The following is a 115,343-nucleotide window of genomic DNA, read 5'->3' as shown; positions in this document are numbered from 1 at the left end:
ATCGGCTCTATGAAGATATTTCCGAGCCGCATCTTCGTCGCTATATGATGGGTTATTTTACGATGATGATGGCCATCTGTAGCGTCTTTACCAAGCTCTCTGATGATCCTGAAAAGCCCCGCCAGTTGCGCAGGCTCTGGGCTGATCTGAAAGAGCATGATCCAGCAATGTATCGTCGTGCCCGCTACGGTGTAGTTGGGCTTGGCACGAATTTGCCCACACGCTTAGGTGAGCGGGCAACTATTGGGCTCTATCATTTAGCGGGCAAAATCGTAAAGTTCAATTAAGGGTGCAAGAACGCACAGAGTCGGGCGCCAGTGTGGTACCCGACCCTGGATAAACAAGCTCGAAAGAGTCCGCTTGAATAGAGACTCGTTCTGTCTCGTGCAAGCGGCTTCGTCTTACCCTCGGCTCTTACTGCAGCCCGTTAAGGCTCACCCGGCTCTTGTCGAAACCAGCCGTTCAGAGCCTTTAGAGCAACTCTCCATAGCGGCGCACATAGGCGCGCTTCATGATTGTTGCGAGCAACATATAGCCCAAGATGCATGGAATAAGGAATGCAAAATAGGCGGGCGGTAGCGGCATAAAGCCCAGCGCAGCTCCTACTGGCGTGAAGGGAATGAGCGTCATGAGGGTGATGCCGGTAATGCTCAAAAGCGTGACCGGTGCCGATGCCCTGCTCTCAATAAAGGGAAGCTTGGTTGTGCGAATCATATGGATGACCAAGGTTTGACTCCACATGGACTCAACAAACCATCCCGCCTGGAACAGAGCAATATAGGCCGTCTGCATACCAGCGAGTTCGCCACCTGAGAAATGCGCCGCCAGCTCATGGAAGGGAATACCGCCAGATACCACGGCCGGGCAAAGAACAAAGTACATAAAGAGATAGGTGAGGATGTCAAAGACCGAGCTTGTAGGTCCAATCCAGAGCATGAAACGGCCAACGGAGGAAGCGTCCCAGGTGCGTGGCCGCGATACAAAGGAGCGGTCAACATTGTCCCAGGGTATAGCTGTGCAGCAGAGGTCATACACCATATTGAGGGTAATGAGCTGGAGGCTCATCATGGGAAGGAACGGAAGCATGGCAGATGCCGCCAGCACCGAGAACATGTTTCCAAAGTTAGAAGATGCCGTCATCTTGATGTACTTGATCATATTGGCGTAGGTGCGCCGACCTTCCACAATGCCCTCTTCGAGCACCATGAGATCCTTCTCAAGCAAGATGACATCTGCAGACTCTTTTGCTACGTCAACTGCTGTATCTACCGAGATGCCAATATCGGCGGCTTTCATGGCAGCAGCATCGTTAATGCCATCGCCCATAAAGCCTACAACCTGGCCGTGCTCACGAAGCACGGTTACGATGCGTGCCTTCTGATCTGGCGTGAGCTTGGCAAAAACGTCAGTCTTTTTTGCAGCTTCGGCAAGTTCGGTGTCGCTCATGTCTTCAACATCAGATCCAAGCAGCATATTGTTGACAGGAAGTCCTACCTGCTCACAAACGGTGCGGGTTACGCGGTCGTTGTCGCCGGTTAAGATCTTGGTGGTAACTCCGTGAGCGTCAAGGGCAGCAAGGGCATCTGCTGTGGACTCCTTTGGTGGATCAAGAAAGGCCAGATAGCCCAAGAGCACCATGTCAGACTCGTCCTCAACACTGAAGGTATCAAGCGGTGAGGGATTGCTTTTTTGAGCTAGCCCTAAAACCCGAAAGCCCCGCTCATTGAGGTCATTTACTGTATCGTTAATCTTTGCTTTGATATCGTCGGTCAGCGGCAGTACGGCTCCGCCATACTCTGCCTGAGTAGAGATGGACATCATCTCCTCAATGGCACCCTTGGTTATCATCTGTCGCTGCCCATCTGGGCCTACCACTACGGTCGTGAGGCGGCGGCGCGTAAAGTCAAAGGGAATCTCGTCTACCTTGACATAGGCCTCGGAGAGGTCGGTGAGGCTTGGATCAATCTCTTCTTCTTCCTCGGTTTTTGCGATGATGGCGCGATCCATCAGGTTTTTATAGCCGGTTTGGAAGTAAGAGTTTAGATATGCCAGACGCAAGACGCGCATGTCCATTTCGCCCTCAATATTTAAGTGATATTGGAGAACGACCTGGTCTTTTGTGATGGTACCGGTTTTATCGGTGCAAAGAATATCAATGGCACCAAAGTTTTGGATGGAGTTGAGACTTTTAACCACCGTCTTTTTACGGCTCATGGTAACGGCACCTTTTGCCAGGCAGGTGGTAACAATCATGGGGAGCATTTCGGGGGTAAGGCCTACTGCAATTGAGATGCCAAAGAGGAAAGACTGCAGCCAGTCTCCTTTGGTAACGCCATTGATAATAAAGACGAGCGGCACCATCACAATCATGAAACGGATGAGTACCCAGGAAACGGCGTTTACGCCACGGCTAAAGCTCGTGTCGCCGGCATCTTGGGCAACCGCCGAGGCCATATGCCCAAAGAGGGTCTCATCCCCAATGGCTACGACGACACCCTTACCCACCCCAGAGATGACATTTGTTCCCATAAAAGCAATATCGCTGTAGTCGGTTACTGAGTCCTCTACAGCATCTGCAGCACGAGTTTTCTCGCACGGCTCGCTTTCGCCGGTAATGCCGGATTGGCTTACGAAGAGGTCTTTTGCCTCGATAATGCGAAGATCTGCCGGTACCATGTCGCCTGCAGATAGATGCACAATATCGCCTACTACAATCTCGTCCATAGGGATCTCGGTATGAGAGCCCTCACGAATGACAGTGCAGGTGGTAACAATCATGTCGAGCAGGCGCTCGGCGGCGTCTCCCGAGCGGGATTCCTGAATAAAGCGAAGGGCTCCGGATACTCCCACCATAACGCCAATAATGATCGCTGTGGTGGGATCAAAGTCAGCTGCCTTAGCTCCCAACAGTCCAAATGAAGGCAAGATCATATCGGTGACTGTAGAGACTCCTGCCAAAAAGAGCAGGATGGCGGTAAAGGGATTAATAAAGGCCTCAAAGAGGCGGCGGGAGAGGGACTTTTTGCGCTCGTGCGTCACAATATTGACACCGTGCTCCTCAGCGCTTGTACGAACTCCTTCTTCTGTGAGTCCGTGTTTGCTACTGGATAGACTTGCAAGCAGCTCATCAATGCTAGCTGCTGCAGCACGGTGAATACGGTGATTTCGGGCGTCACGCAGGGCAGCTGCCCGTGCATCCTTTCCGGTAAACAGGTTGGTTGACATCATCATGAGGTGCCTCCTTGAAGCGGCATGGGTATGCACGTGGAGACAGATAGGCTCTGTGACCAGGCGCGAGGATAGGTTCTCGAGGGCTACTGTCGGATTCCATGGCCGCCTCCTTTCGTGATGATGACATGATTAAACCTGCGCACAAACACAGGGCAGTGCAGCGAATTGGCATAAAAGACCCAAAGGCAGAGCAGGTGTGTGGCCGGCTCAGGCTTTTTAGGAGGATGGTCGTCCGCCAAATAAAATGCGGGTGTTATATACGGGGAGAGAGGCAGGTGTGACGACCATATTGCACGCTCCTTGCCTTGGATTGAGGGTGAACCCATGGGGGTTCTCTTTCCAACACCTCACTCTACCCCGCAAAGATATGTTGTCAAGCCTGTTTTGTTCCGAGCTCTCGCGCTGCAGGGACCCCACAGAGGCTCGTTGCCTCACGTATTGCTGCAACAATTGCGGCTTCAAGGGCTTGTACAGCAACCACTCCAATAAGATCAATCGGCGGGGTATCGGCTATGCTCATCTCACCAGATGCAAGGACAAAAATAGAGTCTCCGTCGTTGGTGGTATGTGCTGGTCGTATGGTGCGCGCATATGCATCGGCTGCCATTTGCGCCACCTTCGTTGCTTGAGCCTTGGTTAGGCGTGCATTGGTGATAATGCACGAAATTGTAGTATTTGCTCGACCCTGATCAAGCGGCATCGAAAGATGAGCGGCTTGCTCAATCATTGCCGCCTCCATATCAAGGATGCGCCCTGTTTCATCTCGCATGCCAGCGATGGGTTCAAGTGTTGTAGGATCAACGACATTTCCGCAGGCATTTACTGCTGTAACGGCACCAACCTGGAGCTTGCCTACGGCAAAAGCACGAGCACCCAGTCCACCTTTCATCGTGTGTTCAGGCCCTAATAGCTTTCCTACACTGGCCCCTGTTCCTGCTCCCACGCTGCCTTCTGCAAGTGGTGCTGTGCTGTGCTGAGATGCGTGAGTACGGGGTGTGAGCTGAGTGAGTGTTTCGGTGCTCGCATCTGCCTTGGCATCGAGCAGATCTGGGTGATGATTATAGGTATCGTGGCTCTTAGTATGAGTATTGTGGCTGATGGATGGTGTGGCCTCTGGGCTTTTGTCAAGTGCGGCTGCTACCGCATGCTGTCCGGCTGCCTCGGTTGGTCGAGCCTGTGGATCTCCAACCATGAGGTCAAAAAGGCTTGCTGCTACAACAATAGGAGCACGAGCCGGGCCAACTGGGAGCCCAATACCGCGTTTTTCAAGTTCAATCGCAGCTCCTGAGGCTGCGGCGAGTCCAAAGAGCGAACCGCCAGAGAGCATAACGGCATGAACGGTGTCTACGGTGTTTTCTGGCTTTAAGAGGTCGGTCTCTCGAGTCGCGGGAGCGCCTCCGCGCACATCAACGCCGCCTGTGGCACCGGCTGGGCATACAATTGCCGTGCAACCGGTAGCTCCGATGGGATCTGTCCAATGGCCAAGCGAAAAGCCAGAGACTTCATTGATGGGTATAGGGGTGAGGTTCGTGTGCCTATTCATGAAAGCTCCTTGAGAGGTGATGATGGCCAGCTCATACATATCTTAGCGACATATCTTAGCGCCGAGGCACCTGGAGTCTTGGTGTATGAGTGCTCACATGTGAGCTAGCTGAGGTGAGTAGCTTTGCGAGTGTTTAAAGCACAGTTTGCTTGGTAGTTAAAGCCTGAAGAGATATTGCGTGTATACGCTATGTATGTGAGTTCAGGCGAGTAAGTACGCGAGCAAGACGTGCGATTGGAAGCCCCACAACGGTGTAAAAGTCGCCATGAATGCCTTTGACAAGCTTACGTCCACCTATGCCTTGAATTCCGTATGCACCTGCCTTGTCCATAGGCTCGCCTGATGCAATATAGGTATCAATCTCGGTATCTGATAGCTCCCAGAACTCTACTTCACAAACATCAACAAAGGCGTCAAGTACATGAGCCAAACGCCCGCCGGCTGCGATACATACAGCAGTCGCAACGAGGTGAGTTTTGCCAGAAAGTGCCCTTAACATTTCGTGAGCCTGGGCGTTATCTTGAGGTTTACCAAGGATTTTTTGGTTGAGGATGACGATGGTATCCGCACCAATAATCAACTCATGTTCTGGAGCAGATGCAGCAACGGTTAGGGCTTTTGTGCTTGCCAAACGAGCTACAAGATCCAGTGGTGCTTCGCCTTCATGCGCAGCTTCATCAATGCAAGCAGGTTGAATGGCAATATCAAAACCAGCCTCACGCAACAGCTCAATGCGACGTGGTGATTGCGATGCCAAAATCATGCATGAGCCTCATTTCCCCCATGTAAGTTTTACTCAGACGTGTTGTTGGCCCTTTCCACGTTTTAGCTGAGCGCTAGAGCTGGATTCCTTCACGAACCTTTTCTACAGCTTTTTTTCCGGCAATGCTTTCGAGAACAGCAAGCGCGAAAGGAAGCGCCTGACCCATGGCGCTTGCCGTTATCAGGTTTCCATCAACAACAACGGTCTTGCTACCGGCATAGGTACCTGCGGGAAAACTCTCTTCAAAGCCAGGAAAGCACGTGGCGCGTTTACCAATGAGTAACCCGAGCTCACCGAGGATGCTTGGTGCGGCGCATATCGCTCCCACATGCTTGTTAATTGCAAAGTCTTCAACGAGAGCGCATACGCGCGGATCATTGCGTAGGTGAGTGGTCCCGGGCATGCCGCCAGGAAGAATGAGCCAGTCATAGTCATCGGGATTGATTTCATCCAGCGTAAAATCACAGGCTATAGTTACCTGCTGGGCACTTACGCATTCGCGCGTATCCATAGTGGAGACAAGGGATGTCCGCACGCCACCTCGGCGCAGCACGTCAAGAATGGTGAGACACTCAATCGTTTCAAATCCATCAGCGGCCAAAATAAGAACAGCAGACATGATCATCCTCCCACACATTGACAAGGTATATGCATTTATACCCAAACAGACAAAGGAGCACGAAAATAGTTTTGCTACTGGTTTAAAAGCAACGCTTAAGCGGAACAGCAGGTTTTAGTATTTGATCGCCAGCACATGCAAGGTATGAGGTAAATAAACAAGATGAATACGGAGATTTTTATGCTGCCGCAAGCGCTCATAGCTTGCTCGATCTATACGAAAGGATAGTTTTTGCCCCGAATCATCGGTTCCGTCTAGATGGTAAAAGATTGAATAGCTTACAAACTGTTTGCTATAGCGAGTGTTGGTTACCATTATATTGGCCTGTATGGGGTTTGTGAGATAGAAAAGATCTAAAAGGGGATTGTGCAGCGCCAGAAAGATTATGAGTATCGTTCCTGCCACGGCAAGAAGCCGCAGGACAATAGGCTCAAACATCATAAAGGCAAACAAGCAGATTTCTACAGCAATTACCACAATACAAATTCGGCTGATTACGAGTAAGAAAAACGAAAGGTTTCCTATAAGCAAGGCCCCGGCTGTTCTGGCAATCAGTATGATGCCTAAAACCACCCAAGGTATGATGACGGCTGCAACAAACGGATTCCAAAACATATTTTTGATTTTCATAGGCAGCGACCTTCTCGAACTCTATACCGTTGCATAGCTCATATTTTCCACTTGTTTATTGTAAGGGTATTGATCTGACGACGAGAAGCGTTCTCGTTATTTTTGTTTTCAAGAGTCGAGGGGTTGCAAACAGCTCTCCGAATACACTTGTAGAAGAACTAAAAGAACTAGGTGTCTTTATTCATACAGATTGGATTTGAAGAAGGAAAACATGATTTTACTGACTGGTGCAAGTGGTCAGGTTGGTACGTATCTCCTAAAAGCATGTAAAGAGAAAGGAATAGAAGCTCGCACATGGATTCACAGCAGAAAAAGTGAAGAAGCTGCTCTTCGAAGCAGGGGCGAAAGAAGTATTTGTCGGCGACATGAGCTCGGTAGATGCCGGGGCAGAGGCTATGCAGGGGGTTGATGCCGGAGCAGAGGCCATGCAGGGGGTTGATGCCGGGGCAGAGGCTATGCAGGGGGTTGATGCCGTTTTCTTTATCTGCAACACGACAAACCCTCAAGAAGATGCAATCGGGCTCCAGCTTGCCGGGAACCTTTCGGTATGAGCGAAAAAAGCAGTATAAAGCGTGTTTCATAAGCTTGTGCATGGGTATTACCGAATACTTCCATAGCCTATAATGTGTCTGGAAGGCAAATGGACGTTATCCATTCTTTTGTTGATAGGTTCTCTTATGATTTTTGATAGGGAAGCCGCCTTTGAAGAGGCAGTAATTACCGTACTCAAACAGCACGGATGGGATGATGAGGAAGGCGTTCTACGCTATCCCACAGAACAAGATCTTATTGACAATTGGGCGAGGATCTTATTTAAGAACAACTCAAGAATAGACCGCTTGAATGGCTGTCCGCTCACACAGGGTGAGATGGCTCAGATTATCGAGCAGATTGAAACACTCAAGACCCCGCTTGCGCTCAACGGTTTCATCAATGGTAAGGTTGTCCCTATCACGCGTGATAATCCTGACGATACACTGCATTTTGGTGAGACGGTCTACTTAGCAATTTATGACCGTGACGAGATTGCTGCTGGTAAAAGCCGCTACCAGATAGCCCAACAGCCGGTGTATCCTGCCAAGAATAAGATCTTAAATGATCGCCGTGGCGACTTGTGTTTACTCATCAATGGCATGCCGGTCATCCATATCGAGCTTAAGCGTAGCGGTACGTCTGTAAAAGAGGCGACCGGGCAGATCGAGAAGTACGCACACGAGGGAGTTTTTACTGGGCTCTTTCGCTTGGTGCAGATATTTGTTGGAATGACCCCTGATGAGGCGCTCTACTTTGCCAATCCTGGCTCTCGAGCGTTTAATAAGAATAAGTACGTTTTCGTTGAGTACCTTCGTGATTTTGCCAGCCCCGATAATTCTTACGTCCTATTGCTTACTCATATTTTGATTTCTTTAGAACGGTTACCAGCAGGCTTTCGGAGTACTTTGGAAGGCAAGGCTGTTTGGTGGCTGAAAAAGCGAAGTGGGTTGCGTGACGCTTGAGCCGATTAACTTTATCAGTAAGACGCCTCTTGATGTTTGGAAGAAGAATATCAACAAAGACACCGAGAGAATCGCTTCTGTGGCAATGATCCGCGAGCTTGTTAAGTTGCGTGAGGGATCCGAGAGCGATGATTTCAATCTTCTTTCGTCGGTCTTACACGAGCGATTCGACGGTGCGGACGTCACATTCTATGATCTGAACGATTGCTACATCAACCAGATTGGCTGCGATTCGCTGTCTGGTGATTTTCGGAAAGTTCGCGATGTCTTAAAAATGTTTGCTACCAAATCGTTCTAGACAACAGGAGGCTTAGTCTTTCAACAGTCGACACGCTATTCGCAACAAATGGGAATAGCAAAACTGAAACAGTCTTCTAAAATGCTTGAGATAGGGGTTGTTTTCTCTGGTGAGAAGTCAGCTTGATTCGAAATTGCTCTATAAAGCGGCAAGTGTTGACGTGATTTGGGGCGACCTGGAGCTTTCTGGTCACAACGGATGTCGGTAAAACCAGGTGAAGCGATTCCCGCGTTCGAAAACATAGGTTTTCATATGGTTTGACTCAAAGCTGAATCACGATTCTCCTTGAAGGTTTGTAATTGTAAGACCACAGGTAAAGCTAGGTGAGTAACAAATCCTGAAATACACCGGAATGAAGCCTTCATGGGCGTTAAAAAGCGGTCTGGAGTCTCTTTTTTAATTCGTAATTATTCACCGGGTGTTTTGTTTAGATGGTGGGGCCGGTCTTCACAACTCAAATTCCGCAGGGGTAATTTTCGCCTGTCTTTTCCGAATCAAGGCTCCATACCTTAGAGGCTTCCCCTTCTCGAATATGAGAATGCTCTTAGCCCGAGGTTTCATACACAGTAGACTTAGCTTTCGCCGAATGCACGCAATCGAAATTTGGCATGGAATCTAATCTGCGCTGATTCATGACCAGACAAGATGCGGAGAATCTCTTTTGTATCTTCAGAACGGTTATTGATTTTGAAGGTTGCGTCGAGGAAAGTCCTTGGAAAGCACTTGCCTTTGTGCATACAGCAATTAGCTATACAACTCTTATATTGACTATATTTTTCTTCGTCCGCGCAGCACGCAATCACAAAGCTCGCGAAAGCCTCGCGAGCATGCTCGACATTTCCGTCCAAACACAACCCGAGCAACAGCAAATCCCAGTTTTTCGAATACGTTAGCAATTTGATTTTAGACAGTCCCAGCTTCTCATTGCGGGCAAGTTTCTCGGCAACGACGTTTTCAAATCCTATGGAGATCCCTTTCATTGAATCGATAAGGTCGGACAGGATCTCTTGCTCCTTTTTATTTGATGAAAGCATCAAATCTTCATTCAAAATTGAAGACAGAATGGCATTTTCGCGCTTGATAAGGCGCTTAGCCATGTCGACCGAGACGCGCGACAGATTGTTCAGAATCATCTTTGACAATGATATCTTTTCACGATTCCCGATAAGAGGTGTCTCCAGGAAGGTGACAATCATATCCCACCATTTGCTCGCATCTGCATCTCTGAAGAAGACCATTCCCGCTAAGCGCCCGTAGTCTATAGCTCGATGGTGGTAACTTCCATTTTTCGATTGCTCGGCAATTTGGTGAAGCTCGCCCAGTGCGAGTTTGAGGATAGCATCCGTTTCGTCTTCATGGAGTCCGTTTATTCCGATTTTGTTGATATTAGTAATGTCGCCACTTATAAGCTCTCGGTGGATAGTCTCACGAGAGACCTCGTCCTCCCGATAGAGAAGAAATTTGAGAATTGAATGCAGCCAGTTCGATGTATCTAGATTTTCAAAACGCTCTTCAAGCCGCTGAGAGCATTCTGGCAGACCCATCGAAAGCGCGAGGATGCCTTGTACCTGATAGGAAACGATCTGAAGATCGTAAGGACACGTACAAATGAAATCGGAAAACCAGATCAACTGTTGCGAGGTAAGCTGGTAGCGCATAGTGTAAAGGCACTTGATAGCCTCGTCAGGCCATCTGTAAAACGAATTCGGCTTGGAGAATTTTAGTAAAAAATCTTCCGGATTCTCCAGTAATCCTTTGAGAAAATTGAACCAATGGGAAGTTCCCTCGTCTGCAAGATAATCCCCACAGGCCATCAGAGCTGTAAATATAGGTCGAACTGTGCTCGGGGTGACTCTGGACGGTTTTATGGCATTGATGAATGTGTACGGCGCATTCGGAGACTTCTCTTCTACCACGCGATTAACGGATTGCCGCAAGTGCTCTGCATCTCCTGCGTCCACCATCGCGGTTAAATCCTTTACGATTTCCCGCGTGTTCGGATCGTATGCGACAAGATTGATGATCGCAATGCTAGAAAGAGCTGACCTGTATGAGGGGACGTCCCCTGAAAGTAGCCCGATGTTACAGGAGATCTCGAGGTTGATTTTCATCGTATCGCTCGTTGCAATAGTTCTGTTTTCTCCCAATCCCCAGTTCCTGAAGTCACACTCAAGAAAATCGCGCAAAGCCATTCCGTTGCGCCTCAGTGAGAACCTCGATAGAGCGCAGTCATATCCCGCAATTACTGATCCAAAATTCCTGTTGAACGGCGACTCCATGTGGAAGAGGGCAGACGTTGCATTGTCTTGCAGTATCTGGGCAGTTTGGTCGGAATCAGCCCTTTCATTTGTCAACGACTTACACCGACCATATGACGCACGAGCTTCGTCCCAACGGGCGAGTTCGTATAGGCAATTCCCCTTATGCATTAGAAGCCAGGCCTTGTCAACATCATCCATCGTTGGCAATGATTCTATTTGTGCATCGATTAAAACGATGGCTTCTTCGAACTTGCGCTCACAAAATAGGTCGGCCGAAGTAATTACTGTTTTTGCCACCAGAAGGTTGTCTGTTAAGTCAGATATTTCTGAGAACGAATTCGCGCTATTTTTGAAGCGATGCGAGTAGTACGCTGCGGCAAACCTCCAGCCCGCTTCTTCACTGGTCTGTGCGTCCCTGATTGAAGGAACGTCGTCGTATTCTTCCGAGAAGCTAGGGATGCCACTTTCTGGAATGTCCCATCTTATCTGGTCCTGGCAAACGCATAAGGCAAGTGCTTCCGCCCACGTAATTGCATGATCAAAGCCCCTGTTCACATGGGGCTTCGTTAAATCGGGAAGCATCAACGCATACCGAGCCCATCTGCTCGTTTCGTATTCTGAAATATCGAATCTGTAAACGTCTGAGCTTGTGGACAGCTGAGCTGCAAGCCTGTCTTCATGCGCGATTCTTAACAGATATTCACAAAAATCATCGTCGACGATGTTCTTTCTTGGTACAAAGAGTTTATAGCCAACTACCTTCTCAATCCCATTATCTGAGCTTTGAATAACGGCTTGATAACGGTTCTCGCAATCAAGCCATTGCCAGTATCGAAGCTGCATATCGCTCGTTTGTAAAATGAGGAAGAATTTGTTTTTGTGGGTCGTCCAATAATTGTAGTGTTTGATATCGAAGGGAAGCCACCAGCCTTCTTGACCGTCCAGTACTCCCTTCTGATTAAAGTACGAAGAGCCCGTCTTTATTTGGCAGCGGATAGGGAAACCAAGGTCTTTCGCATTTCCAGTGTCTGGATCTACCTCTCGAAGGTCGATCTCGATATCCGCCCCTAAATCAAGCTCTTGGGGGTAGGAGTATGCAGCAAAACGTCTGGAATTGAAAAAGCTCAGAACTGCAGATTCACCCGCTCGACCTAAATCTTGGTTCTTGGTGGAGGCAACGACCGTATCTTTACCAGCATCGCCTGTGTTTGCCAGCATTAACCCACGCCCTCAAAAAGTCATTATTTGTAAACGAACATCAATTATTTTGTAATCCATTATCTTTGTCGATGGAACACTGTATGGAGTTCTATCGTATATCTTAAAGATATTGCTTAAAGAAGCAATGTAGGGGATAGCTCTCGCTTATAGGTGTTAAATCTTGTTTGTAAGATCTTGCTAATTGGATTTCATATAAAGGTGGATAGATTTTTGCGCATAAGTGTTAATTCGCTCGGACAGATCTTAGGCACACCCCTTACCTACGTTTCCTACAGACGCAAGGAATGAGGTTTTTGTACTGGATGCGCCGGCATATTCAGATGTACTCACGTTTGATGTGCAAAAGCATCAACACCTTGCGCTCCGCCCTTGAGTCTGAATGAACCATTTCCTGTTTTACCGCGCTCATTTCATCTTAGGGCTTCATTTTGGGCACTGTCTAATTTGCAGTCGCGTTTTTGTCTCAGAGCACCGCCTTTTAGGCTTTCAGGATTTGTTATGCCCTTAGGTCATAGATGTATTGCTTACAAACGTTTACACCTTTAGGTCATTTGGATGTATTGCATACACATCAGGTGTAGCCCCCGCCTCCATTTGGCGAATAGTAATTGCACACCTTACGGAAAATGCTATTCTTTTACGCCAGTTAGAAGTGTTAGTTACAACCGAAAGGAAGGTGATACGGTGCAACGAGGTAGCTTTATGCGGTGTGTAACGACGGGTGTCGTTGCTGCGTTGCTGGTAGTAGCTGGCTTTGCATTTGCCCCGCTTCAAGCGCGGGCAGAGCAGAAAAGTCCGCTCAAAAGTATCTTCTCTCTGGATGCAGGGCGTAAGTACTTTTCTGAAGACCAGCTCAAGCAGATTATCGATCGAGCATATACCGACGGCTATACAGACGTTCAGCTCATTTTGGGCAACGACGGCTTACGCTTTTTGCTCGACGATATGTCGCTTACGGTAAATGGCACCACCTATACGAGCGACGATGTTAAGGCCGCTATCAAAGCTGGCAACGACGTGTATCACAAAGATGCCAATGGCAATGCTCTTACGCAAGCTGAGATGGATCGCATTGTGGCGTATGCAAAGGCCAAAGGTGTTGGCATTGTGCCGCTTATTAACAGCCCTGGCCATATGGACGCGGTGCTGATTGCTATGGAGCAGCTTGGACTACAAAATGTGCGCTTTGCCAAAAATGGCGAGACCTCTAAACGCACTGTTGATATTACCAATAAAGAGGCCGTGGATTTTGTTTACGCGCTTCTGCAGAAGTATGTTGAGTATTTCCAAGGCGCAGGTAACTCCACCTATTTCAACTTTGGTGCTGATGAGTTTGCGAATGATGTTTTTGGCAATCCCGGCTGGTCGTTCATTCAACGAAGTGGTGTATACAGGAACTTTGTAGAGTACGTTAATCACGTCTCTGGGATTATCAAAGCAGCTGGCATGCAGCCCGTTTGCTTTAATGATGGCATCTATTACAACCGAAACACGAGCTTTGGCACCTTTGATAAAGCTCTCGTTGTCTCTTATTGGACTTCCGGATGGTTTGGCTTTAATGTGGCAAAGCCTGAGTTTTTAGCAGAGCAGGGTTTGCGCATCCTGAATACCAATGACGCCTGGTATTGGGTTTTAGGCCGTATTGATAACGGTGGATACAAGTTTACAAACGCGGTTGCCAATCTTTCCAAAAGGAAGTTTACCGATGTGACAGGCGCACGTGGTCCAATTGATATCGTCGGTAGTATGCAATGCGTATGGTGCGACGAGCCGGGAAACGCCTATGATCCTGACCGTATTTTTCAGCTTATGGATGGGTTTAAGGCTGCCTATGCTGATCATATGCTGAAACCGGCTGATTACACGGCGGTTGATGAAGCGCTTGCAAAGATTCCAGCAGACCTAAGCTCGTATACCACCGATTCAGCCAATCGTGTTGTTGCGGCTCGCGATGCGGTTGTACGCGGCATGCGCTCTGATAACCAGAAGACAGTTGACGGTTATGCCACAGCAATCGAGAATGCGGTGGCAGACCTCGTTAAGCTTGCAAATTACACGGCTGTCGATCAGGCAATGGCCCGCATTCCGGCTGACCTTTCGGTATATACCGACGAGACGGCTCAGGCGCTACATGCCGCTCGCGACTCAGTGGTGCGGGATTTGCCAGCCTCTCAACAAGCTCAGGTTGATGCCATGGCTGCCGCTCTTAATAACGCTGTTGACGGCTTGGTGAAAAAGGACTCCGGCTCAGAGAAGAAGGATCCCAGCTCAGGTAAAGAAGAGTCCGGTTCAGAAAAGAAGGATCCCAGATCAGGTAAAACGGGTGCACCTATTGGAAAGCAGCGTAAAAAAGCAATTCCAAGCACAGCTTCAAAACCCTTGTCTCAGCTCCCCAAAACGGCAGATGCAAGCTTGGTTGCTGCCGGCTCTGCACTCGGGTGCGGGATTATTGCGTGCGCGATGAGTGGCTTCCTTGCTGGCACGAAGAAGCGTCGCAGCTCAAGGAGCTAATTCAGATGATAGAGTTGAGCATATAAGCAATAGACCTAATACCTAAAGAGACCTCCTGTTCGTGTTTCTTAGAAACGTGCGAGCAGGAGGTTTTTATTGTAAGGGGACCAAGAAGAGTCGAGAAAGCATCAAAAGGTTTGAACAAAAAGTATTGGGTTTAAAGAGGCATACGATATATCGTATGATAAGTAACACTAACTATTTTTTTATCGTTTTCGGCGCGTATGTCCTGTTTGATCAAAAATCAGCCTTTAGACTCTCGTAAGTTGTGATGCAGCTCCGATAAAGTAGGAAGACCTCGCTTGAGCGTATCGGTTGAAACATACGGTTTATGATCTTAATACCTGTAGCGCTGCATTATATTATGCCAGGTAAAAAGAGGTGTGTAATCAAATTATGCTCGTGATGAGCAAAAGGTTGTACCTCCACTACTTTGAGACCGTATCAAGTAAGTAAAGAAATACAAAATGAGCACATATTTGTATCAGGCCTTCTAGCTGCAAAAATAGCAACAATTATCGGGGGGGGGGGCATATTTTTCTAAGACACTTACTCAAAAACTGTTCAATAAAAATGTGCTATCTACTCCGCAAAATGAAATGTGTGTTCATGAGGTCTCATACAATACGCAAATAGCTTATGCACAGGGTATGAGCTCTACTATTGGAACACATGGGAGGATGCTTGTGATGACAGAAGATTCATCAAAGCCAATCGCTTCAACTAAGTCGAGATGGGTACGAGTCGGCAGAACCGGTGCGCTTGCTGTGGTGCTTGGCCTTGGGCTTGCCGGAACACTGAGCACAGCCCCAGCCATTGCAGCTGCCGAGGGTGTTTCGGTGCGATCGCTTGATACGTCTGCACACTACATTGCTAATGGTTTCGAGTCGTCCAGCCTGCGCTATGCGAATACCGTTTACAAGGGTGTCAACGATAACGGTACGATCGCACTTACGATCACTAAGTGGTCAGACCTTGCCACCGACTGGGGCACAAGGCAAGACAATGAGTTCGCAGGTAAGTACATCCTGAGCTTTTCTGACGATGGCTTTTACAAGCAGATCGAGAGCATTCAGCTTGCCGGCAACTCGAAAGCAAGCCTTAAGAAATACAACGATGGTGCCATGTGGACCTTAGAGGCCAACGGCGCAAACTTGCAGACAGGTGTCATCGGTGCGGTGACTAACGTCGATCTTACTATCACGCTAAAAAATGGCGCTACGCTTAACTCGCTTGGTCTCTCCGATACCAAGCTCGGATTTGAGTCGGTCTGGATTAAATACTCCGGAGCTATTGCGAATGAGTCCATCTCAACGGGCTTTATCCTTCAAAACAACGCCAAAACAGGCGGGGAGAAGAAAACGGGCTTTACGTCTGGTCAAGTAGCCAACAATATTCTTGTTGATTCAACTAACAGGCGTATTAACTCGATTCATACATTCAAGCCCGATCAGAATTTTTTGCAGTCTGATTACGCCTGGGTAGTTTATATCCGTGAGCAAATCCCTGCCGAGCTTGTACCCTTCATTGACCTAAACGGGACGAAGATCTACAGCTCTGATATTGAGGGCAAGCTCACACCAAATCAGAAGGAATTTGACGTCCAGTTCCGGCCTGACGGTACGGTCGACACAAGTCGCGACGCAGAACTTTCGATTGCTGTAGACGGTGACAACCTTACGATGAAGCGGCTGGACGAGGTTCGCAACAATCTGGATAATATTTTTACTGGTGTGTTGGGACAGTCTCGCAGCTACACAATCTCCTATAAGCTGAAGGATAATGTGTCGCTTGCTGACTTCTCGTCAGGCGTTCTTAAGATTCTTAAAGAACGGCAGCAGCCACTTTTCTTTGAGTCTAGTCTTGCTGCCGACTACCAGAATAAATACATTTCCGGTGGTCTGATTGGCAAGCAAGATGACGGTCGCCCTCCGCAACAGCTTGTAAACTCGTATGCCAACGCTTATCTTCCGGCGGCCGATTCGGATAAAGACGGCATTTTTGATTTTGTTGAATATGCCATTGGTTATAATGCGCATGCGGTAGACACCGACGGTGACGGCGTGCCTGATCCACAGGAGTTTTACACCGATAAAACTGATGGTAAGGATCCTCAATCGTATAAGGTTCAGCCACCAACTACGAAGGTAGAGCATATTTCTCGTGCAGCGGAAGTTACGCTTGCCGGAACGATGCCTAAGCCGCTTATTACAGACCCCTCAGACAACTCGAAAAAGTTGGATATCACAAACCGTGATGCCGGAAATGCGCTCGTCAAGCTGGTTCAGGCTGACGAATCAGGACAACCAGTACACGGGGCTTCAGCGTATGCAACAGCTACGATCCCGTTTGAGAAGCTTCAGACCGGCGATTTTACACTTACCATTCCGAAAGGCACGATACCTGCGGACGTTAAAAAGGTTGTACTCGTTGGAGCCGATCCTGCCGGCGGCGAGGAAGCCGTCGGTTCCGTTCTAGATGTTAAAACCGACGCCGAAATCTATCAGGCGGAGGGGCAAACCATCGAAACTCCCGTGAATGGGCATCCTGAAGCACGATCCGCTATTTCAAACACGGTAGGCTTGCCAGACGGGACAGTCTATAGCTGGAAGAATGGTGATCCTGATACCAGCCAGGAGGGCACGATTGATGCCACAGTTGTAGTTACCTATCCCGATACCTCTACGCAAGAGGTAGATGTCAAGGTGAAGGTTGCTAACAACAAAACTGATAGCCAGCGTTACCTGCCAAAGGGCGGCATGGTTAATAAGGGCTTTGGCGAGACAGTTACCAAGGATGATCTTGCGGCTGCTGTTACCTTTGAGCCGGCGCTTCCTGAGAATTATCTGATTAAGGGTATTGCGCTGAAGGATAACGCACAGATACCCACGATGGGCCAAAACAATAAGGTAGTGCTTACGGTTACCTACGCCGATGACTCTACCGCCGACGTTGAGGTTACTTTGAATTACGGAAAGGCTGCTGACGCGCTTACGCCCACTGCTGCGCCAGTAAGCAAGGGTTTTGGCGAGACCGCAACGCTTGATGATATCAAGGGCGCCATCACGGTTGATCCTGCTGATGCAGTTGAAGGTATTGAGCTTGCGCCGGGAACCCAGATTCCTACGAAGGGTAAAGATAATCAGGTTTCTGCCGTTGTTAAATACAAGGACGGAAGCTCCGATACCGTAATGGTCCCGGTTTCATATCAGACTGCTGCAGAAAAATACGAGCCCGTTGCAGAGGGGCTCTCGAAAAAGCCGGGTGAAAACGTGGCTCTTGATGAGCTTCAGCGTCTTGTAACGTTTAAGCCTGAGCTTGTTGACGCGCATGATGTGAAGAGCATTGAGCTTGCTCCCGGCAATACGCTTCCCACACCCAATGAGGATAAGAATGTTACCCTCACGGTAACCTATTCTGACGGCTCGACCGATACGGTTACAATTCCAGTTGTATTTGGTTCTATGAATGAGCGTTACACACCAGAGGGACAGCCCGTTAAAGCCACTATGGGCGGCGAGCTGCCCGCTGCAATCACCGGAATTAAGAACACGCAAGAAATGCCCGACGGCACCACGTATCGTTGGAAGAGTCCTGCGCCGAGCACTGCTGCTGCAGGGGAGACCAACGCGGTTATCGAGGTGGTTTATCCCGATCAGACCATCGATGAGGTTAGCGTTAAGGTGACGGTTACCGATGAGCGTCCTGATGCGCTCAAGTATGACGCTACAGCCACCAAGATTGAGGCTGCCTATGGTCAGAAGCTGACCGTAGATGATCTCAGGCAGCATGTCACAATTACGCCGACTCCTGCCGAGGGCGTAGTGGTTGATATGGCGTTGCCTGAAGGTGTGACAATTCCTACGACGGGCAAGGATGTTGCAGCCCCGCTTGTTGTTACCTATTCGGATGGCACACAGGACGTTGTATCTGTACCTATCTCTTTTGCTACTGGTGCAGAGACCTTTAACCCTGCTGCTAATGATTCGATCGAAACTCCAATGGGTGTTGTTCCGGGCGCTTCCGATGCAATTAGGAACAAAGAGGATCTTCCTGAGGGAACTACATATACCTGGACTCAAGAGCCTGATGTAAGTGCTCCTGCTGAGAATGTTGCGGGCACCGTTAAGGTTACCTATCCCGACGGTAGCTCCGAAGAGGTTGCCGTAAAGGTCAACGTAACCGACACGCGCACCGATTCTCAGAAGTACACGGCAACTGGTGGTGTGCTTGAAGTTGCCTATGGTACTCAGGTAACCGAGGGCAATCTTGCCAAAAAAGTTTCTGTGGCTGATGCCGCCGGACAGCCTGCTCCCGAGGGCGCTGTTAAGAGCATCAAGCTTGCTGACGGTGTAAGCATTCCTTCAAACGGCAAGGGTCTCAAGGTTTCTATGACTGTTACCTATGCCGACGATTCCACGGCCGCGGTTGAAGTCACGCTTACCTATGGGGATGCCAATGCAGCCTATGATCCAAAGCCTCAAGAGATCGTAACTACGCCAGGGTCTTTGCCTGTTGCTGCAGATGGCATTAAGGATAAAGAGACCTTGCCCGCCGGTACGGTTTATGAGTGGAAGGACGGCCAGGTGCCCAGCACTGCCCGTCCGGGTACCGAGACTGGCACGGTTCTTGTTACCTACCCAGACAATACAACCGATGAGGTTCAGGTTTCTGTTACCACAAAGGCTCTTGCAGATGTGAACGAGCCCAAGGGTCGAGATGTTAAGGTGCCGCTGAACGGCGAGCTTCCTGAGGCTGCGGGCGCGATTTCTAACATGAACGAACTGCCTGCAAATACCCAGGTTGCGTGGAAGGACCCCCGCCCCGATACGTCTCGTGCAGGCGAGCAGGATGCAACTGTTACCGTGACCTATCCCGATGGATCGTCTGAGGATGTTTCCATAAAGGTTAAGGTCGGTACTGATGCTGATGCGATAGATCCTCAGGGACAAGATGTAACCGTTGGCGATGACGGGAAGCTGCCTAAGCCTGCTAATGGCATTAAGAATCTCGATGTCCTGCCTGATGGCACCGACCTTGAGTGGAAAGATCCTAAGCCCAATACGTCCAGGCCTGGCACACAGACCGGCACCATCCTCGTTACCTACCCTGATGGGTCAACCGACGAGGTTATGGTGAACGTTGTTGTGCCGAAGAAGTCTGGTGGCGATAGCGGCCAAGACGACCTCAGTGGCAAGTCTGGCAAGTCCGATAAGCCTGGCAAGTCAGGTAAGTTAGGTAAGTTCGGGAAATCCGGCAAGGGAGCCTTGCCGCAGACTGGTGATGCCAGTGTTCTGGCTGCTGGATCAGCTTTAGGTAGCGGTGTTCTTGCCTCAGTCTTTGGTGGCATCCTGGCTGCTGTAAAGCGTCGCCGCAGCTCAAAGAAGTAGTGTAGGCATTACGATGATACAGGCGTCGTTGCAGTTCAAAGGAGCAGTGTAGTCAGTCGATACACCAAACTCGTGAACGGCGCCTCACATCAAAGGCCGAATTTAGGTGATTGATTTCGTCATCGGTCTTGTGATTGGCTCGTGATTGGTCTTGCCTGCTGGATCTCGTGATTGATCTCGTGCTTGCCTCGCAATTGGTCTTGCTTGTCGGATATCGTGATTGAACTCGTTTGTTAGATCTCGCGATTGGTCTTGCTTGTTAGATCGCACCTATAGGTGGAAAGATCTTTGCGTATAAGCACTTGATCACCTGGTTCAATTTCAGATATACCTCCTGTTTGCACTTCTTAGAGAGCGCGGGCAGGAGGTTTTTGTTGTGTGGGGGAGAAGGTGTACAGGCGCAAGGTTGCCATTTTCAGGGGGCGCGGCGTAAGGTTTTTGTTTTCAGGGGAGAGAAAACTCAGGCGCAAGGTTTTCATGTGCATGGGCAAGAGCGGTGAACGTCTTAGGGAGTGATGAACGTCTTAGGGAGTGATGAACGCCTCAAGGAGCAGCTAACGCCTCAACAGCCATGCTGTATCGAATATGCTCATGAGTGTGTGCTCGCATCCCTTCAAGCTGTGTGTAATGGAGTCTTTATAATTACAACGCTTTAATCGCTCCTGCATTGTCGGCATTCATCAAGATGTTTATAATGAATAAAAAGGTTGCCGGAGCCTTTGGCAAGCGCCGGCGCGAGATTGGATGCGGTGCATGAACAAAGCGTGATGCTCATAATTTATCCCTATCAGACGGAATATCAACGGTCATGCTAGGGCAGCATCATGTATAAAAGCACTTTATATTGCAAAATAAGTCTATAGTTTAGCTATTTCGTCGCTGTCTGCGTGATCCCATACAATTGGAGTTATTATGCAGCTTGATCTTTCGCACGTAACGTATACCTATCCGTTGGCGCACATGCCAGTTTTGAAAGACGTGAGCGCGTCGTTTTTACAGGGTTGGACCGGCATTATTGGCAATAATGGCAGTGGTAAAACAACGCTTGCGCAGCTGATATGCGGATACATACAACCAGATAGCGGATCTGTAACTTCGGGGCTCGTTTCGTCATTATGCACACAAAATGCTACGTATCAGCCGCATAACCTCATGGATTTTGCCTGCGCCTATGATAATCGCGCTATGACACTGAGACGCGATCTGCATATTGATGTCGATTGGTGCTGGCGGTTTGATACGCTTTCAGGAGGACAACAAAAGTGCCTACAGGTGGCATGTGCCCTTTGGGTGGCACCCGATGTCCTTATCCTCGATGAGCCAACTAATCATGTTGATACCGTAACACGTCAGGCGATTATTCAGGCGCTTTCACGTTTTAGAGGAATTGGATTGGTCATATCTCACGATCGTGAGTTGCTTAATACTTTGTGTACACAGTGTCTTTTTATTGCACATGGAAGCGTATGTATGCGTCCTGGCGACTATTCGCAGGCGGCGGCTCAAGCAGAACTTGAGCGGTCAAGTGCTGAGCGGGCTCGTGGAGTCCTCCGTAAAGAAAAACAACGACTTGAGCGTGAAGTGCAGCGTCGTCGTGAAGAGGCATCGCGTGCAGCGGGGAAGAGGAGCCTGAGGGGTATTAATCCTCGTGATTCAGATAAACGGAGAAAGGTGAGGCAAGCCATAGTCACGGGCAAAGATGGAAAAGCTGGCAGGCTTGTAACGCGTATGGTCGGTCGTCTCGAGGAAACTTGTGATCGATTTTCTGCTACGGCGGTGGATAAACGCTACGACGCTGACATATGGTTTGATACGCTTCCCTGTAGACGCAAAGTGCTCTATCGGATGGAGCCGTGTGAACTTTCTCTAGGGGATAAAACGCTGTATGTTCCGAGATTGTTTATAGAGCATACAGATCACCTTGGGCTTGTAGGCGATAACGGCACCGGCAAAACAACGCTTATCCAAAAAATAGTAGCCGATCTTCAAGGATCATTGCGCATGTTATATATTCCGCAAGAGCCTTGCGAATCTCAAAAGAGCGCAGCGCTGAATGTATTGAAAAATCTTTCAAACGAAGCGCGCGGTCGGGTTCTTTCATATATTGCGTGTCTCAACTCGTCTCCAAGCTCCTTACTTGAAGGAGATGCCATAAGTCCCGGAGAGATGCGAAAGCTCATGCTGGCTTTGGGAATTCTTAAAAAACCGGAATTAATTATTATGGATGAACCAACCAATTATCTTGATATTTGTTCTATTGAGGCCTTGGAGCGCATGCTTGTAGGTTACCCTGGAGCACTTCTTTTGGTATCTCACGATGTATCGCTCATGAAGGCGGCAACACACAAGATTATGAGAATCGAATCGTATGAGGACGGTTATAGGCTCACCTGGGACGTTGGGTAGGTGGTATTGTAGGCGGCCATGGGTTTTGGCACTCAGCGCTACACGATCCCTCGGTATTCAACGGCATGCTTACACAAAAAAGCAGGCCACTCAAACGAGCGACCTGCTAAGAGCACCGTGTGTTTTGCACGCTTTATGATTTGTATGAGTGCTGTCTGCGGAGATAAACCTTTCGCAGTGAGACTGATACAGCAAGAGTGCTTATGATTGCAGCTGCAACAAAGAGCCAGGTGCGCCAGCTTGCGCTGTTGTCGGAAATGCCGGTGGGAACAATGTCTTGCATAGCATTCAGGATCTCTACCGTATTTACCTTCTCGTTCTCTGAGAAAGCAATGCGCGCTGTCGAAATCTTTTGAGCGTCTATCCCACGCTGAGAACCTCTACGCTGGAGCACGACGGGCTGCCGCCCAACGGATTCATCTCGGAAGGCCAGTGACCTTTGTTATTATCAAAGGCTACTGTCACATGCTGGCCATCGGGCGAGTTCAAGCCATTTCGCAGATCTACAACATAGGTTTTCCCAGAATGCATTTCTCCGAGCGAGTCCATCCACGCAACCTCTTGCGGCTCGTCCAGCACGAAGAGCGTGTACGTCTTAGAAAGCACGCTGGCGTATATATCATTCGCATGTTGCCTAATCAGCTTGGCATCGGACGCACTCAATACGTCAAGACCCTCGCACAGGCCGAGCGCTTCGTCGCCTGTCACCACACGAACGGTGCCGGTTAGCACGACAAGCCCTTTTGCCTTGGCGTTCGAGATGGCGTCAGCCTTCGATTCGGTGGCCTGCCCCTGCGACGGAGACGGGGCTTGTTTTCCGTTTGGCGACTCAGCATCTTTACCACCAGCAGCATAGGCGTCCAGCGCCGAACGATCGCTTACGTCTATGAAGTTAAGCTGGACACTCTCCGCTACTACCTCTGGCGCAAGCTGCCTGGGGTCTGGGGACTGAATAGGTTCACCGTCGGCGACAAGCGCCCCATCCTTTACCACATACCGCGTTGTAGTAGGAATCACCGCACCCGAAAGCGAGCTATAGGAAAGAAACAGCCCGTTGCCCTTGTTCGACCCGGAAAGTAGGGATTGGAAGGAGCTTGCATGGCCATATCTCGTAGCGAGATCTCCGGGAACTGCTACCTGCGTCACCCCCGAACCGTCTGGAGAACCGACCCATGCGCAGTACCGCTGTCCACTGCTCATGTCTGCCGAAACCAATAGGTCGGGCATCCCGTCGGCGTTGATATCTTGAAGCACATATGTATAGGACTGGGAAGCGCCTGTGGTCTCACCCTCTGGGGTGAAGTTTACGTTCGCAATGTTATCGAGAATCTCTCCGTAGAGGCCTGCGGACTGCTTTCGTATCACGGTTTTTGAAAGGCTATCGATGCGATCGACATCAAAGCCGCTTGCCTGAGCTGCTGCTTTTGCGGCATCAATATCCTCTTTGGTGATCTCTGCTGATGGTTTCAGCTCAAAGGCTATCTCGGGAGCATCTTTGCTATTTTCATCACCGCTTTTTGTATCCAGTGTTATGGGCTTTGGCAGGGTATAGATGTCGCCTGTCTCCATAAGCGGGCTTGCCGGAAGCGAGAGCTCATACGACCCTGTGGGCACCTCAAGCTGGGGTTGGGAGGGCGAAACGTAGAATGTTTCGTCATACTCTTCTCCCGTGGTTGTCTTTCCCTTCACCTGAAGGGGGATTTTCGAGTCTGTATCCTCGTTATAGTTGGGCGTCACAAAGTTCAAGGTATACGGTTGGGACTTTGGCTCGAAGAAAGGCAGCTTGCCTCCCCAGCTTACGAACACAGCAACCACCACAGCAGCCAGCAGAATAAGTGCAATGGGCACGAGTATCCGTGCATTTGTTTTTATTTTGCCAGCAGAGGAGCCCGGGGCTGCTTTGGGCACGTGTGCTTCCTCTGTAGGAGCTTCTACCGGCGCCCCGCATGCAGAGCAGAACTTCTCCTGCCCTTTGAGGGGAGCACTACACCGAGAACAATGCTCTTTCATCCGAAACCATCCCATTCTCTTGTCCAATGTGATATGTACGATTATCAAAATCTAGAACGAAGCCCTACCTCATCAGTCACCCTCAATATTTCACCAAAAACAATGCACCATGTGCGTGATCTTGTTATCGGGTCAAATGACAGACGGTCTCCATGTGATAGGTCTGCGGGAAGAGATCAGCTGGCGTTGCCGAGATGGGGTGATACGTGCCTTCTTGTACAAATCGCGCTAAATCGCGTGCGAGGGTTGCAGGATCACATGACACATAGGCAATATCGCGGGCGCCCGATTTTGCAATCAGATCAATAGCTGCTTTCTCAAGACCGGCTCGGGGAGGATCAACTACGAGCACATCTGCTCCTTCATCAGGAAACTCTCGAACGGCATCGCCCCCAATGACATCAACATTGTCCAGACCGGCTATTTCGAGGTTTCGCCTCAGGTCTCGAACTGCCGGACCGTAGGCTTCAACAGCCGCCACATAGGCGCTGCGACGGGCAAGTGGAATCGTGAATGTGCCCGCCCCGCAGTACAAGTCCATTGCAACTTCATGGGGTTTTGGAGTGAGGGCATCCATAACGAGATCAATGAGAATCTCTGCCGCTCGCGTATTGACCTGAAAAAAGGATGGTGCAGAGATGCGCATGCTTTCTTTGGCGAGCGTCTCATGCCATGAGCCTTCTCCTGCGAGAACTTCTACTCCAGAAACACGGCGAGCGCGTCTGCCTTCTTTGCTCATAACGCGCACGATACTTTTTGGTCGTATTGCCTCGGTTAGCACGCGGCTTACTTGGGCACGCGGAAAGCCGCCGGTGGGAGTCCAGAGCGCCACCTCAAGAGCGCCGGTATTGCGCGAGGCACGAATGCCTACGCGCTCTAGCATGAGGTCGCCCGAACCAGAAAGAAAGCCAATGGCGCCAGCTACTGAGCGAACTGCTCCAGCGAAGCGCTTTTCAAAGAGGGGACAGGCCGGAACTACTACGATGTCTTGAGGGTTGCGCCCATGCATTCCTAAGCGTAGCTTGCCTGCTTGCTTATGTGGGGTAAGCTCAATTTTGTTTCGGTAGCCCCAAGCGTCCTTGGCATGGCGCAGCGGCTTGATCAGGGCTTGAGTTTCATCAGAAGAAAATCCGCCAATCCGCTCTAAGCATGAGCGAAGGTTTTCTATCTTGGCAGCTCGTTGGGCATCAAGAGAAAGTGAACCCCACGGACAGCCTCCACAGATATCGACAAAAGGGCAAGGCGCTTGTACACGATCAGGCGAGGGTTCGAGTACCTCCTCAACAACAGCGCGCGAAAACCGCTGACCTTCTTCTACAATTCGCGCCGAAACGGTATCGCCAACGAGGCCACCGGAAACAAATACGGCCTTACCAGAAGCATCGCGGGCGATCCCATCTGATCCGTAGGTCATAGAAGTTATGGTGAGCTGCATGAAGCCTCCCTCAGGGGTTCTTTTCGAGACTGCGTGAAGTCCCCAGTGAATACAAAGTGTAACCTGTCACCTCGCCGGTATCGGTAAGAGTCGCCATCAAAAATGCCCGTATGTGCGTACCGAGATCGTGGAGCTTGTTCCACCTGTGCCGCCAAGGCCGCTCGTGTCCCTCGGGCTATCCCGGCTGCTCGTGCCGTCCAGGCTGCCCTGCATGCCCATATCACCAAAAAGCGGCGGATAAGCTCTCATCAAGGGCGATCGTCGAGCAAATCAACAGAGTCAGCGCTGCCCGTGTCGTTCCAAAGCCAACGATAAAAGCTGGGCATTCACTCAAACACGTATTTCAGTGTATAAAAATTAACAAAAAATGAATCATAAACATACGTATAACTGCTTGATCAGAGCAGAGTGCCTTATACATAATGAAGCCTAAAGAATGCAGAAAAGGGTGTATCAATCCATGGAACACCAGCAAAGTCAGGAAGCTGAAACTAAGATAATACCTTGTCAACGCTTTATCATGTAAAAGTGGAGGTATTGTCTCTCCATATTCTTATACCGTTTGCTTCTCTAAAAGTACCGTTCGGGGAATTCATAGCCGACTGACTTATTTTTGGATATAACTGTAAATGACCGAGTCAAGTACGGATGCTCGGTTCATACTGTACGTATGGCCGTCCGGCCAAGATGGGAGAAAGGTAGAGCAATGACCAAAGGTCTGCGTGTTCACTCTGAAATCGGTGCGCTCAAGCGCGTCTGCCTGCATAGGCCCGGCGAGGAGCTGTTGAATCTGCCCCCCTTTGAGCTGGAGCGCCTGCTCTTCGATGATGTCCCCTTCCTTGAGGTGGCACAAGAAGAGCACGACGCCTTCGCTCAGATCCTGCGCGATCAAGGTGTAGAGGTTCTCTATTTGGAGAAGCTCGTAGCTGAGGCCTTTGACGCGGTTCCGGGAGCTCGCGACGAGTTCTTGGATCAATACATTGCTGAGGCAGGTATTAAGGGCGACTGCATGCGCAAGGTCGTGCGTGAGAAGCTTGAGTCCATCACGGATAACCTCGAGTTTGTTATGAAGACCATGGCAGGTCTTACGAAGGCAGAGATTGAGATACCGCTTTCTGCTGGCTCCACGCTCAACGCTTTGGTGAACTCCGAGAGCGAGTCTGATCTGATTATCGATCCGATGCCTAACCTGTACTTCACCCGCGATCCATTTGCGGTGGTAGGCAATGGCGTGTGCTTGAACCGTATGTACTCGGTCACGCGCAATCGTGAGACCCTCTATGGCAAGTACATCTTCAAGTATCACCCCGACTATAAGGATGTGTCGCTCTACTTCCGTCGCGATGCCGCCTTCCACACCGAGGGTGGAGACGTACTGAATATCAATGCCAAGACCTTGGCTGTTGGTATTTCTCAGCGTACGCAGGCAGCTGCAATTGATGTCATGGCTCAAAATATCTTCTGGAACTCTGATTCTGAGGTCGAGCGGATTTTGGCCTTCAATATTCCTAATAACCGCGCCATGATGCACTTGGATACGGTCTTTACGCAGATCGACCATGACAAGTTCACCATTCACCCAGCCATCATGGGTACGCTGCAGGTCTTTGAACTGACTCCGGGTAAGAACTCGGGAGATGTCAACATCACTGAGCTGAATGACACGCTTGAGCACATTCTTGCTAACGCAACTGGTCAAGATCAGGTCAAGCTCATTCCTTGTGGTGGCGGCGATCCGATTGCTGCTGCTCGCGAGCAGTGGAATGACGGCTCCAATACGCTGGCCGTGGCTCCTGGCAAGATTTGCGTCTATGCACGTAATACCGTTACGAATGACGTGCTGTATAAGGAAGGCCTGGAGCTGTTGGTCTGCCCCTCGGCTGAGCTTTCCCGTGGACGCGGCGGCCCGCGCTGCATGAGCATGCCCTTCGAGCGTGAGGACATCTAAGATTTGTTTGCCCGGCGGTGCGTCCAGGTGGCGCACCGCCTCGCTTCGGTGAGGTTTTATCCTCACCGCGCCCCGTGGGGGCATCGCACGGAACCTAGGACGAAAGGAATTAGTATGGGAGTCAACCTCTCCGGACGCAGCTTTGTGAGGCTGCTTGATTTCACAACAGAGGAGATCGAGTACCTGCTCGCTCTCTCACGTGATCTCAAGAACCTCAAGCGCACAGGCACTCCGCACCGTTATTTGGAGGGCAAGAATATCGTCTTGCTGTTCCAAAAGACCTCCACGCGCACCCGCTGCTCCTTTGAGGTGGGCGCCATGGATTTGGGCATGGGCGTGACCTATCTGGATCCGGGTTCATCGCAGATGGGCAAGAAGGAGTCCATTGAGGACACCGCGCGCGTGCTCGGTCGTATGTATGACGGAATTGAGTTCCGCGGCTTTGCACAAGAGGATGTAGACGAGCTTGCCGCCAAAGCTGGCGTTCCGGTATGGAATGGCCTGACTGATCTTTGGCATCCGACCCAGATGCTCGCGGATATTTTGACGGTTCAGGAGAATTTCAATTACGACATCAAGGGTAAGACCTTGGTCTTTATGGGCGACGCTAAGAATAACGTTGCTCGTTCTTTGATGGTAGTCTGCGCCAAGCTGGGCATGAACTTTGTGTCTTGTGGCCCGAAGGAGTGCATGCCGACCGATGATGTGATTGAGGCGTGCCGCCCGATCGCTGAAGAGCATGGCTGCACCATTACGCTGACTGATAATCCCGAAGAGGCCGTTCGTGGCGCACATGTGATCTATACCGATGTGTGGGTATCCATGGGCGAGCCTGATGAGGTATGGACTGAGCGTATCAAGCAGCTTGAGCCGTATCGCGTGACTACCGAGCTCATGGCCAAGGCCGATCCTTCTGCAATTTTCCTGCACTGCCTCCCGTCTTTCCACGATACCAATACAACTACCGGCGCTGAGATTGCTGAGAAGTTTGGTGTCACGGAGATGGAGGTTGAAGACGAGGTCTTTGAGTCAAGCCAGTCAAAGGTTTTTGATGAGGCCGAGAATCGTATGCACACCATCAAGGCCGTGATGTACGCGACCCTGAAGTAGAGCCTCGCGGTGGGGCGGGGCTTTGGCCTCGTCCCATTTGCTTCTATTCGGTTTTGGCCCCCGCAAGATTTGCACGGCACGGATTTTCTTGAGGGGGAGCAGTTCTATTAATAAAGAAGGGAGGATGAGAGCATATGTCAGACGTCGCTAAGAAAAAGCGCGGAATGCTGTCATCGTTCACCATTCTTCTCATCCTGCTGGCGCTTGTCGCCATCGTTACCGTCATCGTTTCAGGTATGACCGATGAGGTTACTGCGGCCACCCTGCCCGATTTCTTCATGGCACCTGTCCACGGCTTTGCTGATGCTTTGCCGGTGTGCCTCTTCGTCCTCATTCTGGGCGGTTTTTTGGGAATGATGACCAAGACCGGCGCGCTGGATAACGGCATTGCTGCGTTGGTAAGAAAGCTCAAGGGTAACGAGATCCTTTTGATCCCGGTACTCATGGCAATCTTTTCTCTGGGCGGCTCTACCTATGGTATGTGCGAGGAGACCGTTCCGTTTTACGCATTGCTTGCTGCCACGATGATGGCTGCAGGCTTTGACCCCATGGTGGGTGCAGCTACCGTCTTGTTGGGCGCTGGCTGTGGCTGCTTGGGCTCAACGGTCAACCCCTTTGCGGTTGGCGCTGCAGTAGACTCGCTTACCAGCAAGGGTATTCAGGTCAACCAGACAATCATCATTGGTTTGGGTGCGGTGCTCTGGGCAGTAACCACGCTCATTTCCATCATCTTTGTAGTGATGTACGCCAAGAAGGTAAAGGCCGATAAGGGCTCCACCATTCTTTCTCTCCAAGAGCAAGAAGATGCTCAGGAGGCTCATGGTAAGGCCGCGTCAGAAGCAGGCGCAGATGTGGTGCTTACTGGTCGTCAGAAGGCCGTGCTGGGTCTTTTTGCCGTGACCTTTATTGTCATGATCGTCGGCTTCATTCCGTTGGGCGACCTCAACCAGGGTATTGCAGACTTCTTTGATGCCGGTCATGGCACCGAAGAGGTTGTATCAGATGTTACTGGCGAAGATCTCGTCGGTGCATATACGGATGCTCATAAAGACGATGAGGTAACTATTACCGATACTGCCATTGAGGGCAAGACGGTTGGTACCAACGTCAGCCAGCGCACAACCTCGCTTGGGTGGAGCGCATATATTACTGGCGTGCCTTTGGGTGGCTGGTACTTTGATGAGGCATCAACATGGTTCTTCATCATGGCAATTGTTATTGGTATCGTCGGTGGCCTGTCTGAGAAGGAGATCGTAAATACCTTCATCTCAGGCGCTGCAGACATGATGAGCGTTGTCTTGATCATTGCTCTGGCACGTGGTGTCTCGGTACTCATGGCAGCAACTGGTCTTGACCAGTACGTGTTGCATAATGCAGCGGAAGCGCTTTCGGGACTCTCAGGCATCATCTTTGCGCCTATGAGCTACCTTGTGTACTTCTTACTGTCCTTCCTGATTCCTTCAACGTCGGGCATGGCAACGGTGTCTATGCCTATCATGGGGCCGCTTGCGGTGAAGCTCCACTTCTCGCCTGAGGTCATGGTGATGATCTACTCGGCAGCCATTGGTGTGGTGAATCTCTTTACCCCGACTTCTGGTGCCATCATGGGTGGTCTTGCACTTGCTCGTATTGAGTGGACTACCTGGCTTAAGTTTGCCCTTAAGATCATCGTCACCATCGTGATTGCTTCGGTGATCATCCTTACGATCGCCTGCATGTTGATCACGCCGTAGGTACGCTTTTCGTCGCCTCGCGCGGGTGCTGAGTAAGTAACCCGCGCAGGTGGGCTGTTGGTCGCTGTATACGCAAGAGCTGATCGCGCTCGTTGAAGCGGCTTACACGATATCTCATCGGCTGCACAGTGCGCGGCCGGTGCGGATCCTTCCCCTGAGACCCCCTCTCGTTCCGTGCGCGAGAGGGGGTTCTCTCTTTTTTAGAGGTAGGAGGCAAAGGGGAGGTATAGAGTACAAAACATGGGTATGAAAAGGCTCTATTTGTGTAGGTAAAGATTGAAAGATGTTCGAGTTGATTTTTCCCGATACGGGGTTCTTACACAGTAAAGTGGTCTTGCCGGTGTGAGAATCTTACCTGGTACAGCATTTTCGTTTAGCTCACAGTTCTTAGCTAGCGCATTGTTCTCGCTAGGCACATAGATCTTATCTGCGCTCTGTTCTTACCTGGCGAGCTGTTTTTGCTAGGCGCACAGATCTTACCTAGCACGGGCGATTTTGCTCACACGCGTCACCTCGGCTAGCGCGGCGATTTTGCTCACCGTGAGGTCACTTCACCTGGCGCTGCCTTGGGACAAAAAGCATGCTTATGCTTGTAGGATTCTTCTGGTATAGCCACACTATTGAGAGCTTGAGGGTTCTCGCTGGTTTGGAGTTCGCAGCAAACAAGGCTATAGCGCGCTAACAGCACCAACACTCGACTAAATAAATTAGACGCCTCAGTATCTGCGGTACAATCATACGAAGAAATAAACTAACAAGGCCTCAGGAGTGCGAGGTGGAGGTACTGTCTAATCTGATGGGCTTCCGATAGACGCTTCTAATCAGACAGGAGCTCTCATGCGTCGTTCAAAGCAATTTGGCATAGCACCACTTCTCATCATTATTGTGCTGGGCATTGCCTTGGGTGCCCTGGGGGTTTTGGCGATTCAGCGTGTTACCACGCCAGTTGTGCGTCTCAGTGCAACAACGGTTCAGGAGCAAATCAGCCGCGCATCTGAGCTCGCTACGGCTCGTTTGAGCTATCGAGGTCTTGTCACGTATGAACAGGGTGACCTTCCGTTTATCACAAAAAAAGGCTTTACCATGATCTATGACGCAGATGTGCGTGCTGGCGTGGATCTTACAAAGGCTGAAGTCAAGCAAGACGGGAAGTCGATTTCTGTGGCGCTTCCGGCAGCAACAATGCAGTCTATTTCTATCGACCCTCACTCAATTCAGTTCTTTGATGAGAAATTTGCCCTATTTAATTGGCAAAACAGAGCGGATGCCGCCGAGGCGCTCAAGATTGCCTCAAGCGATGCTGAAGCAAAGGTTGATGCAAGTGCTTTAATCGAGACATCAAACGACCAGGCAATTGTTACGGTAAAGTCGCTGCTGGAGCCCTTTGTTTTGGCAGGCGATTATACCGTTGATGTAAAAATCATTCCGTCTCAGTCTAATACTGGGGAGACTACAAAAAAATAGCTCTCATACCGCGTTCTTGCCTTCTGTGTGCTATGGATGTGGGAACTACATGTCCGTCGGATATATGCCGCCCTTATTTCTAGTAAAGCCTGCGTTCTCGCTATACTAGTCAAGCGTTAGGTTAAGCCAGGAGGGTGATCCTCCGGTAGTCGGGAGGAGCTCATCCGATGCGCGTTGGTTTCGATAATGAGAAATACCTTGAACTGCAGGCAGCGCGAATTAAGGAGCGCATTGCTCAGTTTGGTGGAAAGCTCTATCTCGAATTCGGCGGAAAGCTCTTAGATGATTACCATGCGAGTCGTGTGCTTCCGGGTTTTGCTCCAGACACCAAGTTTCGTATGCTTGAAAACCTCGTTGATGAGGTAGAGGTCATCTTTGCTATTAACGCGGGGGATATTGAGAAGAGCAAGGCTCGTGGAGACCTCGGGATTACCTATGATGAGGATGTTTTGCGCCTTGCAGATATCTTTCGAGCGAATGGCTTTGCAATTGCCGGTGTTGTGCTCACGCAGTATGCCTCTCAGCCTGCTGCAGACGCGTTTCGTGCCCGTCTTGAAATGCTTGAGATTCCCTGCAGTATTCACTATCCCATTGAGGGCTATCCGCACGATATTGATCTCATTGTGTCGGAGGAGGGCTACGGTCGAAATGAGTTCGTAGAGACGACACGTCCTTTGGTAGTTGTGACTGCTCCAGGTCCTGGTTCGGGCAAGCTCGCTACCTGTTTGTCTCAGCTTTACCATGAGCACCGCCGTGGTACGGCTGCAGGATACGCAAAGTTTGAAACCTTCCCGGTTTGGAATTTGCCCCTTACGCATCCCGTGAATATTGCATACGAATCTGCAACGGTAGACTTAGACGATGCAAATATTATTGACTCGTTCCATCTGGAAGCCCATGGTGAGACGACGGTGAATTACAACCGCGATGTTGAGGCCTTTCCGGTTGTAAAAGCCTTGATGGAAAAGATTTTGGGAAAAAGCCCCTATCAGAGTCCGACTGATATGGGTGTCAATATGGTTGGCTTTGCTATTTCCGATGATGAGGTGTGCCGTGAGGCTTCGCGTGCAGAAATCGTACGGCGCTATTTCTCTGCTGCAACAGCTGTAAAGCGCACGGGGGCTGGCCAAGAGCAGGTGAGCCGCCTGAAGGTCATTATGCAGAAGGCTGGCGTGGATAAGGATTTTCTACCCACACGTCGCTCCGCGTTGGCGCGTGAGGCTGCGACCGGCTATCCCGCAGGGGCACTGATGCTCTCTGATGGTACGGTGGTGACTGGCAAGACCTCGGAGCGCTTGGGCGCTGCCAGTTCGCTGCTGATGAATGCCTTAAAAGCAGTCACGGGCGTTGATCCTGAGCTTGAGGTTATTTCTAATAGCGCTATTGAGCCAATAAGCCGACTGAAAATTGCACATTTGGGAAGCAGGAATCACCGCTTGCATTCAGATGAAACGCTCATTGCACTCTCAATTACGAGCAGTGCAAGTACAACCGCTGCCCGTGTTATTGATGGCTTGCCACTCTTGCGAGGCTGTGATGCGTTCTTTAGCGTGATCATCTCTGATACTGATGAGCAAATCTATCGCAAGCTCGGCATCAATGTGTGCTGCGAGCCTAAGTACGAGCGCCATTCGTACTATCACGGGTAGGGAAGCGAAGCAACAGCGATGGGCGAGATAGGTGGGCGAGGTGCGTGCGGCGACAGGCTCGATATGTACTCGGTGCCTGCAGCACCGCTGCTTGGGACGAGCATGCTTGAGCGGCAGCGCGACGAGTATCTGTCGCACCTAGCACTTGAGCGGGGGCTTTCTGTGCATACGGTTGCGGCGTACCGCCGTGATCTCGATTCCTATATCGCCTTTCTTTTGGATCGGGGCATTGAGCAGGCAGACGACGTGGCGCGTCGTGATATTGAAGACTTTGCTGCAGCAAAGCGCCGGGCGAACTACGCTGTTTCGTCAGTTTCTCGGGCGCTATCTGCAGCAAAAGGCTTGCATCGGTTTTTAGTGCGTGAGGGAGCTACTGATAAAGAACCTGCCGCTGCAATAAAGTTGCCCGGCAAGAGACGGGTGCTGCCCGACTTCATCTCAATTGATCAAGCCATTGCCCTGCTCGATCAAAGATTTCCAGAAACACCTGCTGGAGAGCGCGATCATGCCATGCTTGAGGTGCTCTATGGGTGCGGGCTTCGCGTATCTGAGCTGACTGGCTTAGATGAGCGAGATCTCTTTTTAGAAGAGGGCTTTTTGCGCGTCATGGGCAAGGGTTCAAAAGAGCGGCTTGTTCCGGTGGCGGGCTCGGCTGTTGCAACGCTCAAGTCATATATATCTGGTGGTGCTCGCGGCTCACTCGCTGCCCATGCCAGGCATCAGACATCGGCTGCTGTCTTTTTGAACATGCGTGGCAAAAGAATTTCTCGTCAAAGCGTACATTCCATGTGTGAGCGGTATGGGCGTGCTGTGGGCATTGAGGGTTTGCATCCTCATACATTGAGGCATTCGTTTGCAACACATGTGCTTGCTGGTGGGGCAGACCTGCGCGTTCTTCAAGAGATTTTGGGTCATTCAGATATTTCAACCACGCAGATTTACACGCATGTAGACCGCACACAGCTGACTGAGGTCTATCTAGCGGCTCACCCCCGTGCCCGCCGTGCCTGAGTAGATCTCATCGAATACCTCGCCTTAGGTGGAAAGCATGCTTGCGCTCATCACCGGGGCGACACAAATGGGCGTGTGAGCCAGAGCGCAGTCGCTTTACCGAGAAGCATGAGGCTCTCATATTCCACCGATACATATAGATAAAAAAACTTATACAAACACAAGATCTTGTGATTTCTCCCAGGCAGTTTTGCGCCTCAGAACAGGCGTTCGATGACTGCTCAGGGTAGGTAGTGGTGCCAAAAATAGCCTTTGGGGGAGAAAGTGGGAAAAAATGTTGTAAATAGGGGGCACAGCCCATAGAATGAAGAGGCCGGCAACGAGGCCGTGTTTGCGCACAGCCATTGAGCGCGAAAGGAGGGTGCAGCAGTGATTTTGACCGGAACATACGAGCGCAATCTCGATGCGAAGGGTCGTCTTTCTCTGCCTGCTCCTGTTCGTCGCGAGCTCAGTGATCATGTCTATGTGCTTCCCGCTCTCGATGCCGACGCCCTGTATGTCTTCTCAGATGAGGGATTTGAGAAGTGGGTCTTAGGCCTGTTCGAGAAGCGCGGTGGCTTTGATGCCCGTAAGCGCGAGGACCAGGAGCTGATGAGGCGGTTGACCTCTATGGCAGTACCGATGGATATCGATGCTGCTTCGAGGATTGGCCTAACTGAGCAGCTGCGCCAGAAGAAAAACCTCTCTCGCGAGGTTACGGTCGTGGGCAACTTCGACCATCTGGAAATCTGGGATCGTGCCACCTGGGAGCAGAGTCAGGCCGAGCAGACCGATGAGGATCTGGCCGCCATCTTCTTCTCGTAAAGGGACAGGCGTACATGGCATCGGGAACGTTGACAAACGAATATCGGCATGAACCTGTGATGCTCAAGGAAGTACTTGATGCACTTGCGATACGCCAGGACTCGGTTGTATGTGATTGCACGCTTGGAGGCGCAGGCCACTCGCTTGCAATTGCCTCCCAGCTTGGATCGGACGGCCTGCTCATTGGCATCGACCAGGATGACATGGCGCTCTCAGCTGCTCGCGAGCGGCTAGAAGCCAGTCAAAGCACAGCAACCCATCGCCTCCTCAAAGGCAATTTTGGGGATCTCGATGAATTGCTTTGTAAGGTAGAAATACCCGGTGTTGATGCGTTCCTCTTTGATCTTGGCGTATCGAGTCCGCAACTTGATATTCCCGGAAGGGGCTTTTCATACAACGAAGATGCCCCCCTTGATATGCGCATGGACCCGGGTACACACACCCTAAATGCAGCTGAGGTCTTAAACACCTATACCGAAGCCGACCTCACCCGGATCCTTCGCACCTTTGGAGAGGAGCGATTTGCTGCTCAGATTGCACGCGCAATTGTACGCAGACGCCAAGTTGCTCCTTTACAGACCACCGGCGACCTTGTTGAGGTTGTGAAAGCGGGCATACCCGCTGCGGCACGTCGCCACGGTGGACACCCTGCGCGTAAAACCTTTCAGGCTGTGCGCATTGAAGTGAACCATGAATTGGACGTGCTTGAACGTGGTCTATCTGCGGCGATCCGCTGGTTGAACCCCGGCGGGCGCATCTGCGTGATCTCGTATCACTCCCTTGAGGATCGAATGGTCAAACGCATGTTTCAAGATCTCGCTCAAGGCTGTATTTGCCCGCCCGATCTTCCAATATGCACCTGTAATAACGTGCCGATACTCAAGATCATAACCCGAAAACCCCAGGCAGCGAGTCCTGAAGAGGTTGCTCGCAATCCTCGGGCACGCTCAGCAAAGATCCGAGCTGCTATCCGGCTCAAGACCTTGCAAAAGCGTTTGTAACGTTGTAAGAACACTGGTTTTGAAAGGGGTTGCATATCATGGGGTATACCTCCGGATCAGCAGCCGTTTCCTATGATATGCGCGCAGAAGCACTCGGCTATGACTATAGTGCTGCGCCAGCATACCCCGCGCCAGTTTCCCGCCCACGCTTGGATGTTGTTCCAGGTGCCGGTCGTGAAGCCGATCAGATGGTGAGCCCTGCCTTTGTGCAGACGCTTAAAACCTTGCTCATGCTCGTTGTTGCATTCTGTGCCGTTGGTGCCATTCGTGTTTCTGTGGCAGAGCTTACGGCTTCTTCGCTTAATTCAAACGCAAAGCTGACTGCTGCCATTGAGACCGCTACGCAGGCAAGCTCCGACCTTGAGGTAAAGCGTTCGGTGTATGGGGCAACGACACGCATTCGTGACTTTGCTACTACGGCTTTAGGTATGGTTGAGTCAGATGGCGGCGTGACCCTTGATGTGTCTGATCCGGCACCGGCCGCCTCCACACCAGACGCGCCCGCCGCGAGCTAATTTTTCATGGCCGATCGCAGAACAGAGGGCCGCACCGATCGGAGCGGCCAATCTTTGTATGGAAGCTCATCTCGCGGCTCTGGTGCGTCCCGCACACCTGGCACATCTCGTTCATTTGGTGCACGAGATACCTTTGGCAAAGATCGTCAATCAAGTCCATCACGTGCGAACACGTCTCGCGATCGCGCATCTGAGCGTTTTGAGCGTGAAGCTGATCGCACCTTTTTATCACGTCGTACGGTCGTATTGGGGCTGATGGGTCTTCTCGCTACGCTCACCACCGGAAAGCTTGCCGAACTTCAACTCATTAATGCTGAACAGTATCGTCGTGAAGCAAATATTCGTCGACTTGCCAGTCAAACGCTGTTCTCGAAGCGCGGAACTATCTATGATCGCAATGGTAACGTGTTAGTGTCGAGCGTTGAGTGCAAAAATGTCTATGTGAATCCAAAGCTCATTACCGATGTTGACGCTGCAGTAAACGTTTTAGTAGACGTCCTTGGAGTTGATGCTCAAGAGACGCGCGAGCTCTGTGAGGCAGATACAACGTTTTGCTATATTGCTCATCAGGTTGACCAAGAGGATGCAGACAAGATTGCAGATCACAAGGTTGATGGCATTGAATTTGAGCAAACCACCAAGCGAATTTATCCCTATGGTCCGGTAGCATCTCAGGTACTAGGGGTTGTGAACCGCGATGGCGAAGGGGTCTCTGGCCTTGAGCTCTACTATGATGAACTGCTTCGCGGAACCGATGGCTCGATCGTGCGTGAGCGAGCGCGAGATGGGGGCTTCATTGCTGGTGGAGCCTACGAAAAAAAGCCCGCAACTGACGGCATTGATCTCGTACTCTCGTTGGATGTCAATATTCAGATGGCTGCCGAGGAGGCAATTGCAAAGGGCGTAGCTGATGCAGGGGCAAAGTACGGCTCTGCTATCGTCTGTGATCCCACAACGGGAGAAATCCTTGCCGCCTGTTCGTACCCTACCTATGATCAGTCAGACCTTTCAAATGCACGTACAGAGGATATGAATCTTCGCGTAGTTACGGATGCTTATGAGCCCGGTTCGGTATTCAAGACGCTGGTAGCTGGTATGGGTATTGATTTGGGCATCATGAATCCTGATACCATTTTTTATGTACCGCCAACTGTACTTGCAGGCGATGACCCGGTTCGTGATGTTGATAAGCGCGACTATGCTATGGATATGACGCTTCGCGAGATCCTGCGTCGCTCTTCAAACACGGGCATGATTTTGGTTGGAGAAAAGATCGGTGCCGATGAATTTGCATCCTATCTTAAAAAGTATGGCTTAGGCACCGGCAGTGGCATTGATTTTTCGGGGGAGTCTCCCGGTATCATTAAAAAGCGTGAAGAATATGACGGCGCAAGCGTTGCCTCCATGTCATTCGGCCAGTCAATCGCGGTGTCTCCCATTGAGATTCTTCGTGCGGAGACCGGCATTGCGAATGGCGGCATGATGAGTGCGCCACACTTCTTAAAGTCCAAGCAGGGCGAGGAGGTTGATTGGAGCCATAAGCAAGAGCGTTGTATCTCTGCTGAGGCTGCCGATCAGGTGGTTTCTATGATGAAAACAGTTGTGGCTGAAGGTACCGGCTCATCTGCTCAGATTGAGGGCTATACCATTGCTGGTAAGACCGGTACAGCCGAGCGTGCTGGAGCTGGCGGTTATCAGTCGGGTAATAATATGGCCTCGTTTATTGGGTTCGTAGCACAAGAGACGCCTAAGGCTATGACCTATATCACCTTGGATGGGACGGCTAATATGTCTGGCTTTGCAATTGCTCCCTTCAAAACGATTATGGCTTCCGCAATTAAGGAGCTGGGTATTGCCCGTGACACAGCTTGATCTTGACTTCTGTCTGTGCAAATACGGTTGGCTATAAGAAGAGTTGCTGTTTGGCGGATAGAATAGATCGCTAGCCATCGGCTACGGAGGATGTCGGATGATCGAGATTGCAGTCAAATACCTTGAACAGGTGACGGAGGCACGCCTCTGGACAGGAGATGCAAACCGCGTTTGCAAAGGCGTGGTCATTGACTCGCGTGAGGTGGGCAAAGACTCGCTCTTTGTTGCCTTTGAAGGTGAGCACGCCGATGGGAATCGCTTTGCGCCAGATGCTATTCGATCAGGTGCTGCAGCTGTTGTGCTTACCCATGAGCCGGCGCATGATTTGATTAAGCTTGCCGATCAGCATCAGTGTTCCATCTTTTCTTGCGACGATCCTCAGGAGTTTCTACTCCTACTTGCCCAAGACTATCGGGCGCGTATGGGCTGCACCGTTGTTGCCATTACAGGCTCAATTGGTAAGACAACGACGAAAGATGTCCTTGCTGCCTTACTAAAAACCCGCTATCGGGTGCATGCAACCGCAGGCAACCTTAATAGTCTTATTGGCATGCCGCTTACGATTTTGGCAGCGCCTCGTGATACTGAGGTTATGGTGCTTGAGATGGGTATGGATGCTCCTGGCCAGATTGAGCGGTTATCACGCTCAGCTCAGCCTACGTACGGGATTATCACCAAGATTGGTACCTCGCATGTGGGGCTGCTCGGCGGAAGAGAGGCAATCGCAAAGGCAAAGGCAGAGATCGTAGCCGGTATGCCTCCCTCATCAGAGCGTGTTGAGGGTCACCACTCGCGTTTATTCCTTTCGGGAGAAGATGATTTTACGCCCTTCATCATCGAGCATGCAGCACGGCCAGCAGGCATTGACGTGCACCTCTTTGGGTTAGCCTCTGATGACGATATTTCTGCTGCTCATATTCAGCTTGATGTGGAAGGCCATCCGAGTTTTGCTATCACCTTTCCTGATGGCACGTCGTTTAAAACCACCCTTTCGCTTACCGGCCGCCAAGCAGTTCTCAATGCCTTAGCTGCTGCAGGTGTAGCGCGAGAGCTTGGTATTGCATGTTCTGAAATTGGTACAACCTTTGAGCAGCTTTCGGTAACGGGACGCCGTCAAGAGATGAGGCGAGCCCGCAGCGGCGCGCGGATCATTGACGATTCATATAACGCAAGTCCTGAGTCTATGGCAGCAGGCCTTGATTTGCTCGCAGCGCTTTCTTGTGAAGGTATGCGTGTGGCAATCTTAGGTGAGATGGGCGAGTTGGGAGATGAGGCAGCGCGGCTCCATGGCTTAACTGGAGCCTATGCGGCAGCGATTCGTCCCGATCTTCTCATCTGCGTTGGTGGCGAATATGCACATGCAATGGCTGCATCTGCTCGCCTGATGGGTATGTCTGCTGCTGCAGTTGTCGAAGTCGATTCGGTTGAACAGCTTTCTGCTCGCTATACCGAAGCCTTTGAGTCTAACGATTTACTCTTGGTTAAAGCATCACGTTTTGTTGGACTCGACCGATTTGTAGAAGGAGCCTGTGCATGATTGGCAATCCATCCTATCCAACCTACCAGGCATTTTTGGCGCTCGGTATCGCGGCGCTCATCACCTTTGTGCTTATGCCGCTGTGGATTCGCTTGCTCACCTATGAAGGTATTGGGCAGCAGGTTCGAGCAGATGGCCCGCGCAGGCATCTAATCAAGCAAGGCACCCCAACGATGGGCGGTGTTGTGATTCTTATCGGGATCGTGGGATCATGCTTGCTGGTGGGCAAGATGAGCTTTGAAATGCTTTTGGCACTTGGAGCCATGCTCGCAACAGGAGCCTTAGGTCTACTTGATGATATTTCAAGTGTTGCCAAGGCGCGCTCCTTAGGCCTCACGCCCGCCGCAAAGATGGCAGGGCTCACCCTGATCGCTACTACCTTTTTCCTCATTGCAATTAATGCATGCGGAGTGTCGCCAAAGATCGCATTTCCCTTCGGCATCTCGATTGATCTTGGAGTGCTTACCACCACGCTTGAGCTAGCGGGAGGAACTATCACCTTACCGTGGCTCTATCTCATCTTCGTTTTTCTGCTCTTTGCGGGTATGTCAAACGCCGTCAACCTAACCGATGGTCTTGATGGGCTTGCGGGGGGTACCTGCATGATGGCAATGATCATTATGGCTGCGGTTTGCTTTTTGAGCGGCGACGCCAACCTCTCGATCTTTTGCGCCGCTGCCGCCGGTGCTCTCATTGGATTCTTATGGTTTAACGCCTACCCGGCGAGTATCTTCATGGGCGATACTGGCTCGCTTGCCTTAGGTGCGGCCTTAGCTGCGGTGGGAATTCTTACGAACGCTGAGCTTACCTCACTCGTGGTTGGCGGCCTGTTCATTATTGAGGCACTTTCTGTCATGATTCAGGTCGTGAGCTTTAAGGCAACGGGTAAGCGCGTCTTTTTAATGGCTCCCATTCATCATCATTTTGAGAAACTTGGGTGGGCAGAGACAAAGGTTGTTATCCGTTTTTGGATTATCTCGGCCGCCTTTGGTGCCATTGGCCTAGCTCTGTTCTTCCAGCTTGGAGCGTGATTGTATTGTGTGCAAAGGAGCCATTTAGTTTACTAATCTTAGGTCAGGGGTCTACGGGCTCGGCGCTCGCGTCATGGGCACTCAAGCATCGACCAGAGCGCGTGAGTTCCGTCACGGTGATGGGCGGGGCGTCCTCGCTGCCAAATGCCACGACACGTGAGCTTGAAGCGGCAGGCGTTTCGTTCATCTATGGAACTGATGAGGTCGTAGGTTCGTATGATCTTTGCGTAGCAAGTCCTGGAATCTCAGAATTCAGCCCATTTTTTCTCTCTGCACGTGCTGCCTCGCAAGAGATTATGGGAGAGCCTGAGTTTGCGTATCGTCTCTCACCTGAGCACTGGTGTGCGATCACGGGAACGAATGGCAAGACCACAACCACTGCCCTCATTGCTCACTTATTGCAAGCTTCAAACATTGCCCACGATACGGTGGGAAATATTGGTGACCCATGTATTTCTCGGGTTGATGAGCGAGCAGAGCAGTCGTGGTTTGTCGCTGAGCTATCAAGCTTTCAGCTCGCAACCACGCATGATCTGCGTCCGCGCGTTGGCATTCTTTTGAATATCGCACCGGATCACCTCTCATGGCATCGCACGCAGGAAGCCTATGCTCGGGCAAAGCTTCGCATGTTTGCCAATATGGAAGGTGACGATCTTTGCATTGTCTGCGATGATGATCCGGGTATTACCGCCTTTTTAGAGGCAGGAGCCTTGGGCGATCGCCGAGTTTGCCATGTCTCAATGCTTGATACAGGTTCTCCCGAAGCTGCCTTTGTGCGCGGCGGTGTGTTAACGGTACGTCTCGCTGGAGAAGAGATTCGCTTGGTTCGCCCCGAAGAGCTCAAGATTCCGGGGACGCATAATACGCTGAATGCTCTCGCTGCAGCTGCAGCAGCCTTGTACGTTGGCGCAGATGAGGAGTGTGTGCGCCAGGGCTTATGCGAGTTTGCTCCCCTGGAGCATCGCCTGGAGCCAGCAGGGGAAGCAGCGGGCGTTTTCTATATCAATGATTCAAAGGCCACCAATACCGATGCGGTGATTTGCGCCCTTCAAGCTCTTGCTGCTGAGCGCACGATCGTGCTTTTGGGTGGCCGCGATAAGGGTGGCCCGCTTGAGGCCTTTGCAGATACGGTTGCTCAATCTGTTGTAGCTGCTGTCTGCTTTGGTGAGGCTCGCGAGCGGATTCGAAGAGCTCTTGAAGCCGCTCAGGGTTCTGAGAGCATCGATATTGCCGAGGCTGCTGATTTGCGTGACGCAGTTGATGTGGCTCGGAGCCTCGCACATCCCGGTGATACGATCCTCCTCTCACCTGCTTGTTCTTCATTTGATGAGTTTCAAAGCTTTGAAGAGCGTGGCTCTGCCTTTAAGGCGTATGTGGCAGAGCTTGCCGCTGCAGATGAGGGTTAAGCATGGCAGGACGCAAGACTGAGCAACCTGATCAGACTTCACGCGAGCAGCGCCGCAAACCTGCAACCGGCTCTCCCGTGCGTGCCGTGAGCACTGGGGCCAAGGAGCATCTTGAGCGCATGATCGCTGGTGTGCCTGCTCGCATTATGGCTCCGCGCTTGGTCTTCATTGCCTGCCTGTCTGCGCTTGTTCTGTTTGGACTCCTCATGGTGTACTCCGCTTCTGCGGTTGAGGCCCTCCAAGAGCAGGGGAGTTCAACGTATTTTTTACTTCGCCAGCTCTTATTCGCGGCAGTAGGAGTCATTGGTGCCGTCATCGTAGCAAAAGGGTTTGTCTGGACACTCAAGTCATATCGTGCCGGCGGCTTTCATTTCTTGTATCTCATTATTGTTGGCCTGCTCATTCTCGTACTCATCATTGGTCGTGCGGCAGGTGGTGCCCAGCGCTGGATTAATCTCGGCTTCTTCTCATTGCAGCCCTCTGAATTTGCCAAGCCGGTTATTTTGCTCGGTGCCGCCGATTCTTTAGCTCGCTACTACGAGGAGCGCTCGATTGATGTGGCCGAGCTGCTCAAAGACATTGGCATTCGTGTGCTGCTTCCCCTTGCGTTGATCTTTTTTGAGCCCGATGCTGGATCCACCATGATCATTATGATGACCGTCTTTACGATGGCGGTCTTGTCAGGCTTATCAGGTAAATTCGTTGCCGGTCTGGTCATTGGCATTGTGGCTATTGGAGCGGTGGTGATCGTTGCTGAGCCGTACCGTTTTGAGCGCCTCTTGGTTGTTTGGAATCCCTGGGCAGATCCGTATGGTTCGGGCTACCAGGCTACCTTAGCAATTATGGCCTTCGCCTCGGGTGGGCTTTTTGGAAGAGGTATCGGCAATGCCACGATGAAGTACAATTATCTTCCAGAGGCGCATAACGACTATATTTTGGCCATTATTGGCGAAGAGCTGGGTTTTATCGGCACGGTCATCTTTTTGCTGGTCTTTATGGCGATGGTCTTTGCCGCGTTTAAAATTGCTCGCCAGTCACGCACCTTATACGGTCGGTTGATAGCCGCAGGTGGTGCCGTCATTCTTTGTTTGCAGTTCTTTGTGAATGTCTTAGGAATTGTAGGGCTGGCACCAATGACCGGAAAGACCCTGCCATTTATTAGCTATGGCGGCTCATCAATGATCGCCTCACTCATTATTGCTGGCTTGATTTTGCTTGTTTCTCGCGAGAGCGAGCAAGAGAGCCCCTACCGTGATCGCCGTGAGGGCTTTGCCGTGATGGGCGATGGAGGAGCTGCGGCATCTGTTCGTATGAACTATGGTGACGAACCGGAGATGGACGGAGTTTCTGCACACGCGGGACGCTCAACGGCTGGCTTGCCGCACCGTCGTTCTCAGGCGGTAAGCCCGGGAGCTGGTGGCACCTCGGGTACGGATCCTTCGGGCTTTTCTGAGCGAAGTACTGCGGGCTCTGGTCGTGGGCGCGCTCGATCTTCACGTTCAAACTTTGCGGTCTATGAGGGAGATAATCAGGGAGGCTCCACACGTGCTCGCAGCAGGAGCAGACATCGGAGCGGCACGAGAGATGTACGCGGAGTTCAGGATCGTGCACCTCGCTCACGGAGCGCATCTGGCTGGGAGCGTATTGACTTGCATGCAGGCCCTGCATCACGCTTAAGAAGGCCGGGAGGAGAGCCGCGAAGACGCGATAGAAGAAGCTCTGATACGTGGCGCTCACGAGAGGACGGGAGCTATGAGAGCTAAGCGCAGCATTGCTATTGCAGCAGGCGGAACTGCCGGGCATGTGAATCCAGCACTTGCGCTGGCAGAAGAACTCCGTGATCGTGGTCATACGGTTCGTTTTTATGGTGAGACGCGCCGCCTTGAGGGCAGGCTTGTGCCAGAGGCTGGCTTTGAGCTCGTTCCGGTTTCTGTGCGCGGCTTTGATCGCGCTCGTCCTTGGACAGCGGTATCTGCCTTAGCACATATGGTGGCCGAAGAGCGCCGCTTGCTACGAACATTTCGAGCTGACCGAAGGCTTTGCCCCGATGTTGCCATTGGTTTTGGTGCCTATGTTGAGCTGCCGCTCATCCGCGCAGCACGACGATTGGGCATTCCTGTTGCCATTCATGAGCAAAACTCTGTGCCAGGACTTGCAAATAAGCAATCAGCTCGCCATGCAGCGCTGATTGCCATCGCTCAACCGAGTGTGGCTTCAATTTTTAAGCGAGCGGGTGGCGATCCAGCCTCAATTCGTCTGATCGGAAATCCGGTTCGCTCGTCGGTGCTTGCCGGTAGCAGGAGCCGTGGAAGGCGTGTGCTCCAAGTTGGAAAAGACGAAACGCTGCTTGTTGTCTTCGGTGGTTCTTTAGGAGCTCGCCATCTCAACGAGCGCATGGTTTCTTTAAAGGCCGATCTTTTGGAGCTCCCGCATCTTCGGATCGTTCACTCAACGGGGGCAGATGACTTTGATGCAACTGCGGTAGCTTTGGCACTCACGCCTCAAGAGCGCGCTCGGTGGGATCTCCGTCCGTATATTGAAGACATGGGCGATATGTTGGCTGCAGCGGATTTGGTGCTGTCACGATCAGGGGCTTCCTCAATTGCAGAGATTGCCGCCTTGGCTGTTCCTGCAGTTTTGGTTCCTTATCCTCATGCCACGGCTGATCATCAAACAACCAATGCACGCTATTTAGTAGATGCCGGGGCGGCGGTGATGTGTACCGACGCAAAGATAGACGACCCGGCATTTAAGGCCGAACTGCTCTCGCTTGTAACAAGCCCGAAGCGCCGTGAGCACATGCGAGAGGCAGCCCAGGCGCTTGGCCAAGATCAGGCTGCCAGCATGCTTGCAGATGCACTTGAGGCTCTGTAATAGGTAAGATTTTTCTGCAAACAGCTAGATGCATTTGAGGCTCTGTAATAGCCGAGATATTCCTGTGAGTGCCCCGGCGCTCTCCTTAGCGTAAAGGATTATGCGGCTTCTGCTTGGCGTTTGCGCCCTGCTCGCTCTTGGCGCTTTCTAAACCAGCGCAGTGCAGTGAGAACGCATGCAAGGCTTATGAGGATCGCCAGCACATGGAAGACAAAGGTAAATCCTGCTAAGAAGATATCAGGGCGACCTGGAATGAGTGAGGTTACCGGAGTGCCCATCTCGGCACTCATGCGCCCATATAACAGCTCAGAGCCGCCCCAAATACCAATGGCAAGGCCAAGGTAGCGAGCAAGGCCGCCCATACTGCCTGCAACGCCTAAAGCGCGAGGCGGAGCGGAGTTCATAAAGAGGGCGTTATTGGGGGACTGAAAGATTGCCGTTCCCGTGGACATGAGCCCAACGAGGAGCAAGATCGTAGGAATTGAAGAGCTGTCATCAAGTGTGCCTACCGCAAGGAGGCCAACGATATACACGACTAGACCAACTAGGGTAGGCACTTCACAGCCTATACGGTCAGATATGGCACCTGAGAGCGGGCCTATAAGGGCATTTGCTACTGGTAGAGCCAAAAAGAGCAGCCCTGCCATATCTGGACCAAAGCCGTGGGCGTCTTGGAAATAGAAGGGTAAGAGCAGCTCAGATGCGCCGATTCCCATGAATACGATGAACATGGTGGCAAAGTTTAAGCGAAACGCCTCGCGCTCAAAACAAAGACGAATCGCATCTAGGAGGCTAGTTTTCTCCAGAGGTTCTTTTTGTCGTTCAGATCGGGGTAAAACAGCCCGACCAACAAAATAGCTTGCAATGCCGACTGGCACGTTAATAAGAAAAATCCATTCCCATGGCCAGCGAGACACAATAACGCCACCCAAGACAGGACCCACCATCATGCCAAGTGCTACGAAAGAGGAGAGCAGACCCATGGCGCGTCCACGCTCATGAGCAGGGAAGGCCTCGGTAATAATGCCCATATTGTTTGCCATCGCAAGGGCGCATCCGACGCCCTGTACGATTCGTGCGGCAATGAGGACAGGAAGTGTTTGGGCAATGCCGCAAAGCAGTGAGCCGATCGTGAAGCCAACTACACCTGCTTGAAAGATAAACACCTTGCCAAATCGGTCTCCCAGTCGTCCAAATGGTAGAAGTACCACGCAGGTGGCAATGAGATAGACCGAAGATACCCACTGTATTTCATCGCCTGCTCCTAGGCGCTTTTGCATAACCGGCAAGGCAACCGTCACGATGCTTGAGTCAAGACAAACCATGAAGGTCATAATGAGCACGGTAATAAGAATCGCCCATTTGCTTTTGGTAGGTTGTTGCTGGCTCATGCATACTCCTTCTTACTACCGCTCTATCTCAGCAGCAAACGGGCCTGGCTTGCTGCCAGACCCGCGCGAACGTTTTTTAAAGATTGCTTACCTTGTTCTATCCCACTGTACCATATGGTTGAGTAAGGTTTTTACCACATGAACAGCTCAGCTGCGGATGCTGAGGCAGACGATCTGTATGGTGCGCGTGAGTGTCCCTCTGGGTGCACGAGCATGCGTCCAAGTCTCGCCGAGAGAGCGAGCAGCCTACCGGTATGGATCTATGAGCCGTACCGGTGTCTGTCGCCGTACGAATGGCTGTCCTCAGGCGTTACTGCACCCAGGTACCACTGAGGCTATGCACTCAGATCGAGGCGTTACAGAGGTAGCTGCAAGACATTACCGAGCAAACATTCCTTTTCGATTCATTTCTGCTTGGACGGTGCGGAGCATGAGATCGGCATCCTCGAGGCCGAGGTGACGCTCAGACTCGCCCCCACTCAGCGTGCCACGACGCCTTGCCCAGTTCTCAAGCGCTGCGGGTGCAGATTCGCGCGGCAAAGAATTGACCTCTCCGTCAAGCCGGCGGCAGATATCGCGCGAATCGATAATGGTGATCTTGCCTGCCTGGCGAGCTTCGGCGTAGCCCTTGAGATGCAGCATGAACCAGGAATCCTCAAAAGCTGCATTATGCGCCATGATGGGATGGGTGAGCATGAGCGAAAGCAGGCGCTCTTGCAATTCCTGGTTTTCACGGAACTGAGTTTTGCCCTCAACCATATCCCAGGAGATCCCATGAATGCGCTGCAAGGGCACGCCAGACTCGCGATATGGGTCTTCTGGAAGGCCACAGAAAACAGCCTCTGCACCTTGAGGGACTGAATCGCTCGCAAGCTCCATGGTCTCCCAACCGACATTTAAGATATATCCCCGCTCCGGTGCGGTTCCGGTGGTTTCAATATCAATGCCTAAGACATTGCCCTTAATGGGCTTGCGTACATAGGCAACAGCATACGCATCGCGATCTCCGCGAACCTCGCGCGCAACAGCTGCGGCACTGCGGCCTTGCATCGCGCCAATGCCAGCGCAAATATCAGCATCCGAGAGGCTTCGAGCGAGTGCAGAGCTTGGGATATTGCGCAGGCGCGCTTCGCCAATGGCGTCACATAGACCACGATTGCGGTCTGCAAGTTCGCGCACAATATCAAAAGAAAACGAAGGCTTGTCTGTTGAGCGCCATTCGTCGAGCAAGGCCTTGAGAGCCTCTTCGCCCTTGATACGCTCAGCTTCGATAGACTCATAGCCTCCAGCAAAAATAAACTCGGGGATATAAAAGGCGTTGGCATATTCGAGCGCCTGATTGACATTCATAGGGTTCCTCTCAATCTTGGCACGTCCGGCAGTGCGTCCATCCTGTACACCGAGGTGTTGTTATGGGTAGGCCGCGCTCAGAAGCGTGATTTCGTTACTGGTAATTACGATAGCTGAGCGCACGGATCTGCGCTGCTCGGAGGCTTGAGTAAGATGAAGCTTCCATAACCTTTGTTGCAATAAGGCGCGTGGTACCATCAATTCTGCAGCATTCGAGCTGAAAGGGGCAAGCTATGGCAGGCACGCTGTATGTCGTGAGGCACGGGCAGACGCTTTTCAATGAGCGTAAGATCATCCAAGGACTGATTGATTCTCCACTCACTGCTGAAGGAATTGAGCAGGCGCGTCGTGTGGGGCGCTTTATTGCTCATCAAAACCTGACTTTTGACCATGCGTATGCAAGCACGCTTGCATGCACGCATCAAACCCTTGAGCTCATTACCTCCATGCCGTTTGAGCGTGAGGCTGGTTTGTGTGAGTGGTCATTTGGAGAGTATGAAGGTGAGCGTGCGGCACTGATGCCGCCACAGCCTTGGGGAGATTATTTTGTTCAGTTTGGTGGAGAAGGGGAGCGCGAGTTCTCTGATCGCATTAATGAAACACTCACCAATATTATGAACCGTCCTGGCCATAAGCAGGTATTCGTGGTGAGTCATGGCTCGGCAGGTTTTTCTTTCATGAAGCGCTGGCGCGATGCGGCTGATAGGCGCTATACCGATGTGCCAGGGAACTGCTCGATGGTGCGCTATGGCTTTGATGGAACTGGCTTTGTGCTTGAGGAGATCTTTGAGCAAGAAGATATGCGCCGGGTATTGGGCGAGTAGGTGTTTGTAACTAACAAAATCTGCTGCTCATGCGCTTGTCACGTGGCAAGTACCGGATGAGTCCGTGTTTGCAACAAGGTTTCGAATGCGTGAATCCTTGGCACACCAAGGAGCGATTCCTCCTGAGCCCACACTAGTGTGATAAAGTGCCGAAAACATTGAACGTTTGAGGTGGAGGTGTTTCCGTGGCTCGTGTGCGCAATTTTTCAGCAGGCCCTTCGGCTCTGCCTGAAGACGTGCTCAAGCAAGTTCAGTCGGAGATCCTCGAGTATCCAGGTGCCGGCATGTCGGTGCTTGAGATGAGCCACCGAGGAGCAGACTTCCGCGCAATCTTTGCTGATGCTGAAGCGAGCTTACGGCGTATCGCCCAGATTCCCAATACCTATCGAATCTTGTTTTTACAGGGCGGTGCAACGCTGCAGTTTTCTGCGATTCCGCTCAATCTTTTGCGTTGCCGTGCAGGCTATATACTCACCGGCAACTTTTCAAAAAAGGCTTATCTTGAGGCACAGCGCTATGGTGAGGTAGATGTACTTGCATCTGGAGAGGCAGATGGGTTCTTATCTATTCCGCAGCTCAACCAAGCCGCTCTGAGTGAAGCTGGCGTGGATTTTACCGACCTCGATTATGTTCATATCTGTGAGAACAATACGATCTACGGGACAGCCTTCGCTGAGCTGCCTGATACGGGAGAGGCTCCGCTGGTCGCCGATGTATCGAGCTGTTTCCTTTCAGCTCCGTTTGATATTGCTCGCTATGGCCTCATGTATGCTGGTGCTCAAAAAAATGCTGGCCCTGCAGGTGTGACAGTGGTGATTGTTCGAGAAGATCTTATCCAGCAAGGCCCTGCTCAAGCCGCGCTTTGTCCTACCTATTTGGATTATCGACTCCAAGCCGAGCATGGATCGATGTATAACACGCCCAATACGTTTGGGATCTATCTTGCAGGCAAGGTCTTTTCATGGATCGAGCGCCAAGGTGGTCTGGATGAGATGGGTAAGCGCAATCGCAAAAAAGCAGAGCTTTTGTATACAGCGCTTGATCAGTCTCATCTGTTTACGTGTCCTGTTGAGCCAACCTCTCGCTCACGCATGAATGCCATTTTTACAACGGGAGACCCAAAGCTCGATGCCGAGTTTATTTCTGCAGCAGCAAAGCGTGGTCTTACTGGCTTGCGAGGCCATCGCATGCTTGGCGGTATGCGTGCGAGCCTGTATAACGCCGTATCGCTTGAAGCGGTTGAAGAGCTCGTATCGTTTATACGTGAGTTTGAATCTCTGCAGAGCCACTCATCAAAGCCAAGTCGATCCCGGTAGCGGCGAGCTCGATACGTAAGCTTTCGGTGTTCGTCGCGCCTCCAGGTTGTACATGAAAAATTGGCTGCCCCGTGTATTGGGCAGATTGCATTACTCGAAAGGGATCGCGCCATGCGTTATATCAAAACGATTGACGATATTACAAAAGACGGAAAAATTGAGTTCGGAGATGGCTATAGCTTCGTAGATGACGCTGCTGAGGCTGACGCCATCCTCATGCGCTCCACCGATCTTCATGGTTATGACCTGCCAGCTTCCATTCGTGCGATTGCGCGTTGTGGTGCTGGGGTGAACAATATTCCCATTGAAGACTATGCTCGTCGTGGTGTGGTGGTTTTTAATGCTCCTGGCGCAAATGCCAATGCGGTAAAAGAGCTTGTTATTGCCATGATGATTCTTTCAAGCCGAGGCGTTGTGCAGTCCATGAATTGGGTGCGTGAGAACGCAGATGACCCCGACATTCTCACGAAGGCAGAAGCTGCGAAGAAGGCCTTTGTAGGTCGTGAACTTGCGGGCAAGCGCGTGGGCGTCGTTGGTCTTGGAAACGTGGGTTCTAAGGTTGCGAATGCCTGCGTGGATCTTGGTATGGATGTCCATGGTTACGACCCCTTTATTTCTATTGAGCATGCGTGGGCACTCTCGCATGAAGTGCAGCGTGTGGGAACGCTTGAGGATCTCTGCCGCGATTGCGACTATCTCACCCTGCATGTGCCATCCAAGGCAGATACGATTGGCATGATCTCAACTGAACAGCTTGAGCTGTTGGCACCCGGTGCCGTGCTGGTCAATTATGCGCGAGAGACTATTGTTGATGAGGATGCGGTTGATGCCGCTTTGCGGTCGGGCAGGCTCGGACGATTTGCGAGCGACTTTGCTACGCCGAAGACCACACGTATGCCTCGTACCTTTATTACAACGCATTCTGGTGCAGGAACCGCTGAGGCAGAGGCAAACTGTGCCGATATGGCAATCTCTGAGCTGAAAGACTACCTCGAGAACGGCAATATTGCTCACTCGGTTAACTATCCGGCGTGTTCCATGGGGCGTGCTCGAGCAGCAAGCAGGGTTGCCTGTCTGCATGCAAATGTGCCCAATATGATCGGACAGATTACCGCTGTGCTTGCAGGAGACAATGCAAACGTTCAGCGCATGGTCAACGAGAGTGCTGGCGGCAATGCATATACCATGTTTGACACCGATGAGCATTTGGATGATTGGACGATTGAGGCGCTCAAAAAGATTCCGGCGATTTATCGCGTGCGGGTTATTCGGTAGTCTATTCGTTTGGAAATAATCGTCGGAGTCTTTTGCTCCCCATACCAGTGAGGGTTATTCGCTCGGCCACGTGTTCAGGGGCGATCGGTGAGTGAGAACTGCTATCAGACAGTGTGGAGCGTGCGCGCTGTCTGGTAGCTCGTTTTGCTGATTGGTATGAACTGAGAGTTGGCTGGGCAATGGTATGGGGCTGGGCAATGGCCTCGCCACGCACTCGCTACTCTCGCTTTTTTCGTTTTAGCCAAGCTCGCGGCTCCGCTGGGCACAGGCGTGTACGGCAGCCATAACGGCAGAGCGCATGCCATGAGCCTCAAGCGCCTCTACAGCAGCAATGGTGGTTCCGGCAGGGGAGGATACAAGGTCTTTGAGCTCTGCTGGATGTGTTTTTGTTTGGCGAAGATAGGCTGCGGTTCCCAAGACCATCTGTTCAGTAAAGGCATAGGCCATCTTGCGGCTCATGCCTTCGCGCACAGCAGCATCTGCCAGTGCTTCGATGAATAGACAGAGATAGGCAGGGCCTGATCCCGATACTGCTGCAACAGCATCCATCAAACTTTCATCTACTATGTCTGCTTCTCCAAAGCTTTGAAGCAAGGTTTTTGTCACCTCAAGTTCATCCGAATTCACTTGGGGATTCGGAGAATATGCGCTCATGCCCGCCCCTACCATGGCGGGAAGATTCGGCATAACGCGCACGATTTTGTGATGGCTTCCTAACAGATTTTCCAGATGGGCAAGTGAGATACCAGCTGCCACAGAGATCACCAGCGCATGATCGGGGATAGCAGAGGCCAGAGGTGCTACCACCTGATCCAAGACCTGCGGCTTTACGGCTAAGATAATAATGTCGGCATCGCGTACGGCCAGCGTATTGTCTGCTGTGCCGTGCCCACCCAGTTCGCTGGCTAAGCGCTCTGCAGAGACCAGAGAGGCATCAGAGAGCATAATGAGTGAGGGGTCGGTGATACCGGCTCGTACAATCCCTCGAATCATTGCAGAACCCATATTTCCACAGCCAATAAGCGAGATCTTCTTTTTCATATGCAATCCCTCTCGTGTTGTGTGAGCGTTGTGCCATTGTACGCCATAGAGCGTGTGCCCTTCATGCTCTTATGGCTCAGGACATGCATCCGGGGGATCATAGGGTTAAACTTGAAGTGAAACTTGAACCTTTGCCGGCTGCGGAAAGGGGGCTCATGGCAACATATGTTACTTCAGATGCCCATGGGCATCTGCGTGCTCTTGACGCCGCGTTGGCACTCGCAGGGCCGGGAGATCACGATCGCATTATTATCATGGGCGATTTAATTGACCGAGGGCCAGATCCAGTGGCTGCTCTCTCATTTGCCAAAGACTTGCCTGGGGCTCAGGTGCTTTTGGGTAATCATGAACAGATGATGCTAGACGCCCTGTTTTCAGGTGATGCTGAGGCTCGTTTTACCTGGGAAGCAAATGGGGGATGGACGACCTCACAGGCGCTCGATCGCTTAGATCGAACAGAGCTTATTGAGCTTATTGATTGGGTTGGAAACCTGCCGCTCTTTGCAGTTGTTGAGGTGAACGATGTCTTCTCCTGCCCGGTACGGCATTGGGGTCGTGAGCATTCAGTCCAGCCTGGAGAGGCTTTGCGAACATATGTGTTGGCGCATGCAGGCATTCATGCTGCTCGCGCTCGGGCATATCTCAAACACGCTGGCGTCTCGACCTCGAGCAGCTCCGAGCTGACTCACTCCGTTTTGTACGAGATGATGGCTGCCCAAGATCCCTTTGATCTTTTGTGGATCCGTGAGGATTTTTGGAGTCAGCCGACCGGTCTTGTTGATTCCCATGGCAGAGGGCCTGTTGTAGTTGCTGGACATACACCAACGGTGCTGCTTGCAGGTTTTGCCTCGTGTATGGCAGGCTCTGTCCTTGATGTGCAGGAGCATGCTCAGATCATTGAGGTAGGTGCTTGCCAAGATACGGGCGGCATTGCAGATCGTATAGATATTGATGCCTCGGCGGCTGCGGGTTATCCCTTTGGTCAGGTTGCGGTCATGCGCCTTGAAGATCATCGGGTTTGGTATGCCCCGGTTGCTGAGGGGGAATAGGCAAAAGCGGAAAAGATCGCTTATGCATCTAACGTTTGGTACGGCTCGGCGGCTGGGGATGAAGAAGCTATCCGGGGTCGATCAGTGCCCCGGATGATTACGTCTGCAATGAAGTCAGTCCGCCCATATACAAGCTGGCATATTTCCCTTCTGAGCTAGAGGTTCCGCTCGGGGCTAAAGGGATTGCGTTCGCGCGTGATGGCTTGCCTGATTCGTACATAGTCCACGAGTAATAATCCCAGTAAAAGCCCCATGACTGCTAGATAACTCATCACTGCTCCAGCAAGACCAAGTATATGAATCAAAATGAGCGGAAGCACAAAGGAGGCAGCAAAAGCAATGAGATATATGCGCATGACATCGCCAGCGCGCCTGAGCACCGTGAGAATCGCATAGAGAAAATCAATGGCTGCGGTGATGCCGCCTGCGCAGACCATAAGGATCGCAAGATCTTTGTATCTCTCGAAATCTAGACCATATACCATGCTGAGAAAACCAACGCCTACGCTACCCATCACAACTGCCATGAATCCGGTGATGACCAAAATGAGTCCCAGCATAGCTAAGACAATCAGATCAAATCGCCGTCTGCGTCGAGGATTGCCCCAGATGCTCGCCAAACGCAGAAGTTGCGGTCGATAGATAAAGCCTACAGCGATCAAAATACCTTGAGCAGGAAAGAACATCGCATTGAAGTAGAGCTGGCTATCGTAGGGCAAGGCTCCTTCCATAACGATCTTTGGCATGGTTTCAATGAGATTAAACAAGAAGAGACCAGCTGCAAGTGGGGCACACTGCACCAGTAAGGAAGAAACTTCGCTGAGCTCAGCACGTCGAGACTTTTCTGTTTCAAAAAACGCAAGGGGAATGGTAACTACTATGAGCGTGCCCGCTGCAGCAAGTGCCATGGCGGCAGATGCCAGCATAAGACTTCGGGTAATGAGGAGTACGAGGGCAAAAAGAATGACTGCCGCAGCGGAGCGGAGTGCTTGGCTCACACCGGCAAGATAGAGCTTATCTGCTTGTTGGAGCCTGCCTTCATATACGTCAGCGAGACCGTCAATCACTTTGTAGATATACACACCAAGCGACATGCTTGTCATGGCTGGATCGTATCCGCGAAGGCTGCAGTACAAAAGGCCAAGAAGGATTGCTCCAACGGATGTGATGATGCGATTTATTTGATAGGACGCAAACGATGCACGCTCATCAAGGTCAGATACCTGAAAGGTACGAACGCCATAGTTGGCGGCGATCATGAGTAGGGTGCCGGTAACAAAGGCCATTGAGAAGCGACCTGCCTGCTCAACACCGGCGAGCTGTACAGCAATGATGGTTAAGATGGGGAAGGAAAATCCCCAAATCATGGTGCCAATCGTATTCCAAAGGTAGTCTCGGCTCGTCTCATGCTCAGCGTATTCGGCTTCTTGTTCTGAGAGCGAGCCATGATAAATTGACTGCAACAGTCGTGTCCACCACGCGTTGATGATTCGAGCAACAATCGATTCACGGCCAGCTCGAGTAGGCTTGCCCTGTTGGGTGAATCGGGCGGATTTGCTCGTCTGCCTTCGCTGGTTGGCTCGTGAAGAAAAGGGCGATAGTGTGTTTTCGCGGGATTGGAAACGATCGGGTTCGTTGGTATGGTTCGCGCGTTTTGAGGCGGCGGTATTCGATGCGCTCCGTTTGCTGAAGCGTTCACGAACGTTGCGCAATATGCCCGTGAGCTTTTGAGGGGTCTCTCGGTTCACAGTGAGTCTCCAAACATCTTTGATCTGCCCCATTGTAACTGACACCTCAGACGCTGTATGGATGAGGAGGTGCGTGTGGATGTGAGAGGTGCGTGGCGCTTTTGAAAAGATTCCCTGAGCGGAGTGACGAGCTATGAGGGGAAATAGGGATCTGTATGTGGAAAGTAGCGAAGGATGTACTCAAGAGCTTCAGATCAAGATGAGATGAACCGGAAGCGAGCAAAGGGAGCAAAGAAGCTTTTGGTGAAGGTTCAGGGCTTTTCATACCGGGAACTCAGCGGCTTCAGGCGTTCTGCTTTCCAGCAAAGGTTACATCTTGAGGTATTTTAAAGATTCTATCGCTATAAGCTACATTCCAATGTATTATGACCCCCAACTTATTTCACTCCGATAGGGGGATCATGACCGTACACATCATTGCTGATTCTGCTGCTGATATTTCTGCTGACGCTGATTCACGTTTAACCGTACTTCCGCTCACGGTTGCTTTTGGAGAAGATATCTATCGAGATGGCGTAGATATTTCCAAGGAGCGCTTTTTTGAGATGCTCATTGAAAGTGATGAGCTTCCAACAACTGGCCAGGTCAACCCGTATGCGTATACGGAGGCAATTGAGCAGGCACATGCCGCAGGCGCTGATGAGATTGTTATTCTTACGATCTCTGCCAAGCTTTCTGGCACGAATCAAAGTGCAGTGAGTGCAGCTGCTGAGGCCGGTGGCGAGCAAGCGGGCATTTACGTTGTTGATACGATGTCTGCAACCGTAGGCGAGCGTGTGCTTGTGGAGTATGCCTTGCGCCTTGCTCATGAAGGATGGAAAGCTTCTGAGATCGTGCGTGAAATTGAGAATCGCCGCGCGGATGTTTGTGTGATTGGTCTGCTGGATACGCTGGAATATCTCCGTCGTGGTGGCCGTGTTCCTGCCGCTGCTGCAGTAATTGGCGAGCTCTTTTCTATTAAGCCAGTCATTACGATTCGTGATGGTGAGGTAGCACTCCTCGGAAAAGCTCGTGGCTCCAAAAATGGTAAGAACTTGCTGAATCGTGAGATTGAAGCAGCTGGTGGCGTTGATTTCTCCATGCCGCTGTGCTTGGGCTACGCAGGCCTTACTGATCGCTTGCTGCAAAAGTATATTGATGACTCCCGCGCGCTGTGGGAAGACGCTGCTCCTCGTGATCAGCTGCCGATCACACGCGTTGGTGCAACGATTGGCACGCATGTGGGGCCGGGTGCCATCGCTCTTGCATTCTTCAAGCGCGCATAGCTCATACGCTGTAGCGTCTATGCGTTGTTGCTTCTATGTGCTGTAACTCCTATGCGCTGTAGCCCCTGTGTTGCAGCGCCTGTGCTGTAAATCCATGGGTGTCTTCGATCAGACCGACGTTGCAAGGTTGAGCCAGTGACTTGCTCTTTTTGAAAGAGCGGTAGCACATAAGTAGAGCCAGGTCATTGCATGAAATTGAGCAAATGGAGAAGATGCTCATTGTGCATGCTGGATGCTTTCAATCAGGCTGTTGATCCATTCGATAGCCTGATCGATGTTTTGAACGACTGGCAAATCACGCGCGAGCTCTTGATAGAGCTCGATCCATCCTTGCTGTTTGATAATTGTTGGAGGCCACGATTGAGCTTGTCTATAAGCAAAAAGTCTTTCACAAGTTTTTCTTACCTGCATGAGGTCAACATCAGCTCGTGTACAGATGAGCTGTAAATCTATAAGATCTCTCACCCGTTCGTCTGAGCCTGAAATAGCATGGATTTTCTGGGCGATTTGGTGGTCAAGTAACATAAGAGGAGCTTTGCCAGGTGAGGGAAATCCTATAGATCTGAATAGCTCTGTAGCATCTTCGAGATAAACCCAGTCAACTGCATCTGTGTCACCAATTTCATTGTGTCCCACTTCTAAGGGAACGGTGCACCATGACTTTCCGAGGTATGAAAGCTTGATATCGTAAGGCAGCATTACATATGGTTGTGGGATGCCCTTGGGAGCTGCTGGTTCTTTTGGTACGACTCGGCCGGTAAAGCCTTCCCACCCTGAGCTTAACGCCTCATTGAGGCGAGCAATATAACGTGAAGGGACAGTGGCTGTAGCAGTGTCTACATCAGTGGTAAATCTTGTATCAGCATCACCGAAGCGCATTTTAAGGGCGCTGCCACCCTTTATTACTCCGTCTGGTAATAGATTTGCAACGATAGCATTCGCTAGGATTGTACGAATATGAATATAGCGCTGTGGATTGCCTTTGCTGAGTCGTCGTATTGCATCGTCAAGGTGCCGTAGGCTGTTTGGCCGCTTCATGGGAGTAGCTCCTGTTCTATGCGCGTTGCTTCACAGGGCGTGATATAGCCCTTTTTGAGTGCTTCTTGAGCTGCAGCAACAGCTCGTTTTACACCCATGGTTTGCGCTGCAGCAAGAATGGCATGCATGATGGGCTGGCATGGAATTCCCTCTATCAGCACAGGGTCAACGTTGCTGATTTGCCTCACGCTCACTCCTTGGCCAAGGTTGCGACGGCAGCGCTTTGAAGAAGCAAGCCAAATTTTTGATGGATTTGTTGGTGCAAGTTCTAAGAGGGCAACGACAGACTCTCCATAGAGAAATGCATCTTTTCCAGCGGACTTTACAGCAATGGCATAGGGTGCTTGTGCTTGGGATGGCCAAACTGGCATACGGTAAACACCGCGTGCCACTCTTACAAGTTTGCCCATATGAGCTTGTTGAACAAGCTCTGCTCGAGACATACCGAGCTGACTTGCCTCTTCTGAGGTGACAAGCCCAAAATCATCAACAGCTGCATATATGTTATCAATCTTTGACATGCCAAAAGTATAGCATATTCACTATAGTATTGACATAGAAACTAAGTAAGCAGCGTTGTGTAACCGCATCTGCTCACTTGAGGTACAGTTGTAGTGCCTGAAGGAGCAAACAGATCGGGGTACCTGTGGGAGGTCAGCGAATTACAATCGAGACGCTCTATCCTGAGTTTGGAAATCAAGCAGGGGATAACGGTAATCTTATGTATCTTAAGGCGTGTCTGCCGGATGCTGAGATCGTCGAGACTGCTTATGGATCTGAGCCTGCCTTTGCTCAGCGCGACGATATTTCACTGATTTTGATGGGCAATATGACCGAGCGCCAGCAGGTGCAGTCACTTGAAGCCCTTATGCCGTATCGCGATCGCTTAGATACGCTCGCCGATCGTGGTTTGCCGATGCTCTTTACCGGTAACGCAGCTGAACTATTGGGCTCGATGATTGTTACACCTCAAGGCCAAGGCCACGTTGGCTTGGGACTATTTGATTTCATCACACATAACAATATGCCAACGCGTTATACCTGCGCTTGTTCAGGAACCTTTGATCCAGGCGATGGTGCGGATCCATATACGGTCGTGGGATTTAAGATTCAGTTCACACAAGTAGTGGCTCGGGGCAAGCTTGCTCCATTTTGCACGCTTGACCAGGGATTTGGATTAAGCGAGGGGAGCGTGTATGAGGGAGTGCGCAAAAATCATCTCTTGGGAACCTGGATGCTGGGTCCTATACTTCCGCTCAATCCTTATTTGGTTCGCTCACTTCTTGACTGGATGGATGCCACATCGGTGCCGCTTGCATACGAAGAGGTTATACAAGACGCCTATCGTGAGCGTGTTCGTGTCTTTTCTCAGCCCGGAATTGTGTTTTGATGAGATGTCCTTGCAAGCTCTGTATCCAGCACGTCGTTCACGCTCGATTGACGCGGGCGATGTGTTTCTATTGACGCAAAGGGTTGTTGTTCTATGAGACGTCCTGATACGCCAGATGCTGGCCAACTGCCACGAAGCCTTCGGTTCTTTCTCGCCCTTCTGGCAGCAAAGCTTGTCTCGGCAGTGCTTCGCCTTATGGGTAGATCGGCAAGTCAATTCCCGGGAAGTGTGGCTGAGCGTATTTGTCCAGACTTTCTATCGAGAATTGGTAAGGCTCAAACGACGGTCTGCGTGACGGGCACAAACGGGAAAACTACCACAACGAATTTGCTTGACGATATTTTAATCGCAGCAGGTAAACGCCCAATTATGAATCGCTCTGGTAGCAACTTGCTGACCGGAATTGGCACCTCTTTATTAGGCGATGCCCGTCTCAACGGGTCGATGCGCTCAGAGCTTGCCTCCTTTGAGCTCGATGAACTTTCGTGCCGCTTGGTGCTGCCGCCGCTTGCTCCCGAGTTTTTGGTGGTCACCAATCTGTACCGCGATAGCTTTATGCGAAATGCGAATCCTGACTATATTTATGGCGTTATACAGGATGCGATTCAGCCGAATATGCATCTGATCTTGAATGCAGATGACCTGATAACGTGTCGTTTAGGCACTGATGCAAATCGTAAAACCTTCTTTTCTATTGGACAGTTGCCGGAATCTTTAGAAGAGGCTGAAGGCATTGTGTGCGATTTGGCGGCATGCCCGGAATGTGGCGGTGCCCTCGAATATGAATGGTGCCACTTGCGCCACCTGGGTCGTGCATCGTGTAGTCGCTGCGGGTTTCACAATCCCGCGCCAGACTATTTGGTCACGCGCGTTGACCGTGATGTCAATGAGTTTGTGGTGGCTGAGATCTGTCATGCCGACAATCAGGGGAAGGTGCCTGAGTATACCTATCGGATCAAAACGTATTCGATTGCCAATTTGTATAATTTGCTGGCCGCGATTACTGCTGCACGAGAGCTGGGGATACCCGGTGCTCAACTTGAGAAGATCCTCGCTTCTGATCAGGTCGCTATCACCTCTGCGCGCTACAGTGAGCAAACAGTCGCTGGTACACGTCTTGTAAATTTGGCCTCAAAGGGATGGAATAGCACGGCTGTATCTACCGCCTTGCGCACCATTCGATCTGAGCCTGGATCAAAGGCTGTCGTCATTTTTGTGGCATTTTTTGGCCTTGATGAAAACGCTCGGACAACGGAGTTTCCAGGCTGGATTTATCAGGTTGATTTTGACCATCTGCTTGATGATGACATTAAGCAAGTGATTATTCATGGCTGCTATGCCAAGGATCTTCTGCTGAGACTTGAGCTAGCCGGGGTTGATAAAGCCCACGTTGTAATTGCAGACGATGAGCTTGATGCGGCAAACCGCGTACAGCTTGAAGGAATTGACGCTGTGTTTTGTGCCTTTGATATTGAGGCTCATGCTGAGTCCGAACGATTCCGGGATCGCGTTGCAAAACGTTTAACGGCTGGTTTCTAGGAATTGAGACATGATCACCGCTGAGGAATCTGCGGTGTAGCTGAGCTCCCGGTTGTTTGTGCCTAGCTATTTTACAGAAGATTGTTTCTCGCTTTTTACTATTGAGTTGGGCATGTACACGTATCTTTACGATCATGTGGCTGCTACGCCTCGGTGTGCCTGCATGTACAGCGCGCTATTTAGGAAAGGTATTCATGCCAAGCGGAACATGAAGACGACGAATCATAGCAAGAACAATTTCACTTGCCGTGCGTGCATAGCTGTTAAGGTCAAATGAGCGAGCTGAGAGGGCATCATAGGCTTCATCACAATTATCTGAGATGGCACGGAGTACCAGGCAATCAATCCCATTCTTTGCAGCTATATGAGCTATGGCTGCCCCTTCCATTTCAGCACAGTCTGCCTGTGTTGCTTGAATGAGAGCTGCTCGCGCATCAGCACCGGTGATAAAGCGGTTACCCGTTGCGATGGTCCCTTTGAGGTAGTGCTTGGGTTCTGAAGCGTGATTGGCGCTTCGAGATGGCGATGCATCTGCTGCTTGCCCAGGGCTTATCGACCCCGCTTGTTCTGCGGAAAGACCTGCATCCACGTAGCCGTTTGCGAGCAAGACTTCTTCTGCTAAATCTACGAGGTAGTCTGTGCTTGCAAATTCTTCGAGACCGGGGGCAGATTCTGCAATGAGCGCGGTGTCGGTATCGGTATAGCGCAAGCGTTTACCAATGACAATATCATTACTATGCAGCGCTGGATTAAGCCCTCCCGCAATGCCTGTGAAAATAAGCGCATCGGCTCCATAGGTACTGATGAGGAGCTGCGCAGCTGCGGCAGCATTGACGGTTCCCATGCCAGCAACGGTGGTGACCACATAAAAGCCCTGATAGGTGCCGGAAAATACCGTGAGTCCTCCAAGCGATTCGACCGCTGCTCCCTTAATTGCTTGGGCAATGTAGCGCACCTCTTTTTCAAGAGCACCAAGAATGGCAATGGTGGACTTCGCGAACATTTCTAACCTCTCAATCACAGCTGTTCATAAGAGCAGGTGGTATTACACGTATTCGATCTGCGCTCCGTCGGTATCGCAGGTCAGGATGAGGCTTTTGCAGGCAGGTAGGTGCTCGCGCAAGCGTACCTGCAAAAAGCGAGCCACAATGGTGTCGTCAGTAACTGCCATGATGGTGGATCCCGAGCCAGAAATCCAAAGCGTTGCCGCACCAGCCTCAAGGCAAACCTTGCGGATCTCATCGTAGTCGGGAATGAGACGACGGCGATAGGGCTCTTGCAAGCGGTCATCATTTGCTGCGGCGAGTAGATCAACGTCACCCGTTTCTAGTCCGCGTGTCATTCCAGCAATTCTGCCCATCTGCCAAATAGCAGAGGAGAGCGGAATTTCTTGTGGAACAACGCGGCGTGCATCGCTTGTATGCACTTCATAAGGCGGAATGATCGTCACAAAGCGCAGGCGATCGCTTACATCGTAGTGCAGACAGCGGGGTAGTGCTCCTTCGGGCGTGAACGAGCAAACCGCGCCTCCCAAAATAGCGGGCGCTACATTATCGGGATGCCCTTCCATCTTTGTTGCAACTGCTACGAGTTCCTCGCGCGTTACGGGGCGGTCTGCCAGAGCTGCGGCCGCCATGATGCCAGCAACGACGCAGGTAGAGCTTGAGCCTAAGCCGCGCGCAACGGGAACATCGGTGTCGATAGCAATGCGTACAGGAAAGGGTTCAATGCCCCAGCCGGTGAGTGCTTGCACAAATGAGGTATATACCAGGTTGTTTTCGTTTTGAAAGGCCTGAGGGCAGCCCTCAATCGTGAGGACATCTGCGCGCTCGAAGCTAAATCGAGCGTGTAGCGAAACAGCCATGCCTAGGGTGTCGTACCCAATACCGAGGTTTGCGCTGGTAGCAGGAACAGAGATGCGAATCATAGGGCTCCTTTATGCATCCAGCATCCGTGCAGCCTGCTCAACATAGGCTCCAAGCTGGTCGATATCTTGCACATCGTGAAAACGTGGAGTCTCTGTGGCAAGCTCAGCTAAGGCCTTAGGAGCTTCGGTGCCTGTTTTGGCGGCAACGGCCTTCATGCACTCAAAATCATCTTCAGAAACATGCAGACCAAGAGCCGCAGCTACTGCGCGTGGAAATTTATATGGGCTCGCGGTTGCAAGCATGATGCGTGCGCGGCTTGACTGGTTAGCCTGAGTTTGGGTGAGTACGTGGTAGGCACAGGCAGTATGCGGATCAATCAAATAGCCAAAGCGCTCATAGCAATCACGAATTGCGTGTGCAACCTCTTCTTCGCTTGCCCAGCCACCAGAAAAAATTGAGCGAATTTTTACCAAAAGCTCTTCTGGAATCGCATAGACGCCGTCATGTTGCAGCTTTGCCATCAGGTCTGCTACAAGCTCACAGTTGTTATCTGAGAGGTAATAGAGCATGCGTTCCAAATTTGAGGAGATGAGGATATCCATACTGGGAGAGCTGGTGGTAAAAAAGGGACGCCGACGATCGTAGGTGCCCGTTGCTAAAAAATCTGCCAAGACATTGTTGCGATCGCTCGCTACGATGAGTTGCGAGATAGGAAGGCCAAGCTCACGCGCATAGTAGCCTGCCAAAATATCACCAAAATTGCCGGTAGGAACGCAGAACTCAACCGCATCTCCTGGCTTAATTGCTTCTGCTCGTACCAGTTGGGCATAGGCGGCAAAGTAGTAGACAACCTGAGGTACCAAGCGACCTATATTGATCGAGTTCGCGCTCGATAGCACAATGTTTTCTGCGCGCAAGCGCTCGGCAAGCTCGGTATCGGCAAAGATGGCCTTAACGGCACTTTGGGCATCATCAAAGGTGCCGCGCACGGCAGAGACCGCTACATTCGAGCCTTGTTGCGTGGTCATTTGCAACTCTTGAACGCGACTTACCTTACCTTCGGGATAAAAGACGCAAATTCCGGTGCCAGGAGCATCAGCAAAACCGGCAAGCGCTGCTTTTCCGGTATCTCCCGAGGTGGCAGTTACGATCATAATGCGCTCAGTCGGAGCTTCGGATGAGCGCTGCTCTGGCATGTCGCCCGGTACCGTCTTGGCAGGAACAGGAGTAGTACGCGCCATTAAGCGAGGAAGCATCTGTAGGGCAACATCTTTGAAGGCGCTGGTGGAGCCGTGGAACAGTTCAAGAGAGTATAGCGGCGCCTCACTATCGGCCAACTCACCCACGCGATGAATTGGCGTGAGCTCGGGACTTGAGAAGGTATTCGTATAGGCTTCATCCACACATGCAGCAATTTCATCCGCTGTGTAATCAGGTAGCAACAAAGCAATAATTTCGCGAGCAAGGTCTGTGTATGAGCGGTTCGCAAGGCCTTTGACGTCGATTTTTGTCTGACCTAAGGAATCGCTGACATAGAGTCCGCCGTCTGGTGCGAGACCCTGTCGTACGGCTTCCCTGCTTGAGCAGGTATGAGACGACGACCGTGTACTATGATATGAGGCCATAGAGCTGCTCCTCCGCCCGGAAGTGATGCGTCGTGCACATGGTATCCCAACTGCCGCGTTCATGTCCGGCCGACCGAGAAAGGTAACCTTCCCGTCATGATCAAGATCAGCAAATTCGGTGGCTCCTCAGTTGCCGATGCCGAGCATTTCCGCAAGATCAAATCGATTATCGATTCTGATCCAGCTCGTCGCCGCGTCGTGGTGTCTGCCTGTGGCCGACGGGGAAAGGGAGACTCTAAGGTTACCGACCTGCTCTATCTGGTAAATGCCCATGTTGAGTATCGCGTATCCTGTGATGATCTGCTGGAAGATATTGGAAGTCGTTACTTTGATATTGCCGATGAGCTCGGGCTTTCTTATCCCATCCGTGAAGAGTTTGCTACCTTTGCAAACCAGGCACGCTCAGGGATGCTTCCGACCGAGGTATTAGTCTCTCGCGGAGAGTACTTTACTGCCCAGCTGATGGCTGAGTATTTGGGCCTTCCATTTTTGGATGCTGCCGATGTAATTGTGTTTCACCATGACGGGCGTCTGTCCATGAGTCGCACCGAGGAGCTGTTGCGTGAGCGAGCCCCAAAGGGCGGCTTTGTTTTGCCCGGATTTTATGGTGCTACGCGTGATGGTCAGATTAAGTTGCTCGATCGTGGCGGCGGAGACATTTCTGGCTCAATTTTGGCGAAGTGCCTAAAAGCAGATCTGTATGAAAACTGGACGGATGTTTCAGGCTTTTTATCAGCCGATCCGCGTATTGTGGAGCGGCCGGAACCCATTGCGCGTATTACCTATTCTGAGATGCGTGAGCTTTCGTACATGGGTGCCTCAGTACTGCATGAAGAGGCAATCTTTCCGGTGCGCGATGCAGACATTCCCATTGTTATTAAAAATACGAACCGCCCGCAAGATCCCGGTACGATTATTAGCGAGACCGAGAGTGGCACCGATGCCGAGCCTATCATTACGGGTATTACCGGTAAGCGCGACTTTGTTGCCATCCATGTTATGAAAAATCATATGTGCGACGAAGTTGGCATTTTGCGCAAGACGCTCTCGATCTTTGAGCGCTACCGGGTGAGCGTGGAGCATATTCCTTCTGGTATTGACTCATTTGCCGTGGTAGTTCAGGGCAAAGATGTTCGCGATAATCTTTGGGCGATTGTGGCTGATATTAAAGTTGAAGTGAGCCCGGATGAAATTAAGGTGGCTGATGGTCTGGCATTAATTTCTACGGTCGGCCGTAATATGGTGGGTAGGCCCGGAGTTTCTGGCTCTTTGTTTGCAGCTCTTGGCCAGGAGGGTATTTCAATTCGTATGATTGCTCAGGGCTCAGATGAGATCAACATCATTGTTGGCGTGCGTGATGAAGATTTTGACCGCGCAATTCGGGCAATCTATAGCGCGTTTTCTGACGGAGATCATATCTTGGAGCTCTCTGACCTCAGGCGCGAGGAAGCGGCTTCACATCCGGGTATTTGAGCGTCGCTCAGTTAAGCATTACATGAGCAGGAGGCATCATGAACAAAGCGTTGACGGTAGCTATTTTGGGAGCAACGGGTGCGGTTGGTACGCAGATGCTTGCGTGCCTTGCCGAGCAAGAGGTGCCAGTAGGTGAGCTGAGGCCTTTGGCAAGTGCGCGCAGCGTCGGTAAAACTGTAGTGTTTCAGGGAAAAGAAGTAGCAATTCAAGAAGCCAAGCCTGAAGCCTTTGATGGTTGCGACCTGGTGCTTGGCGCAGCAGGTGATGATATTGCTCGCGAGCTTTTGCCTGAAGCGGTTCGTCGAGGCGCGGTGGCTGTAGATAACTCACATGCTTTTCGCATGGATCCCCAGGTACCGCTTGTTATTCCTGAGATTAATGCAGACGACCTTTCGTGGCATCAAGGCATTGTTGCCAATCCCAACTGTGCCACCATCATTGGTTTAGTTCCAACCTGGCCGCTGCATAAGCTTGCAGGCGTTTCGCGGATGATTGTGTCTACCTATCAGGCAGCGAGCGGAGCTGGTGAGCCAGGTATGGCAGCGCTTGAGGCGGAGATGAAGGCTTTGGTTGGCGGAGATTCCATGCCCGCTCCTCAGGCCTTTGCAGCGCAGCTCGTGAGCAATCTGATTCCGCAGATCGGCGGCGAGCAATATGCGGGCTATACCTCTGAAGAGATGAAGCTGCAAGATGAGGGTCGCAAGATTATGCACTTGCCGGAGTTGCGCGTGAGTTGCACCTGTGTTCGCGTGCCGGTGCTTCGTTCACATTCAGAGAGCGTTACGCTTGAGTTTGAGCGCGCCGTCTCTCTTGAAGAGATTCGCGAAGCCTTGGATCAGGCTCCGGGGGTAAAGCTTGTAGATGATCTGGGAGCTGCAGACGCTCACGATCGTTTCCCCATGCCAATTGATACCAGTGATCAGGATCTTATTTGGGTTGGCCGTGTGCGCCGGGATCTTTCGAACCCTGATGAAGCGCGAGGGGTTTCTTTCTGGTGCTGTGGGGATCAGATCCGCAAGGGCGCAGCTACGAACGCCGTACAGATCGCCAAGCTGCTTTGCTCGTAGGAGCGAGCAAAGACATACAGGCTTTCACAGACCTCGGTGTGAGCTGATTGCGCTTGATGAGGCGTTAGTAGAAGTACACGAGTTGCCCTACTGTGCTTGATAGGGTGTAGCAAGGGATGTGAGTTGCCTTATCGCGCTTGATAGGGTGTAGCAAGGGCTCTCAGTGGTCTTTGGTACACCCTGCGGATGGCAACGCCTCGTCAACGTTAGGGTAGCGAAGGGCGCGAGCGGCCATTGGTGTGTCGTATCTAGCAGCGTGGGCGTAGTGCCGCAACAATTAAGGTCACCAGCTCGGCGGTAGGCATCCGTTCGGTTTGCGCAAGCCATGAACTAATGGCTCCAAGGAGTCCGGCAAGATAGAGTTCCCGCAAAACTGATCGCTCTTGGTCGGAAAGGCCTTCTGCTGGCAAAATAAAGCGGTCAGGTAGGGGTGCTAAAATAACCTTCATTTGCTGGATGAAGGATGGGTCTCCATAAGGCCCCATCAAGCGCGGTAGATAGCGCTCGTGGTGTTGCGCTAAGCGAACGATTGAGCCCATATGGCGGGAGAGGTCAAAGGTATCATCTTTGAGTAGGCGCTCGTTTACCAGAGCTCGAACCTCGTTCAAAATTTCGCGCTCTATTTGTTCAAACAGGTCATATACATCTCGAAAGTGCAGATAAAAAGTTGCACGGTTATAGCCTGCACGATCGGTAATCTCGCGGATTGTAATTTTCTCAACGGGCTTTTCTGAATAGAGTTCCCAAAACGCCTCACGTAAATTGAGGCGTGTTTGCTCAACGGCTGCCGATCGCCTGTTCATGGCTCCTCCTTGTCGGCTTGGGGGCTCACCACGGGGGTTTAAAGTATAGTCTGTGAATAAAAGTTTTGTACCAGCCGTATTCATTTCTTCTGTGAGTGGTTGCACAAGTTAGGGTGACCGAACTTGTCTGCTTGTACTGTTCTTTTTTGGAGCTATCGCAATGTCTACCTGAGGGATTGGCGGCATGCTTTTGTACGCGCCTGCTCAGTTCTGCGCGGCATGGTTGTGCAGCGGCAGCGCTCATGCTTCAACCACGTCCGACGTTCAGTGTGCAGTTCGCGCGAGGGATTATGCACCCAGCGATTATCCTTGCATGCCCTTGGTGGCTTCGATAGCAAAAAGTGGTGAGGTTGCATAATATTCGAGTTCACCCTCGTTCCACACCTCATGAGCAAAGCCTTCATCCATCCATACATCGGAATAACCGAGTTGCGGCAAGATCTCTGCATCCCAGCTTGGGCGAGAAACATAGGTGAGTGGCAGGCTGCGTGCGAGGGCTTCACAGTGAGCTTCTTGATCAGTGCTGGCAAAGGAATCGTCGCTCCACTCAAGCACGGAGGCATCAAGCTGGTCATTTGCACGCTGTTGATTCATAGACTCATTGGCGAGGTAACCGTACCAATTGGCATCAAAAATGAGAAGCTTTCCGCCCACGCGCAAGACACGGAGCCATTCTTTATAGGTGGCTTTAGGATCGGTGAGCAGCCAGCTTACGTTTCGCGACATCACAACATCAAAGCAGGCATCAGGGAAGGGGAGAGCGGAGACGTCTCCGTAATGAAATCGCGTGCGGCTCATATCGCCTGCTCGCTCAACATTTCTTTGAGCGCATGCAAGCATGGGCATACTTCCATCGAGGGCGTCAATCTCAAAACCTTCCGATGAAAGAATGACTTCAAAAAAGCCAGGGCCACAGCCCAGATCAAGAATGCGTGGAGTATGTGTCTTGTCTGAGTTGCAAAGCGGTGGGAGGCGCTTTAAAAGCGCATCTCTCCAGGCGATATGTCTCCAGTCATGGAGCTCATCTTGGACATAGTTGGAATAGGATTCTGATCGTGTGTCCCAATACTGAGTGAGTTCAGATCGGGCTGGTAGGGTAGCTGAGCTGGCAAGCACATTCGTCATAGGACTCTCACGATCTGGCGCAAAAATAAGCTGACCCGCGCCTATCTAGGATGTTATTCAATACGTCTACCGTAACATAATTTGATTCATAGAACGTTGAGATCATGAGGGCTGTGGGATGTCGTGTATGTGCCTCGCGCGTGAGAACCCATTGAAATGAAAACTTGTTTCTGCTTACATACCGCCTAAAAGTACACTGCTGCAAAGGAGCGGATATGAGAGTTGTACTTGCGTCCGATGCCAAGGGCATGCCACTGAAGGAAATCCTTAAAGAGGTGCTTATCCAAGACGGTCATGAGATTGTAGATCTTTCTGAAGCGCCTGCCGCTGATTTTGTTGATGGGGCAGTAGCTGCAGCTCATGATCTTCTTGAACATGAGGACTCGCTTGGTTTTGCATTTGATGCGTATGGTGTTGGCAGCTATATGGTTGCTACCCGAGTGAAGGGTATGGTTGCTGCGAATATCTCAGATGAGCGCAGCGCCTACATGACACGAGAGCATAATAACTCGCGTTTGGTATGTCTGGGCTCTCAGGTGGTTGGAGCTGAGGTCGCAAAGCGTATTGTGCGTGAGTTTTTGCGGGCAGATTATGCCGCCGGTCGCCATCAGGTTCGTGTCGATATGCTCAATGCAATGGCGTAAGGGGAAGTTATGTCCAAAAAGATTATTGCGCTTGGCTGTGATCATATCGTTACCGACGAGAAGATCTATTTGCATGATCGTCTTGAAGCAGCAGGTTACGAGGTGCTGGATTGCGGCACCGATAGCCACACACGCACGCACTACCCGCTCTTTGGAAAAGCAGTTGGTGAGGCTGTTGCCAGTGGCCGTGCTGATTTTGGTGTTGTGCTTTGTGGTACGGGCATTGGCATCACGAATGCGGTCAATAAGGTTCCGGGTGCTCGTTGTGCCCTGGTGCGCGATATGACGAGCGCTCTATATGCTCGTCGTGAACTCAATGCCAACATCGTTGGGTTTGGGGGTAAGATCACGGGCGAGTTCCTCATGGCAGACATCATGCTTGCTTTTTTGGAGGCCGACTATGAGCCAACTCCTGAGCGCGATGCATTGGTGGCAAAAATTGATGCTGTGAATCAGGCGGATGCAGATGCGCAAGCCAATCCGCATTTCTTTGATGAGATCTTGGCAAAATGGGATCGTGGAGAGTATCACGATTAGTAGCGTATAGCTCCATGTCTTTTGTTGCGTGAGGAAGGCAGTCTTCTTGTGTGAAGGCTGCCTTCCTTTTGATCAGTCTCCCACGCTGAATTGCGATATTTCATGGGATTGCTGGGGCAATGTGCGATTCTTTACGTGGTCTATGTAAGCATCTCGCTATTTACAGGTAATACAAGATTGGGCACAGCGCTCATTTTGATCCCCGATTACCGTTCGCTGACAAAAACTAGCCGCTGGCGGTAAAGAATTTCTCTCGACATATGCAATTAAGCTTTCTGCGATATAACTGTAACCGATTCAAGTTGAACCGGTTACAATTTACAGTGAATGCTCTTGACCTGGAGTTTTGCTGTATATCGAACGGATCACCTTGCCACTCGTTGAAACGGAGATGCAGATGGGGAGCGTGTCCAAAATCGTGGGGCATCTGAGTCCTCGCGATGGATCTGACATACATGTGTTGGCAATTGATTTAGGCGCATCAGGTGGTCGCGCAATTGTTGGTAGCCTTGGTGCTAATCAGGTATTACGCCTCGAAGAAGTGTATCGCTTTGAGAATGGTCCGGTCGCGGGTGTACAGCCTTTGCAGTGGGACTTTGAGCATCTTCTGAAAGAAGTGCAGGTTGGGATAGCACAGGCACAGGTTCGATTTGAACTCACAAGCGTAGGCATTGATACATGGGGTGTTGACTATGGCCTCATTGGTGCAGATAATTCCCTGCTTGCTAATCCAGTGCATTACCGAAGTGTCCGCATGCAGGGAGTAGCTGCACGGTGTGCTGAAGCAGGCCTGCTCGAGGACATCTATGCGGAGACTGGTATTCAGCCACTCGATATCAATACGTTGTTTCAGCTCGTCGCGCAAAAACGTGATGAGAGTGAATTGCTTGATCGCGCGAAGCAAATCCTCTTTATGCCCGATCTTTTAATTTGGGGTCTGACTGGCATCTGCGGTACAGAGCCGAGTATTGCCTCTACGTCACAGATACTTAAGAATTCAAACGTGCAATGGTCAAACATGGTGGCTGATCGTTTTGGAATAAAGAAGCACCTCCTTCCAACAATTGGTAAAGCTGGCGTGACTGTTGGTTGCATAAGCAGCGATTTACCGGCAGCAGGCTTGCCTGTCGTGCGGGTATGCGGGCACGATACGGCTAGTGCAGTGGCAGCGCTTACCCTTGACCCTCATGATGCATTTATTTCCTGTGGTACATGGTCGCTCATTGGAACGGTTTTGGACGAGCTTGTACTAACGTCTGAGGCTCAACAGGCTGGTTTGAGCAATGAGCTCGGGGCAGATGACTCGATTTTATTGCTCAAAAACTGCACCGGTCTTTGGATTGCTCAGCAGTTACGTCGCGAACTCATGGAACAGGCTGTAAGAAATCTTACCTGGGAAGAAATTGCTCAGGCTGCATCTGATGTAGAACCTTTTGCATATCTTATTGATACTGAGGATCCAGCGTTTGCAACTGCTCAGAATGTACTCAACCGCATCCTTGAACAAACGGGTTTAATCGTGCACTTTACACGTGAAGATGTATCTCACCAGGTAATTGGGTCGCTTTTCCGTTGCGTATATGACAGTCTAGCGCTGACATACCGCAAGGTCATAGAAGCAATCGAGAGCATTACTCATCGAACCTTGACCTCCATTCGTCTCATTGGAGGCGGTTCTCAGAATCCAGTTCTTTGTCAGGCAGTTGCAGATGCAACAGGTAGGCGTATATGTGCGAGGCCAGTTGAGGCTACTGCGATAGGCAATATTTTGAGCCAACTGATTGCTTGCGGCGCATATCAAACACTAGAAGAAGCGCGCTCAAAAGCGTTAAGCACCTTTGTGCCTACCTGCTATGTACCTCTTGTTTATATGAGCTCTGATGTGCTTGAACGTTTTGATCTTCTAGAAAAGGAGACGCAAGATGCTTAAAGGCGTTCCATCCATTATCTCCCCAGATCTATTAAAAGCTTTGGCTGAGATGGGTCATGGCGATGAGATTGTTCTTGTTGACGCAAACTTTCCAGCAGCTTCAAATGCAAAAAGGCTCATCCGTCTCGATGGCGTTGCTATGCCTGAGCTACTACAAGCGGTTCTTCAGCTCATTCCTTTAGACCCATACGTAGCTACACCCGCTGTGCTTATGCAGGTGGTAGATGGAGATCTTCCTCCAGCAATTTGGGAAACCTATCGTCGCGTTATCGAGGCGGAGGCAGGCGGAGTGGTGGTAAGCCACATTGCACGTGCTGATTTTTATGAGCGTAGCAGGGCTGCATATGCAGTTGTTGCAACTGGCGAGCAATCTCCCTACGGAAACATCGTATTGAAAAAAGGCGTTGTGAGCTAAGTGATCGGGAAGGAGATCAAGGTGTATCCAAAGATTGGTATCCGACCAGTAATTGATGGTCGTCAAGGGGGTGTACGAGAGTCCCTTGAAGAGCAAACAATGGCTATGGCCTTTGCTGCTCAAACCCTAATCGAGACGCATCTTCACTATGCAGACGGCTCTCCGGCTCAATGTGTTGTTGCATCTACCACCATTGGTGGTCGTGCTGATGCTGAGCGCGTGAGGCAGGAGTTTTTGAGTCAAAACGTGTGTGCAACACTTACGGTTACTCCTTGTTGGTGCTACGGAACTGAAACTATGGATCTTGATCCAATGACGGTCAAGGCAATTTGGGGCTTCAATGGTACCGAGCGTCCCGGTGCTGTTTATCTTGCAGCAGCAGCTGCCGCAGCAACTCAGTATGGTTTGCCCACGTTTAAAATCTATGGACACGACGTTCAAGAGGCAGATGATACTGACATTCCGACAGACGTGCGTGAGAAGCTGCTCTCGTTTGCTCGTTGTGCCTTGGTGGTTGGACAAATGCGTGGCAAGTCATATGTCAATATTGGCGCATGTGCTATGGGCATTGCGGGATCACAAGTGAGTACGGAGTTCTTTGGTAAGTACCTTGGCATGGGCGTTGAATATGTTGACATGACAGAAATTCTTCGCCGTATGACGCTTGAGATCTATGACCCAGATGAAGTGTATCAAGTTCGTACATGGATCGCTGAGAAGTGTCACGAGGGCGTAGATATTAATACTGGTAAAAGTCTTCCCGATATCATTTCTCGCTCAAAAGTCGTCCCAGCAGATGAAGACTGGGATTTCATTGCAAAGCAAGCGGTCATTGTTCGCGATATTCTTTTCGGAAATCAAAGACTCGCAGACCTTGGCTGGCTGGAAGAGGCTCGCGGCCATAACGCGATTGCTGGTGGTTTTCAGGGTCAGCGTCAGTGGACTGATTGGCTCCCGAACGGGGACTTTGTCGAGGCAATTATGGCATCGACGTTTGATTGGAGCGGTCCGCGTCAGCCAACTGCATTCGCTACAGAAAACGATACTCTCAATGGTGCCGCTATGCTTTTTGGCACCTTGCTCACTAACCGAGCACCAATTTTTTCTGATGTGCGTACCTATTGGAGTCCAGAGGCCGTGAAGCGTGTGACTGGCCATACCCTTCAGGGGCGGGCAGTCCATGGCGTGCTGCATTTAATCAATTCTGGAGCTACTGCTCTCGATGCAACCTGTGCATCTCGTGATGCAGAAGGCCAGCCGACCATGAAGAGCTTTTGGGACATGCAGCCAGAAGATGTTGAGGCTTGCTTGCGTGCTACCGATTGGTGCCGGGCAAATTATGAGTATTTCAGAGGCGGTGGCTTCTCATCTCATTTTAAGACCTTAGCGGAGATTCCTTTGACGATGATTCGCGTTAATTTGGTTGATGGACTCGGTCCTACGCTGCAGCTTGCTGAGGGCTATACCTGTGTACTTCCTGAAGATATTCATCAGGTGCTTGATGAGCGCACAGATAAAACTTGGCCAACCACATGGTTTGCACCACGACTGGGAGCTCCAGGTTTTGAGAGTGTCTATGAGGTGATGAGCGCGTGGGGAGCCAATCATGGTGCCTCAGTCTTTGGGCATGTGGGAGCTGATCTCTTAACGCTTGCGAGCATGCTTCGTATTCCGGTTACGTTGCACAATGTTGATTCCTCGCGCATATTTCGTCCCAGTTCGTTTGGTGGCTTTGGTACCAAGGAGCTGGAAAGTGCAGACGTGCGCGCGTGCCAAGCGCTCGGTCCCATGTATCGTGGTTAGAGGTATGTATGTTTATAGAATCCTATCGCGCCCAGTTAATTGCTTTTGGTAAGCGACTGGTAGATTCAGGCTTAACCAAGGGAACGGGTGGCAACTTAAGTATCTTCGATCGTGAGCATAACCAGATGGCAATCACACCATCGGGCATCGATTTTTTTGAGATTCGCGAGGAAGATATTGTCATTGTCGGTGCGGATGGCCAAGTCGTTGAGGGATCGCGTACGCCTTCAAGTGAGTGGCAAATGCACCTTGAAACCTATCTTGCACGCCCAGATATTGATGCAGTTATACATGCTCATACGACCTATGCAACTGCTTTAGCAATCGCAAGAATTCCTTTACGCGCAACGCATTATATGGTTGCAGTTGCAGGGTCAGATGTGCGGGTAGCTGAGTATGCAACCTATGGAACACCGGAGCTTGCACACAATGCGGTCAAGGCAATGGAAGGGCGACGTGCGGTATTACTCGCCAATCACGGCATCTTGGCTGGTGCGGCAGATTTGCTCAATGCATTCAATATCGTGGAGGAGGTGGAGTACTGCGCCAAAGTTTTTTGTATTGCCAAGAGCGTGGGTGATCCCGTAGTGCTTGATGGTGAAGAGATGGCGCGGATGGCTGAGAAGTTCAAGACATATGGACAGCGGACAACCAGGAAGTAGGGACAGTATGGCAATTGTGTTTTCGCGTATCGATGATCGCTTATTGCATGGTCAGGTGGTAACCACGTGGCTCAAGCGATATGAGATTGAACAGGCAATCATCGTGAGTGATGAGGTGTCACGCGATGCCACGCGACAAGCCATTCTTAAAATGGCTGCACCGCAGGGACTGAAAGTAGTGTGCTTCTCTCCGAGTAAATTAGTTGAGGTGTTGCAAAAAACTGAGGTTAAACGTCAGACGATGCTGATCTTTACTAACCCGCGTGAGGTTTGGGAATGCGTAGAAGGCGGCATCAAGATTGACTTTTTGAATGTTGGCAATATGAGTAAGACCGAGACGAACGAAAAGGTAACTGCTGGCGTGGCCTTGACCGAGGAAGATCGAACATACTTCGGCAAACTCATTGACGCTGGCATCAAGATTGAAGTTCAAATGGTGCCTACAGATAAGATCGAGGAAATGAAAGACGTATTAGGGAGGTAATGCAATGTTGGTGCAAGCGTGTCTAGTGGCGCTGGTAGGCATCGTTGCGACGATTGACTACAACGGCCCTTTGTTTATGATCCATCGACCCTTGGTGACGGGCACCATGGTTGGTTTGGTGCTCGGAGATATTGCACAAGGTGTCATGATTGGTGCGACGCTTGAGCTCATGTGGCTTGGCGTAACAGGTATTGGTGGATACACACCGCCCGATACGATTTCTGGTGCGATTATCGGTACTGCTTTAGGCATTTTGTCTGGCCAGGGAACAACGGCAGGTATTGCAATCGCTGTTCCTGTTGCCGTAATTACGCAGCAGCTTGATGTATTAGCAAAAACAGCAGACATCTTTTTTGTAAAGAAGGCAGATGCGGCAGCCGAACGCGGTGATATTTCTAAGATTGGTTTGTATCAGTTTGCATGCTTGGGGATCATCGTCCTCTTTAAGGTTGTTCCCATTTTCCTGGCAGTGCTCGTTGGCGGTGAATATGTCCAGCATCTCTTTGACATGATCCCTGAGGTTGTTATGAAAGGACTCAATGTAGCTGGTGGTCTGTTGCCGGCAATTGGTTTTGGCATGCTGTTGAACATGATGCTTAAAAAAGATAATTGGGTCTTTTTGCTGGTTGGCTTTATTTGCGCTGCCTTCGGTGGTATGTCAACGATCGCTATCACGTTTGTTGGTGTTGCAGTTTCTTACTTGGTTATTTGGATGCGTCCAGATGCACATGTTGTTACAAACGATGCTTCAGAAGCTGGTTCTGTGGTGGTCGAGAATTCCGATGGGGAAGAGGTGTATGACCTGTGAGTGAGCATAAGAATGCCATCACGAAAGGTGATGTAAACAAGATGTTTGGCCGTGCGCTTATGTACGGTGCCTCTTGGAATTATGAACGCATGCAAAATTTGGGCTTTCTGTACATGATGGTTCCTGCCCTGCGTCGTGTATATGGCTCAAAGGATAAAGACGAGATGGCAACTGCTATGAAGCGCCATCTGGAATTCTTTAACACGCACCAAACTGCTGCTCCATTTATTGGCGGTGTAGCTGCTGCGATGGAGGAAGAAGAGGGAAACGAAGCAGGTAGTGCCATTTCCGGTATCAAAGTGGGTCTCATGGGGCCTTTGGCGGGAGTTGGTGACAGTCTTATCTGGCTGACGCTGGTACCCATTTGCTTCAGTATTGGCGCATCTTATTCTCAAGAAGGCGGCCTCATCGGTGTTTTGCTAGCTCTGCTGCTTATTAATATCATTAATGTGCCGCTTAAGTTCTTTGGGCTGAAGTTTGGCTATTCAAGTGGTTCAAAGTTTATTCAAGAGAGTGCGGCTCGAGGCACACTTGATAAGATCACAAGCATGGCTACAGCGCTTGGGTTGGTGCTAGTCGGTGGATTGATTCCCATGATGGTTTCGGTCACATTTGGCCTGTCCTTTACGCAAGGAGATTTGACCGTCAGCCTGCAGGAGATTCTGACCAATCTGCTTCCCGGCGTTGTGCCGATGCTTTTGACGCTTGCTATGTGCAAGCTAGTACGCAAGGGCAAGAGCCCGGTTGTTTTGATCGTATGCGTGCTGATCGCCGCTGTGCTTCTTACGATGTGTGGTGTACTGACGACTGCGTAGTAGTTTGCATGTTGAGAGGGGTGCAGTTGTTAGGCTGCGCCCCTTTTTTGATCGATGGGAGAAGCAGTGGAGCTCTGGTTTGACAGGCCGGCACAAACCTGGAATGAAGCCTTGCCGATCGGCAATGGCCATATTGGCGGTATGGTATTCGGCGGTATTGCGCACGAGACGATTTGCTTAAATGATGAAACGCTTTGGTATCGCGGGAAGGCTGATCGTAACAACCCTGATGCTGCAGACTATCTTGCAACAATACGGCACCTGCTCGCAGAAGGTGATGTGGCGACTTCAGAGGATCTTGTGCGCCTGACCATGTTTGCAACTCCGCGAGACCAGAGTCATTACGAAACCCTTGGTGAGCTGCATATTGAGCAGCTAGGGCTAGGAGAAACATCTTCATATCGGCGATCGCTGGATCTTGATAGAGCACTGGGAGCAGTGAGCTTTGAGTCAGATGGCGTGACCTACACCCGAACAGTATTTTGTAGCCTTGCAACCAATGCGCTTATAGGGCAGATACATGCGTCGCGTCCCGGTGCTCTGAAGTTGCGAATCGCGCTTGGCCGCAAGAAGCGTTTCAACGATAGCGTCTGTCAGGTTGAAGCCGGGATCATTATGAGTGGCCATGCTGGTGGTGTGGCAGGTGTGGGCTTTCAAGTGGGATGTCGCATCGTATCATGCGATGGATCTGTGCGCATTATGGGCGAGACGATTGTTATCGACAACGCGACTACGGTGGTATTTTCGCTTGTCTCTTGTACAGATTACTGGAGTGCTCAAAGAGATATGGCTTGTGGACGTGAGCTTCAAGCGGCTGCAAGTTTGGTGTATGGGGATGCATTGGTAGAGCACATTCGTGCATATCAGAACCAATTCTCACGCGTTGGATTAGAGCTGCCGAATGATGCTTCAGACAGAGACGCGCCGCTTAATCAGTTGCTTGCCCAAGCTGAGGCAGGCTCTATCAGCACGTACTTAGTTCAGCTTGCATTTGATTATGGTCGCTACCTTTTAATCTCTTCAAGTCAGCCAGGGGGCTTACCGGCAAATCTACAGGGCATCTGGTGCGACGATATTGATCCGATCTGGGGCTCAAAGTATACGATTAATATCAATACGGAAATGAATTATTGGCTGTGCGGGCCTTGTGATTTACCTGAAGCGCAACAGCCATTGTTTGATTTGCTGGAACGGATGCGTGAGTCCGGTCGCGTAACGGCGCAAAAGATGTATCAAGCGCGTGGCTTTACCTGTCATCACAATACGGATGGCTTTGCCGATACGGCACCGCAGTCTCATGCCATTGGTGCAGCTGTTTGGCCGATGACTGTTCCATGGCTCCTGACTCATATTTGGGAACAGTGGCAATACACGCAGGATCGATCGCTTATACAAGATCATTTTGAAATGTTCAAAGAAGCGGCACTGTTCTATGAGGATTACCTGTTTGAGCATCAAGGATATTTGGTTTCCGGCCCCTCAGCTTCACCGGAGAATGCGTATCGTTTGCCGGATGGGACAACTGGTAATGTTTGCTTAGGTCCGACAATTGATAATTCAATTCTTCGCTTCTTCTTTGACTGCTGCTTAGATATTGCTCAAGAACTCGAGGATACCAGTGATTTTGCTGATCGTATTCGATCTATGCGAGATCGTTTGGCACCGCTTCGCATCGGTCGCTATGGACAGATTCAAGAATGGCTTGAAGACTACGAAGAGGTGGAAGTAGGGCATCGTCACATTTCTCCACTCTTTGGCTTGCATCCGGGGCATGAGATTGATATTGAGACAAGCCCTCATTTGGCGCATGCAGCGGCCAAGACCATCGAGCGCCGCCTGATGGGAAGCGCGTATCTCAATAAGACTGAGCGTAATCGAGCAATTGATGATTGGAAGGGTGCGGGCTTGCATGCAAGTACGCGAACGGGATGGAGTAGCGCTTGGCTCATCCATTTCAATGCGCGCCTGCAGAATGGTGAAGCATGTTTCGAGGAACTCAGTGGAATGTTGGCAAGTAGTATGTTGCCTAACTTATTCTGTGATCATCCTCCTTTTCAAATTGATGGGAATTTTGGCTTAACAAGCGGTATATGCGAAATGCTGCTGCAAAGTCATGCTCAGCGTGTGCGTGTACTCCCGGCACTTCCGAGCGCATGGCCTGATGGAGTCGCACGTGGTTTGCGTGTGCGTGGTGGACAAAAGGTCTCTCTTTCTTGGAAGGACGGAAAGCTTTCACGTATTGAGGTGTATGGCGAACCTCATGACATTTTTAGCTTTACGGTTCCGGAGTCTGTTTCTGCTTTTGGGGAGCGACTAGACATCGATGCTCAACTTGATGAGCAAGGAGCTTATTACATGACCTGGTAAAACAGGAAGGAGCAAGCTATAAAAATAAAGAAATACTCGCTTTTAACAATCGCATTTGCATGTTTGTTTGGAGTGCTTCTCGTGTCTTTAGCTCCAAGATATGTATGGGCAGAAGAACCTGAGATGCGAACGACCATCAATAATGAATCTCCGTTGTTGCTTTCTGCTGTGTATGGTGATTCAACCGATGGCCTATGGTGGGGTAATACACTTGAAGGCGCTTGGAGAGCAATCCCGGATGATGTAAAGCCTTATTCTGCAATCGAGCTTCATCCAGCAAAGGTATGCAAGCCAACAAGTTGTACTCCACGCGATACCCCAGAGCTGAGATCTTGGTACATTTCAATGTTAGATACAGCTCAAAGGCATAACATCCTGGTATTTTTAGTAATTATGTCTGCTGGTGAGCGCAACACGGTTCCTGCACAATGGCTGGAAGAGCAGTTCCAGAAGTACAGTGTTCTTAAAGGCGTTTTAAACATTGAGAACTATTGGATTTATAACGACGATATTGCCACGCATAGTGCTCAATATCTTAAAGTATGCGCACGATATGGAGGACATTTTATCTGGCATGACCACCAGAATTGGTTTTGGCAACGGGTGATGGGAAACAAGGCCTTTCATGATGCCGCGAAGAAGTATTCAAAAAATCTGGTGATTGCAACAAAGAACACTCCAATCTGTGATGACGCATCAACGGACAGCATTGTGTCTGGATTATGGCTGAGCGGCTATTGTGATAATTGGGGAGCATCAACTGATACATGGAAGTGGTGGGAGAAGGGCTATACGGATGTTTTTGAATCGCGCGGTACGCGACAACGCGACATGCGATCCTACGCCAGTGAGCCCGAGACCATGATTGCCATGGAGATGATGAACGTTTATACAAATTGAGGCACAGTATATAACTTTGAATGCGCTGCCTATACATTTATGGATAATGACCGTCCTACACCAGCTTTTACAAACGGTATTATCCCAATGTTTCGGCGAGCTATAGCCCATCCTGCACCTACTCGAGAAGACGTTCGTGCACGAACGAAGGCGGTCTTTTGGGAAAAAGACGGTTCTATTTCTAGTATGAAGGACTTTTACACTGATCTTTATTCAGATGATGAGACGATGCCTTTATATGACACAGGGCGTTATCTTATCCTGCCTGTTATACCAGGTACTACATCTGAAGAAGAAATTAGTGAGCTCTTTCCACATACCGCTATTCTGACGAAATCAAGTCCTGATCTTGTTCATAAAACTGAGTTTTTAAATTCACTTTACCCGCGCTTGTATGCGGGAACGGCTTACGCACAACGTGTGGGGAAGAGTTGGTATGTATATAACAGCAACGCAAATGTAAACCGCGAATAAGAGGCTCTGCTTCCCTTATATATAAATGCTTCCGGTACACTCAAACTATCCCTACAGCCTCATACATATGCCATCGTTGATGAGAACACAGATTCTGTATCTCTGACATTGCAAAATTATCGGGTAAATAAAGAAGCTATGTGGTCAGTCAATGGTAACTTTGATGCATCGCAAAGCTGGAAACAAGGAGAGCTCGCTCTTGCAAATTGGTTGAGTGAGCATTACTGCGTAAATCCTGATGATACTGAGCTGCGAGAAACTACTGTTGTGCTTTACGCAAAGCCTGGAGCTGAACATCCCCATCTTGTCATCTCGGGCAGTGAGGGTAGGTATCGCTATGAAGATGCGTGGGATCCAGAGTCTGGGCAGTATACGTTGCATATCCATCACAATGGTGCAGTGCAGATCACTCTCAATGCCGCAGGTGATGGCCCAGTAGAGGTTCCGAATCCAGACCCCTTTGGTGCGAATCGAGAAAATCTTGCACGGGGGAAACACGCAACGCAGAGTTCAACAGCGTATAGAGCTCCTGCAGCTCTGGCGGTAGATGGTAATAGAAAGGGTGATTTTGCAGGGCATTCTTTTACTCATACTGGAACAGCAGAGCCGGCTTGGTGGCAGGTTGACTTGGGCTCAGATATAAAAATTTCTGACATTTACCTATTTAATAGAACTGATACCGAGAGCCAGCGCTTTTCAAATTATGACGTAGAGATTCTTAATGGAGCAGGCACAGTTGTATGGAGTGAGCATCAGGATGGATTTCCGATTTCGAGCAAAGTCTTTTCTGTTGGAGGGGTCGTTGGTCGAACCGTACGCATTCGCTTGCTTGGAGCAGGTGTGCCATTAAGCTTGGCTGAAGTTGAGGTATATGCTTCAGTGGATCAGTAGACGGTCAAGTAAGCCCGCTGTTGTGTTATGCGCCCAACAGCGGGCTTATTAACTATTGTGAGGATATGCATTTTCATTTGAACCGGTTCCAGACCCTGCGCGCACTGTGGGACAATGAGCGCGTCTCCGGAACGATGTGCATGATGGGCAGGGTCTTAAGTGGCAAATATTCGTGAGATAGCTCAGCGTAGCGGTGTATCAGTAGGAACAGTATCCCGCTATCTCAATGGAATAAAAGTACGGGATGCAAATGCGCGAGCGATTTCACGTGTTGTAGAGGAACTTGATTATCGTCCGAATATTCTCGGTCGTGCACTCACGAAAAATAAAAGCTATACCATCGGTGTCTTGATGTCTAATGCGGGTAATGTCTTTGTGGGTTCAAGTATTGGACGGCTTGAGGCTGAGCTTGAGCGCGTGGATTATTCCGCACTCTTCATCGATTTTCACGGCGATGTTGATGTGCTCATGCATAAGATTCGTTTTCTTAGAAGTCGATTGGTAGAAGGTATTGTCATTTTCTCTTCTGAGGTTGATGCTCAGTGTTTGGAAGCGCTTCCGCAGCTAGATATCCCCCTCATTGTGGTTGATAACCCAATGCCACATTCTGAAATCGATTCGATAGTGGTTGATAATGCAGATAGTACAAAAAGAGTTGTCTCAGCGATGCTCGATGCGGGACATCAGCGGATAGGAGTTATTGCGCCCTCACAAACTACGTATGTCGGACGTGAGCGCCTAGTAGGTTGGCAACGTGCATATGCTGACCGTCATGCGGAGGCATATAAGGGAGATATTCAGATCTGCGATTCTACTAAGCTTGGTGGTTATCGCGCGGCTTGTCAGCTGCTTGATCAGGGCGAAGTGACAGCCCTTTTTGCGTGTAATTATTACATGGCTCTCGGTGCCCTAAAGGCGGTAAATGAACGAGGTTTGCGACCTGGGTCTGATATCGGATTCGCAAGTTTTGACGATTACGATTTTAGTGACGTTATGTTTCCGCCGCTTACAGTAATACGCCAGCCCATGGAAGAGATTGTTGATCTCATCATTGAGATGATGCGACAGCGCCTACAGGGTGATCGGAATGATTTCGGAACGCATATGCTTACGTGCGATGTCGTTCTGACCGATTCTATTCACGCTCAGCTGGCTCCACAGTGAGAGCAATGCATTTTCGAAGACCATCTGCCACCCTCTTTCAGAAGAATCTCGAACAGGCTTTGAGAGGTGGTATGACCTCTGCGAGGTGCTCGTTTATTAACCTCTTTGATGAGCTTAGTTTCATCATGGATCTTGCCTTGGCTGAGCGCATCGCATAGAACATTCGAGATCAGGCTGAGATCTTCTCCTACGTCAATAAGATCAATAACCGTGCGCTCTGGCGTTGTGGTAGGTAGTCCAGAGACAAGCATGATGTCTTGTTGCTTGACGCATCGCTTGCGCAAGCGCATATGAGGGCGCTGCGTTTGACGGCGGTCTTTTGTGCAGAACTCATAAGGTGTAGGTCCAATTTCACCAAGTTCAAGCAGCCATGCCGCTGTTGAGCCCATGACAATAGGGGAGTTCGAATCGAAAGGTGATCCAGGCTGTCTTGTGGGATTGAGCGAAAGCCAGACTGCGAACACCTCTTCTTCGCGTGAGCTTGGGGAGCCTCCCATTCGGTAGACGCCATGCGCAAGTCTTTCAATATTTCCGCTCTTCTCTAATCTTGAGAGCGTATAGCGCTCAATTCCAGTTTGTTTTGCTTGCGCTGTAGTGAATAACCCCTTCTGAGAAGAAGCGATATCGTTGAGGAGTCGTATGTCTTCAAGAATTCTCATGCTTGAATTGTAGCATAATACGCAACAATTCAAGCAACTTAATAAGAGGATTCAAAAATGGTGAAGCTTATTACGCTTCTTGATGACAGTTTGTTTGCTCCGCTGGAGACTACATCGGAGCAAGTCATTTCACGGGGTGGTTGGCTCCACAGTGAGAAATGCGAGCTGCTGCCCTAGCGTTTCTGGTGCCCTGGTTTCCTGGCACTCAGGTTCTCTGGTGCCCGGTGTGCTTGATCTAGGTGTCTAGATGCCGATGTTCTGGGCGTCCCAGTTGCCGGTAGCCCAGACACCTCAGATGTCCCGATGTCGGCGTCTCAGGCCTCTGAAGCGCCTAGGTGTCTCAGCCGCCAGTGCCTCAGAAGCTTAAAGCACTTCGACGCCTGCGTTGCTGCAGGCAAGCAAGAAGTCTTCGGGTAGCTTTCCATCACTTACCACAATATCAATCTGATCAAGATCGCATACGGTGAAGGTGCTGCGGCGGCCCACTTTGCTTGAGTCCATGAGGGCAATAACTTCATCGGCGCGTTCAATGCAGGTTTGTTTGAGACTCGTCTCTTCGCTTGATCCGCAGACAACGCCTCCATGCATGGTATAGCCCGTAATGCCCATAAAATACTGGTCAAATGAGAGGGTGCGTACGCTACTCAAAGCTTGGCTTCCATTGAGGCTCATGCTATAGCGATCGAGCTCGCCTCCGGTCATATATACGCTTGGGTGCTTTAAGCGAGCAAGCTCTGCTGCACAGGTAATGCTTGAGGAAAAGACCATAATCGGCTCGTCGGGAAACGAGGCAGCAAGTGCCGTGGTGGTGCTCCCCGAGTCAAGAAAGACAGTGGTATTCGGTTTGATGAGCTCAATGGCCTTGCGTGCAATTTGTTCTTTTTCATCTGCATGCTTGCTCGTGCGCGTCGCAAGCAGGCCATCGGTTCCAATGATCTGTTCAACGGATCTGGCTCCGCCATGAATGCGAACAATTTGCCGATCAGCATCGAGTGCTTTGAGATCAGTACGAAGCGTCATGTCTGAGACGTCAGGAAATGCGTCTTTAATCTGGTGGAACGATACCGTTCCCATACGATTAACCATATCAACAAGTGCGCTACGCCTCTGCTTCATTCTGATCCTCCTTGGTATCGTTTGTATCATACCAGCTTGAAAGCGTAGCGTAAGAGCGTAAACGGGGACACCGTAGCTTTGAGCATGGTGTCCCCGTGCGTGCAGGTAATGAGGCAGTGTGCGATTATGCCCAACGCTTGAGCAAATAGCGCTCAGCCTCAGGGCACCAAAGCCCACGATTCACTTCAACAATATCTGCCAAACCAGCAAAGCGCTCGTCGGTGTCTGCCTGGCTCCGCAGCTCATCTAAGGCTGTGAGCGGCATATTGATATGGGTATAAATGAGCTTCTTGCCGCCTGGAATATTGGGCAGGTTGAGCGTAGTTTCTGCTGCAGCGTCAAGCCCGCCAATGTGAGTCACCATAACGGCTGGATCAATCCGACCAGCAGCGGTGAGCTCAAGTGACTCAATTTCGTCTGCAGTATTTCCGCCCGTGGTGCCCATGACATGGGTTGATCCATAATGAATATCGTAGAAGTTAATGGAGTAGAAAACTCTTTGTCGGTAGGTTCTGCAAAGAAGTTGAGGCAGCCATCGCGTCCTAAGATAGCAGCAGAGAGCGTAACGACTGACGCAACAGGTGCATAGCAAAGTACGTCGTCAAAACCAGTGCCGCCACTCAGCTCGCGAAGTCCTGCTGCTTGGTCTTCAAGCTCTCCGTTGTTGACAAAGATCAGATCAATGCCCGTCTCCTCCTTGACCTCTGCAGGAGGGAAGAGCTCAGCTGCTCGATCAAGACGGCTTTGGTCAATATCTGCTCCGACAACGAGGCCGGGACGACGGTCACAATGCAGGGCGTAGGTCAGCGCGCCAAGCCCCATAGGGCCTGCTCCAGCTACAATGGCGAGCTTGCCGCCCTCGCGAATTCCCATTTCATGCTCATACACGCCAGTCTGCTCTTGGTGCCGTGGTCATTCACTTCTTTGGTGGTATCCACGAGATTTATTTCCCCTACGTACTCATGAATCCACGCGTGATTATTGCTCCAATTGCGGGCAATATTGCAGCAATTGCATGGTTTAGCGTTATGAAGGCAGGTCTTACTTCTGCGGCTTCCCCGGGCTCCATCATTGCCTTCATGTCCATGACACCTCCTGATCTGGTGCTTATCAACTTTGCAGGCGTTGTACTTGCAGCTGCGGTTTCCTTCCTGATTGCAGCACCCACTGTTCGCTCGGCAGCCGCAGCAGATCTTGAGCGTGCGAGCGAGAAGGTGCGCTCGATGAAGGGCAGCTCTGAGGCCGCAGCGATTTCGGGTACAGAGGGCAGCACCATCGTATTTGCTTGCGATGCTGGCATGGGCTCTTCTGCTATGGGCGCGACGCGCTTCCGTAATCGTTTGGCAGGGGATCGTCCTGATCTGAAGGTTTTGCATTCGAGTGTTGATAGTGTTCCAGCATAGGCGAGCATTGTAGTTTGCCAACGCACCCTCTCTGAGCGGGCACGTCGCAGCGCTCCTTCAGTCCAGATTGTAACGATCGATAACTTCTTGGATGATCCTGAGCTTGATGCCTTGTTTGAAGCACTCACTTCAATGTCGTTGGCGCACGGGCTCGTATCTGGAGAAATTGCTGCACCCGCTCTGAAAGAGAAAGCTAAGCAAGCTCCTGCTCTCGCAATTTCTGCAGCAGATGTTCAGGTGGGGCTTGCATCGCTCTCGCGTGAGGATGCAATTCGAGTTTCGGGCGAGCTGCTCGTGCAAAAGGGTTGCGTTGACGCGGCCTATATCGATGCCATGGGTGCCCGCGATAAGCTCACGAGTGTGTATCTGGGTATGGGAGTTGCCATTCCACACGGAACAGCTGAGGCAAAAGACTCCGTGAAAAAGACCGGTGTTGTAATTCAGCAGTATCCTGCAGGTATTGATCTTGATGGAGAGAAGGCATACTTGCTGGTAGGAATTGCTGGTAAGGGAAGCGAGCATCTTGAGGTTTTAGCTGCGATCAGTGAGGTGCTCGAGGATGAAGCGGTGCTTGAAAAGATGAAGACCACCGACGATGTAGACTGGATTGTACGCTCACTCACAGAAGGGCAGTGAGTTAGCGCAGAAAGCTGTGGCGGGCGTTTGGCCTCGGTCATAGAGCTTATTCGCAGCCACATGCTCCCTGCTGACTTCTCAGGGCAGCCGTCGGTTAAAATCGGCGGCTGTCCTTATGTGTATTGCTGATAGTATGGGGACACGCATGAGCACCGAGGCCGAAGGGCAAAGATGATCAAGGCAGTCTTTTTTGATGTAGATGGCACACTTGCGAGCTTTAAGACGCATTCCGTTCCACCTTCTGCCCAGGCTGCTCTCGACGAACTTCGTCGGCAAGGGATTTTGACCATCATTGCAACGGGTCGAAGCCATGGTTTGCTCGCGCCTGAGCTTGCTCAGGGATTTGATGCGTATATCACGCTCAATGGTCAGTTGTGCTTTGATGGCGAGGGCGTCTTTCGCGATTGCCCGATTGATCCCAAGGATGCAAAAACGGTTGTTTCTCAAGCCGCCTCTGGCGCGTATGACCTCCTTGTTTTACACGAAGATAGCTGCTTTATTAACCGGCGTGGCGAGCGTGTAGCAGACATTGAGAAAACAGTAGGTATCACCTATGAGCTTGGTGATTTGTCCTTAGCGCTTGAGCGTCCGATCTATCAGTTCTGCGCATTTGTAACGCGTGAAGAAGAGGCTCAGATTCGTGAGGCCTGTGAGCATGTAGCTCTCACCCGCTGGATTGATGGCTTTTGTGATGTGGTTCCCGCAGCGGGCGGAAAAGGCTATGGCGTGCGTGCAACCCTTGAGCGCTTTGGTATCGATGCTTCTGAGGCAGTTGCCTTTGGTGATGGAGAAAATGATCTGCCGATGTTTCAAGAGGTAGGCACGGCAGTTGCGATGGGAGATGCTTGGGAGCAGGTGCAAGCTCAGGCTGATTTTGTAACAGCCTCAGTTGATGAAGATGGTATTTGGAAGGCCTGCGAGCATCTAGGTCTGGTGTAGGTGTGGTGATGTCAGCGGCGTTGTGCTCGATGTTGTGGGCGGCATTGTGGGCGGTGCCGGTGCCACAAGAGAGCGCCGACGCGCAATAGGCATCTTAAACAGCATGCTTCTTGGTGGCTCGTGCCTGCTCAGGGCATCGTAGGTACAGGAGCCCATTGGATCCGTTTGCCTATATCGTTTTGTACGTGAATGAGCAGCTTATGCGTGCTTGTGGGCGTCTTGATTGCGCACTGCATCGCGCTGGCAAGCGGGGCAAAGCCCATAGAAGACCGTGCTATGCGAGCTAATTTTGTAACCCGTATGCGATGAGGCTAGGCTATCGAGCTGGTTATCAGAGGGGAGTGGGGCATCTGCAATTGCTCCACACGAGGTGCAAACCACATGGGAGTGGTCATCGGTTCGCCAGTCAAAACGATTGCCGCCAGGAACATGCACCGAAGAAATTAAACCTGATTCTTCGAGTAAATTGAGATTTCGATAAACCGTACCGCGGCTAATCTTTGCATCCTTGGTGCGGACATCGGTAAAAATATCTTCTGCCGTGGGATGATCGCTGCGCGCAAGGACGGCATCAAGTACCAGCTGGCGCTGGTGAGTATGACGACGACGAACTTCCATGACCCTCCTTTCATGTTAGCGCGCATGGTATTTTAACGATACCACAGGGTAGTGTATACAAGCGCCCGACCAGTTCTTACTGAGCACGTCTGCTTCAGAAAGACCCGGCCGGGCACGTGATGGTAGGCACTCCGTATGTGTTCAGCGTGCGAACTCAGTGATCAAATAGCTCGCTTTTCGTTACACGAGCTTGGCACCTAAGACCTGAGCTGAGGCCTCTCCCTCCGCATCGGGTGCGTCGTAGACGATCAGGGTATCTACAACGTTCACGCCAGCAGCATCTGCGTCGGCGCGCCAGGTTTCCATCCACTCTCCATCTGCCCACTCATAGCTTCCAAAAAGGACAACCTTGCGATCTCCATAGAGCTCTTTCGTATCGTCCCAGAATGGCTGGAACTCGTCGTACTCAAGCTCTTCTGAGCCCATCGCGGGGCAGCCCAGAGCAAAGGCCTCATAGTCGCCCAAGGTAGCCTTGTCAAAGTCAGAAACCTGGAAAAGCTCAGCCGTACCGCCAGCCTCGTTAATGCCCTCAACCACGGCATTTGCCATCGTTTCAGTATTGCCCGTGCCACTCCAATAGATTACTGCGATCTTTGCCATATCCATTCCTTTCTTTCTGCCGCGTATGCGGCGCTTGTTCTATGCGCACGCGACGGCGAGCTTTTCAAGCCCAACGCCCCGACGATAGCGAGTTTTGAGTTGCTCACGTGAGGTGCGGATCTGCTCAAAGGCACGCTCAGCACCTTCGCGATCTTCATATACCTTCCAAGGACCGAGCAAAATGAAATTCTGACCCTTGTGCCGAATAAAGCCATCCACATCTGCAAAGGGGTAACCGAGAAAATAGCCCACCTCATGCGGAAAAGTTGGCCGCGCGCAGTCCAAATCTGAGCAGGTGCTTGGAACAGCTACGTGGCCGGATGGATGACGCGGAGCGAGTACTGGCTCAGAGGCTTGCCCACAGATTGCGAGCCGCTCCGCCAAGATATCGATCTTGGCCTCATGGCTGGTTTTGGGATAGCCAAAGGCCGTAAGTGCCTTTTGAGCATGAGGATGAGCTAGATGGGCTTCAAGGGTGCTTGGGCGATAGAGCATGATGAGGGCACCGCATCGGCGCCAGACAAGCACGCGAAGGCGAATTCCTGCTTGGGCAAGCGTGCGCGAACAAATTGTACAAGCACGCATCAGCTCAGAGCGCGCCTGTGTAATCTCGTCGTTTTGCTGTCCGCCATCTTGCTCGTAAGCCACAAAGCGGCCGGGGAAAGTGAAGAGGTTCGCGGGCATAATGCCGGTGATTGTCGGTGCCGCATTGCGGATGAGCGATGCCTCAAGTGTGGCTGCGTTGATGAGCCTAGTCACGTCCATCCCCTCAGAATCCGTTCGGTTAGCCTCCTGTAACTTATACAGCTTTCTGGCTGTGGGTCAAGGTATGAGTGCACTATTTCTAACTTTTCATCATGAGAAGTGCTCTGAGGGGTATAGTTGGGGTGTTTACAGAGAGACTTTCAGCCTGCGGGAGGCCGAGCTATGGAAGCCCTTTTGACGCCTGGCAACATCGTTGTTGCTCTCATTGTTCTAGCTGCTCTGATTGTAGGTGGGAGAAAGATCTTTGGAGGCATTCAGGGTTCATCGAGTTGCTGTGGGGCGCGTGATGTTCAGCCCCGTCGGCGTCGTGTGCAGATAGAGGATACTGATGAGAATAACTATCCGTATCAAGCTGATCTTCTGATTGGTGGCATGTCGTGTGAGGGCTGCGTTCAAACCGTGGAGGCGGCCTTATGTAGCCTGCCTGGCATATGGGCAACGGTCGACCTGAAACAGACAGAGGCTCATATCCGCTCCAAGCATCCCATTTCTTTGCCTGAGCTTGAAGCAGCGGTGAAGTCAGCTGGTTACTACGTGGCTAAGATATAAACTCGTATTGCATGTGCTCTGAGCTCTCAGGTCTGATATCGTACGTCGCCTTATGTGGTGCACGTTTGCAGGCTGGGTGCGCTGTCTGATATAGCGGCTGCTCACCGGTCGGTAAGGTTCTTCACGCGGCGATGATTCTCGACCGCAACCGGCGCGTACAAAAATTGGCTACCTACGCCCACTGATATGGTGGCATCTGGTGGTGTGTTGTCCGACCATGTGAGCTGCACGAGCAGAGTTTTCTAGCGTTCAATCGAGCGAATGTCATCAAAAAAGACTGGGTGTCCGTCTAATACCAGGCGTTTGAGCGTAGGGATAATCTCGCTGACCTTGCCTGCTCGAGTTCGATAACGACCGTGTTCATAGCAAGTGACCCGAATCAGATCTCCCCGTTTGATTTGCATTACGGCATTGGAGAGGGCTCGTGCCTCTTCTTCGGTTGGCTCGTGGCGAGGCTCAGGCATATGCTCGCGCTTGCGGATGAGAGCCTCATATCCAGAAAGTGCCGCAAAGGGTGCAAACTGAGCTGCTCGACTGGCCGAAATCTTAGCCTCTGCCATCTCCCACTGACGATTGTTTTTGCGTGGCATCTGGTTAAGCACGGTGGCCTCCGATCTGCTCATTGCGCTCGCGACCAGTTGCTCCTGGTCGAAAGCTCGTGCCTCGCAGTAAAGCGTTTTTCCCGAATCGGCTCTTTACGTCATTGACGGTATGAGCAAGTCGGCGCTCACGTTCAAGCGCACGCACATTGGTGAATAGGTTGATATCTGCCTTTGCTTCAGGCGCAAGATCATAGAGACCAATGGCGAGCCGCCGGATAGGGCAGGTAGGATCAACCCGATGAGTAAAGAGCTGTAAGAAGGCTGGCCAGAGCTCAGCGAAAGATGCCGTATGCCCTGAAAGCTTCTGTGAGCCGCCGGCCTTGCTCGGTGATTGAAGGCCATGATGCGCTGATCCCTTCCAGGTATAGCCCGCCTTGAGGCTGATGCCACCGGCAACTTGGCGACGCTGAACCAAATCGAGAACGGCCGTATCAACCATCTCGCGCAGAACTACACGCGCCTCATCCAAGCTGTAGTCTCGTATGAGAATCTGGCCGCTCATCAGCGATGAGGCCTTTGGTTGCCAGCTCTGAATATCTTTGATGGTGGCAGATTCCCTCCCATGAGCATGCGCAATGAGCAGATCGGCCTTTACGCCAAACTCTCGATACAGGATTGCAGGATCGAGCGCAGCAAGGCTCATGAGGTCAAACACGTGATATCGAGCAAGACGGGTGGCAATGCCTCGCCCAATGCCCCAGATATCGGTGAGTGGGCGGTGTGGCCAGATTTCGCTGCGAAAGCGCGCATGATCCAGCACGCCAATGCCGTCGGGGCTATGCTTGGCTGTGATATCGAGGGCAACCTTTGCCTGAAATAAATTCTCTCCAATACCAGCGGCCGCCGAGACACCCGTGCGGCTCAGTACAGCGTCCATGAGCATGCGTGCGAGCTGGTGCGTGTCTGAACCATAGAGCCCGTGGTAGGGGCTCGCATCTATAAAGCATTCGTCTACTGAGTAGACATGGATATCTTCGGGACTGAGGTATTCCAGATATATACCATAGATCTGGGCGGAAACCTCCATATAACGCTGCATGCGCGGGGTGGCGGTGATATAGCGAATGGATGGGGGAATCTCAAATACGCGACAACGATTGCGCACACCGAGCCGTTTCATAGCAGGGCTTACTGCCAAGCAAATGGTTGATTGACCGCGTGTGGGATCAGCAACGACGAGGTTTGTCGTAAAAGGATCCAGCCCACGGTCTGCGCACTCAACCGAGGCGTAAAAGGTTTTGAGATCGATACAAAGATACGACTGTGTAGTTCCCATATACATGCCCTCCCGAACCCAGTATACACGAACATATGTTCTAGTAAGGTGCTCGGGAACTCATCTTAGGAGAGTGCGAAGACATGTGTAGCACGCCGGCTGCTGAACAGCTGAACTATGTGAGCTGAAAAGCGTGGCTGCGTGCGGGTGCGAGGCGTGCCTACCTACAGGGGGTATATGTGAGTCTCAAAGGAATATCGTCTTGTGTTGGGGCGAGCTCTACGATGAGCGGACTTCCATCTTGAGTAAAAAGACCGGTAGCAAGGGTAGTTGTTTCTGCATGACTGTCTGCATCAGATGGCGCTTGATCTGCCGACTTATCGCCGTTCAAAAGATCGTGTTCTCTGCGATGTGTTTGCGTGCGCAGGGCAAGCGCAAGCTGAATGCGGAGTGCATGAGCTGTCCACTCGCCAGGCCAAGCTGCGCGAGCAAGCGCGTCAAGTGAGCTGGGGTCAAGGTAGATGTTGCGTCCGAGTTCTTGCAAGGCTGCTACAACAGGATCGGTGAGCTGCTCATGTTCTCCTCGCCAGAGAAGGGCTCCATCTAAGCAGTTCGGAGATAAGCTTCATTCCCTTGGATCTCTTCAAGCATCCACCCACCTGTGTTTGCCGCGCCCGTCGTTTTGCTGATAGTGACCGTAAGCGGGGTGCCCGCTGTACTTGCAAAGCGCAAGGGAAAGCGTGCACGATTGCGGGTGCCGGTGATGAGCGCGAGTCCGCGAGCAATGCGAAAGTCGTCAGTGAGTAAGGCAAGCACGTCGGTACCTGTGAGCGTGAGACCCATAAGGCGAGCGAGAAGAGCTTCTGGGATGTACACCTCAGAAGAGAAGTCACGCGGGTATTCAGCCAAGGCACGCTCAGAGGGTGGTGTGTCTGGGCACGCTGCATCGTCATGCTGCACGCGTGGCTGAACTTGCTCTTGCGGACTTGCTGTGATGCGCAGCTGGGGTGGGGCAGTGGACTCTGTTTGAACGTGAGCAGCTGTTTGAACCCCTGAGGTGGACTGCGGGAGTGAGGTTATTTGAGTGTGTAGGGCAACGTGTGAACTAGCAGCTACCTTGATACTTGATGAAGGCTGCATGGCAGCTTCTTCGGCAGGCTCGATTTGAGCGTCGGGCATTGCTTGAGAGCCTGAAGCCGGTTCTGTGCCAGCAACTTGAGTGTGTAGGGCAACGTGTGAACCAGCATCTGCTTTGATACGTGATGAAGATTGCATGGCAGCTTCTTCGGCAGGCTCGATTTGAGCGTCGGGCATTGCTTGAGAGCCTGAAGCCGGTTCTGTGCCAGCAACAGTCGTGCGCATTGTCGGAGTTTGGGTGTCAGCAGCTTCTGGGGTATGGGGGGAGCATTGAGTATCAACGGCCGCTTCATCTTGCAGGGTAGATTCGGCGTGAGCACGTGGAACGGCAGCGCTTTGAGCATCTGAAGCCTGCTCGAGAGCTTTGTTTTGAGCCGTTGTTTGAGCGCTGGAAACACCAGCGCTTTGAGGATGTGCAGCACGCTCGGAGCTCAGCGTCTGAGATGCGACGTGTGCCTTCGGTTCGGTCGAGCTCGGTTCTTTCGGCTTCACACGGCGTGGACGCTGCGGCTTAAGGGCACGAGCCTGCCGACGGCGGCGTTGAGGCTTGGTTGGTTTGGTTGTCTTTTCAGCATCTAAGATCGCATCCCAAGAAGGCCGGGTTGGAATCCGAACATAGACGCGGCCTCCCTTAAAAACGGTGAGGTTCACCATGTCGCCCAAGGCTTTCATGAGTTCGCGTGTGCTTGAGAAACCGAGGTCTTCCCCGGTGAGGTTTTCTGCTACAAGAACCTCTTCAATACGTGGCAAAAATACCTGGCGATCAAGGCCAATCTGCCTTCGTAAGAGCTCGTAGAAAAACAGTCGATTCTGTTCAGAAAGCGTGGGGGTTTCGCTGCGCGCCATGGGTACCTCAATCCTTTATGTCGTGTTGCAATCTTAAGCCCTCTGCGCGGTTTCTGCAGGAGCTTCGTTTCTGCTCTGCAATGAGTGTGCATGCAGGACTCCGCTCCAACGCTGTTCATCCACCACGCGCGTCTAAGAGTTTCTGGCAGAGATCATGCAGAGCGACTCAGCTCATGCTGTTTCAGCAGGCGCTGAAGCCGATGCCTGCCGATGTATCGGCTCTTACCTAGGCTCCCGATGGCTTTTCTGCAGGTGTTTGAGGCTTGCCAGCATCCGCGCGCCCATCCTGCTTTGGACGGCTCGGATCTTCAGGCGCTTTCCCTTCCTCAGGAGTTTGCGTGTCTGAGGTTTCTCCCGTTTGCTTATTGGGTTTCTCACTCAGATCTTCTGTTCCAGCTTCGCCCTTTGCATTCTCTTTGCCTTTGTCTGTTTGGGTGGTCTTGTTCTCGTCTGTCTGAGCTGTTTTATTCGGCGTGTTGGTATCGCTTGCCTCGCGCTGCGCTTCCGCGTCATGATCGGTATCTGTTTTGTGCGTATCTGAGATTCCTGGCACCTCCTGGCTTTGTTGGGAGGTGCGGCCGAGCAGCTGGTCGACTTGGATAACGGGTTTTGGTCGCTCACCTACGCCCTCACCGCGTGTGAAGAACAGAATGGCACCAGCACTGAGGGCTACGGCAAGTATTGCGGCGATAATAGAAAAGATAATCGCTTTGCTACCCATGCCGCGCCAGGTAAAGATCGGTCTGCCATCGTCGTAGCTTGCACGATGAGCATCTGCTTGCACGTTCGTACCAGCAATGGGCGCAATGCCTTGGAGGCGCTCGGCGGCAGAGCCAGGGGCAGGCGAGGAGGTGCTCTCCATAGTTCGATTAATGCGGCGAGCTCCTGCTGCAAGGGCACGGCGATACAGCTGAGTTGCAATAACGGTGACCACCGAGCTAATGGCGGCACCGATGACCGATCCATAGACACCGAGCCGTGAGGCAAGCAGGACTGAAGTTGCCGCCGCTCCAGCTCCGGCAAAAAGTTGGGTGAGTGAGATGTCAGAGAGCAGGCCTGTCTGCTTAACTGGAATTGGTTGAGTCGCGTCAATATTGACGCCTAAGTGTTGTGTGGCTTGGCGGCTCGTTTCGATCGTTTCGGTTTTCGAAGCGCCGTCTTGTTTCGATGCCATCAGATCCCCCTTGAAGCTCTTTGAGGTCTATGAGAGTACTACCCGAATTGGCGCTCGTCTCCCGCCGCGTCCTTGAGTTCAGAAATATGAGACACACGTGAGGGCTCCGTGAAGATCGACCTTGGCTCTGGACACTGCACCAGGCCCGATCGGGGGCGCACGCCAGGCTGTTGGATGAGCGCGGTACAATACCGGTGACTGCGCAGATGAGAGGAGCACCGATGGATTCTTGTGCAGATGGCTTTTTTCGCATTGCAGCGGCCACGCCCCGCATCCGTGTGGGTGACGTCTTAGCTAATACGGAGGCAGTGCTGAGCTCCATTCGCTCGGCAGCATCGGCTGGTGTTTCTGCGCTTGTCTTGCCTGAGCTGGTGCTTACGGGTTATACCGCGCAGGATCTTTTCTTAGATCGCACACTGCTTGAGGCAACGCGCGCTGCGCTGCAGCGGATTCTTGCTGAAACAGCAGATCTTCCGCTGTTCATAGCGATTGGTATGCCTGTTGCGTACGAACATCATCTGTATAACGCTGCTGCCATATGTTTTCAGGGTCGCCTCCTGGGTCTCGTCGGTAAGCACAACCTACCTCACCACGGTGAATTTCATGAAACACGCTGGTTTTCTGAGGCACCCGCGCGTCCGATTCAGATTCGCATGTTCGGACAAGATGTATGCCTAGGTTCAGGCCTTGTTTTTGCTTGTACTGATGAGGGAGCAGAAGCTATCCGTATTGGAGTAGAGATCTGCGAGGATCTTTGGGTGAGCAATCCACCTTCAAATACGATGGCAACATGCGGTGGGGCAACGGTCATGCTCAATCTTTCTGCCTCAGATGAGCTGGTTGGCAAACAAGCGTGGCGACGCCAGCTTATTTCTTCTACCTCCGCTCGGCTTTTTTGCGCGTATGCCTATGCTGATGCTGGATGGGGAGAGTCCACGACCGATCTGGTATTTGCTGGTGCAAATCTCATTGCAGAAAACGGTGCGATCCTCTCTGAGACAAAGCTCTTTTCCTCTGATATAGCGGTTGCTGATATTGATCTGGTGCGTCTGGTTTCTGAGCGCCGCCATTCGAGCACATGGGCAAAAGATACTACGGCTTGCTTGGCAGAGGGCATGAGTCAGCCCACCATCATTCCCTTTTCGTTTGGAGCGAAAGCACAGCCGCTGCGCTATGCGCTTGAAACAAATCGTTCATGGTCAGCCCATCCTTTTGTACCACCAACCGATTCAGACCTTGCTCACCGCTGCGAAACCATCTTGGGGATTCAGGCAACGGGCTTAGCCACGCGGCTGGCACATACAAAGACCACCTCTGTTTTACTGGGACTTTCTGGTGGGCTTGATTCCACCCTTGCCTTGGTAGTCTGTGCTCGAGCGTTTGACCTGTTGGATCTTGATCGCTCAGGTATCCATGCCGTATCTATGCCCGGCTTTGGTACCACTTCGCGGACGCGCACGAATGCTGAGCGCCTCGCGTGCGCCCTTGGTGTGGATTTTCGGGTCATACCCATTGGAGATGCGGTGAGCCAACACTTTGCCGATATTGAGCATGATCCGGCTGTGGTCGATGTGACCTTTGAAAATGCTCAGGCGCGTGAGCGCACACAGATTTTGATGGATCTGGCCAATGAGCTTCATGGTTTGGTGGTGGGTACGGGCGACCTCTCTGAGCTGGCGCTCGGCTGGGCAACGTATAACGCAGATCATATGAGTATGTATGGGGTGAATGCCGGAGTCCCCAAGACCTTGGTTCGCTATCTCGTAGCCTATGCTGCACGTACATCTTCGACTGAGACCGCAGCGATCTTAGAGGATATTCTGAGCACGCCCGTGTCTCCAGAGCTTTTGCCTCCAACAGGTGAGGGAGAGATTGCTCAGCGCACAGAAGACCTCGTAGGCCCTTATGAACTACATGATTTCTTCCTGTATTACCTCGTGCGCTTTGGGGAGCGTCCGGGAAAGATCTGGCGCATGGCATGTCGAGCCTTTGCAGATACCTATGATCCAGAGACGATTCGCACATGGCTTGCTGTATTTTATCGCCGCTTCTTCTCGCAGCAGTTTAAGCGGAGCTGTTTGCCGGATGGCCCTAAGGTAGGTTCGGTTTCACTTTCCCCCCGGGGGGACTGGAGGATGCCGAGTGACGCTACCGCGCAACTTTGGCTCGATGAGATTGACCAGCTCGCTCAAGAGGAAAACCACTGAGTGCGGCGGGCTCAGGAGGGTATATCTGCTGTACCATCAAATAACAATCGGCACGAAGGTGCTTTGAGTAAGAAAGGGTGCTCATATGATTAATGACAGAAAAATTGCCATTATTGGCTGCGGTTTTGTGGGATCTTCATCTGCCTTTGCCATCATGCAAAGTGGTCTGTTTTCCGAAATGGTGCTCATTGATGTTGATCGCAGTCGTGCTGAGGGCGAGGCCTTAGATATTGCCCACGGTGTTCCGTTTGCGAACCCCATGAAGATCTACGCGGGTGATTACGCTGATGTGGCTGACGCCGCCATGATTGTGGTCACGGCCGGAGCTGCCCAAAAACCTGGTGAGACCCGCCTTGATCTGGTGACGAAAAACGTGGGCATTTTTAAGACCATCATTCCAGAGATTCGCAAAAGCGGATTTGAGGGCGTTTTGCTCATCGTGTCCAACCCGGTTGATGTCCTCACCTATGCAGCAGTGAAAATGAGCGGCTTGCCTGAGGGTCGCGTTATTGGATCGGGAACGGTCTTAGATACGGCTCGTTTGCGCTATATGCTGGGTGCTCATGTGGATGTTGATCCACGCGATGTTCATGCCTATGTGATGGGTGAGCATGGTGATTCTGAGCTGGTTGCCTGGTCAAGCGCTATGGTTGCTGGTGTGCCTTTGAATGAGTTTTGTGAGCTTCACGGGCATCACGATCACAAAACGGCAGAGGCGCGCATTGCTGAGGACGTAAAGAATAGCGCGTATGAGATTATTGAAAAGAAGCGTGCCACGTATTATGGCATTGCGATGACGGTACGCCGCATTTGTACTGCGGTGATGCGCAATGAGAAGTGCGTCTTGCCGGTATCAAGCCTGATGGTGGGCGAGTATGGCCTTGATGACATCTGCATTTCTATGCCAACGGTTGTGGGTAGAGCCGGTGTGGTAACCCGCGTGCCCGTTGAGATTGATGAGTCAGAGCGCCGCCAACTGAACGAGAGCGCAGGAGCTCTGCGTGCCATTATGGATAAGGTTGATTTCTCAGCCTAAGTTCTCATCTGCTTTTGAGCCGGGTGGTCTGTTGCTGCCCGGCTTTTGCATAGAGGTTTACAAAGGAAAGCGAGCATCCCTTCGTGAAGCTGAACCATGCTGTTTTGCACGTAATTGATCTCGATTCAGGGATCAGCGTTATGAGTGATCGTGAGCTCGATGTAGAAAGCCGAGCGGTGCGCACCTTTGTGTCGGGGCATGTAAAACGTGCTCGTAATCGGCCTGATGCTCGGCGCTCTACCTTTCGCGAGTCCTCTGCTTTTGCGGGGGAGCTCTCGAACTATCTTTTTGGAACGCGTGAGTTTTTAGATATAGCGCACCAGGTGGGGGAGTTTTTATCGGGCGAACTTATTCGGGCAGATAAGGCAACCGCAACCGATGTGCTCATCGTAGACTGTACTGATGATGAAGATGCGCGCTGGTTTGCGATTCTTCTGCTCGAAAGCAAACAAGCCTATATGCATGAGGTGTCGCACTCAGGAGATCGTGTCGCAAACGATATCCGCCGGCGTTTTGCTATCCTTCCCAACCCTTCACAAAAGATTGCCAGCTTTGCGCTCATTCGCACATCCTCGCTTGAGATTTTTTACCAAGATGTGATGCGCAAGATTGCGGGAGAGGATCGGATGCTCATCCCGGAAGGTCTGTTGGAGTGTGGTGAAGGTGCTTCAGCCTCAGAGACCATCACATCGGTTTCACGTGCAGTTGAGCGCGTAGCAGAAGATCACGGCACAAATCCTGCCGTGGCAGTTGCCCGCGTAAAGACAGCTCTTGTGGATGCGGTGACCGAAGATGATGAGCTGCCACCGTGGGAAGCGGTGGACGCAGCATTTGAGGATGAGCCTGTTATGCGAGAGGCGGTGCGTTCAGCCTTACAGGAGGAGCAAATACCTGAGCGGGTGGCAGTTGAGCGCACTCAAATTGAGCGTCCCCAGGTTCGAAACCAACGGATCAAAACGGATACGGGCATTACCATCAGTTTTCCGGCTGAACTTGCGGTCAACACCGATCTGATTGAGTTTGTGCAAGAGCCAAATGGTCTACTTTCGATCTCGCTCAAAAATATCGCCTCGATTGAGAATCGCTAACGGGCGCGTGTGATGAGCGCGCAGCTCTGAGATACGAAGCCTCACATCTTCGTGCATAGGAAAACCTCCCATTGCTTGATATCCAAGCAATGGGAGGCGAACTGCGCGGGGCACGCGTGAGTTTCTTTGAGAAGATTGCGGCCTTGGCTGTTACAGCTGGCGTAGAGCCTCTACCAGACCAGTTTTTGCATCAGTCGCATCATCGCGAACCTTAATGACGCGTGCGGGCACCCCGGCAACAACCGCGCCTGCGGGAACGTCTTCAACACAGACAGCGCCAGCTGCTACTACCGCCTTTGCACCAACACGTACGCCCTCAATAACTACGGCATTGGCACCGATGACCACATCATCTTCAATGGTGACCGGGGTGGCACTTGCCGGCTCAACAACGCCTGCAAGCACTGTTCCGGCACCGATATGGCAGTGTTTCCCTACAATTGCACGGCCGCCCAAAACAGCTCCCATATCAATCATGGAGCCCTCGCCAATTTCAGCGCCAATATTGATGATGGCACCCATCATGATCACCGCGCCGGAGCCAATTTTTACATGCTCGCGGATGATAGCACCCGGCTCAATGCGCGCATGAATATCTTGTACGTCAAGCAGAGGGATCGCGGAGTTTCTTCTATCTGCTTCCAGATCAAAGTACTCAATATCATCTGCATGCTCAGCAAGAATAGAGCCGATCTCACTCCAGTCGCCTACAATGACACGACCCTCATGCCCACCATAGACATGGGCAGATCCCCAGTTGATACGCGAGCCTGTGCGCTCTCGCACATAGAGCTTGACCGGCGTTTTTTTTGGAGCGTTGGCAATATAGGAGATGATCTCTTCAGCTGTGAGCGGCTCGGTGTGTGAGATGTCTTCTGGGCACGTCTGATCACTCATAGTCTTCCTTTCTCGTGGTTGTATATATGCTCGGTTCCTAGGATATGGCTGGTGCGGGGCCTGATCCAAACATGATCTCATCAAAGGTATATAAGCCAGGGCTTGCCTTTGCCATGCGCTCTGCAGCAGCAAGTGCTCCGGTTACAAAGATCTGACGACTCCCAGCTCGGTGGGTGAGTTCTACTTCTTCATCCTCGCCAAAAAATGAAACGGTATGTACACCAGCCACGGTTCCTCCGCGCAGAGCGTGTACACCAATCTCGTTTTGCTGACGAGGGCCTAAGAGGCCTTCGCGTCCATAGATTGGCTCAAAGGTTCCCTGCCCTTCATCGTGCTTGGCAGCAATGATGGTATCAAGTAAGAGCCGTGCGGTTCCGCTCGGCGCATCGACCTTTTGGTTATGGTGGCACTCAACAATCTCAATATTAAAGCCAGCAAGTTCGCGGCAGGCCTGATCAACAAGATGTCGGAGAGCAGCAATGCCAATTGAGTAGTTTCCCGAATGAAGAATTGCCCCATATGCCTGAAGGCTCTCGAGGCGTTTCATCTGCTCTGGGGTATAGCCGGTAGTTCCACTCACGAGTGCAGCGCCGCTTTGCTCAATCAGCTCAGCAATAAGAGGTAAGGCGGCGGGCGCAGAAAAGTCGATCACGACATCGAGGTCTTCTAGCCCTTCGCGCGGTTCGGTGTTTTCATCAATGTGGGCAACAACAGAAAAAACTGGATCTCCTGCTGTGGTGAGACTACGCTGAGCAGTGCTTTTGATGAGTGAACCCATACGACCGGTGCCAACAATGGCAAGATTAATCACAAAGACCAGCCTCCTTGAGGGCACGCGTCACAATATCGCGCGCCGAGCCTTCCATAGCAATGAGTGGCATACGGTAGTGTGGAGCCTCAAGCAGTCCCATCTGCGCGAGCGCCTCCTTAACCGGAATGGGGTTCACCTGGCTAAAGAGGGCATCAATGATAGGTAGACCAGCAAGTTGGAGCGCACGCGCTTGTTCAATATTGCCAGCCAAGAATGAAGCGCACATCTCATGTACCTTTGCAGGCTCAATATTAGCCCAGACTGAGATGGTTCCAGAGGCACCCAATGCCATTAAGGGTACGGTCAGCGCATCTTCACCTGAGTACATGCGAAATTCATCAGAGAGGAAGCGTGCAATTTGCGCTGCGTAGGCTACATTTCCACTGGCTTCCTTGATACCCATGATATTGGGGTGGCGTGAGAGCCGGCGGGCATTGGCAACCGAGATTGAACAGCCCGTACGTCCCGGAATGTTATAGAGAATGCAGGGGATTGAGGTGGCATCGGCGGTGTCTGCTAAATGGCGATAGATCCCTTCTTCGCTCGACTTATTGTAGTAGGGCGTAATAATCAGCAAGGCGTCCGCCCCGAGCGCTTCATAGGTGCGGCTCTTGGCGATTTGCGTGGCTGTGCTATTTGAGCCTGCTCCGGCAATGACGGGAATCCGGCCTGCTACTTGTGCCACGACGGCACGTATGACCTCATTATCTTCTTCATCGCTCATCGTGGAGCTTTCACCCGTGGTGCCCAAGGCCAAAATAGCATCGGTTCCGTTGTTGACATGAAAGTCTACTAAGCGCTCAAGCGCTTCAAAATCGACCGATCCGTCTTCAGAAAAAGGAGTAACGAGTGCAACGATTGATCCGCTCAGTTGTCTGACGTCCATAATAGATTCCCTTCTGTGCATCAGCTGTGCTGCTGAGTTGCCATTTGAATGAGTGTTTGTCCGGCCGGGAGGACATCGAGGGTAGAAAAATAATCATCAGCTCGCTCAGCGCGGCGGATGAGCTGCGTTGTTCCATCTTCTTTAAGAAGTACCTCTGCAGAGCGCAGACGCCCATTGTAGTTGTAGCCCATGGCATGTCCGTGAGCGCCCGTGTCATGAATCACGATGAGGTCGCCGATCTCTACCTGAGGAAGTGCCCGGTCAATTGCAAACTTATCGTTGTTCTCACAGAGGTTGCCAACTACGTCATAGACATGATCTGGCTCAAGGCAGGTTTTATCTGGGCCTCCTGGTTGGCCAACAACTGAGAGATGGTGGTAGGCACCATACATGGCAGGCCGCATAAGATTGCAGGCGTTTGCATCGACTCCAATATAGTCTTTATAGATATGCTTCTCATGAATGGCACGGGTTACCAAGCATCCATAGGGGGCGAGCATAAAGCGTCCCATCTCAGAATATATTGCAACATCGTCCATGCCTGCTGGTACGAGCACTTCTTCGTAGGCTTGTTGTACACCTTTGCCAATGGCAGCAATATTGGCTGGAGTCTCTTCGGGCTGGTAGGGAACACCAACTCCTCCCGAGAGATTAATAAAGCCAATCTTGCAACCTGTCTTGTTCTTTAAGCGCACGGCAAGCTCAAACAAGGTGCGAGCAAGGGCAGGATAATACTCATCAGAGGTGGTATTGCTTGCTAGGAAGGCGTGGATGCCAAAGGTTTCTGCTCCGCGATCTTTAAGCATGCGGAAGGCCTCAAAAAGCTGAGGCTCGGTCATGCCATATTTGGAGTCTCCCGGACTTCCCATAATGCCTGTTGCGAGGCGAAACAGACCGCCCGGGTTAAACCGGCAGCTCACGGTTTTTTGCACCGGCCCTGCAACAGATTCAAAGAAGGGGATGTGCGTAATATCGTCAAAATTGATGATGGCACCAAGCCTGCGCGCGAGTACAAAGTCTTGTGCGGGTGTGTCGTTTGAGGAGAACATGATCTTTGAGCCCTCAATACCTGAAGCCTGGGCAATCATCAGTTCAGTTTCACTCGAGCAATCGAGCCCGCAACCCTCTTCTGCCAAGATGCGAATGAGCGCCGGGTTAGGATTTGCTTTCACAGCAAAGTACTCCATGAAACCTGGGTTCCAAGCAAAGGCCTCATGAACCGCACACGCATTTTTGCGAATCGCGGCCTCATCATAGAGGTGAAAAGGAGTTGGGTATGTTTCGCAGATCTTCTCGAGCACCTGCTTAGACACAAAGGGGCGCTTATCTGTGTAGTGAGCTGTTTGAGCAATGTCTGGTTCGTGTTCCACGCTGGGCCCTTTCTTGCAGGGCACCTACGCAAAGGCTGCAACACAATTTTGCGATCGGTAGCCTTTGCCGAATAGCGCACCTGCATGTTCTGCAGACAGTTTCGCAGGTATTTCCTACGAACCCACCCATCGCCCGCGCCCGAACGATGAATTCGGCGGATACGCCCCCGCATGGTGTCTTTGCCCGCCGGCTCGGCCATGCTTCTTCGCATTCGCACCTCTATCGGATGAATCCACTGTATCATGAGAGAGTACATTTTTTGCCCTTGTTCATCTCCTTGAAATGCAAGGAGTGAGAAAAAGAAGGCAGATCTGCTCGCGCTATGATGGCTACTCTGTACGAGCGATGATGGAGGCATATGGCTATGACCCACACAACTACCGAGGATTTGAGCCTACTCAGAAGATTTCGCCGTGATCTTCACCGCATACCTGAGCTTGATCGCAATCTGCCAAAAACCATCGCCTATATCGAAGCCGTGCTGAACGATCTCGCTTGTACGGTGTTTCACCCCTCTGCCGATACGGTCTGTGCTTTTTTTCAAACCGCCTCTGATGGCACAGATGCCCTCGCACTGCGTGCTGATATGGATGCCTTGCCGATTGCTGAGCGAACAGGCGTTAGTTTTGCTTCTGAGCATGCGGGCTGTATGCATGCCTGTGGACATGATGCTCATATGGCCATGGTTCTTGCAGCGGCAATGTATTTGGATCGCATGGTGCGCACAAAAACGACCCTTCCTGCCAATGTGCTTTTGGTATTTCAGCCAGCGGAAGAGACTGATGGCGGTGCGCGAGAAGTTACTGCATCTGGCGTTTTTGATGAGTATCGCGTTCGAGCCATTGTGGGCTTTCATGTCTGGCCTGATCTGCCAGCAGGAACCATCTGGTCGCGTCCTGGAGCTTTACTGGCACGTGCAAGTGAGACCCATGTCAAGATCGCAGGGACTCCTCGCCATATTGCAAAGACGTTTGGCCTATCTGATGCTCAAAGCTCTGATGCTCTCTTGGCTGGCGCTGCCTTTGTTGCTGCAGCTCACGCCGGGCTAGAAGAACTTGGACGGCAAGAACCCTGTATTTGCCGGTTTGGCCAGTTTTCTGCAGGAACTGTCATTAATGCGGTTGCTGGATCGGCAACGGTTGCTGGAAGTCTTCGAGTATTTTCTGACGCGATGTTTCGCAAGGCCCAAGAGGTCTTGGCGCAAGCCTTGCGAGTGAGTTGTGAGCGCTTTGGTTGTACGGGCTCAATTGATTTTGCTGAGGGCTACCCACCGGTGATCAACGATCGAGGGCTTTGGGAATGGGCGCGCGGGCTTTTAGGAGCGAGCGATCAGACTCCCGCCCTTTCTTATTTACGTGATCCGTTGCTCATTGCTGAGGACTTTTCGTTTTATCAACAAAGCCTACCTGGTCTTTTTCTCTTATTGGGCGTAGGGGAGCCGGTTCATCCTTGCACTGAGTTGCTGGAAAGCGCAGAGGATGCTCGTATTCCATTTGCAAGCTCAGGTTTGCATACCGAGACGCTCATCTTTGACGAAGTGGCGCTGTTGCCGGGGCTTCGTGCATATCAGCGTTTCATTCGCGACGGCTTGGCAACGTTTTTGCCCAGCGAGCCTGTGCTGTAACAGCGGCGAGGCAGCTTCAACATGTGATTAAGCATCGCTTCCCCAGCTCGGCTCATTACACAAACTCCGAGCGATCCGGTTTTACCCGCAAGCCTACGGGCACCAGGGGATTTAGGCGCGTAAGGAGTGTACGTTCGAGAAGTGCGCGGAGCGCTTAGATACGTGCCATCTCGGCAGAGGTGTTGTTATACCAGTTAAACCAATTAGGCGGGCAATACTTTTTTGCTCCGCTGACGCTGATGGTATAGCCATAGCCTTGGGCAAGGCCACGAACATGGGTATCAATAGCCTCTTCCCAGTTTGAGAAGTCAATTTGGCCCCAACCCCAGGCATTGTGCTCGCGGAAGAGATGCTGACCCTTAGAACTTTCGGTATTTGCGATGGCAGGGGAGAAGCGTGGATCAACACCGTAGGTCCAGGCGGCACGTGCAAAGCTTGCGCCATAGCCCTCAAGCGGAGAGCCGGCAAGATAGGCATCAATCCGTGGTGCCCAGGCCTCAATGAAGGCATCCAAATCAAGGCTCCAGTCAACCGGGGAAACGGTGGCCGCAGCGTATACAGGTTGTGTACCCTGGCCTTCCGCCTGCTCTTGCGCAGCGCGGGTAAGGGCTTCAAGCTCGTTGGCAGCTTCTGCATCAGCTGTCTTTTGTGCCTCTGCGCGCAGGCGCTTGGCCTCAGCCAGAGCAGCATCAGCTGTTTCTTTTTCTTCTTGAGCCTGGCGTTTGGCCTGAGCAAGCTCGGTTTCTTGACGTTCAAGCTCGCGCTTGGTCTTTCCTAATACATCGAGTGCTTGCGTATTAGACGATTGAATCTGATCGAGATAGGTGATGCGTGAGAGGAGCTCGTCTAAGGATTCAGAGCCAAATACCATGCTCATCACGGCATTGGTGCCCTGCTTGGCCTTATAGGTGCTTTTCATAGCGCGGCCAGCCTTTTCGCGTTGAGCGGGGAGCTGAGCCTTGAGCTGCTCGATCTCAGCGGTATTGGCATCAATGCGATTCTGGAGCTCAGCGAGTTTGGCAACAGCTTGCTCATAGATGCGTGCACTTTCTTCAACACGACGCTGCGTCTCGTTGATGCGAGCTTCAGTCTCATAGGTAATGCCTTGAGCCTGGTGGGGCAGAACTGCTCCGCCAACAAGGGCAAAAGCAAGGGCTGCTCCAACAGCGAGGGCGCGGTGGGACGTAAGAGAAGTGTTCATCTGCCATCCTCAGTAACTCGGATATTGCTGCACCGAGTGTACTACCTCCTTAGAGTTCAACTTGAACCTTAGACAAGTTTAAGGGTCAAGTTGAAGGTTCAGGATGGGTTTTGAGCTGTGCCTTCCTTGGATTATGGAGCAACTATAGAGTTTAAGTTCAGCTTGAAGGTTGAAGGCTCTAGAACAAGCATCAGCCTTCTGACCTGCTGAAATAAGAATAGACCGACGAAGAGGTTTCGCAACCAGTCGGCTATGCCGCGCGAGATGGTCGTGCCATTGGCATCATGCCGTGCTTGCACCGTATTCCTCACGCTATGAGCTCTGACGCTCGCTGAGCTGATTCCGCTCATACCGCTCATCTCAATTGGCACCCCGTTGTCGTATCCCTGATGCGATAGCTCTTCTATACTCAGGCTAACGTGATAATCATTGGTTCGGGTGGAGACGCAGCTTCGCGTGGGCAGAGATCTGCCTAGGGGAACAGGGGTAAAAATCCTCGGCTGTACCAGCAACCGTGATTTCGAAGCGGGGATTGTTGCGAGAAGCGCACGTGGGCGCATCGCCATTGTATCGCCGCTGTCGAATAAGCCGGATCGCCTCCCACCTCTTGCTTTGGATGACCTCCCAAGGCGAACCCTGGAGAAAGGAAATCCGATATGCACGGATCCCCACAGCATGGCGCTGAGCCTTCTGTTCAGCTTCTTGGTACACATCAAATCCTGGCAGCGCCTACCCGCATGGCACTCAGGGGAAGGGCGCGTGCTCGCATCCTCATTGTCGGGGTTTTAGTGGGAGCTTTGGCCATAGGCTCTCCGGTATCTGCGTTCGCTGAGGCGTATAGCCAGGCTGTAAGCGAAGAGTCTACGTCTTTCGTGCATGAGCCAAGCTTGGCAAGCGAAGCTGATGCGATACCGGGCGGTACTCAGCTTCAGTCATCTTCTTTAGAGACAGGCGACTCCGTCTCTGCCGATTTGCGCCATGATGCAGCATCTGATACCGCCAGACTTCAAGCTGGCTTGCAAACGGGAGCTGCGGCCATATCTGATGCATTGCAAGCAGCCCAAACCGATCCTGCCAACCCTGCCGTATCTGAGCACACCGGTGCCAAAGCGGGCGAAGCGTCTTCTGCAAACGTCACTGAGCTGCCTTCTTTAGCCAGCGATGCTGGCACGAGCCAAGATCAGGCTACAGATGAGGCAAGCGAGTCCAAGCTCGATCAGGCTGTTGCGGCACTTACTGCTGATGGCTTTGGTGGCTACCGAGCCTTGCCTCGCTATGGGCGCGATACCAATCTGAATCGAATGATTGAGACTCGTTTGGCCGACCTTGGCTATACCGGCATTTCTTCTCAGATCATCTCTGCTACCTTCTCAGCGACCGATCCTTCCGCTCAAGGCGGTATTGACTGCACTGATCGTGCAAGTAACGGAGATATTACTTGGTTCTTTTTAGATCCAGCACAAAAGACCTCATCGACTGACTATTCGGTACTTCTTCAATTTACACCGGTCTATCGGCTGAGCGATGGGGAGACGACGCGTGAGTATCGGCCGCGTCGCGCCTCTCATCTGCCGTGGAATGAGGATGCGGTTGCGCGCTATCTTGAAGCCGCCGCAGCCAAGCTCGTACTTCCTGATCCGCTGGCAACCGGCACGGTGCCTGAGGGAGCAGGAACCTATACCTTGCCAAGCTCTTTGGATGCAAACGGCCTGCGCGTTGCTACGATTTCGTGGGAAACCTCAGATGCATCGGTCGCGCGTATACAGGAACGGTTTGTACAGGGTGCTCCTGAAGTTCAGGTGCGCATAACGAACCAGCCCACACCAGCTACCGTGACGCTTACGGCTCAGGTGAGCCTTGCAATCCCGGGGTATGGAAATGCTCCTGATACAACGTATGAACGTGCCTATCCCATTGAGGTGGCTCCGCGCTCGGGGGCAAGTGCTCGCCAGATTGAGCGCAGGCTGAAGGCGCTGTTGGCTCGGGTGCGTGTGCGTGATTTTGCCACCTCAGCCGAGCTTACAAATACTGAGCTTGCGGGCGATATTCGCCTCTCTGTCCCACATGACCTCAAGATAGATGGCAAGTACTATAAACTCACCTACACTTCCAGTGATCCTGCGGCAATTCGTATTGACGGATATCGGGGAGAGGTTACGCGTCCGCTTGCAGCAGATCCTCCGCGCTCGGCAACACTTACCGTCTCCTTAAGCTATGAGGGGACTACGGTCACTCGTGAGCTTGGAAGCTATTCGATTGCGGTACTTGCTCAAAATGAGCTTGATCGTGCCATTTCATTCATGGAGCAGGTTAAGGCTGGTTTTGGCAAGCGTCTCTTGGCGGGCATGCCAGCCTCGGCTGTTGAAGGAGATCTGAAACCGTTTGCCTCAGCGCAGCGTGCTTCTGACGGCTCAATTGAGTGGTCAACCTTGGCATCTTTGGTGCCGGGAGGCATTGAGCCGGTCGCGCTACCTGGCTGGGATCCAATGGCATCTCAGCCTTGGCGACTCTTTCGTTCCTCAGCAGAAACGGTGCTTACCAGTGAGTCACTTCACCTTACCCGCCCTGACTTTGATACCCAGGTCACGGTAGATGCTCAGCTTACCTATAAGCGTTATGAAGCAACTGCGCGTGCACATCCCGATGATGTGCGCTTGGCAAAACTCATCGACCAGCCGGTCTCGTTGACCTTTACCGCAAAGGGCGTTCGTGGCTCGGTTGATCCAGAAGCAGATGCTGTCCAAACGGTAACGGCACGCGTACAAGGTGTGGCAGCTTCAGGCACCGCTCAGGCACCGATTGCAGAGATTTGGGTGCCCAAAACGCAGGTGAGCTTTAAAAAACGTGAGGCTAAAACAGCCTGGGATATTTTCTCTGAGCAGCTGCTGGGCGCAGGCTATAGCTTTGACATGAGCACCGGATCTCCCGGGTCTATTACTACACCCGATGGCCGCACGCTTAAAACCGAGCAGGTTGAATCTGCGTGGAGCTATTGGTCGTTCATCATCAATGGTAAACCGGCAACAACCTATCCTCAAAAGACGCAGCTTTCAGATGGTGACACCATTGAGCTGATCTACTTAGCTGCAGGTCAAGACCCGGCAGCTCCGGGTGCCTTGGTCATTCATCCAAACGCTCCCCGTCCAACAGGTGATCCTGAGTGGGCAGGTTTTAGAAATGGAGGCACGGCTCAGCTTCATGAGGCATTGGTTCCAACCGGCACGGCTTCTGCGGCCTGGATGGTTGATCTCAAGCGGGAAGGCCAGCAGTTCGCATCGGTAGGCGATCCCATTATTTGGGGATCTGCGCTGTATACCACTACGGATACCGAGCTGATCAAGATTGATCGCGCAACAGGAGCAATGCTTGCTCGCACGCCAACCTTTGGAACGACTTCATATTTCTCGCGTCCTGTTTTTGCGTCGGGTCTCATCATCCTTCCATCAAATGATGGGTCGATAACGGCGTTTACTGCAGACACGCTGACCTGCGTTTGGCGCACTCCAGCACTTCCAGCTCCTCATCTTCAAGGTCGTACGCTGAGCTATCAGGCTGCCTCAAGTTTGACGGTCATGGGTGGTGTGGTGCTCGCGCCCTTTGCTGCGGGTGTTTCTTATACCGGCCCTGCTCAAGCAGGAGCACTCGTCTGTGTTCGTATAGCAGACGGAGCAGTTCTTTGGACGCGAACTGAGGAGTCTAAGGCAGGCGAGCAGGCAGCAGGGTATTACTGGGCAGGTGCGGCAGCCTCGTCTCAGGACGCCTGCGTTATTGGTGGTGAAGATGGGCGCGTGCGCCTGATCGATCTTGCAACGGGGACAACCTTATCTGAGGTGCAGGTAGGCGCTCCCGTGCGCACAACGATTGCCTCAGCCGGTAACGAGGCGGATGGCGAGGTCTTTTTAGCGGTTGGCCGCGCTCCTGCTACCTTGGTTAAGCTTGTTCGGAGTGGCAATGAGTTAAAGATTGCAGGCAAGCTTGAGTTTGCGGCTACTTCTACCTCAACGCCTGCAATCAGCAAGGGACGGGCGTATATCGGCGGTATTGCTCAGGGCGGCCAGGGAGTATTTTCGGTCGTTGATCTTGCAACGATGCACGTGGTTGAAGAGCATCTTTTAGCCTCTGGCGCTGAGGTGAAGGCATCTCCTCTCATCGCGGAGCTTGCCGGCGACACCCATGTCTTTTTTACCTGTAACACCGAGTCTGGATCCCTGTTTCGCTATACCGCATCCAATCAATCCATTGCCACAATTTTTTCTCCAGCCGTTTCTCAGCGTACCTATACCACGGCAAGTGTGATTGGTGATTCGACAGGCAGGCTCTATTACAGCAACGATTACGGTCTCCTGTTTGCAATTCAGGCAGACGCAGCTGCTCATGAGCCAGAGAAGCCTGGCAAACGGGAAGACGAGACGGATACGCATACCGATGACCAATCTGACAAAACTGACCCAGATGCTGTTTCAGGTGAGGAACAGACGCTCGCGTCCGATCAGAAATCCTCGGCTCAACGGACGCATTCTTCTGAAACGGTAGCTCCAGCGCACCGTCCGGTACGGCAAGACGCGCGTGCCGAGGATGCAGCCAGGTCGGTATCAGATGGCTCGGCATTAGACGCCTCGGATGAGGTGCAAGCTTCACCAAAGGAAGAGCAAGCGCTGTCCGATCATGCGGCTTACGTGAGTCAAACAAGCCCCTCCATACTGCCTTTGATTCTTGGAGGTCTCGGGGTTATGGGTTTGATTGGATCGGGAGCCTGGCTGCTTGCGCTCAAGCGGCAACGAAAGCAGAACTAGGGTGGAGTAGCGCTTGGCGTCGTGGTCAGCAGCCTGAGTAACTGGCACGTGGCGTGCTAAAAACACCACGCGTGAGATGCGCTGCGCTGGCTGAGAGGAATAGGTGCCCATGAGCAGAGACGTGCATAAGACTCAAGAGACTCAAGATGACGCGCGAGCTGAGTGGAAGGCGAGAATACGACCGACGCTTTTAGCTGCAGTGTCTCTGTGCCTCATCGTCGCAGCCTTGCTGCTCAGCTTGCCTGACGCCCTGCATCCTGCTTCTGAGGGCAGGCTCAGAAGCGCGTCTCTTTCCAGTGCAGCTCAAAACGCCGATACGTCAGGTCATGCTGAGGGCATAGCTGATGTATCAGAAACGAGAGATGGGCAGGCTGCAGGCCCTGCTCAAGGCTCAGAGCAGAAAGCCGACAAGAGCCAAGCTGAGGAGGCAGACTCGCGTGCGGCTGCGGCCTCTTCTCAAGCACCCGCCGCTTCAGAAGAAACACCTCCTCAAGCCTCAGAGACATCTTCTTCGCGCCCGGCTCTGGTGCGCATCAGGATCGTAGTCGATGCATCTTCGGGTGGGGGAGGCCTGCTTGCCGACACCAGTTTGACTTTTGAGCCAGGAGCGAGTGCGTATGACGCCCTGGTTGGGACAGGGCTCTCGGTCAATGCTCAAGACTCGGTTTATGGCATATACGTTTCTGCCATTGGAGGCTATGCAGCCGATCCATCTCAAAGTTCAACCAGTGGCTGGACCTATACCATTAATGGGGCAGACCCGGGGCGCTCGGCTGCTCGAGCTGAGCTCTCCGATGGCGATACCGTGCGCTGGACCTATTCGTACTAGCTCTTCAGTATCTACCTGGCTTACGTGCGTCGTTGCGCTAGGCTCGCTCGGCGCGAGTGCTGACTCGGCTGTGTCTACCTGGATGAGGCGCGCTACTCAGCTGCCAAGCTCGCCCGGTATCCCCGGAACAAGTACCCGCCCTGCCGCATCAGCCTAAGGCATGAGCCTCACTACTTGCGCTCAGCTAAGAGTCCGGTTCGATAGGCATCAAGCAAGCGGCGAAGGTCTTGAATTTGCCCTCGAATCTCTTCGCCGTTATCGGTATCTCCCACCATAATGCGCGAGGTGACGGGGGCAAAGAAGTCAGTCTCGCTCTTAATATCGAGATTTCTGGTGAGTGCATCGTGTACGCTCTTAAAGGCTTCATGAGCCTTGAGTCTCATGCCACGAGAGCTATAGATGAGGGTATAGCCTGCGATTCCGGTCTTAGGGTGGTATGAACGGCAGAAGCCTCCATCAATTACCAAGAGCCTGCCATTTGCTCGAATTGGAGATTCTCCCTGGACTGTTTTGACGGGAGTATGTCCGTTAATAATATGGCCGGTTGGAGCGATGTTAAATTCTTGCAGGATGCGCGTGCACGCCGCCTCATCTTTTGTTATGCAGAAATACGGATCCATTGGTTCTACCCAGGTTGAACGATCTTCTATATAAGAGCGCTCAAAGGTTTTGACCAGTCGCCCACTCGCAGGGGACTTATAGCCAATCCAGAGATACCACATCCAGTCGAGTGCCTCAGGATCATCGGTGCCCTCGCGCCAGGCGCGCCGTGCAATCTCATCGCAAAAGTCAAGATAGGCCTTGCCTGAGTAATATGCGTCGCCACAGCGTACTGAGGTAAAGGTACCGTCTTCGTTCATAGGAACGCAGCCATGGAAGAGCAGATTTTCGTTATACGCGAGATACATCGACCCGTGAGAATAAAGAAAGTCAACATGCGTCTTGAGATGCTTGCTATCGCAAAATTCTTCTACGAGCTTATCTACAATGCGCGTTTCTGCATGAGTGAGCGCATAGGGATCTTCGGGATTCACGGTGGGGAAGTCGGTGGTAACAAGTGGCCAGATCTTCCCATCACCTAAGCGTACCGTGCCCGATTCAAGATCAATCTTGTCGAGCAAGAGGCGCTCTTCCATATCCCATTCAGGGTGGCGAGCAATAATTTGGCCTTCGAGCTTAAACAGCAAGACATTAATCGCTTTGATGAGCGGCGTGATGCGCTCGCCGCCTCGATAGGTGCGATCGGCAAAACTTACCAGTTCGCGCAGAGAGATGCCATAATCGTTTTCTAAGATGCCAAAATTGTTGTATCTCAAATTATTGCGCAAGACAGAGATGATGCAGGCAGGTTCTCCGGCGGCCGCGCCCATCCACAAAATATCGTGGTTACCCCATTGGATATCCAGCCTACCACGACGCTCAAGCAAGCGATCCATGATTTGAGCTGAGCCGCCGCCACGGTCGTAGATATCTCCAACCAAATGGAGGTGATCAACAGCCAAGCGCTTGATGAGGGACGCGAGAGAAATAATAAATTCCTCTGTTGCCGCAGTTTCTAAAATACTGGCAACAATACGATCGTGGTAGCGCACGCGGTAGTCGTTCTCATCGGGGTGCGTGTGCAAGAGCTCGTCAATAATGTATGAGAAATCATGTGGAATGGCCTTGCGTACCTTTGACCTTGTATACCTGCTGGAAAGTGCTCGGGCAACGGTGATGAGCTGGCCGAGCATAGAGCGATACCAGGTCGGGGAGTCTGCACGGGCATTGCGCTGCATACGGAGCTTTTCGTGGGGATAGTAGATGAGGGTACAAAGATCATCGCGCTCATCTGCCGACAGGCTCTCGCCCAAGATATTGTCTACATGCTCACGGATGACGCCGGAGCAATTATTGAGGATATGCATGAATGCCTCGTACTCACCGTGCACATCACTCATAAAATGCTCGGTTCCTTTTGGCAGATTCAAAATTGCCTGCAGATTAATGATCTCAGTAAAAACTGACTGCTCATTGGGAAACTGATGGGAGAGGAGCTGTAGGTACTTGAGGTCGCGTCCATATACGTCTGATACAGGCATGAGAACCATCCTTCTTCTCGCCTAAGCGTTTGTAAGCATCGGGGATACAAGTTTGCCGACGGCATCCTGGTGCTGGGGGCGCACGCGGACTGCCGTCGCTCGTGGGTTCTTATATGGCGTGCTCACTAGTATGGCCGCATGTATTCATAAGAGTGTGGAGAGGCTGCGAGCTTCTGCGAGTGGAAGCTTGAAAAGAATCATGCTCAAAAAACGAATACGGGACACCAAAGAAGTGGTGCCCCGAAAACAGGTTGCGGGTGCGCCATGGCGGATTCGAACCGTCGACCTTGGGATTAGAAGTCCCCTGCTCTATCCAACTGAGCTAATGGCGCGTGCGAAAATGGATTATATCCCAAGTGAACTGCATCTTTGAGCGATCTTTCGGACATGAGCGCATGCCATGCTCGTAAACACTTGTTCATCCGTAGGAAATGTGGATGTTCCGTGACGGAAAGCGTGCTATTCTCTTGCCGCTCGGTGAGTGACCGAGCCACGTTCCATCTCGCATAGATAGGAGGATTCCATGGCGGATACGTTCGATATCATCGCAGCTACTGGCTGTCCGACCGGTATCGCGCACACCTTCATGGCTAAGGAGGCCTTGGAGAAAGCCGCAGCCGAGCGTGGACTCACCATCAAGGTAGAGACTCATGGTCAAGTTGGAATCGAAAACGAGCTCACGGGCGCAGAGATCGCCGCAGCTCGTGCCGTTGTTGTGGCGGCAGATAAAGACGTGCGTGCAGACCGCTTTGCTGGCAAGCCCCAGGTTTCGGTTGGCGTGTCTAAGGCGCTTTCTGTAGAGGCTGCAGGCGCGCTCATTGATCGTGCCCTCGCTGCTCAGGCAGATCCTGAGGCTGCGGCTCGTGCAGCAGCTGCAGCAGATGCTCCTGCCGAGCGTGAGTCCTTGGGTCACCAGCTCTATCGCCATCTGATGAATGGCGTCAGCCATATGCTCGTCTTTGTTGTTGCCGGTGGTGTGCTCATCGCTGTGTCATTCCTTTGGGGCATTACGAGCTTTGACTCCACCGCACCTGATTACAACGCTTTTGCTGCCATGCTCAAATATATCGGTGGCATTGCCATGGGGCTTATGGTGCCTGTGCTTGCCGCCTATATTGCTGAGTCGGTCGGTAAGCGCCCTGCCTTAGTGCCGGGATTTGTTGCTGGCATGATTGCCATCCAGGGTATTCCCATCTCGCCTGAGACGGGTCTTGTTGATGCGGGCGGAGCCGGCGTGGGATTTGGCTTTTTGGGCGGTATCGTAGGCGGCTTTTTAGCTGGTTACGTGGTAGTTCTGCTCGAGAAACTCTTTGCGGGTCTTCCGCAAAACCTCAAGGGTTTAAAAGCAATCTTTTTGTATCCTCTGTGCTCGACGGTCATCGTTGGCCTGATCATGCTTGGGATTTCCG

93 protein-coding genes, 1 tRNA gene, 1 pseudogene and 1 riboswitch (2 of these 96 running past the window's edge) are annotated in these 115,343 nt (G+C 51.5%); of the genes and pseudogenes, 57 read left to right on the top strand and 38 right to left on the bottom strand.

Annotated features, from left to right (window positions below; all coding sequences use genetic code 11):
- A protein-coding gene (locus tag K6V98_RS01090) for a glycosyltransferase family 2 protein (RefSeq protein ID WP_306792644.1) crosses the window boundary here: on the top strand, positions 1 to 287 show its end. The gene continues 829 nt to the left of window position 1, outside the view; the window shows 287 of its 1,116 coding nt (coding positions 830-1,116); its start codon lies beyond the left edge, outside the window; its stop codon occupies positions 285 to 287.
- 184 nt (positions 288 to 471) lie between these two features.
- Here the strand turns inward: K6V98_RS01090 and mgtA are convergent, their stop codons facing one another.
- The 5 genes from mgtA to K6V98_RS01065 form a co-directional block, all read right to left on the bottom strand.
- On the bottom strand, positions 472 to 3,231 hold the full coding sequence (gene mgtA, locus K6V98_RS01085) for a magnesium-translocating P-type ATPase (protein WP_222198676.1): 2,760 nt from the start codon (positions 3,229 to 3,231) through the stop codon (positions 472 to 474).
- Positions 3,232 to 3,604: 373 nt separating this feature from the next.
- Positions 3,605 to 4,774, bottom strand: coding sequence for a P1 family peptidase (locus K6V98_RS01080; protein ID WP_306792643.1), 1,170 nt, complete (start codon positions 4,772 to 4,774; stop codon positions 3,605 to 3,607).
- A gap of 187 nt (positions 4,775 to 4,961) precedes the next feature.
- On the bottom strand, positions 4,962 to 5,537 hold the full coding sequence (locus K6V98_RS01075; RefSeq protein ID WP_222198675.1) for a Maf family protein: 576 nt from the start codon (positions 5,535 to 5,537) through the stop codon (positions 4,962 to 4,964).
- Positions 5,538 to 5,610: 73 nt separating this feature from the next.
- Positions 5,611 to 6,156 carry a DJ-1 family glyoxalase III gene (locus K6V98_RS01070; RefSeq protein WP_222198674.1) on the bottom strand — a complete coding sequence of 182 codons (546 nt, stop codon included), beginning with the start codon at positions 6,154 to 6,156 and terminating at the stop codon, positions 5,611 to 5,613.
- 114 nt (positions 6,157 to 6,270) lie between these two features.
- Positions 6,271 to 6,786 (bottom strand): hypothetical protein, encoded by a 516-nt coding sequence (locus tag K6V98_RS01065; RefSeq protein WP_222198673.1) that lies wholly within the window; start codon positions 6,784 to 6,786, stop codon positions 6,271 to 6,273.
- 211 nt (positions 6,787 to 6,997) lie between these two features.
- Between K6V98_RS01065 and K6V98_RS08760 the strand changes: the two genes are divergently transcribed.
- From K6V98_RS08760 to K6V98_RS01045, 4 genes are all read left to right on the top strand, one after another.
- A complete protein-coding gene (locus K6V98_RS08760) occupies positions 6,998 to 7,195 on the top strand; it encodes an NAD-dependent epimerase/dehydratase family protein (protein WP_222198672.1) in 198 nt (65 codons plus the stop codon).
- Positions 7,101 to 7,337 carry a M55 family metallopeptidase gene (locus K6V98_RS01055; protein WP_222199034.1) on the top strand — a complete coding sequence of 79 codons (237 nt, stop codon included), beginning with the start codon at positions 7,101 to 7,103 and terminating at the stop codon, positions 7,335 to 7,337. Before K6V98_RS08760 ends, K6V98_RS01055 begins: the two co-directional genes overlap by 95 nt.
- 126 nt (positions 7,338 to 7,463) lie before the next feature.
- Positions 7,464 to 8,282 carry a type I restriction endonuclease gene (locus tag K6V98_RS01050; RefSeq protein ID WP_306792642.1) on the top strand — a complete coding sequence of 273 codons (819 nt, stop codon included), beginning with the start codon at positions 7,464 to 7,466 and terminating at the stop codon, positions 8,280 to 8,282.
- Positions 8,272 to 8,580 carry a hypothetical protein gene (locus K6V98_RS01045; protein WP_222198671.1) on the top strand — a complete coding sequence of 103 codons (309 nt, stop codon included), beginning with the start codon at positions 8,272 to 8,274 and terminating at the stop codon, positions 8,578 to 8,580. The genes K6V98_RS01050 and K6V98_RS01045 overlap by 11 nt, the downstream gene beginning before the upstream one ends.
- A 572-nt stretch (positions 8,581 to 9,152) precedes the next feature.
- On the opposite strand, the gene K6V98_RS01040 is transcribed toward K6V98_RS01045, so the two are convergent.
- On the bottom strand, positions 9,153 to 12,059 hold the full coding sequence (locus K6V98_RS01040) for a DUF4365 domain-containing protein (protein WP_222198670.1): 2,907 nt from the start codon (positions 12,057 to 12,059) through the stop codon (positions 9,153 to 9,155).
- 687 nt (positions 12,060 to 12,746) lie between these two features.
- Here K6V98_RS01040 and K6V98_RS01035 point away from each other — a divergent pair.
- The 3 genes from K6V98_RS01035 (at position 12,747) to K6V98_RS01025 (ending at position 22,369) form a co-directional block, all read left to right on the top strand.
- The gene (locus tag K6V98_RS01035) at positions 12,747 to 14,573 is read left to right on the top strand and encodes a beta-N-acetylhexosaminidase (protein ID WP_371734492.1); all 1,827 of its coding nucleotides are present in this window, start codon (positions 12,747 to 12,749) and stop codon (positions 14,571 to 14,573) included.
- Positions 14,574 to 15,262: 689 nt separating this feature from the next.
- Positions 15,263 to 19,963 (top strand): Rib/alpha-like domain-containing protein, encoded by a 4,701-nt coding sequence (locus tag K6V98_RS01030; RefSeq protein ID WP_222198669.1) that lies wholly within the window; start codon positions 15,263 to 15,265, stop codon positions 19,961 to 19,963.
- Between the two features lie 912 nt (positions 19,964 to 20,875).
- A complete protein-coding gene (locus K6V98_RS01025; RefSeq protein ID WP_222198668.1) occupies positions 20,876 to 22,369 on the top strand; it encodes an ATP-binding cassette domain-containing protein in 1,494 nt (497 codons plus the stop codon).
- A gap of 360 nt (positions 22,370 to 22,729) precedes the next feature.
- Here the strand turns inward: K6V98_RS01025 and K6V98_RS01020 are convergent, their stop codons facing one another.
- Together K6V98_RS01020 and rlmD are read right to left on the bottom strand one after the other, a co-directional pair.
- The gene (locus K6V98_RS01020) at positions 22,730 to 24,277 is read right to left on the bottom strand and encodes a hypothetical protein (protein WP_222198667.1); all 1,548 of its coding nucleotides are present in this window, start codon (positions 24,275 to 24,277) and stop codon (positions 22,730 to 22,732) included.
- Between the two features lie 226 nt (positions 24,278 to 24,503).
- Positions 24,504 to 25,814 (bottom strand): 23S rRNA (uracil(1939)-C(5))-methyltransferase RlmD, encoded by a 1,311-nt coding sequence (rlmD, locus tag K6V98_RS01015; protein ID WP_222198666.1) that lies wholly within the window; start codon positions 25,812 to 25,814, stop codon positions 24,504 to 24,506.
- Positions 25,815 to 26,520: 706 nt separating this feature from the next.
- Here rlmD and arcA point away from each other — a divergent pair.
- From arcA to murG, 15 genes are all read left to right on the top strand, one after another.
- Positions 26,521 to 27,762 (top strand): arginine deiminase, encoded by a 1,242-nt coding sequence (arcA, locus tag K6V98_RS01010; protein WP_222198665.1) that lies wholly within the window; start codon positions 26,521 to 26,523, stop codon positions 27,760 to 27,762.
- Between the two features lie 114 nt (positions 27,763 to 27,876).
- A complete protein-coding gene (argF, locus tag K6V98_RS01005; protein WP_222198664.1) occupies positions 27,877 to 28,872 on the top strand; it encodes an ornithine carbamoyltransferase in 996 nt (331 codons plus the stop codon).
- Between the two features lie 134 nt (positions 28,873 to 29,006).
- Positions 29,007 to 30,605, top strand: a complete 1,599-nt coding sequence (locus K6V98_RS01000) for a YfcC family protein (protein ID WP_222198663.1) — start codon at positions 29,007 to 29,009, stop codon at positions 30,603 to 30,605.
- Between the two features lie 837 nt (positions 30,606 to 31,442).
- Positions 31,443 to 32,069, top strand: coding sequence for a DUF4230 domain-containing protein (locus K6V98_RS00995; protein ID WP_222198662.1), 627 nt, complete (start codon positions 31,443 to 31,445; stop codon positions 32,067 to 32,069).
- A gap of 167 nt (positions 32,070 to 32,236) precedes the next feature.
- Positions 32,237 to 33,718, top strand: coding sequence for a DUF1846 domain-containing protein (locus tag K6V98_RS00990; protein ID WP_222198661.1), 1,482 nt, complete (start codon positions 32,237 to 32,239; stop codon positions 33,716 to 33,718).
- Positions 33,719 to 33,781: 63 nt separating this feature from the next.
- On the top strand, positions 33,782 to 34,729 hold the full coding sequence (locus K6V98_RS00985; protein WP_222198999.1) for a tyrosine recombinase: 948 nt from the start codon (positions 33,782 to 33,784) through the stop codon (positions 34,727 to 34,729).
- Between the two features lie 369 nt (positions 34,730 to 35,098).
- A complete protein-coding gene (locus tag K6V98_RS00980; RefSeq protein WP_371734491.1) occupies positions 35,099 to 35,533 on the top strand; it encodes a division/cell wall cluster transcriptional repressor MraZ in 435 nt (144 codons plus the stop codon).
- Between the two features lie 14 nt (positions 35,534 to 35,547).
- Entirely contained in the window at positions 35,548 to 36,534 is a 987-nt protein-coding gene (gene rsmH, locus K6V98_RS00975) for a 16S rRNA (cytosine(1402)-N(4))-methyltransferase RsmH (RefSeq protein ID WP_222198660.1), read from the top strand.
- A gap of 38 nt (positions 36,535 to 36,572) precedes the next feature.
- Entirely contained in the window at positions 36,573 to 37,049 is a 477-nt protein-coding gene (locus K6V98_RS00970) for a hypothetical protein (RefSeq protein WP_222198659.1), read from the top strand.
- Positions 37,050 to 37,055: 6 nt separating this feature from the next.
- Positions 37,056 to 38,921, top strand: a complete 1,866-nt coding sequence (locus K6V98_RS00965) for a peptidoglycan D,D-transpeptidase FtsI family protein (RefSeq protein WP_306792641.1) — start codon at positions 37,056 to 37,058, stop codon at positions 38,919 to 38,921.
- Positions 38,922 to 39,018: 97 nt separating this feature from the next.
- Positions 39,019 to 40,458, top strand: a complete 1,440-nt coding sequence (locus tag K6V98_RS00960) for a UDP-N-acetylmuramoyl-tripeptide--D-alanyl-D-alanine ligase (protein ID WP_222198658.1) — start codon at positions 39,019 to 39,021, stop codon at positions 40,456 to 40,458.
- A complete protein-coding gene (mraY, locus tag K6V98_RS00955; RefSeq protein WP_222198657.1) occupies positions 40,455 to 41,489 on the top strand; it encodes a phospho-N-acetylmuramoyl-pentapeptide-transferase in 1,035 nt (344 codons plus the stop codon). Before K6V98_RS00960 ends, mraY begins: the two co-directional genes overlap by 4 nt.
- Positions 41,486 to 42,895, top strand: a complete 1,410-nt coding sequence (murD, locus tag K6V98_RS00950) for a UDP-N-acetylmuramoyl-L-alanine--D-glutamate ligase (RefSeq protein ID WP_371734490.1) — start codon at positions 41,486 to 41,488, stop codon at positions 42,893 to 42,895. Before mraY ends, murD begins: the two co-directional genes overlap by 4 nt.
- Positions 42,896 to 42,897: 2 nt before the next feature.
- Complete coding sequence (ftsW, locus tag K6V98_RS00945; protein WP_222198655.1) at positions 42,898 to 44,658, top strand: putative lipid II flippase FtsW; 1,761 nt, start codon at positions 42,898 to 42,900, stop codon at positions 44,656 to 44,658.
- Positions 44,648 to 45,769: an undecaprenyldiphospho-muramoylpentapeptide beta-N-acetylglucosaminyltransferase gene (murG, locus tag K6V98_RS00940; RefSeq protein ID WP_222198654.1), complete on the top strand. Its 1,122-nt coding sequence runs from the start codon at positions 44,648 to 44,650 to the stop codon at positions 45,767 to 45,769. The genes ftsW and murG overlap by 11 nt, the downstream gene beginning before the upstream one ends.
- 98 nt (positions 45,770 to 45,867) lie before the next feature.
- Here the strand turns inward: murG and K6V98_RS00935 are convergent, their stop codons facing one another.
- Positions 45,868 to 47,160 carry an MFS transporter gene (locus tag K6V98_RS00935; protein WP_222198653.1) on the bottom strand — a complete coding sequence of 431 codons (1,293 nt, stop codon included), beginning with the start codon at positions 47,158 to 47,160 and terminating at the stop codon, positions 45,868 to 45,870.
- Between the two features lie 378 nt (positions 47,161 to 47,538).
- Positions 47,539 to 48,510 carry a 3'-5' exonuclease gene (locus K6V98_RS00930; protein WP_222198652.1) on the bottom strand — a complete coding sequence of 324 codons (972 nt, stop codon included), beginning with the start codon at positions 48,508 to 48,510 and terminating at the stop codon, positions 47,539 to 47,541.
- A 233-nt stretch (positions 48,511 to 48,743) separates the two neighbouring features.
- Between K6V98_RS00930 and K6V98_RS00925 the strand changes: the two genes are divergently transcribed.
- The 3 genes from K6V98_RS00925 to K6V98_RS00915 all read left to right on the top strand — a co-directional run bounded on the left by K6V98_RS00925 (position 48,744) and on the right by K6V98_RS00915 (position 51,925).
- Positions 48,744 to 49,334: a histidine phosphatase family protein gene (locus K6V98_RS00925; protein ID WP_222198651.1), complete on the top strand. Its 591-nt coding sequence runs from the start codon at positions 48,744 to 48,746 to the stop codon at positions 49,332 to 49,334.
- A 185-nt stretch (positions 49,335 to 49,519) separates the two neighbouring features.
- Entirely contained in the window at positions 49,520 to 50,650 is a 1,131-nt protein-coding gene (gene serC / locus K6V98_RS00920) for a 3-phosphoserine/phosphohydroxythreonine transaminase (protein ID WP_222198650.1), read from the top strand.
- 111 nt (positions 50,651 to 50,761) lie between these two features.
- Entirely contained in the window at positions 50,762 to 51,925 is a 1,164-nt protein-coding gene (locus K6V98_RS00915; protein WP_222198649.1) for a phosphoglycerate dehydrogenase, read from the top strand.
- Positions 51,926 to 52,162: 237 nt separating this feature from the next.
- Here K6V98_RS00915 and proC read toward each other — a convergent pair whose 3' ends face one another.
- Complete coding sequence (proC, locus tag K6V98_RS00910; RefSeq protein WP_222198648.1) at positions 52,163 to 52,966, bottom strand: pyrroline-5-carboxylate reductase; 804 nt, start codon at positions 52,964 to 52,966, stop codon at positions 52,163 to 52,165.
- Positions 52,967 to 53,121: 155 nt separating this feature from the next.
- Here proC and K6V98_RS00905 point away from each other — a divergent pair, with 155 nt between their 5' ends.
- Complete coding sequence (locus tag K6V98_RS00905) at positions 53,122 to 54,015, top strand: metallophosphoesterase (protein WP_222198647.1); 894 nt, start codon at positions 53,122 to 53,124, stop codon at positions 54,013 to 54,015.
- Positions 54,016 to 54,170: 155 nt separating this feature from the next.
- Here the strand turns inward: K6V98_RS00905 and K6V98_RS00900 are convergent, their stop codons facing one another.
- Positions 54,171 to 55,796 (bottom strand): lipopolysaccharide biosynthesis protein, encoded by a 1,626-nt coding sequence (locus tag K6V98_RS00900; RefSeq protein ID WP_306792640.1) that lies wholly within the window; start codon positions 55,794 to 55,796, stop codon positions 54,171 to 54,173.
- A gap of 368 nt (positions 55,797 to 56,164) precedes the next feature.
- Here K6V98_RS00900 and K6V98_RS00895 point away from each other — a divergent pair, with 368 nt between their 5' ends.
- Positions 56,165 to 57,028, top strand: a complete 864-nt coding sequence (locus K6V98_RS00895) for a DegV family protein (RefSeq protein WP_222198646.1) — start codon at positions 56,165 to 56,167, stop codon at positions 57,026 to 57,028.
- A 216-nt stretch (positions 57,029 to 57,244) separates the two neighbouring features.
- Here K6V98_RS00895 and K6V98_RS00890 read toward each other — a convergent pair whose 3' ends face one another.
- Entirely contained in the window at positions 57,245 to 58,066 is an 822-nt protein-coding gene (locus K6V98_RS00890; protein WP_222198645.1) for a nucleotidyl transferase AbiEii/AbiGii toxin family protein, read from the bottom strand.
- Positions 58,063 to 58,587 carry a type IV toxin-antitoxin system AbiEi family antitoxin domain-containing protein gene (locus K6V98_RS00885; RefSeq protein WP_222198644.1) on the bottom strand — a complete coding sequence of 175 codons (525 nt, stop codon included), beginning with the start codon at positions 58,585 to 58,587 and terminating at the stop codon, positions 58,063 to 58,065. Before K6V98_RS00885 ends, K6V98_RS00890 begins: the two co-directional genes overlap by 4 nt.
- 125 nt (positions 58,588 to 58,712) lie before the next feature.
- On the opposite strand from K6V98_RS00885, the gene K6V98_RS00880 reads away from it, so the two are divergent.
- Together K6V98_RS00880 and K6V98_RS00875 are read left to right on the top strand one after the other, a co-directional pair.
- Complete coding sequence (locus K6V98_RS00880; RefSeq protein WP_222198643.1) at positions 58,713 to 59,456, top strand: glutamine amidotransferase; 744 nt, start codon at positions 58,713 to 58,715, stop codon at positions 59,454 to 59,456.
- A gap of 93 nt (positions 59,457 to 59,549) precedes the next feature.
- Positions 59,550 to 60,995, top strand: coding sequence for a MurT ligase domain-containing protein (locus K6V98_RS00875; RefSeq protein ID WP_222198642.1), 1,446 nt, complete (start codon positions 59,550 to 59,552; stop codon positions 60,993 to 60,995).
- Positions 60,996 to 61,170: 175 nt separating this feature from the next.
- Here the strand turns inward: K6V98_RS00875 and K6V98_RS00870 are convergent, their stop codons facing one another.
- The 3 genes from K6V98_RS00870 to thrC are packed head-to-tail and all read right to left on the bottom strand — an operon-like array spanning position 61,171 to position 64,488.
- Complete coding sequence (locus tag K6V98_RS00870; protein ID WP_222198641.1) at positions 61,171 to 61,998, bottom strand: 5'-methylthioadenosine/S-adenosylhomocysteine nucleosidase; 828 nt, start codon at positions 61,996 to 61,998, stop codon at positions 61,171 to 61,173.
- A gap of 42 nt (positions 61,999 to 62,040) precedes the next feature.
- Entirely contained in the window at positions 62,041 to 62,922 is an 882-nt protein-coding gene (thrB, locus tag K6V98_RS00865; RefSeq protein ID WP_222198640.1) for a homoserine kinase, read from the bottom strand.
- A 9-nt stretch (positions 62,923 to 62,931) separates the two neighbouring features.
- A complete protein-coding gene (gene thrC / locus K6V98_RS00860; protein ID WP_222198639.1) occupies positions 62,932 to 64,488 on the bottom strand; it encodes a threonine synthase in 1,557 nt (518 codons plus the stop codon).
- A gap of 96 nt (positions 64,489 to 64,584) precedes the next feature.
- Here thrC and K6V98_RS00855 point away from each other — a divergent pair, with 96 nt between their 5' ends.
- Both K6V98_RS00855 and K6V98_RS00850 read left to right on the top strand, forming a co-directional pair.
- Entirely contained in the window at positions 64,585 to 65,961 is a 1,377-nt protein-coding gene (locus tag K6V98_RS00855) for an aspartate kinase (protein WP_222198638.1), read from the top strand.
- 38 nt (positions 65,962 to 65,999) lie between these two features.
- Positions 66,000 to 67,028 (top strand): aspartate-semialdehyde dehydrogenase, encoded by a 1,029-nt coding sequence (locus tag K6V98_RS00850; protein ID WP_222198637.1) that lies wholly within the window; start codon positions 66,000 to 66,002, stop codon positions 67,026 to 67,028.
- A gap of 248 nt (positions 67,029 to 67,276) precedes the next feature.
- On the opposite strand, the gene K6V98_RS00845 is transcribed toward K6V98_RS00850, so the two are convergent.
- Positions 67,277 to 67,831 (bottom strand): TetR/AcrR family transcriptional regulator, encoded by a 555-nt coding sequence (locus K6V98_RS00845; RefSeq protein WP_222198636.1) that lies wholly within the window; start codon positions 67,829 to 67,831, stop codon positions 67,277 to 67,279.
- 303 nt (positions 67,832 to 68,134) lie between these two features.
- On the bottom strand, positions 68,135 to 68,956 hold the full coding sequence (locus K6V98_RS00840) for a class I SAM-dependent methyltransferase (protein ID WP_222198635.1): 822 nt from the start codon (positions 68,954 to 68,956) through the stop codon (positions 68,135 to 68,137).
- A gap of 215 nt (positions 68,957 to 69,171) precedes the next feature.
- Here K6V98_RS00840 and lacA point away from each other — a divergent pair, with 215 nt between their 5' ends.
- The 14 genes and pseudogenes from lacA to K6V98_RS00770 all read left to right on the top strand — a co-directional run bounded on the left by lacA (position 69,172) and on the right by K6V98_RS00770 (position 82,850).
- Complete coding sequence (gene lacA / locus K6V98_RS00835) at positions 69,172 to 69,600, top strand: galactose-6-phosphate isomerase subunit LacA (protein WP_222198634.1); 429 nt, start codon at positions 69,172 to 69,174, stop codon at positions 69,598 to 69,600.
- A gap of 9 nt (positions 69,601 to 69,609) precedes the next feature.
- The gene (lacB, locus tag K6V98_RS00830; RefSeq protein WP_222198633.1) at positions 69,610 to 70,137 is read left to right on the top strand and encodes a galactose-6-phosphate isomerase subunit LacB; all 528 of its coding nucleotides are present in this window, start codon (positions 69,610 to 69,612) and stop codon (positions 70,135 to 70,137) included.
- Positions 70,138 to 70,534: 397 nt separating this feature from the next.
- A complete protein-coding gene (locus K6V98_RS00825; protein WP_222198632.1) occupies positions 70,535 to 72,067 on the top strand; it encodes a rhamnulokinase in 1,533 nt (510 codons plus the stop codon).
- Positions 72,060 to 72,482 carry an L-fucose mutarotase gene (gene fucU, locus K6V98_RS00820; RefSeq protein WP_222198631.1) on the top strand — a complete coding sequence of 141 codons (423 nt, stop codon included), beginning with the start codon at positions 72,060 to 72,062 and terminating at the stop codon, positions 72,480 to 72,482. Before K6V98_RS00825 ends, fucU begins: the two co-directional genes overlap by 8 nt.
- 21 nt (positions 72,483 to 72,503) lie before the next feature.
- Positions 72,504 to 74,285, top strand: a complete 1,782-nt coding sequence (locus K6V98_RS00815; RefSeq protein ID WP_442779653.1) for an L-fucose isomerase — start codon at positions 72,504 to 72,506, stop codon at positions 74,283 to 74,285.
- Between the two features lie 8 nt (positions 74,286 to 74,293).
- Entirely contained in the window at positions 74,294 to 74,947 is a 654-nt protein-coding gene (locus K6V98_RS00810) for an L-fuculose-phosphate aldolase (protein ID WP_222198630.1), read from the top strand.
- Between the two features lie 7 nt (positions 74,948 to 74,954).
- Positions 74,955 to 75,431, top strand: a complete 477-nt coding sequence (locus K6V98_RS00805; RefSeq protein WP_222198629.1) for a PTS sugar transporter subunit IIB — start codon at positions 74,955 to 74,957, stop codon at positions 75,429 to 75,431.
- Positions 75,432 to 75,435: 4 nt separating this feature from the next.
- Entirely contained in the window at positions 75,436 to 76,239 is an 804-nt protein-coding gene (locus K6V98_RS00800; RefSeq protein WP_222198628.1) for a PTS mannose/fructose/sorbose/N-acetylgalactosamine transporter subunit IIC, read from the top strand.
- A complete protein-coding gene (locus tag K6V98_RS00795; protein ID WP_371734489.1) occupies positions 76,236 to 77,054 on the top strand; it encodes a PTS system mannose/fructose/sorbose family transporter subunit IID in 819 nt (272 codons plus the stop codon). The genes K6V98_RS00800 and K6V98_RS00795 overlap by 4 nt, the downstream gene beginning before the upstream one ends.
- 66 nt (positions 77,055 to 77,120) lie before the next feature.
- On the top strand, positions 77,121 to 79,421 hold the full coding sequence (locus K6V98_RS00790; RefSeq protein WP_222198627.1) for a glycoside hydrolase family 95 protein: 2,301 nt from the start codon (positions 77,121 to 77,123) through the stop codon (positions 79,419 to 79,421).
- Positions 79,422 to 79,502: 81 nt separating this feature from the next.
- Positions 79,503 to 80,321 (top strand): glycoside hydrolase family 98 domain-containing protein, encoded by an 819-nt coding sequence (locus tag K6V98_RS08835; RefSeq protein WP_222198626.1) that lies wholly within the window; start codon positions 79,503 to 79,505, stop codon positions 80,319 to 80,321.
- 39 nt (positions 80,322 to 80,360) lie between these two features.
- Positions 80,361 to 81,203: pseudogene (locus K6V98_RS08830) on the top strand (glycosyl hydrolase family 98 C-terminal domain-containing protein); the annotation flags it as partial.
- Complete coding sequence (locus tag K6V98_RS08750) at positions 81,195 to 81,686, top strand: discoidin domain-containing protein (RefSeq protein ID WP_371734508.1); 492 nt, start codon at positions 81,195 to 81,197, stop codon at positions 81,684 to 81,686. The pseudogene K6V98_RS08830 and the gene K6V98_RS08750, both read left to right, overlap by 9 nt.
- Before the next feature lie 159 nt (positions 81,687 to 81,845).
- Positions 81,846 to 82,850, top strand: coding sequence for a LacI family DNA-binding transcriptional regulator (locus tag K6V98_RS00770; RefSeq protein ID WP_222198623.1), 1,005 nt, complete (start codon positions 81,846 to 81,848; stop codon positions 82,848 to 82,850).
- On the opposite strand, the gene K6V98_RS00765 is transcribed toward K6V98_RS00770, so the two are convergent.
- The 4 genes from K6V98_RS00765 to K6V98_RS00750 form a co-directional block, all read right to left on the bottom strand.
- A complete protein-coding gene (locus K6V98_RS00765; protein ID WP_222198622.1) occupies positions 82,832 to 83,509 on the bottom strand; it encodes a type IV toxin-antitoxin system AbiEi family antitoxin domain-containing protein in 678 nt (225 codons plus the stop codon). The genes K6V98_RS00770 and K6V98_RS00765 overlap by 19 nt on opposite strands.
- A 363-nt stretch (positions 83,510 to 83,872) precedes the next feature.
- On the bottom strand, positions 83,873 to 84,625 hold the full coding sequence (locus K6V98_RS00760) for a DeoR/GlpR family DNA-binding transcription regulator (protein WP_222198621.1): 753 nt from the start codon (positions 84,623 to 84,625) through the stop codon (positions 83,873 to 83,875).
- Between the two features lie 124 nt (positions 84,626 to 84,749).
- Positions 84,750 to 84,989, bottom strand: a complete 240-nt coding sequence (locus K6V98_RS00755; protein ID WP_222198620.1) for a hypothetical protein — start codon at positions 84,987 to 84,989, stop codon at positions 84,750 to 84,752.
- Positions 84,983 to 85,513, bottom strand: a complete 531-nt coding sequence (locus K6V98_RS00750; RefSeq protein WP_222198619.1) for an MDR/zinc-dependent alcohol dehydrogenase-like family protein — start codon at positions 85,511 to 85,513, stop codon at positions 84,983 to 84,985. Before K6V98_RS00750 ends, K6V98_RS00755 begins: the two co-directional genes overlap by 7 nt.
- Positions 85,514 to 85,533: 20 nt before the next feature.
- Between K6V98_RS00750 and K6V98_RS00745 the strand changes: the two genes are divergently transcribed.
- The 3 genes from K6V98_RS00745 to K6V98_RS00735 all read left to right on the top strand — a co-directional run bounded on the left by K6V98_RS00745 (position 85,534) and on the right by K6V98_RS00735 (position 87,603).
- Positions 85,534 to 86,028, top strand: a complete 495-nt coding sequence (locus tag K6V98_RS00745; RefSeq protein WP_222198618.1) for a PTS sugar transporter subunit IIBC family protein — start codon at positions 85,534 to 85,536, stop codon at positions 86,026 to 86,028.
- Between the two features lie 87 nt (positions 86,029 to 86,115).
- Complete coding sequence (locus K6V98_RS00740) at positions 86,116 to 86,664, top strand: PTS mannitol transporter subunit IIA (RefSeq protein ID WP_222198617.1); 549 nt, start codon at positions 86,116 to 86,118, stop codon at positions 86,662 to 86,664.
- 171 nt (positions 86,665 to 86,835) lie between these two features.
- Positions 86,836 to 87,603, top strand: coding sequence for a Cof-type HAD-IIB family hydrolase (locus tag K6V98_RS00735; protein ID WP_222198616.1), 768 nt, complete (start codon positions 86,836 to 86,838; stop codon positions 87,601 to 87,603).
- Positions 87,604 to 87,801: 198 nt separating this feature from the next.
- Here K6V98_RS00735 and K6V98_RS00730 read toward each other — a convergent pair whose 3' ends face one another.
- From K6V98_RS00730 to K6V98_RS00720, 3 genes are all read right to left on the bottom strand, one after another.
- Positions 87,802 to 88,221: a Fur family transcriptional regulator gene (locus tag K6V98_RS00730; protein ID WP_222198615.1), complete on the bottom strand. Its 420-nt coding sequence runs from the start codon at positions 88,219 to 88,221 to the stop codon at positions 87,802 to 87,804.
- Between the two features lie 180 nt (positions 88,222 to 88,401).
- Positions 88,402 to 88,821, bottom strand: a complete 420-nt coding sequence (locus tag K6V98_RS00725; protein WP_222198614.1) for a flavodoxin — start codon at positions 88,819 to 88,821, stop codon at positions 88,402 to 88,404.
- 39 nt (positions 88,822 to 88,860) lie between these two features.
- On the bottom strand, positions 88,861 to 89,580 hold the full coding sequence (locus tag K6V98_RS00720; RefSeq protein ID WP_222198613.1) for a DUF3793 family protein: 720 nt from the start codon (positions 89,578 to 89,580) through the stop codon (positions 88,861 to 88,863).
- 168 nt (positions 89,581 to 89,748) lie between these two features.
- Here K6V98_RS00720 and K6V98_RS00715 point away from each other — a divergent pair, with 168 nt between their 5' ends.
- The gene (locus tag K6V98_RS00715) at positions 89,749 to 90,135 is read left to right on the top strand and encodes a heavy-metal-associated domain-containing protein (protein ID WP_222198612.1); all 387 of its coding nucleotides are present in this window, start codon (positions 89,749 to 89,751) and stop codon (positions 90,133 to 90,135) included.
- Between the two features lie 242 nt (positions 90,136 to 90,377).
- Here the strand turns inward: K6V98_RS00715 and K6V98_RS00710 are convergent, their stop codons facing one another.
- The 5 genes from K6V98_RS00710 to K6V98_RS00690 form a co-directional block, all read right to left on the bottom strand.
- Positions 90,378 to 90,737, bottom strand: coding sequence for a hypothetical protein (locus K6V98_RS00710; RefSeq protein ID WP_222198611.1), 360 nt, complete (start codon positions 90,735 to 90,737; stop codon positions 90,378 to 90,380).
- Positions 90,730 to 92,013: a Y-family DNA polymerase gene (locus tag K6V98_RS00705; RefSeq protein WP_306792637.1), complete on the bottom strand. Its 1,284-nt coding sequence runs from the start codon at positions 92,011 to 92,013 to the stop codon at positions 90,730 to 90,732. Before K6V98_RS00705 ends, K6V98_RS00710 begins: the two co-directional genes overlap by 8 nt.
- Positions 92,014 to 92,173: 160 nt before the next feature.
- Positions 92,174 to 92,497, bottom strand: a complete 324-nt coding sequence (locus tag K6V98_RS00700; protein WP_222198609.1) for a hypothetical protein — start codon at positions 92,495 to 92,497, stop codon at positions 92,174 to 92,176.
- A 59-nt stretch (positions 92,498 to 92,556) separates the two neighbouring features.
- Entirely contained in the window at positions 92,557 to 93,936 is a 1,380-nt protein-coding gene (locus K6V98_RS00695) for a hypothetical protein (RefSeq protein ID WP_222198608.1), read from the bottom strand.
- A gap of 226 nt (positions 93,937 to 94,162) precedes the next feature.
- Positions 94,163 to 95,110 carry a hypothetical protein gene (locus K6V98_RS00690; protein WP_222198607.1) on the bottom strand — a complete coding sequence of 316 codons (948 nt, stop codon included), beginning with the start codon at positions 95,108 to 95,110 and terminating at the stop codon, positions 94,163 to 94,165.
- A 221-nt stretch (positions 95,111 to 95,331) separates the two neighbouring features.
- On the opposite strand from K6V98_RS00690, the gene K6V98_RS00685 reads away from it, so the two are divergent.
- The 3 genes from K6V98_RS00685 (at position 95,332) to K6V98_RS00675 (ending at position 99,441) form a co-directional block, all read left to right on the top strand.
- Positions 95,332 to 97,317: an NAD(+) synthase gene (locus K6V98_RS00685; protein ID WP_306792636.1), complete on the top strand. Its 1,986-nt coding sequence runs from the start codon at positions 95,332 to 95,334 to the stop codon at positions 97,315 to 97,317.
- Between the two features lie 85 nt (positions 97,318 to 97,402).
- Positions 97,403 to 98,353, top strand: coding sequence for an L-lactate dehydrogenase (locus tag K6V98_RS00680; protein WP_222198605.1), 951 nt, complete (start codon positions 97,403 to 97,405; stop codon positions 98,351 to 98,353).
- 83 nt (positions 98,354 to 98,436) lie between these two features.
- On the top strand, positions 98,437 to 99,441 hold the full coding sequence (locus tag K6V98_RS00675; protein ID WP_222198604.1) for a nucleoid-associated protein: 1,005 nt from the start codon (positions 98,437 to 98,439) through the stop codon (positions 99,439 to 99,441).
- Positions 99,442 to 99,591: 150 nt separating this feature from the next.
- On the opposite strand, the gene dapD is transcribed toward K6V98_RS00675, so the two are convergent.
- The 4 genes from dapD to K6V98_RS08745 are packed head-to-tail and all read right to left on the bottom strand — an operon-like array spanning position 99,592 to position 103,405.
- On the bottom strand, positions 99,592 to 100,338 hold the full coding sequence (dapD, locus tag K6V98_RS00670) for a 2,3,4,5-tetrahydropyridine-2,6-dicarboxylate N-acetyltransferase (protein ID WP_306792635.1): 747 nt from the start codon (positions 100,336 to 100,338) through the stop codon (positions 99,592 to 99,594).
- Positions 100,339 to 100,375: 37 nt separating this feature from the next.
- Positions 100,376 to 101,149, bottom strand: a complete 774-nt coding sequence (dapB, locus tag K6V98_RS00665) for a 4-hydroxy-tetrahydrodipicolinate reductase (protein ID WP_222198603.1) — start codon at positions 101,147 to 101,149, stop codon at positions 100,376 to 100,378.
- The gene (dapA, locus tag K6V98_RS00660; protein WP_222198602.1) at positions 101,142 to 102,035 is read right to left on the bottom strand and encodes a 4-hydroxy-tetrahydrodipicolinate synthase; all 894 of its coding nucleotides are present in this window, start codon (positions 102,033 to 102,035) and stop codon (positions 101,142 to 101,144) included. Before dapA ends, dapB begins: the two co-directional genes overlap by 8 nt.
- 20 nt (positions 102,036 to 102,055) lie before the next feature.
- Positions 102,056 to 103,405 (bottom strand): diaminopimelate decarboxylase, encoded by a 1,350-nt coding sequence (locus tag K6V98_RS08745; protein WP_222198601.1) that lies wholly within the window; start codon positions 103,403 to 103,405, stop codon positions 102,056 to 102,058.
- A 64-nt stretch (positions 103,406 to 103,469) separates the two neighbouring features.
- A riboswitch (Lysine riboswitch) is annotated at positions 103,470 to 103,636 on the bottom strand.
- 128 nt (positions 103,637 to 103,764) lie between these two features.
- Between K6V98_RS08745 and K6V98_RS00650 the strand changes: the two genes are divergently transcribed.
- Positions 103,765 to 105,030 (top strand): amidohydrolase, encoded by a 1,266-nt coding sequence (locus tag K6V98_RS00650; protein ID WP_222198600.1) that lies wholly within the window; start codon positions 103,765 to 103,767, stop codon positions 105,028 to 105,030.
- Between the two features lie 154 nt (positions 105,031 to 105,184).
- Here the strand turns inward: K6V98_RS00650 and K6V98_RS00645 are convergent, their stop codons facing one another.
- Positions 105,185 to 106,231: a coiled-coil domain-containing protein gene (locus K6V98_RS00645; protein WP_222198599.1), complete on the bottom strand. Its 1,047-nt coding sequence runs from the start codon at positions 106,229 to 106,231 to the stop codon at positions 105,185 to 105,187.
- 656 nt (positions 106,232 to 106,887) lie between these two features.
- Here K6V98_RS00645 and K6V98_RS00640 point away from each other — a divergent pair.
- Together K6V98_RS00640 and K6V98_RS00635 are read left to right on the top strand one after the other, a co-directional pair.
- Complete coding sequence (locus K6V98_RS00640; protein WP_222198598.1) at positions 106,888 to 111,024, top strand: outer membrane protein assembly factor BamB family protein; 4,137 nt, start codon at positions 106,888 to 106,890, stop codon at positions 111,022 to 111,024.
- A gap of 109 nt (positions 111,025 to 111,133) precedes the next feature.
- Complete coding sequence (locus tag K6V98_RS00635; protein ID WP_222198597.1) at positions 111,134 to 111,853, top strand: DUF4430 domain-containing protein; 720 nt, start codon at positions 111,134 to 111,136, stop codon at positions 111,851 to 111,853.
- Between the two features lie 170 nt (positions 111,854 to 112,023).
- Here the strand turns inward: K6V98_RS00635 and K6V98_RS00630 are convergent, their stop codons facing one another.
- Both K6V98_RS00630 and K6V98_RS00625 read right to left on the bottom strand, forming a co-directional pair.
- Entirely contained in the window at positions 112,024 to 113,934 is a 1,911-nt protein-coding gene (locus tag K6V98_RS00630) for a fructose-1,6-bisphosphatase (protein ID WP_222198596.1), read from the bottom strand.
- Positions 113,935 to 114,192: 258 nt separating this feature from the next.
- Positions 114,193 to 114,266: transfer RNA gene (locus K6V98_RS00625), tRNA-Arg, on the bottom strand.
- A gap of 191 nt (positions 114,267 to 114,457) precedes the next feature.
- On the opposite strand from K6V98_RS00625, the gene K6V98_RS00620 reads away from it, so the two are divergent.
- A protein-coding gene (locus tag K6V98_RS00620) for a fructose-specific PTS transporter subunit EIIC (protein WP_222198595.1) crosses the window boundary here: on the top strand, positions 114,458 to 115,343 show its 5' end (the start). 1,199 nt of this gene lie beyond the right edge of the window; only the first 886 of its 2,085 coding nucleotides appear in the window; it begins with the start codon at positions 114,458 to 114,460; its stop codon lies off the right edge, out of view.

This window comes from Collinsella ureilytica (genome assembly GCF_019795105.1).
GTDB classification, from domain to species: Bacteria; Actinomycetota; Coriobacteriia; order Coriobacteriales; family Coriobacteriaceae; genus Collinsella; species Collinsella ureilytica.
This window is presented reverse-complemented; position numbering and strand designations above follow the sequence as displayed.

Excerpts from the sequence above, each read along its gene's own strand:
- K6V98_RS00885 (WP_222198644.1), bottom strand. The coding sequence starts at position 58,587 with ATGTCAAAGATTGATAACATATATGCAGCTGTTGATGATTTTGGGCTT.
- K6V98_RS00900 (WP_306792640.1), bottom strand. The coding sequence starts at position 55,796 with ATGGGGCAGATCAAAGATGTTTGGAGACTCACTGTGAACCGAGAGACC.
- K6V98_RS00715 (WP_222198612.1), top strand. The coding sequence starts at position 89,749 with ATGGAAGCCCTTTTGACGCCTGGCAACATCGTTGTTGCTCTCATTGTT.
- K6V98_RS00705 (WP_306792637.1), bottom strand. The coding sequence starts at position 92,013 with ATGGGAACTACACAGTCGTATCTTTGTATCGATCTCAAAACCTTTTAC.
- K6V98_RS00695 (WP_222198608.1), bottom strand. The coding sequence starts at position 93,936 with ATGGCGCGCAGCGAAACCCCCACGCTTTCTGAACAGAATCGACTGTTT.
- K6V98_RS00875 (WP_222198642.1), top strand. The coding sequence starts at position 59,550 with ATGAGACGTCCTGATACGCCAGATGCTGGCCAACTGCCACGAAGCCTT.
- K6V98_RS00990 (WP_222198661.1), top strand. The coding sequence starts at position 32,237 with ATGCGCGTTGGTTTCGATAATGAGAAATACCTTGAACTGCAGGCAGCG.
- K6V98_RS00680 (WP_222198605.1), top strand. The coding sequence starts at position 97,403 with ATGATTAATGACAGAAAAATTGCCATTATTGGCTGCGGTTTTGTGGGA.
- K6V98_RS00930 (WP_222198652.1), bottom strand. The coding sequence starts at position 48,510 with ATGAATGTCAATCAGGCGCTCGAATATGCCAACGCCTTTTATATCCCC.
- K6V98_RS00640 (WP_222198598.1), top strand. The coding sequence starts at position 106,888 with ATGCACGGATCCCCACAGCATGGCGCTGAGCCTTCTGTTCAGCTTCTT.
- argF (WP_222198664.1), top strand. The coding sequence starts at position 27,877 with ATGGGAGTCAACCTCTCCGGACGCAGCTTTGTGAGGCTGCTTGATTTC.
- K6V98_RS00810 (WP_222198630.1), top strand. The coding sequence starts at position 74,294 with ATGTTTATAGAATCCTATCGCGCCCAGTTAATTGCTTTTGGTAAGCGA.
- K6V98_RS00650 (WP_222198600.1), top strand. The coding sequence starts at position 103,765 with ATGGCTATGACCCACACAACTACCGAGGATTTGAGCCTACTCAGAAGA.
- proC (WP_222198648.1), bottom strand. The coding sequence starts at position 52,966 with ATGAAAAAGAAGATCTCGCTTATTGGCTGTGGAAATATGGGTTCTGCA.
- K6V98_RS00825 (WP_222198632.1), top strand. The coding sequence starts at position 70,535 with ATGGGGAGCGTGTCCAAAATCGTGGGGCATCTGAGTCCTCGCGATGGA.
- K6V98_RS01080 (WP_306792643.1), bottom strand. The coding sequence starts at position 4,774 with ATGAATAGGCACACGAACCTCACCCCTATACCCATCAATGAAGTCTCT.
- K6V98_RS00690 (WP_222198607.1), bottom strand. The coding sequence starts at position 95,110 with ATGGCATCGAAACAAGACGGCGCTTCGAAAACCGAAACGATCGAAACG.
- lacB (WP_222198633.1), top strand. The coding sequence starts at position 69,610 with ATGTCCAAAAAGATTATTGCGCTTGGCTGTGATCATATCGTTACCGAC.
- K6V98_RS00855 (WP_222198638.1), top strand. The coding sequence starts at position 64,585 with ATGATCAAGATCAGCAAATTCGGTGGCTCCTCAGTTGCCGATGCCGAG.
- K6V98_RS01070 (WP_222198674.1), bottom strand. The coding sequence starts at position 6,156 with ATGTCTGCTGTTCTTATTTTGGCCGCTGATGGATTTGAAACGATTGAG.
- K6V98_RS00995 (WP_222198662.1), top strand. The coding sequence starts at position 31,443 with ATGCGTCGTTCAAAGCAATTTGGCATAGCACCACTTCTCATCATTATT.
- K6V98_RS00635 (WP_222198597.1), top strand. The coding sequence starts at position 111,134 with ATGAGCAGAGACGTGCATAAGACTCAAGAGACTCAAGATGACGCGCGA.
- K6V98_RS08760 (WP_222198672.1), top strand. The coding sequence starts at position 6,998 with ATGATTTTACTGACTGGTGCAAGTGGTCAGGTTGGTACGTATCTCCTA.
- K6V98_RS00905 (WP_222198647.1), top strand. The coding sequence starts at position 53,122 with ATGGCAACATATGTTACTTCAGATGCCCATGGGCATCTGCGTGCTCTT.
- K6V98_RS01030 (WP_222198669.1), top strand. The coding sequence starts at position 15,263 with ATGACAGAAGATTCATCAAAGCCAATCGCTTCAACTAAGTCGAGATGG.
- K6V98_RS00800 (WP_222198628.1), top strand. The coding sequence starts at position 75,436 with ATGTTGGTGCAAGCGTGTCTAGTGGCGCTGGTAGGCATCGTTGCGACG.
- dapA (WP_222198602.1), bottom strand. The coding sequence starts at position 102,035 with ATGGACGTCAGACAACTGAGCGGATCAATCGTTGCACTCGTTACTCCT.
- mraY (WP_222198657.1), top strand. The coding sequence starts at position 40,455 with ATGATTGGCAATCCATCCTATCCAACCTACCAGGCATTTTTGGCGCTC.
- K6V98_RS00915 (WP_222198649.1), top strand. The coding sequence starts at position 50,762 with ATGCGTTATATCAAAACGATTGACGATATTACAAAAGACGGAAAAATT.
- K6V98_RS01065 (WP_222198673.1), bottom strand. The coding sequence starts at position 6,786 with ATGAAAATCAAAAATATGTTTTGGAATCCGTTTGTTGCAGCCGTCATC.
- K6V98_RS01050 (WP_306792642.1), top strand. The coding sequence starts at position 7,464 with ATGATTTTTGATAGGGAAGCCGCCTTTGAAGAGGCAGTAATTACCGTA.
- K6V98_RS00965 (WP_306792641.1), top strand. The coding sequence starts at position 37,056 with ATGGCCGATCGCAGAACAGAGGGCCGCACCGATCGGAGCGGCCAATCT.
- K6V98_RS01040 (WP_222198670.1), bottom strand. The coding sequence starts at position 12,059 with ATGCTGGCAAACACAGGCGATGCTGGTAAAGATACGGTCGTTGCCTCC.
- K6V98_RS00760 (WP_222198621.1), bottom strand. The coding sequence starts at position 84,625 with ATGAAGCAGAGGCGTAGCGCACTTGTTGATATGGTTAATCGTATGGGA.
- K6V98_RS00735 (WP_222198616.1), top strand. The coding sequence starts at position 86,836 with ATGATCAAGGCAGTCTTTTTTGATGTAGATGGCACACTTGCGAGCTTT.
- K6V98_RS00765 (WP_222198622.1), bottom strand. The coding sequence starts at position 83,509 with ATGAGAATTCTTGAAGACATACGACTCCTCAACGATATCGCTTCTTCT.
- rlmD (WP_222198666.1), bottom strand. The coding sequence starts at position 25,814 with ATGCAGCTCACCATAACTTCTATGACCTACGGATCAGATGGGATCGCC.
- dapD (WP_306792635.1), bottom strand. The coding sequence starts at position 100,338 with ATGAGTGATCAGACGTGCCCAGAAGACATCTCACACACCGAGCCGCTC.
- K6V98_RS00730 (WP_222198615.1), bottom strand. The coding sequence starts at position 88,221 with ATGGAAGTTCGTCGTCGTCATACTCACCAGCGCCAGCTGGTACTTGAT.
- K6V98_RS00870 (WP_222198641.1), bottom strand. The coding sequence starts at position 61,998 with ATGTTCGCGAAGTCCACCATTGCCATTCTTGGTGCTCTTGAAAAAGAG.
- K6V98_RS00645 (WP_222198599.1), bottom strand. The coding sequence starts at position 106,231 with ATGAACACTTCTCTTACGTCCCACCGCGCCCTCGCTGTTGGAGCAGCC.
- ftsW (WP_222198655.1), top strand. The coding sequence starts at position 42,898 with ATGGCAGGACGCAAGACTGAGCAACCTGATCAGACTTCACGCGAGCAG.
- K6V98_RS01000 (WP_222198663.1), top strand. The coding sequence starts at position 29,007 with ATGTCAGACGTCGCTAAGAAAAAGCGCGGAATGCTGTCATCGTTCACC.
- K6V98_RS00725 (WP_222198614.1), bottom strand. The coding sequence starts at position 88,821 with ATGGCAAAGATCGCAGTAATCTATTGGAGTGGCACGGGCAATACTGAA.
- K6V98_RS00960 (WP_222198658.1), top strand. The coding sequence starts at position 39,019 with ATGATCGAGATTGCAGTCAAATACCTTGAACAGGTGACGGAGGCACGC.
- K6V98_RS00685 (WP_306792636.1), top strand. The coding sequence starts at position 95,332 with ATGGATTCTTGTGCAGATGGCTTTTTTCGCATTGCAGCGGCCACGCCC.
- K6V98_RS00630 (WP_222198596.1), bottom strand. The coding sequence starts at position 113,934 with ATGCCTGTATCAGACGTATATGGACGCGACCTCAAGTACCTACAGCTC.
- K6V98_RS00925 (WP_222198651.1), top strand. The coding sequence starts at position 48,744 with ATGGCAGGCACGCTGTATGTCGTGAGGCACGGGCAGACGCTTTTCAAT.
- K6V98_RS00935 (WP_222198653.1), bottom strand. The coding sequence starts at position 47,160 with ATGAGCCAGCAACAACCTACCAAAAGCAAATGGGCGATTCTTATTACC.
- K6V98_RS01025 (WP_222198668.1), top strand. The coding sequence starts at position 20,876 with ATGCAGCTTGATCTTTCGCACGTAACGTATACCTATCCGTTGGCGCAC.
- thrC (WP_222198639.1), bottom strand. The coding sequence starts at position 64,488 with ATGGCCTCATATCATAGTACACGGTCGTCGTCTCATACCTGCTCAAGC.
- K6V98_RS00845 (WP_222198636.1), bottom strand. The coding sequence starts at position 67,831 with ATGAACAGGCGATCGGCAGCCGTTGAGCAAACACGCCTCAATTTACGT.
- K6V98_RS00890 (WP_222198645.1), bottom strand. The coding sequence starts at position 58,066 with ATGAAGCGGCCAAACAGCCTACGGCACCTTGACGATGCAATACGACGA.
- K6V98_RS01075 (WP_222198675.1), bottom strand. The coding sequence starts at position 5,537 with ATGATTTTGGCATCGCAATCACCACGTCGCATTGAGCTGTTGCGTGAG.
- mgtA (WP_222198676.1), bottom strand. The coding sequence starts at position 3,231 with ATGATGATGTCAACCAACCTGTTTACCGGAAAGGATGCACGGGCAGCT.
- K6V98_RS00805 (WP_222198629.1), top strand. The coding sequence starts at position 74,955 with ATGGCAATTGTGTTTTCGCGTATCGATGATCGCTTATTGCATGGTCAG.
- thrB (WP_222198640.1), bottom strand. The coding sequence starts at position 62,922 with ATGATTCGCATCTCTGTTCCTGCTACCAGCGCAAACCTCGGTATTGGG.
- K6V98_RS00840 (WP_222198635.1), bottom strand. The coding sequence starts at position 68,956 with ATGACGAATGTGCTTGCCAGCTCAGCTACCCTACCAGCCCGATCTGAA.
- K6V98_RS00985 (WP_222198999.1), top strand. The coding sequence starts at position 33,782 with ATGTACTCGGTGCCTGCAGCACCGCTGCTTGGGACGAGCATGCTTGAG.
- K6V98_RS00970 (WP_222198659.1), top strand. The coding sequence starts at position 36,573 with ATGGGGTATACCTCCGGATCAGCAGCCGTTTCCTATGATATGCGCGCA.
- arcA (WP_222198665.1), top strand. The coding sequence starts at position 26,521 with ATGACCAAAGGTCTGCGTGTTCACTCTGAAATCGGTGCGCTCAAGCGC.
- K6V98_RS00755 (WP_222198620.1), bottom strand. The coding sequence starts at position 84,989 with ATGGTGACTCACATTGGCGGGCTTGACGCTGCAGCAGAAACTACGCTC.
- K6V98_RS00850 (WP_222198637.1), top strand. The coding sequence starts at position 66,000 with ATGAACAAAGCGTTGACGGTAGCTATTTTGGGAGCAACGGGTGCGGTT.
- K6V98_RS00895 (WP_222198646.1), top strand. The coding sequence starts at position 56,165 with ATGACCGTACACATCATTGCTGATTCTGCTGCTGATATTTCTGCTGAC.
- fucU (WP_222198631.1), top strand. The coding sequence starts at position 72,060 with ATGCTTAAAGGCGTTCCATCCATTATCTCCCCAGATCTATTAAAAGCT.
- rsmH (WP_222198660.1), top strand. The coding sequence starts at position 35,548 with ATGGCATCGGGAACGTTGACAAACGAATATCGGCATGAACCTGTGATG.
- murG (WP_222198654.1), top strand. The coding sequence starts at position 44,648 with ATGAGAGCTAAGCGCAGCATTGCTATTGCAGCAGGCGGAACTGCCGGG.
- lacA (WP_222198634.1), top strand. The coding sequence starts at position 69,172 with ATGAGAGTTGTACTTGCGTCCGATGCCAAGGGCATGCCACTGAAGGAA.